The organism is Faecalibacterium prausnitzii (assembly GCF_003287495.1).
GTDB classification, from domain to species: domain Bacteria; phylum Bacillota; class Clostridia; order Oscillospirales; family Ruminococcaceae; genus Faecalibacterium; species Faecalibacterium prausnitzii_I.
Genome location: NZ_PRLE01000001.1, coordinates 340,859 through 456,201 on the forward strand (window position 1 = coordinate 340,859; position 115,343 = coordinate 456,201).

The window sequence follows — 115,343 nt, forward strand, 5'->3', positions numbered from 1 at the left end:
CAAAGAACAGGATGGCAACTGCAATGCCGTAGCCCAGAAAGTAGATGCCGGTGTAGCTCTTCCAGATGGCGTTCACAACGCCTGCGGTCTGCACAGCGCCTGCGGTAACGTTGTAGCCGATGGCACCCAGCACAAAGCTGGACAGGCTGCCGGAAATGGCGCTTGCAAGCTTGCGGAAGAAAGAGTAGGTGGAGTAAACGATGCCCTCGTTGCGCTCGCCGGTCTGCAGCTCGTGGTAGTCGATGGCGTCGTTGACCATAGCCCAGATCAGCACCTGCATGCCGGAAGCGCCCAGATAGCAGATACCGTTGATGACGATGAAGGCCACGGGGTTGTGGACGGGGAAGAAGAACAGGATGCCGAACACGATGGCGGCAAAGCCGGCGCCCATGCAGCACCACTCCTTCTTGCCGAACTTGTTGGCCAGAGGCTGGGTGATGGCAAAGGACAGCACAGCGTACAGCACGCTCAGCATACCGGAGACAGCCTGAATTTTAACGTTGCCGAAGAAGTCCTTATACAGGTAGGTGTTCAGACCGTTGACCACGGAAGCACCGATCATGCCGGTCAGGCTGAAGAACATAACGCCCAGCAGAGCCTTATTGTGAGAGATCTCCTTGAGCACATGCAGGTAGTTCAGCTTTTCGCCCTGCGGACGCTCGGGCACTTCCACGCGCTCCTTGCACCATACGCAGGTGATCTGCAGGCACAGCAGACCCAGCATAGCGCAGATGCAGGCCAGCATCAGGAAGCGGCCAGCCACGGGCTGGTTGTCCACATACAGGAACAGGGGGCCGACCATGACCATAACGGTCATGAAGATGGTGCCGCCAAGGCTGCGGTAGCGGGACAGTGCGGTGCGCTGGCTGACATCATCGGTCATCACGCTGGACAGAGTACCGAAGGGCACGTTGACGCAGGTGTACAGCGCCTCGTACAGAACGTAGGTGACGAACATGTAGGCCAGACGCAGGCCGTAGTTGATATTCCCTACATTGACAAAGCCAAGTATGCACAGCACTGCCATGGGGAAGGAGAAAGCGCGGATCCACGGGATGAACTTGCCGCCCTTGGTGGCCTTGCGGGAGTCCACGATGGCACCGATGATGGGGTCATTCACGGCGTCCCAGATCTTGGTGATCAGCATCAGGATACCCACGTGGAAGGGGTTGACCTGCAGGATCAGGGTGTAGAAGATCGACAGATACATGGCGCGGTACTGCTCGGTGAAGCAGCAGCCCAGATCGCCCAGCGTATAACCGATCTTGTCCTTCATGGAGAAGGGTCGGATGGTCTTTTTCTGGTCCATTGTGTTTTATCCTCCTTAAAAACAGTGAAACCACGAGACTTTTCGCACAAGTCTCTTTTCTACGTTTGCATTATACGTTAATTTTTCATCAATGCATATCCAAAAAATGATTGAAAACTATCGCAAATTGATGTATTATGCAATTATAACAGTTGTACTTTTCTGTTGTGTGCAACAATCTGTTACACATGACAGTTTCATGGAGGACTTTTTGGTGAATTATACAGCCAAGCGTTATCTTTTTGAGCAGAGCGCCGTCCGGGAATTTTATTCCGGCGCGTATTATGATTTGTTTCTGGTCATGCGGGGCAGCGGTGTGTTCCGATGCAGCGAGGTGGTGCTGCCCGCACAGCAGCAGAATCTCATCATCTTCAAGCCCGGTCAGGGCGGCAGACTGGAATACGCCGGTGCTTACGGCCCGCTGGAACTTATTCGGGTGCAGCTGTCCCCCCAGACGCTGGCGCAGCTTTCGGACGCAGATACCGACCTTGAAAAAAGCTTCAACGTGGTGCCCTTTCGGCAGGTGGCTGTGCGCCCGGACAGCCAGATCTATATGCTGCTGAAAAACCTTGCCCGGAAGCTGCTGATGCTCCCGCAGGAGTGCACCCAGTTCGGTGCAGCGGTGTTCGAGCACGGTATTTTGCAAATGTTTGTGGTGCTGGCGCTGCGTGCCTGCATCCATGCGGAGTTCCGCACCGCATCGGTCAGCCGCCACCACCTGATGCTGGACGAGGTGTTTTTGTTTATTCAGGCGCACCTTACCGAGGAACTGACGCTGGAGCGGCTGGAAAAGGAGTTTTTCGTCTCCCGGGAACATATTGCCCGGGAATTCAAACGCCAGACCGGGCAGACGGTGCACCGCTATATCGTAAAGGCGCGGTTAGACCGCTGCTGCACCCTCATCGAGCAGGGGCTGCCCATCACCGAGGTGTACAAGACCAGCGGCTTTGGCGGTTACAACCACTTTTTCCGCGCCTTCAAAAAGGAGTACGGCATGACCCCCAAGGAGTACTTCCACACCACCCGGCAGGACGCCCGGGGATAAATCCGGCAAAAGCAGCGCCGTCTGCGCCTGTGAAAAAAGCCGCCCGGTTCGCATCCGACTTCAGGGTTCGGAGCCCGGCACGGTCTGCCAAAGGTTTTTGGACATAAAAAACGCCGCATCGTACAAAACGATGCGGCAAAAACGAAAGTCTCCTCGGTAGATATTCCTACTGGTTGGGACCCGCGCACGAAGCAACAGCGACGAGTTGCGTTAGCTGATTTTTCCGCAGCCCCTTGGCGGGGCTTTGAAAAATCAGAACGCGGCCCCAACAGCTCCTCCCTGTTTCAGCCACTGGCTGCGGTCGTCGCCGTTGCACTGGGCTGGTTGCTTGCCCTGCCTGCGGCAGGGCCGTGCTGTTCGAATCCCTCTAGGTCCCAAAGCCAGCGTGTGACTTATGTGCACGCAAAAGAAAAGCAGCAGCGTTAAAATTACGCTGCTGCTAAAAGTGGACCTAGAGGGATTCGAACCCTTGACCTCTCGGATGCGAACCGAACGCTCTCCCAACTGAGCTATAGGCCCATAGCAACAATCCGAACCGCTCCCCTTGCGAGAAACCGTTCGGATCGTTTTTATTTGGTCCGAGTGGCGAGAATCGAACTCACGGCCTCTTGAACCCCATTCAAGCGCGCTACCAAAACTGCGCTACACCCGGATATCGCGCTCCGCTTCCCTACCGAAGCGTGGCGACATGAGATATTATACGCATGGAGCGGCCTTTTGTCAACCACTTTCCCAAATTTTTCTCCCACTTTTTTGCAAAAGTATGGTTTTTGGCGTTTGTGCGCACAATTATTTTTCTGCCTCTGCGGCACGGAGCTGTTTGTCTTTTTCCAGCAGCGGTTTCAGGTACTGGCCGGTAAAGCTCTCTGGCACTGCAGCCACCTCTTCCGGGGTGCCCTCGGCCACGATGAGGCCGCCGGCACTGCCGCCCTCGGGGCCCAGATCAATGATATGGTCTGCGCACTTGATGAGGTCGAGGTTGTGCTCGATGACAATGACGGTATTGCCCGCGTCCACCAGCTTCTGCAGCACCTCAATGAGGCGGTGGACATCCGCAATGTGGAGGCCGGTGGTGGGCTCATCGAGGATATAGACTGTCTTTCCGGTGCTGCGGCGGGCCAGCTCATTGGCCAGCTTGACACGCTGTGCCTCGCCGCCAGAGAGAGTGGTAGCGCTCTGGCCCAGGGTCACATAACCAAGGCCCACGTCCAACAGAGTCTGTAATTTCCGGGCGATCTTGGGCTGGTTGGCAAAGAAGACCACAGCCTCCTCCACCGTCATGTTCAGCACGTCAGAGATGGTCTTTTCCTTATACTTTACTTCCAGCGTCTCGCGGTTGTAGCGGGCGCCCTTGCAGACCTCACAGGGGACGTAGACGTCCGGCAGGAAGTGCATCTCGATCTGCAGGATACCGTTGCCCTCACAGGCCTCGCAGCGGCCGCCCTTGACGTTGAAGCTGAACCGGCCCGGGCCATAGCCCCGCATCTTGGCGTCCTGCGTCTGGGAAAAGACCGTGCGGATATCGTTGAAGACGCCCGTGTAGGTTGCCGGGTTAGAGCGGGGCGTGCGGCCGATGGGCTGCTGGTCGATGCCAATGACCTTATCGACAAACTCCAGCCCCTCTACCCCATCGCACTTTCCGGCCCGGCTGCGGGCTCCGTTCAGCTCACAGGCCAGCGTCTTGTACAGGATCTCGTTGATGAGGCTGGATTTGCCTGAGCCGGAAATGCCGGTGACGCAGATGAACTCGCCCAGCGGGAACTTCACGTCAATGTTGCGCAGGTTGTTCTCCCGTGCACCTTTCACCGTGAGGAAGTTGCCGTTTCCGGTGCGGCGGGTCTCCGGGACCGCAATGCGCTTACGGCCCGAGAGATAGTCGCCGGTAATGCTCCGCTTGGCCTTGCAGATGTCTTTCACACTGCCAGCCGCCACGATCTCGCCGCCGTGGACGCCCGCGCCGGGGCCCACATCCACAATATAATCCGCACTGCGCATGGTATCCTCGTCGTGCTCCACCACGATAACCGTATTGCCCAGGTCCCGCAGGTTTTTCAGGGTGGCAATGAGCTTGTTGTTGTCCCGCTGATGGAGGCCGATGGAGGGCTCGTCCAGCACATAGAGCACACCGGAAAGGGCGCTGCCGATCTGGGTCGTCAGGCGGATGCGCTGGCTCTCGCCGCCGGACAGAGTGCCTGCCGCGCGGGCCAGGGTGAGATAATCCAGACCAACGCTCTGCAAAAACTGCAGCCGGTTTTTGATTTCTTTGAGAATCTGGCCGCCGATCTGCTTCTGCTTCTCCGTCAGGTTCGGTTCATTTTCCGCAATGAAGTTCAGCTCATCCCGGATGGACATTTCGCAGAAATCGCTGATGTTCTTGCCACCGATGGTCACCGCCAGCACGATGGGCTTGAGGCGCTTGCCGTGGCAGTCCGGGCACTCCACACCGGACATGAAGCTGCCGATCTCCTCTTTCATCCACTCGCTGTTGGTCTCCCGGAAGCGGCGTTCCAGGTTCTCCACGATGCCCTCAAACGTATTATGGTAGACGCCGCTGCCAAACTCATTGGTGCGGTGCATTTCGATTTTTTCGCCGTTGGTGCCGTAGAGCAGGGCGTTGATTGCCTCGGTGCTCATCTCTTTGATGGGCGTGTCCAGCGTGAAACCGTACTTTTTGCCAAGGCCCAGATAATACATCTCAGCCACAGAGCCCTCGGCATAGTACCAGCCGCTGGCCTTGATGGCCCCCTCCCGGATGGAGAGATTGCGGTTGGGCAGGATGCGTTCCTCATCCACCCGCATGAAAGTGCCCAGACCGGTACACTTCTCGCAGGCACCCAGCGGGTTGTTGAACGAAAACAGGCGGGGCGAAAGGTCGCTGATGGAAATGCCGTGCTCCGGGCAGGCAAAGTTCTGGCTGAACGTCATGCACTCGCCGCCGATGACATCCACCTCGGCGATGCCGCCCGTCAGTGCCAGAGCTGTCTCCAGCGAGTCCGCCAGACGGCCCCGGATGCCCTTGCGGATGGCAAGACGGTCCACCACGATCTCCACGGTGTGCTTGACGTTCTTTTCCAGGCTGATCTCCTCATCCAGATCATAGAGGTTGCCGTCGATCCGGACGCGGGAATAGCCGCCCCGCCGGGCGGCGTCCAGCTCTTTCTGCTGGGTGCCCTTGCGCTGGCGGACGACCGGAGCCAGCACCTGGAACTTTGTCCCCTCTTCCAGCTTGAGCACGGCGTCCACCATCTCGTCCACGGTCTGCTGGCTGATGACCCTGCCGCAGACCGGGCAGTGTGGGATGCCGATGCGGGCATACAGCAGACGGAGGTAATCATAAATTTCGGTCACAGTGCCCACCGTGGAACGGGGGTTGTGGCTGGTGGTCTTCTGGTCGATGGAAATGGCCGGAGACAGGCCGGTGATCTCGTCCACATCGGGCTTATCCATCCGGCCCAGGAACATCCGGGCATAGCTGGAAAGGCTCTCGACATAGCGGCGCTGGCCGTCGGCGTAAATGGTATCAAAGGCCAGGCTGGACTTGCCCGAGCCGGACAGGCCGGTCATGACGATGAGCTTTTCCCGCGGGAGGGTCAAGCTGACATTTTTCAGGTTGTGCTCCCGGGCCCCTTTGATGATGATTTTATCGTTTGCCAAGGTATTTTCTCCCTCTTCTCTGTGTCTGTGCGTGGTTCTGCTTCCGCTCCTGTTCGGCGGACGAATCTGCCGTGGGGTTCTCGCCCCGGCGCAGGCGGTCGATCTGGTCACGCAGGAACGCCGCGTGCTCAAACTCCAACAACTTGGCCGCCTCTTTCATCTCCCGGGTCAGGCGGTCAATGGCGGCCTCCCGCTCCAGCTTGCCCATCCGGCGGGTATTCATTTTGGCGTTCTCGGCCTTATCGCTGATCTCAATGCTGTCCGGGATGGCCTTGACGATGGTTTTGGGCACGATTCCGTGTTCCTTGTTATAGGCCATCTGGATGGCGCGGCGGCGCTCTGTCTCGGTAATGGCGCGGTCCATGCTGTCGGTGATCTCGTCCGCGTACATAATGACAAGGCCCTCGGCGTTGCGGGCCGCGCGGCCAATGGTCTGAATCAGGCTGGTCTCGCTGCGGAGGAATCCCTCTTTGTCCGCGTCAAGGATGGCAACCAGGCTCACCTCGGGCAGGTCCAGACCCTCACGCAGGAGGTTGATGCCCACCACCACGTCGATGGAGCCAAGGCGCAGGTCTTTGATGATCTCCATTCGCTCAAAAGTATCCACCTCGTGGTGCATATATTTGACTTTGATGCCCTGCTCGGTGAAGTAATCCGTCAGGTCCTCGGCCATCTTCTTGGTCAGGGTGGTCACAAGCACCCGCTCCTGGCGCTCGATCCGGGCATTGATCTCACCCAGCAGATCGGTCACCTGCCCCTCCACCGGGCGCACCGAGATGACCGGGTCCAGCAGACCGGTGGGCCGGATGACCTGCTGAGCCACCTGGGTGCTGTTCTGGCGCTCATACTCGCCCGGGGTGGCCGAGACAAAGATCATCTGGTTGAGCTTGGACTCCACTTCCTCAAACTTCAGCGGGCGGTTGTCGAACGCCGAGGGCAGGCGGAAGCCATACTCCACCAGCGTTTTCTTGCGGGCGTAGTCTCCGCCGTACATGGCCCGCACCTGTGGCAGGGTGACATGGCTCTCATCCACAAACAGCAGAAAATCCTCCGGGAAATAATCCAGCAGGGTCGTGGGCATACTGCCCGGGGCACGGCCTGAGAGGACCGCCGAGTAGTTCTCGATGCCCTTACAGATGCCCACTTCCGTCAGCATCTCAATGTCGTAATTCGTCCGCTGCTGGATGCGCTGGGCCTCAATGAGTTTGCCCTCCGCCGTGAATTGCTTGACCTGGGCATCGCACTCCGCGCGGATCTTCTCAATGGCGGCAGCCTTTTTCTCGGCGCTGACGATGTAGTGGCTGGCCGGGAAGATGGCCACATGCTTGACCACGTTCTGTTTGGCACCCGTCACCGGGTTGAATTCGAGGATGCGGTCGATCTCATCCCCAAAGAACTCCACCCGGATGGCCAGGTCGCTCATATAGGCCAGGTAGATATCCACCGTGTCGCCGTGGACGCGGAATTTGTTGCGGGTAAAGTTGATGTCGTTCCGCTCATATTGCAGGTTGACCAGCCGCCGGCAGAGCTCGTCCCGCTCCAGCTCCATGCCGGGGCGGAGGCTGATGACCATGCTGCGGTAGTCGATGGGGTCGCCCAGCGAGTAGATGCAGGACACCGACGCCACAATGATGACATCCCGCCGCTCCGAAAGTGCCGCCGTGGCCGAGTGGCGCAGGCGGTCGATCTCGTCGTTGATGGCACTGTCTTTCTCGATATAGGTATCCGTGCTGGGGATATAGGCCTCCGGCTGGTAGTAGTCGTAGTAGGAGACAAAATACTCCACCGCGTTTTCCGGGAAAAACGAGCGGAACTCGGTGCACAGCTGGGCCGCCAGTGTTTTGTTGTGGGCCAGCACCAGCGTGGGGCGGTTGCATTTTGCAATGACGTTGGCCATGGTAAAGGTCTTGCCGCTTCCGGTAACGCCCAGCAGGGTCTGGCAGCGGTCTCCCCGCTCCACGCCCTCCACCAGCCGCGCGATGGCCTGGGGCTGATCCCCCGTGGGCTGATAATTGGACACCAGTTGAAACGTCTGCTCTGCCACGGCCCTCTCTCCTCTCTAAAACCACAATTAGTTGTTTTCTTCTCCGTGATTATACCACAATTATTTTATAAAGTAAACCATTTGTTCAGTAAGGACGGAGCATCTGCCCGCTCTCAAAATCATAAAACGGCAGACGGCCCTCCTCCCGCATGGAAAAATATTCTGTTTCCGTCAGGATCAGATGATCCCGCAGCTGGATCTTGACCAGCCCCAGCGCCCGGACGATGTTCTCCGTGGCCTGCAGGTCTTCCCGGGAAGGCATCGCCATCCCGTTGGGGTGGTTGTGGCAGAGCACCACGCTGTCGGTGCCGCCCTTAAGAGCCGCCGCCACCACGTCCTTGATCTCAAAACTGACCTTGCTGCTGGTGCCCTCCCGCAGCCAGTACGCGCCCCGCACCCGGCTGCGGCTGTCCAGCGCCATCAGCAGGGCCCGTTCCCGGTCTGCCCCCAGGAATTTACTTTTTAAAAACTCTGCCAGCTGCTCGGTAGTGCGCAGGCAGTTTTCCTCACTGGCGCGGCAGCGGGTATAGTATTTGCAGATTTCGGGCATGAGATGCAGCATCCGGGCCGTGGCAGGCCCCACGCCCTCCACTTTGCACAGCTCCTCTTCCTCCGCGTCCAGCACCCGGGAGAAACTGCCGAACCGCTTGAGCAGGGCGTGGGCCATGACATTGGTGTTCTTGCGGGGGTTCGTCAGGTAAAGGAGAACTTCCAGTGCCTCGTGGTCGGCCAGGCTCTCAAAGCCCTGCTGGGCAATGCGCTCCCGCATCCGTTCGCGGTGCCCCTGATGGAGGTTGTTTTCTGCAGCCATGGTTCGTTCTCCTTTTCTCTGGATTGCTGCTTCTATCGTACCGCATTTTCGGCAAAAGACAAGCCTTACCCGCAAAATTTCCTTGCCAGAGCCCGCCGGGCGTTGTATTATAGTTGTATAAAAATCAAAAGTACCATTTCATCTCTGAAAATAAAGGAACCAAATTCATGAAACAATACACTGCCACCGCCAACGATGAGGGCGTCCGCCTCTCCCGCTTTGTCCAGAGCGTGACCCACGATCTCCCCACCAGCCTGCTCTACAAGAGCTTCCGCAACAAGCGGATCAAGGTCAACGGCAAAAAAGGAGCCCCGGAAGACCGCATCCAGGCCGGAGACCTCATTGAGCTGTACATCAACGATGAGTTTTTCCCGCCGGAGGGGGCCAAGCCCGCCGCAAAGAAGCCGCCCAAAAAGCAGCAGAACCAGCCCAAAGTGACCGTCATCTATGAGGATGAGAACATTGCGGTGCTGTACAAGCCCACTCACCTGCTCTGCCACAGCGACCGCACCGGCGACGCCAACCTGGTGGATGCCTTTACCCAGTATCTGGCCCAGAAAGGCGAGTACGACCCCAGCGGCGAGAACCGCTTCAAACCCGGCATCTGCAACCGGCTGGACCGGGGCACCGAGGGCCTTGTGATCGCCGCCAAGAGCTACGCCGCCCTGCGGGACATGAACGAGATCATCCGCACGGACCTGCTCAAGAAAGAGTACTACACCATCACGGTGGGCATCCCCCAGAGCGGCCGGTTTACCGCCTGGTGGGAGCACGACGAGAAGAACAACAAGGTGAGCATCCACGCCCACCAGTCACAGGACGAGCGCCGGAAGCAGATCATCACGGACGTGGATGTGCTGCGCACCGCCGGGCCGTTTGCCCTCTGCAAGATCGGGCTCATCACGGGCCGGACGCACCAGATCCGCGCCCATCTCGCCTACCTTGGCAAACCGGTGCTGGGTGACATCAAGTACGGCAACCGGAAGATGAACGAGCGCACCGGGGCAAAAACGCAGGCACTGTGCGCCGTGCGGATCAGCTTCCTCGATATTCCGGAAGAAAACACCCTGCACTACCTCTCCGGCAAAGTCATCAAACTGAAAGACCCGCAGATCGTCAAGCAGTTTGATGCGTTGGATAAGGCAAAGCCGGAAGTCCCTTCCACGGAAAGGAGTCATTGACATGAACCTGAACCCCTATTTTAAAAGCGTCCTCGATCAGGACAGAGCTTCCATTGTCCTTTGCGGTCTGGACCATACCATCCTCTACATGAACCCTGCCGCCATCCGCAGCTATGCCAAGCACGGCGGGGCCGCACTGGTGGGCCGGAGCCTTGCCAACTGTCACAACGCCCACTCCAACGAGATGATCCAAACGGTCGTGGACTGGTTTGCCGCCAGCCCGGAGCACAATCTCATCTATACCTACCACAACGAGAAACAGAACAAGGACGTCTACATGGTCGCCCTGCGGGACGAGGACGGAACGCTCATCGGCTACTACGAGAAGCACGAGTACCGTGACCCGGAGACCCTGCCGCGGTATGATTTCACCTGAGGTGTTTTTATCAGCATTTGCAGAACAGCATGGATGCACTGTGAGCGAAAGGAGCCTGTCGTGTTCCCTACCCGTGAAGAGGCGAAAGCTCTGCGGCGGGCGGGACATTTACGAAGTCGTTGACAAAGCACATTCCAAACACGCATAGCGAAAAAGGCACTCCGTGAGGAGTGCCTTTTTCATAGCTTCCGTTTTATTTGTTCTCTTGTGATTTCTGCTGTTCGCGCAGCTTCTTGATCCGCTTTTTCTCGCTTTCCACGCGGGGCCAGGGCCAGGAGAAGCCCTCATTGGCCTTGCACCAGCGGGTAAGCGGGTAAAACGCAAACGCCAGCCCGAAAATGTACAGCAGCAGGTACAGCAGTGCACTCAGGGTGAACAATGCGTCCAGCGCCCCGATGAGGGCCATGACAAAGCCCGCCTTGAGGAAAAACAGACCGTTCTGGCGACAGTATTCCGGGAAGTTTTCGGCCTTGACGGCCTGACGGCCCTGGTCGCCCCAGACACGGGGATTTTTCATGACCGAGTAGCCGTAAAAGACCAGCATCAGGCCGCAGGTGAGCTGAAAGCCAAAGAACATGTTGTACCTCGCTGTTTTGTGTGATTTTAGTCCTCAAACAGAGACTTCATGGCGGGCAGGAAATCCAGCGTTGCAAAGTAGTCACGCGGGGTCTCGGCGCGGCGGATGAGGCGGTGAGAGCCGTCCTCGCAGAGCAGGACCTCGGCACTGCGCAGCTTGCCGTTGTAATTATAGCCCATGGCAGAGCCGTGCGCGCCGGTATCGTGGATGTAGATGATATCTCCGATGTCGATCTTGGGCAGCATCCGGTCAACGGCGAATTTATCGTTGTTCTCGCACAGGCCGCCCACCACATCGTACTTGTGGTCGCAGGGAGCGTCTTCCTTGCCCAGCACGGTGATGTGATGGTATGCGCCATACATGGCGGGACGCATCAGATTGGCCGCGCAGGCGTCCAGACCGATGTATTCCTTATAGATGTGCTTCTCGTGGATGGCCGTTGCCACCAGGGCACCGTAGGGGCCGGTGGTAAAGCGGCCCATCTCGGTAAAGATGGCCACATCGCCCATGCCTGCGGGGACGAGGATCTCTTCAAACTTCTTCCGGACGCCCTCGCCGATGGCCATGATGTCATTCTCGGTCTGGTCGGGGCGGTACGGGATGCCCACGCCGCCGGACAGGTTGATATAGGCAATGTGCACGCCGGTGGCTTTCTGCACCCGGACCGCCAGCTGGAACAGGATGGCGGCCAGCTCAGGATAGTATTCATCCGAAATGGTATTGGAGGCGAGGAATGCATGGATGCCGAAGTTCTTGGCACCCTTGGCGGCCAGCTTCTTATAGCTGTCGATCATCTGCTCCTCGGTCATGCCATACTTGGCGTCGCCGGGCTTGTCCATGACCTGGAAGCCCTCTTCGCTCTCGCCCAGACTGAAAGTGCCGCCCGGGTTGTAGCGGCAGAAGATGTTCTCGGGCACGCCTGCCACCCGCTCCAGGAACTCCACCATGGTGGCGTCGTCCAGGTTGATATAGGCACCCAGCTCATAGGCTTTTTTCATGTCGTCCACGGGGGTCTGGTTGGAGGAGAACATGATGTCGCTGCCGGTAAAACCGCAGGCCTCGCTGAGCATCAGCTCGGTCAGGGAGGAGCAGTCCACACCGCAACCCTCTTCCTTTAAAATCTGCAGAATGACCGGGTTGGGCAGAGCCTTGACGGCGAAATACTCCCGGAAACCCTTGTTCCAGCTGAACGCCTTGTTGATGCGGCGGGCATTCTCACGGATGCCTTTTTCATCGTAGACATGGAACGGCGTGGGCACGTCCTGGATGATCTCCTGGGCCATGGCCTCGGTCAGAAACGGTTTCTTTTCCATAATATACATCCCTCTCATTTTATGGGTAACAGCGGGCCCCATGCCCGTGTTTCAGCATTTTTACAGCTTGAGGTTTTCCCGCGTCGGGGTAAAGGTGGGGATCATCTTGGCCAGCTGTTTCACCACGCCCTCGTCGTTGTGCTCGGCCGCAGCTTCCAGCTCCTGCAGCTGGCCGTAGAACTGGGCCAGGTCGATGCTGCGGGGCGAGGCCACAAAAATTTTGTTGTGCTGGGTGCGGCGCATTTTGTCCTGCTCCTCATCCATCATCAGCTCTTCGTAGAGCTTTTCGCCCGGGCGGAGGCCAACGATCTTGATGTCCATGTTCACACCCGGCTCATAGCCATAGAACCGGATCAGCTGCTTGGCAAGGTCCATGATCTTGACGGGTTCGCCCATGTCCAGCACATAGATGCTGCCGCTCTCGGCCAGTGCCCCCGCCTGCAGCACCAGCTGGGCTGCCTCGGGGATGGTCATAAAGTAGCGCTCGATGTTGGGGTCGGTCAGGGTGACGGGGCCGCCCTTTTTGATCTGTGCCTCAAACAGCGGGATGACGCTGCCATGGCTGCCCAGCACATTGCCAAAGCGGACGGCCACACACTTCATGTCGGTGTTGCCCGCAAAGGTCTGGATGAGCATTTCGCAGATGCGCTTGGTGCAGCCCATGACGCTGGTGGGGTTGACCGCTTTGTCGGTGGAGAGCTGCACCAAGCGCTCCACGCCGTGCTCGCTGGCACTCACCAGCAGGTTCTTGGTGCCCAGCACGTTGTTCTTGACGGCTTCCGCCGGGCTGACCTCCATCAGCGGCACATGCTTGTGGGCTGCCGCGTGGAAGACCACCGTGGGGTGGTAGGTCTCAAACACCTCGTCCAGCCGCTTTTTGTCCCGGATGGAGCCCACCAGCACGGTCACGGGGATGTCCCGGCCATACTTCTGCTGGAGTTCCATCTGGAGCTCGTAGGCACAGTTCTCATAGATATCAAAGATGAGCAGCTTGCCCGGGTGGAATTTCATCACCTGGCGGCAGAGCTCACTGCCGATGGAACCGCCGCCGCCCGTGACCAGCACGGTCTTGCCCGTGAGGTAGCCGGAAATTTTGGCGGTGTCCAGCGTGACCTCCTCGCGGGAGAGGAAGTCCGCCGTGTTCAGCTCACGGAATGCCCCCTGCCCCGGCGCGTTGGCTCCCACCAGCTGCGGGTCGCTCAGGATCTGCACGGCACAGTGGGTGGAAACGCAGAGGTCAATGACATGGTTCAGGCGGCTGCCTTTCAGGGTGGGGATGGCAATGATGATGCCCTGGATGTTGTACTTCTCGCACAGGGCGGGAATCTCTTCCAGCGTGCCCTTGACCGGCACGCCGTGGATGGTCTGGTTGAGCTTGGCGGGGTCATCGTCCACCGCCACCACCGGGTGACCGTAGAGGTCGTTGGTCTTGCAGACATTGATGGCCCAGTTGCCGGCCTCGCCCGCGCCCACGATCATCACCGGGCGGTTGGGGTCCTTGTTGGTGTTGCCCCGCAGCCGCTCCCCCAGCGGGTGGTTCAGGAAGAGCCGCCATGCCAGGCGGCTGCCGCCCACCAGCAAAAAGATGAAGACGGAGGCCATGACATTGGCCGAATTGAAGAGCACGCCATGGATGAGGGTGCGGTTGACCAGATAGACGATGACGGTGGGCACGCCGATCATCCCGGCCAGCCGGATGAGGTCGCGCTCCCCTGCATACTTCCACAGGATGGAGTAGAGCCCCCCTGCCAGAAAGCAGACGAGGTACACGGCCACGATCCAGGGCAGGTTGTGGTAGAGCAAGGCTCGGTTATGGGGCCACCAGGTGGCTTCCACGGCACCATCCGCCCGCAGGAGCAGGGCAAAGTAAAAGCTGAACGCAACGATGACGGCATCCACCAAGAACAGGAACGCGCGCCGGGCAAACACTTTCGGCGGCTGTTTTTTTCTTTCTTTCACAGATAAATCCTCTTTTGCATCAGTGCAGAGCCTGTCCGCACCGTTTTTCTTCCGGGAACTTCCACGAAAGGCACTGGGCCTCCATGGTATCCATTGTATTATACTCGTTTCCCGCCCCGGTGTCCAGAAAATTTCCATTTCCGCTCTGTTTTTCCGGCACTCAGTGCTTTTTTGCCAGCGCGGCCCGCACCTCTTCTCCCAGGCCCAGCGGCCAGGCTGCCACGAGATAGACGGCGCTCATCCCGCCTGCGCAGAGAGCCAGCGCTCCCAGCCGCGGCAAAAGCGCTCCGGCAAACCACCCGGCCAGCCCCTGCCGCAGGGCCACGCCCACGGCTGCAGCCCCTGCAGAAGCCAGCATCGGGGCCCCCAGCCAGCGCCAGAGCCGGAGCTTTGTCTCACTGCTGGCAAGCAGCCGCCCGGTGTTGGCAAGGCAGGTGTAGCAGCTGGACACCAGGATCACAAACAGGAAACCCGGCATCCCATACCGGGGCAGCAGAAGCACCACGCCCACGATCCGCAAGATCGAGTCCCACACGCTGTAGCGGAACGCCGCTTTCTGCTCCCCCATCCCTTTCATGGCACCGTCTACCATGCTCTCAAAATAGAGCAGCGGCATGGCCGGGCCAAGTACCTCCAAATAGAAGCCCGCCTCCGGGCTGTGGTAGAGCGTCTGGGCCAGCGGACAACCCAGCACCCAGAACACCGCCCCGGCCAGGGCGGAGAAATACCCGGTCAGCCGCAGCATCCGGTCAATGAGGGCCTGCAGGCGGGCCGTCTCGCCCCGGATGTGGGCCTGCGTGATCTCCGGCATCAGCAGGACGGAGAGGCTGCCCAGCAGGCCAAACGGAAACGTCAGCAGGGGCAGCGCCATCCCTTTCAGGCTGCCATACTGGGCCACGGCGGCGGCGCGTCCGCCCTCAGCCCCCAGTGCAAGGGCAAGGCAGGCGGGCACCAGCATGTTCTCCGCCGTGTGCAGGGCGCTGGCAAGGCACCGCCCGCCCTCCACCGGCCACAGGATGTCCCAGAGCCGTCTGGCCGGGTCACGGGGGCACCGGGCCTTTTCCCCGGCAAAGCAGCGCCGGGCCTCCCGGTGGTAGAACAGGAGCATCATACAGGCCGAGACTGCCTCGCTCAGGGCCGTGGCCGCCAGCACCGCGGTGCACTTTCGGCCGTGATCCCAGCCCCGTAAGATCCCCTGCTCCAACACCACATAGACGACCCCGATGCGGACGGTCTGTTCCGCCAGCTGGCTGAGCACGTTGGGCTCCACTCGCCGCCGGGCGATGAAGAACCCCCGCAGCACCGCCGAGACGGCCATCCAGGGCATCCCGAATGCTGCCGCCCGCAGAGCGCCCGCGGCCCGGGCGTCTCCCAGCCACCAGGCAGCCGCCAACCCTGCCAGCCCGAACTGCGCCACCATGGCAAAGGCCCCCAGCCCAAGGCCCGCTGCCAGCAGCCGCGCCAGCATTCCCCGGGCTTCGGCCCTGCCGCGGCTCAACTCCTCGGCCATGAGGCGGGTAGCCGCCACCGAGACGCCCGCCGTGGCCAGCGTAACGAACAGGGCGTACACCGCCAGCACCAGCTGGTACAGGCCCATTCCCTCACCGCCCAGGGCATTGGCCAGATAAATGCGCAACCCCATGCCTGCCAGCCGGAGCAGGACATCCGCCCCGGTCATCAGGGCCGCATTCTTCAGGTAGCTCTGCCGCATGGCGCGCCTCCTTTCCCCGCCAATGCACAAACGGGGAGGTTTTGTTTACTGTATGCGGCAAAACAGCCCCTTTATGCGCTTTGCAAAAGATGAGCGGCGTCGTGGGTTGTTTCTCTCCCACTTTTATGGTATGATATGTGTTGGTCACATAAGGGCGGTTCGCGCCCTTTGATACAAAATGCAAGGAGGAAGCGCATTCCCCTACGGCAACGCCGCCGGAGTGCGCAACGAGAGAATGAGCGAAGAATGCACCCATGACTGCTCCAGCTGCGGAGCAGCATGTTCTTCCCGCAATGCCGCGCCTCAGCACGACGCACCCAACCCCAACAGCAGCGTCAAAAAGGTCATCGGCGTTGTATCCGGCAAGGGCGGCGTTGGCAAGAGCATGACCAGTGCCCTGCTGGCCTGCGCCATGGCCCGCCGCGGCTACCACTGCGGCGTTCTGGACGCCGACATCACCGGCCCGTCCATCCCCAAGCTGTTCGGCATCCATGGCCGTGCCATGGCCGACGCGCAGGGCTGCTGGCCCATCCAGAGCCGGATGGGCATTGACGTCATGAGCATCAACCTGCTGGTGGAGAACGAGGAAGACCCCGTGGTCTGGCGCGGCCCCGTCATTGCAGGCGCGGTGAAGCAGTTCTGGACCGATGTGGTCTGGAAAGACGTCGATTTCCTGTTTGTGGACATGCCTCCGGGAACCGGCGACGTGCCCCTGACGGTCTTCCAGAGCCTGCCCGTGGATGGCATCGTGGTGGTGGCAAGCCCGCAGGAGCTGGTGAGCATGATCGTTGCCAAGGCCGTGAACATGGCCGAGATGATGAAAGTGCCCATGCTGGGCCTGGTGGAAAACATGAGCTACGTTGTCTGCCCGGACTGCGGCAAGCACATCAATGTGTTTGGCGACAGCCATGTGGACGAGGTGGCCGCCAAGCACGGCCTGCCCGTGCTGGCCAAATGCCCCATCGACCCCGAGCTGGCGCGCCTCTCTGACGCCGGCCTCATTGAGACCTACGGCGGCCAGTACCTGGAGGGTGCCGCGGACGCCTGCGAGAAGCTGCTCAAAAAGTAAAATTTCATCTTCCCGCTGTTCTGCCCCCTGCAGGATGGCGGGATTTTGTTATTTTTCGGACGGATTTGTCCATAAAAGTCTTTCTTTTGCAGCCTCCGCTCACTTTAGAAAAGAAGATTTTTTGCCTGTTTCCGCACAGTTTTCCTTTTTTGTGAAGCGTGTTCATCTTTTATCCTGTTTTTTTGAAAGATTTTCGCAAAATATTCGCACAGCCTCTATTGTAAATTGCCCCGCAAAGCTTTATAATAACAAAGTGCTCTGCGGCAGACGTGTGCCGCAGAGGGGAAAAAGCCTGCACAGGGCGAATGTGCGTTTGGCCCTGTACTGCTGCAATATAGAGGAAAAGGAGTATTCTGTTATGTTGACGAATGAATACCTGAAGCGCGTTTACGATGGCCTTGCACAGCGCAATGCCAATGAGCCTGAGTTTCTGCAGGCAGTCCGCGAGGTTCTGGAGAGCATCCAGCCCGTGGTGGAGAAGCACCCCGAGTACGAGAAAGCCGGCCTGATCGAGCGTCTGGTCGAGCCCGAGCGCGTCATCAGCTTCCGTGTGCCCTGGGTCGATGATCAGGGCAAGGTGCAGGTCAACCGCGGCTACCGCATCCAGTTCAACAGCGCCATCGGCCCCTACAAGGGCGGTCTGCGCTTCCATCCCTCTGTCAACCAGGGCATCCTGAAGTTCCTGGGCTTTGAGCAGACCTTCAAGAACAGCCTGACCACCCTGCCCATGGGCGGCGGCAAGGGCGGCTCTGACTTTGACCCCCACGGCAAGAGCGACATGGAAGTGATGCGCTTCTGCCAGAGCTTTATGACCGAGCTGTACCGCCACATCGGCCAGTTCGTGGACTGCCCCGCCGGTGATATCGGTGTCGGCGGCCGCGAGGTCGGCTACCTGTTTGGCCAGTACAAGCGCCTGACCAACAGCTTCCAGGGCGGTATGCTCACCGGCAAGGGCCTGACCTTTGGTGGTTCTCTGGCCCGCACCGAGGCTACCGGCTACGGCCTGTGCTACTTCACCGCTGAGGCGCTGAAGTGTATGCGCAACGACAGCTTCAAGGGTAAGACCGTGGTCATCTCCGGTTCCGGCAATGTTGCCATCTACGCCTGCGAGAAGGCTACCGAGCTGGGCGGCAAGGTCGTGACCATGTCCGACTCCAACGGCTATGTCTATGACCCCAACGGCATTGATCTGGCTTACGTCAAGGACCTGAAAGAAGTCCGCCGCGGCCGCATCAAGGAGTATGCCGAGACCCACAAAGACGCAACTTACGTTGCAGACTGCACCAAGGTCTGGACTGTCCCCTGCGACATCGCCCTGCCTTGTGCAACCCAGAACGAGATCAACAAGGAGTCCGCTGAGGCTCTGGTCAAGAACGGCTGCACCGTGGTCTGCGAGGGCGCAAACATGCCCAGCACTCCGGACGCCATCGAGGTCTATCTGGCAAACGGTGTCCTGTACGGACCCGCAAAGGCTGCCAACGCCGGCGGCGTGGCTACCTCCGGCCTGGAGATGAGCCAGAACTCCGAGCGCCTGAGCTGGACCTTTGAAGAAGTCGATGCAAAGCTCAAGGGCATCATGGAGGGGATCTTCCACGCCAGCTATGACGCTTCTGTTGCCGCTGGTTCCGAGGGCAACCTGATGGTGGGCGCAAACTGCGCTGGCTTCCTGAAAGTTGCTACCGCCATGATGGCTCAGGGCATCACCTACTAATTATTCTCGCATTTTTGAGAGCTGCACCCCGCCGGGTGCGGCTCTTTTTGTTTGTGCGGTTTCGTCCGTTTGGGGAGCTTTCTCTTCGGACACGAGGACGAGTTGCGGCTCCCAGCATCCGCTTCGCTTGCGCTTGCGTTTTGCTGGCCGCGGCCCCAACAACAATTCCCTGATTCCGCCACTGGCGGCGGTCATTGTTGTTGCAGGCCATTCCATCGCCCGCTCGATTGCCTGCGGCAACAGGGTCCCACCCCAGCGGACGGTCCTCAGAGAAACTCCCCGCACTGACATGCATAGCGGGATGCAGTTTTGTCCATACTCTTTTTATCACAAAAAGAGAGGTTTTACCAATGGACGAGAAGATGTTCTGTTTCCAGTGCGAGCAGGCGGCCAATGGCTGTGCCTGCGTGGGCAATGCGGGTGTGTGCGGCAAATCGGCGGAGACGGCGGACGCGCAGGATGCACTCACCGGGGCGCTCATCGGGTTTGCAGAGCTGCTGGTGGAGCTGGGCCAGCCCATCCAGCCGCCGCAGGCACTGCTGTTATTGGAGGGATTATTCACCACCATCACGAATGTGAACTTTGACCCCGAGACGGTCCGCCAGCTGACGGAAAAGGTCTGGGAGGCAAAGAACGCTGCCTTTGCCACAGCCTGTCCTGCTCCGGCCCCGGTGGGCGATTACGACATGAAACAGCTGTGGCAGGAGCCGGATGAGGACATCCGCAGCCTGAAATCCACGGTGCTGTTCGGCCTGCGGGGCATGGCGGCCTACACCTACCATGCCCGGGTGCTGGGGTACACGGACGGCGAGATCGACACGTTTTTCTGCACCGCCCTCTCCACGCTGGCCCACGAGCAGGACAAGGAAAAGCTGTTCCAGCTGGTACAGGAGACTGGCCTGATGGCCTACCGGGTGATGGAGCTTCTGGACAAGGCCAACACCACCACGTTCGGCGACCCGGAGCCTGTGGAAGTGCCCCTGACCATCCAAAAAGGGCCATTCATCGTCATCTCCGGCCATGACCTCTATGATATGAAATGCCTGCTGGAACAGACAGCGGGCAAGGGCATCAGCATCTACACCCACTCGGAAATGCTGCCCGCCCACGGCTACCCGGAGCTCAAGCAGAAATACCCCCACCTCAAGGGCAACTTTGGCACGGCGTGGCAGAACCAGCAGCGGGAGTTTGAGGACATCCCCGCGCCCATCCTCTTCACCACCAACTGCATCATGCCCCTGCGGCCCAGCTATGCGGACCGGGTGTTCACCACCTCGGTCGTCTCCTACCCCGGCATTGTGCACATCGGGGAAAGCAGGGATTTCTCCCCCGTCATTGCCAAAGCGCTGGAGCTGGGCGGCTATGAGAAAGACACCCTCGTCCCTGGCATGAACGGCGGAAGCACCGTTGCCACCGGGTTTGCCCGGGATGCAGTCCTGCACCACGCGGGCGAGATCGTGGAAGCCGTCAAGGCCGGGAAGATCCGGCACTTCTTCCTGGTGGGCGGCTGCGACGGCACCCGCCCCAGCCGCCGCTACTACACCGAGTTTGCCAAGCTCACCCCGCCGGACACCGTGCTGCTGACCCTGGCCTGCGGCAAATTCCGGCTCAACGACCTGCCGCTGGGCACGGTGCCCGGCACCGGCCTGCCCCGCATCCTGGACGTGGGCCAGTGCAACGACGCCTACAGCGCCATCCAGATCGCGCTGGCGCTGGCGGACGCCTTTGGCTGCTCGGTCAACGAACTGCCCCTCTCCATCATCCTGTGCTGGTTTGAGCAGAAAGCCGTCTGCGTGCTGCTGGCGTTGCTGGCGCTGGGCATCCGGGGCATCCGCCTTGGCCCTACCCTGCCGGCTTTCCTCTCCCCGGGTGTCGCTGCCGCTTTGCAGCAGAAATACGATCTGAAGCCCATCACCACCCCGGAGGCCGATCTGGCCGCCTGCCTGGGCAGTCACGCCGCAGACTGAGGCGGAAAAAGTCATCCTTTTCCCCACTGGGCCTATCTGTTTTTCACAAGAAGAAACGCCAATGGTGCACCAATGTTTGTTGCACCTCACACTTGAACAATCTTCACGAACCAGTATAATAGTTCTATCGGAACAACGGCGTTCCAGCAGGGTCTTCCCGACTCTGTTGGAGCGCCGTTTCTTTTTGTTTCCGGTTGTGCTGCGGAGTGTGCCGCAGTGCCATAGAGAGGATTTTTCAAGAAAAAGGATGGGAAAGGCAATGGATAATTTTACCGAGCAGACCTCGCCCCTCGGCCTGTACGATCCCCAGTTTGAGCACGATGCCTGTGGCATTGGCGCTGTGGTGGATATCAAGGGCCGCAAAAGCCACCAGACTGTCAGCGATGCGCTCTGCATCGTGGAACAGCTGGAGCACCGCGCCGGCAAGGATGCAGAGGGCAAGACCGGCGACGGCGTGGGTATCATGCTCCAGATCAGTCACAAGTTTTTCTCCAAAATTGCAGACGAGATGAACATCCGCCTGGGCAACGAGCGGGAATACGGCGTGGGCATGTTCTTCTTCCCCCAGAACGAGCACCTGCGGGCACAGGCCATGAAGCTGTTTGAGCTGGTGACCCGCAAAGAGGGACTGGAATTTCTGGCCTGGCGCGAAGTGCCCGTGAACCCGGACGCCGTGGGCCAGAAAGCCCGTGACTGTATGCCCGCCATCTGGCAGTGCTTCATCAAAAAGCCGGCCAAGGTGAGCAAGGGCATTGATTTTGACCGCAAGCTGTACATTGTGCGGCGGGTGTTTGAGCAGGCCAGCAACGGCACCTATGTGCCCAGCCTGTCCAGCCGCACCATCGTATACAAGGGCATGTTCCTGGTGCACGACCTGCGGCTGTTCTACGCCGACCTGCAAGACCCGGATTATGAATCCGCCATCGGCATGGTGCACAGCCGTTTCTCCACCAATACCAACCCCAGCTGGATGCGTGCCCACCCCAACCGCTTTATCCTGCACAACGGCGAGATCAACACCATCAAGGGCAACACGGACGCCATGCTGGCCCGCGAGGAGACCATTTCCTCCTCCATCATGCGGGACGATATGAACAAGATCCTGCCCATCATCAATACTTCCGGCTCTGACTCCGCCATGCTGGACAACGCGCTGGAGTTTATGGTGATGAACGGCATGGACCTGCCGCTGGCCGTGATGATCACGATTCCCGAGCCCTGGGAAAACAACAAGAACATCAGCCAGAAAAAGCGCGATTTTTACCAGTATTACGCCACCATGCTGGAGCCTTGGGACGGCCCTGCCGCCATTCTCTTCTCGGACGGCGACGTGGTGGGTGCCGTGCTGGACCGCAATGGCCTGCGCCCCAGCCGCTATTACATCACCAAGGACGGCCGGATGATCCTTTCCTCCGAGGTGGGCGTGCTGCCCTGCGACCCCGAGAACATCCTGGTCAAAGATCGTCTCCGCCCCGGCAAGATGCTGCTGGTGGATACCATCAAGGGCGAAGTGGTGGACGATGAGAAGCTGAAAGAATACTACGCCAGCCGCGAGCCCTACGGTGAGTGGATCGACCGCAACCTGGTGGAGCTGAAAAACCTCAAGATCCCCAACACCAAAGTCCCCAGCTACACCGGCGAGGAGCTGACCCGCCTGCAGAAAGTGTTCGGCTACAAGTATGAGGAGATCAACTCCCTCATCCTGCCCATGGCCCGGCTGGGTGCCGAGCCCTCGGGTGCCATGGGCACGGATACCCCGCTGGCTGTCCTGAGCGAGCAGCACCCGCCGCTGTTCAACTACTTCAAGCAGCGGTTTGCCCAGGTAACCAACCCTCCCATTGACGCGATCCGCGAAAAAGTGGTCACTTCCACCAGCGTCTATGTGGGCACCCACGGCAACCTGCTGGAGGACAAGCCTGAAAACTGCAAGGTGCTGAAAGTCCACAACCCCATTCTGACTTCCACCGACCTGCTCAAGATCAAGTACATGAACGTGCCGGGCTTCAAAGTGGCCACGGTGTCCATCAACTACTATAAGAACACCAGTCTGGAAAAGGCCATTGACCGGGTCTTCCTGGAAGTGGACCGTGCCTACAAGGATGGGGCCAATATCATCATCCTCTCGGATCGCGACATTGATGAGTACCATGTGGCCATCCCCAGCCTGCTGGCGGTCTCCGCGGTGTCTCAGTACCTCATCCGCACCAAGAAGAGCACGGCACTGGCCCTGATCCTCGAGAGCGCCGAGCCCCACGAGGTGCACCATTTTGCCACCCTGCTGGGTTACGGTGCCTGCGCCGTCAACCCCTACCTGGCCCACGAGACCATCGGCCAGCTCATCGACGAGGGCCTGCTGGACAAAGACTACTACGCTGCCGTGGACGACTACGACAAGGCCATCCTGAACGGCATCGTCAAGATCGCCTCCAAGATGGGCATTTCCACCATCCAGAGCTACCAGAGCAGCCAGATCTTTGAGGCAGTGGGCATCTCGAAAGAGGTCATCGACAAATACTTCACCGGCACGGTGAGCCGTGTGGGCGGCATCGAGCTGGAGGACATTCAGGCCGATGTGGAGGCCCAGCACAACGCCGCGTTCGACCCGCTGGGCCTGGACATCAACATGGAGCTGGAAGACGGCGGTGCCCACAAGTTCCGCAGCGGCAAAGAAGAGCATCTGTTCAATCCCCAGACCATCCACCTGTTCCAGAAAGCCTGCTGGACCAACGATTACGGCACGTTCAAGCAGTTTACCAGTGCTGTGGACAGCATGGGCAAAGAGGGCGTGCACCTGCGCAGCCTGCTGGACTTCAACTTTGACCCCAACGGCGGCATCCCGCTGGAAGAGGTGGAACCGGTGGAGTCCATCGTCAAGCGGTTCAAAGCTGCTGCCATGAGCTACGGTGCCCTGAGCAGCGAAGCCCATGAGACCATTGCCATCGCCCTGAACCGTCTGGGCGGCCGGAGCAACACCGGCGAGGGCGGCGAGCCGGAAAAGCGCTACCACAGCGAGAGCAATTCCAAGATCAAGCAGGTGGCTTCCGCCCGTTTCGGCGTCACCAGCAAGTATCTGGTCTCCGCGGAAGAGATCCAGATCAAGCTGGCACAGGGTGCAAAGCCCGGCGAGGGCGGCAACCTGCCCGGTGCCAAGGTGTACCCCTGGATCGCCAAGACCCGCCACAGCACCACCGGCGTGGGCCTCATCTCTCCCCCGCCCCACCACGACATCTACTCCATCGAGGATCTGGCCGAGCTCATTTATGACCTGAAGAACGCCAACCGCCACGCCAACATCAACGTCAAGCTGGTCAGCGAGGCAGGTGTTGGCACCATTGCCGCCGGCGTCGCCAAGGGCGGCGCACAGGTCATTCTGGTCTCCGGCTACGACGGCGGCACCGGCGCGGCACCCCGTACCTCCATCAAGAACGCGGGCCTTCCCTGGGAGCTGGGCATCGCCGAGACCCACCAGACCCTGATTTTGAACGGCCTGCGCACCCGCGTCCGCATTGAGAGCGATTCCAAACTGCTCTCCGGCCGTGATGTGGCCATCAGCTGTATGCTGGGCGCTGAGGAATTCGGCTTTGGTACCTCCCTGCTGATGTGCGAGGGCTGCGTGATGATGCGTGTCTGCAATCTGGACACCTGCCCCATGGGCATCTGCACCCAGAATCCCGAGCTGCGCAAGAATTTCAAAGGCAAACCGGAGTATATCATCCACTACCTGACCTTTGTGGCGCAGGAGCTGCGGGAGTACATGGCCAAGCTGGGCGTCCGCACCATCGACGAGCTGGTGGGCCGTACGGATCTGCTCCATGTCAAGCCCAGCGCGCCGGGCAGCCGTTCCGCCAAGATGAACCTGGACTGCATCCTGCACAACCCGGCCATCGTCAACAGCAACGTCCACTTTGTCAAGGAGGACACCTACGACTTCCATCTGGAAGATACCCTTGACATGAAAGTGCTGATGAAGAAGTTCAAGCTGAACAGCAAGAACCCCCAGAGCGTGGCCCTCAATGTCAGCAACACCGACCGCGCTTTTGGTGCCATCTTTGGCAGCGAGATCACCCGCAAATACGGCAGTGACCTGCCGGACGATGTGTACACCGTCCGCTGCAACGGAGCCGGCGGCCAGAGCTTTGGCGCGTTCATTCCCAAGGGCCTGACCCTGCGGCTGACCGGCGACTGCAACGACTACATGGGCAAAGGCCTTTCCGGCGGCAAGATCATTGTCCGCCCGCCGGAAAACGTGACTTACAAGCCCGAGGAGAACATCATCACCGGCAACGTGGCCCTCTACGGTGCCACCTCCGGCAAGGTGTTCGTCTCCGGTGTGGCCGGTGAGCGCTTCTGTGTCCGCAACTCGGGTGCTACCGCCGTTGTGGAGGGCGTGGGCGACCACGGCTGTGAGTACATGACCGGCGGCACCGTGGTGGTGCTGGGCCAGACCGGCAAAAACTTTGCAGCCGGCATGACCGGCGGCATCGCCTATGTGCTGGATGAGAACTGGGATTTCTACCAGCGGGTCAACAAGGAGACCGTCAGCCTGGAGCCTGTGGAGCACAAGTATGATGTGGCCACCCTGAAAGAGCTGATCCGGGAGCATGTGGAAGAGACCGGCTCCCCCCGCGGCAAAGAGATCCTGGACAACTTCAGCGAGTTCCTGCCCAAGTTCAAGAAAGTTCTCCCCTACGATTATGACCGGATGCTCCGGGTGATCGCCTCGATGGAAGAGCGCGGTCTGGACGGAGACCAGGCACAAATCGAAGCATTCTATGCCGTGCAGAAGAAGTAAGGAGGGGAAACTATATGGGCAAGATCACAGGATTTATGGATTACAAGCGCAAGACCAGTGCGGACATCCCGCCGCTGGAGCGCATGGATAACTTTAACGAATTTCACATCTGGCTCTCCCGGGAGGAGCAGCAGACCCAGGCTGCTCGCTGCATGGACTGCGGCGTGCCGTTCTGCCAGGCGGGTATGATGATCGGCGGCATGGCCTCCGGCTGCCCGCTGAACAACCTGATCCCGGAGTGGAACGACCTGGTTTATCAGGGCAAGTGGGAGATGGCGCTCCACCGCCTGAAAGCCACCAACCGTTTCCCGGAGTTCACCAGCCGGGTCTGCCCCGCCCTGTGCGAGGCGGCCTGCACCTGCGGCGATGTGACCGGCAGCAGCGTTACCGTCCGGGAAAACGAGCACGCCATTGTGGAAACGGCTTACGCCAAGGGCTGGATGAAAGTCACCCCGCCCCCGGCCCGCACGGGCAAGAGCGTGGCGGTCATCGGCAGCGGCCCCTCCGGCCTCTCGGTGGCCGAGTACCTGAACATCCGAGGCCACGCCGTGACCGTGTTTGAGCGGGCTGACCGCATTGGCGGCCTGCTGATGTACGGCATCCCCAATATGAAGCTGGAAAAGAACGTCATCGAGCGCCGCCTGAAGATCATGCAGGCGGAGGGCATTGAGTTCCGCACCAATATGGATGTGGGCGGGGCGGTCTCGGCGGAAGAGATTTTGAACCGCTATGACGCGGTCGTCCTCTGCTGCGGTGCCAAAAAGGCCCGCGACCTGAATGTCCCAGGCCGGGACGCCAATGGTGTCCACTTTGCGGTGGACTACCTCACCAGCGTGACCAAGAGCCTGCTGGACTCCGACTTTGCAGACGGCAGGGCCATCAACGCGGCGGGCAAGAACGTCCTCGTCATCGGCGGCGGCGACACCGGCAACGACTGCCAGGGCACGGCCCTGCGGCAGGGCTGCACCGACCTGATGGCACTGGAAATGATGCCTCAGCCCCCCAAAGAGCGTGCCGCCAACAACCCCTGGCCGGAGTGGCCCAAGGTGCTCAAGGTAGACTACGGCCAGACCGAGTGCATCGCAAAGTTCGGCAAGGACCCCCGCGTCTACCAGACCACGGTCAAAGAATTCCTGAAAGATGAAGCGGGCAACCTGACCGGTGCCGTCATTGCGTATCTCAAGCCGGAGAAAGACCCCGAGACCGGCCGCACCAGCATGGTGCCCACCGGCGAGACCTTTCTTTACGACTGCCAGCTGGCCTTTATTGCAGCGGGTTTTGTGGGCTGCGAGAGCTATGTGGCCGATGCCTTTGGCGTCAGCCTGACGAATCGCGGCTGCGTGGACACCGACCACTTCAAGACCAATGTGGACAAAGTTTTTGCCTGCGGCGACATGCGCCGGGGCCAGAGCCTCGTCGTCTGGGGCCTGCGGGAGGGCCGTGACTGCGCGGCCGAGGTAGACCGCTACCTGATGGGCTACACCAACCTGTAACCCCCTCCCCTCTATTTTTCAAGCCATTCTCTTTCCTATCCTAAACAAGCAGCAGCGGGAACCTCGCATGGGGTTCCCGCTGCTGCTTTTCTGTTTTTATGGGCACGTTTTCACAAAGTTTTCACATTTGCAGCTTAATTCCTACTTGTCTTATAGGACAAACTGTGCTAGAATCATCTCGCGAGGAGAGATACCCCCATGGGGTAATTCTTCAAACCAGAAAGGAGCGAGATACGATGTCGGAACCATCGGAACACAGGGAGCACGCTTCCCCCGCCTGCCCGCACTGTGCGGCAGCGGCTGAGGCTGCCACACCGGAACCTGCGGAAATGGCGGCAGAATGCCGCGCCGTGCCAGAACCGCCAGAGGCAGAAACGGAAGCCGCTCCCCATGCCTGCTGCTGCCGCCACAAAGTGCGCACGCCGGAGGAACACAAAGCCCTGCTCAACCGCCTGAGCCGCATTGAGGGGCAGATCAGAGGCATCCGGGGCATGGTGGAGAAAGACGTCTACTGTGCCGACATTCTGGTGCAGGTGGCAGCGGCCAACTCGGCGCTGAACAGCTTCACCCGCGAGCTTCTGGGCCAGCACATCCGCACCTGCGTGGCGGATGACCTGCGGGCCGGGCAGGACGAGAAGCTGGACGAGCTGCTCAAGCTGCTGCCCAAGCTGATGAAATAAGCCCCGCCGGGGCATCTTCGTTCCAAGCGACAGGAGGAACCAACACAATGGAACAGTATAACGTTACGGGCATGAGCTGTGCAGCCTGCTCTGCCCGGGTGGAAAAGGCCGTAAAGAAAGTGCCGGGTGTGACCAGCTGCTCGGTAAGCCTGCTGACCAACTCCATGGGCGTGGAGGGCACGGCCAGCGAGGCGGCCATCCTCAAAGCCGTGCAGGACGCCGGTTACGGTGCCAGCCCCAAGGGTGCGGCCAGCAACGCTGCCCACAGCACCAGCGCCGATCTGGACGCCCTGGCCGACCATGAGACGCCCAAGCTCAAGCGGCGGCTCATCGCCTCGCTGGGCTTTCTGCTGGTGCTGATGTACTTCTCCATGGGACACATGATGTGGGGCTGGCCCCTCCCCCACTGGTTTGACGGCAACCACATTGCCATGGGCCTCGTCCAGCTGCTGCTGGCCGGCATCGTCATGGTCATCAACCAGAAGTTCTTCCTCAACGGCTTCAAGGGCCTCCTCCACGGCGCGCCCAACATGGACACGCTGGTGGCCCTGGGCTCCATGGCCAGCTTTGTGTGGAGCACTTACGCCCTCTTTGCCATGACCCGTGCTCAGGTAGATGGCAATGACGAACTCGTCATGCACTATATGATGGAGTTCTACTTTGAATCCGCCGCCATGATCCTGACCCTCATCACCGTGGGCAAGATGCTGGAAGCCCGCTCCAAGGGCAAGACCACTGATGCCCTCAAGAGCCTGATGAAGCTGGCTCCCAAAACTGCCACCCTGCTGCGGGACGGCGCGGAAGTGGTCGTCCCCGTTGAGCAGGTGCAGAAAGGCGATGTCTTCGTCGTCCGCCCCGGTGAGAACATCCCCGTGGACGGCATCGTGCTGGAGGGCATCAGCGCCGTCAACGAGAGTGCCCTGACCGGCGAGAGCATCCCGGTGGACAAGGCCGAGGGCGATAAGGTCAGTGCCGCCACCACCAACCAGTCGGGCTTCCTGCAGTGCCAGGCCACCCGCGTGGGTGAGGACACCACCCTGGCCCAGATCATCAAGATGGTCAGCGACGCCGCCGCCACCAAAGCTCCCATCGCCAAGATCGCCGATACCGTTTCCGGCTTCTTTGTGCCCGCCGTCATCTCCATTGCCGTGCTCACCACCATCGTCTGGCTGCTGCTGGGCCATGAGCTGGGCTATGCACTGGCCCGCGGCATTTCCGTCCTGGTCATCAGCTGCCCCTGCGCGCTGGGCCTTGCCACCCCGGTGGCCATCATGGTGGGCAACGGCCTGGGTGCCAAGAACGGCATCCTCTTCAAAACGGCCGCTTCGCTGGAGGCTGCTGGCCGTACCCAGATCGTGGCGCTGGATAAGACCGGCACCATCACCAGCGGTGAGCCCAAGGTCACCGACATCCTCCCCGCGGAGGGCGTGACCGAGAGCGAGCTGCTGACCCTGGCCGCCTCTCTGGAGCAGAAGAGCGAGCACCCGCTGGCAAAGGCCGTGCTGGCCTATGCCGAGACTGAGACCATCGCATGCCCCGACGTCACCGACTTTACTGCCCTGCCCGGCAACGGCCTTTCCGCCAAACTGGACGGCATGGAGATCTTTGGCGGCAACGCCAGCTTCATTGCCACCAAGGTGGAGGTGCCCGAGGCGTTGCAGAATGACGCCGCCGCCCTTTCCGCGCAGGGCAAAACGCCCCTCTTCTTTGGCGGGGCGGGCAGGCTGATGGGCGTCATCGCCGTGGCCGACACCATCAAAGAGGACAGCCCCCGGGCCATCCAGGAGCTGCAGAACATGGGCATCCGGGTGGTGATGCTAACGGGCGACAACCAGCGCACCGCCGATGCCATTGGCAGACAGGCGGGCGTGGATGAAGTGATCGCAGGGGTCCTGCCCGACGGCAAGGAAGCCGTCATCCGCAGGCTGCAGGAGTCCGGCAAGGTGGCCATGGTGGGCGACGGCATCAACGACGCCCCGGCCCTGACCCGTGCCGACACCGGCATCGCCATTGGCGCGGGCACCGACGTGGCCATTGACGCCGCCGACGTGGTGCTGATGAACTCCAAGCTCTCGGACGTGCCCGCCGCCATCCGTCTGAGCCGCGCTACCCTGCGCAACATCCACGAAAACCTGTTCTGGGCGTTCATTTACAACATCATCGGCATCCCGCTGGCCGCCGGTGTCTTCATCCCGCTGGGCCTGACGCTCAACCCGATGTTTGGTGCCGCCGCCATGAGCCTTTCCAGCTTCTGCGTGGTCAGCAACGCCCTGCGGCTGAACCTGTTTGACGTCCACAGCACCAAGCACGACCGCAAGGTCAACCCCGTTTCGGCTCCCGCCGCCTCCTCTGCCCCCGTGGCTGAGGCTCCGGCTGAAGATAAAGAGAGTAATTCCAACCAGGAGGATCCTACCATGAAAAAGACTCTGCATGTTGAGGGCATGATGTGCGGCCACTGCGAGGCCCGCGTCAAGAAAGCACTGGAAGCCCTGCCCGAGGTCAGCGAGGCGGTCGTCAGCCACACTGCCGGTACCGCCATCGTCACCCTGTCCGCTGAGGTCTCCAACGAGACCCTGAAAAAGGCCGTGGAAGACCAGGACTACCAAGTGACCGGCATCGAATAAGCCTGCCAAGACGCAAAAACACCGCTGAGGACAAAATCTCAGCGGTGTTTTTCATTTTATGACAGCGACGTTTGCAACGCCGTAGCGCTTCATCAGCGTAACGGCCTCTCTGCTGACCATTTCCCCGCTGACCACGATGGGGATGGCGGGCGGGCAGGAGACGGTGGGCATGGCGCAGACACGGCCCAGGGCTTCCTCTGCCGGGACGACCTCCTGCGGGGCAAAGATGGCCTCCCGGATGGTGCACCGGGGGTCCTTTTCCGCCAGTTCCCGGGCCAGGGCCGCAAAGTTTCCAGCAGTGTCTTCTTCCGTCGGGGCACTGCCCAGCGGGCGGGCCGTACAGCAGGCGGTGATGGCCTCCCGCAGGCGGTCATAATCCTGCGGCGGGTTCTCCGGCGTGAACATCAGCACGAGATAGCGCGGGTCGGCATACTCGCACTCGATGCCATGCTGCCGCAGCACCTCGGCCAGTGCCTGACCGGAACAGCCCAGCGCGGCGGCATCCAGCGTCAGCTTGAGAGGCTCCCGGTCCGGGGGATCCCCGGGTAACGCCAGCGGGAGCACAGCCCCGTGGGCTGCAGCTGTCTCATTCAGGGCTTTGCGCAGGGCTTCCAGCGCTGCACAGCACCCGGCCAGCCGGGCCCGGTAATCCCCGGCCAGCACCGCGTTGCACTGGTCCAGCGACTGCAAAATGAGGTAAGACGGGCTGGTGGAGCCAAAGAGGTTGAGGGTATTGCGGACGGTTGCCTCGTCCTGCACGGGGGCATCCGGGCCCAGATGCAGGTAGGCCCCGCCCGTCAGGACCGGCAGAGTCTTGTGGCCGGAATCGCAGCACATGGCCGCCCCCAGTGCAATGGGGTGGCGGCTGCCGCCGGGCAGAAAGTGCAGGTAAGCCCCGTGGGCGTTATCCACCAGCAGGGGCACGCCCCGCGCCTTGCAGACGGCTGCCAGCCCGGCGATATCCTGCACGCTGCCCAGATAATCCGGGCTGGTGACGTAGACGCCAAAGGGCCGTGTCCCCTGCTCTGCCTGCGTTTGCAGGGCCCTGCGCAGGGCCTCCGGCGTCACCGGGCAGCTGCACAGCGCCCCGGATGCTTCCGGGGCCGGCCAGAGCCACTGGATGTCGAAATCCAGCAGGGCGGCGGCATAAAGCAGGGCCTTGTGGGCATTGCGGGCCGCCAGCAGCACCGGACGCTTCCCTGTTTTGGGAGCCCTCCGCAGCGCCAGCGCCAGCATGGCCCGGATGCACTGGGACGAACCCTCCGTACTGTAATAAGTGCGCGCCGTGCCAAAGAGGGCCGTGGCATTTGCCTCGCTCCGGGCAATGATGCCCTCGGCCTCATACAGCTCATCGGCCCCTTTGATCTCGGTGATATCCCAGGCCTCACAGCCCAGAAACGGCTGGCCTTTATGGCCGGGCATGTGCAGGCGGCTGGTGCCGGACTGCGCATACTGCCGCACAAAATCCACGATGGGGGCGGTCATGGAGCTCATTCGCAGGCTTCGCCGGTGGCGCAGGCATTGCACTGGCCGCCGATCTCAATGGGCACCTCGATGCCCTGGGCAGCCAGCTCCTGGTTTTCGGCCACCTTGATCATGATGGCGCACTCCATCCGCTTGCGGAACAGCTCACAGCCGTACTCATACACGCCCTTGATGCTGCCCGTGGCGTGGTAGCCGTTGGCCGCACAGCCGCCGGAGCAGTAGAGCTTGGCCCAGCAATCCTTGCACTCCTTGCGGGCATAGGCGTTGCAGTGCTTGAACTCATCCCGGATCTCGGTATTGGTGACACCTTTCCAGATATCGCCCATGAGGTACTTGGGGTCGCCGACGAACTGGTGGCAGGGGTACAGGTCGCCCCAGGGGGTAACGGCCATGTACTCGGTGCCGGAACCGCAGCCCGAAATGCGCTTGTAGATGCAGGGGCCGCCGGTCAGGTCGATCATGTAGTGGTAGAACGTGAAGCCGCGGCCCTCGCGGTCCCGCTTGATCATCTCTTTGGCCAGGATCTCATACTGCTCCTTGAGGATGGGCAGGTCCTCCGCGGTCAGGGCGCTGGGATCGTCCGGCTTGCAGACCACGGGCTCCATGCTCAGCTCGGTAAAGCCGAGGTCGGCCATGTGGAAGATGTCGTTGGTAAAATCCGTGTTAAAGTGGGTGTAAGTGCCGCGCATGTAGTAGTTTTTATCGCCGCGCTTCTTGACGAACTCCTGGAACTTGGGCACGATGGCATCATAGCTGCCGCGGCCCGCGTAATCCTTGCGGAAGCGGTCGTGGACTTCCTTGCGGCCGTCCAGGCTCAGAACGACATTGTGGCACTCCTTGTTGCAGAAATCAATGACATCGTCGTCGATGAGCATGCCGTTGGTGGTCATGGTGAAGCGGAAATTCTTGTTGTGGATCTTCTCCTGCTCACGGCAGTAGGCCACCAGCTTTTTGACCATATCGAAATTCATCAGCGGCTCACCGCCGAAGAAATCGACTTCGAGGTTGCAGCGGGTGCCGCTGTTCTCAATGAGGAAATCCATGGCGCGCTTGCCCACCTCAAAGCTCATGAGGGCACGCTCGCCCTCATAACGGCCCTGGGAAGCAAAGCAGTAGGAGCAGTTCAGGTTACAGGTGTGGGCCACATGCAGGCAGAGAGCTTTGACCACAGTGTTGCGGTTCTTAAAGTCAAATGCCATATCCTCGTAGACATCCGGGCTCCACAGCTTGCCCGCCTCTTTCAGGGCGGTGACATCATCGATGCACTGGCGCAGGTCTCCCTCGGTGACGTCGGGCCGGTCGCCATATTTTTTCATCATGGCAGACACGATCTCGTCCGGGGTGTGGTCTGCATACAGGGCGATCACATCATACGCCACATCGTCCACCACATGTACGGAACCGCTGCAGGTATCCAGCACGATGTTATATCCATTCAATTGATACTGATGTACCATTTTTACCTCCATACCATAAAAAAATGCCGCCCGGCAAAGGCGGCATAAGGTTTGCAAAAATTACTTATTGCTGTTCTCGCACTGCTGGTTAGCCACGCCGCAGGAGGTCTTGCAAGCGGACTGGCAGGAAGTCTGGCACTCGCCGCAGCCGCCGGTCTTAACGCTCTTAGTCAGGTCACGAGTAGCGATAGTCTTAATACGTTCCATAATAGAAAACCTCTCTAGCTCCATAGTTTCGTGCACGGAACCACCCGCACACCATGTTATCTTTATGTATGATAACACGCACGGGGGCTGATGTCAAGATTTTTAGGGGGCTTTTATCACCATCACCGCTTGGGAAAGCTCCCCAAGCTTCTGTCACGCTTCACCTTGCAATCGAGCAGGCCATCCGGTGGTAAGTGTGCCGCACGCCCCGCACCGCGATGGAGTAGGCCATGATATTCTCCGGCAGGGCCATCCCGAAGTAACCGGTATCGCCCAGGTGGTGGATATCGGTGCCCGCCATCTTGCACATGAGGGCAATGCGCTTTATCGTGTCGGTGTCAGCGCCCTCCTGCGAGGTGCCGATGGAAGTAATGGTCAGTGCGCCGTTCTGGTGGGCGCATGTGATCAGGCGTTGGGCGTACTCCTGCGTGATGCCGGGCACAGTGCCGGGGGCAGGCAGGAGGATGATGTCGGCTCCGGCCTCCACAAAGGAAGCAATGTCCTGCTCTGTCATAATGTTTTCCGCCGCCTCCGAAAGGATCCCCGCCGCGTGCATCTTGCCTGCCGCCAGGACGATGCTGTCCCCGACGGCTTCTTTGAAACGGCGGAGCGTCTGCTCAATGGCTGTGTTGGTGACACCGACGCCGGGGTTGCCCGTGAGCAGGACAAAATCAATGCCCAGCTTCTTGGCCCGCAGAGCGTTCTCCACCGTAGCCCGACGCCCGGCGGACATGGCCCACATGGGGTCCGTCTCGATCTCCGCGTCATCCGCCACGGGCTCCAGATTGATGCCGACGGGCCGCCCGGTGAGCTTTTTCAGCAGGCGGATGGTCTCCCCCGGTTCCACCGGCGGCAGGCCGTGGATGACGGGCTGCTGCACATCAAACAGATTCAGCAGCAGGATATCCGCCCCCATGGAGGCCGCAAACTCCGCGTTGGTCACATTGCCCAGCAGCGGCTGCACCGAACCGATGGTCTCGCAGGCAATGACCCGGCCCTCGCTCTTCTGGATGGACTCCAGCAGGTCAGCCTTGGTGAACTGCGCAAAATCCGAAGCGCAGCAATCCAGCATTCGTTTTGCCATAGTGGGTTCTCCCTTTTTGTTTTTCTTTTATTATACGACAGGGCAGGGGGCTTTTACAAGACAAACAAAAAAACCACCCGATTATTACCGGATGGCCAGACTGGTTGGGGATGAGAGAATCGAACTCCCACAAGTAGAGTCAGAGTCTACCGCACTACCACTATGCAAATCCCCAATATTCTGTTTTGTTTTGCGGGGTGAGCCGCTCAACGTGTGCTATTATACGGAAAACGCGCGTCTTTGTCAAGCGGTTTTTTGAAAAAATTTGCACTTTTTGAAAAATCAACGCGGAGCCGTGCACAGTGCCCTGAAATGTCATCCTTTTTGTGCCCGCTGCATATACTGGAAACCAGCAGATGCAAAAACAAAAAGGAGGACATCCTATGGTACAAGCCGCACAAAAGCCGCAGACCCTGCTTTCCAGCCGCATCCCGCGGGACACGGAGCACGAGCGTTACCACCCGGAGCTGGAGGAGGAACTGAAAGAGTGCCTGTTCTGTCTGCGCCGCAACGAGATGATGTTTGATCTGGAAACGGACACAGACCTCATCGAGCAGCGCATCTACGAGCGGCAGGCCCTGCTGGCCCGCTACCGTTACTTACTTTCCCGCGCCCGGGAACTAGGGCTCCACACGGTCTTGCAGAAGTATCAGCCACTGGGTTGATGTTCCTCATGGGAAATCAGCCTGAAATGACAGCAGCCCCCGACGGAACTCCCGCCGGGGGCTGTTTTTGTTTAAAGTAAGATGCAGATGAGGCCGGTGCAGCCCTCGTTGATGACCTGCTCCAACGTTTCCTGCATTTTGGTGCGGGCTTCCTGCGGCATGTGCAAGAGCTTGTTCTGCAGCCCGTCGTTGACCAGCTCGTGCAGACTTTTGCCAAAGATATTGGACTCCCACAGCTTGACGGGGTCGCTCTCAAAATCCTGCAAAAGGCTCTGGACTAAATCTTCGCTCTGCTTCTCGGTCCCCACGATGGGGCTGATCTCGGTATGGATGGTGGCTTTCATCATCTGGATGGAGGGGGCGCTGGCTTCCAGCCGGACGCCGTACCGCCCGCCCTGCTGGACGATCTCAGGCTGTTCCAGCGAGAGCTCGTCAATGGTGGGCATGACGATGCCGTACCCGGTGGCCTCCACCTGCTCGAGGGCGGAACGAATTTTCTCGTACTCCCGGCTGGCCTTTGCCAGCGAGAGGATGCAGGGCATCAGCCCGGCCTCGTCGCCGATCTCCAGCCCGGTCTGCTCGCTGAGCACCTGATAAAAGACTTCCGGCTTCAGGATCACCGTCACCCGGACGATGCCGTCAGAGAGGTTCATCCCGCTGAGAGCGGTCTGCTGGACGGCGTCACAGGCCAGCGCGGCCCCGCCGAAGGCAGAGAGGTCTTTCATCCGGGTCACCTGCTCGGAAAAGGCCATGGCGGCAGAGTACACTTCCGTCTGGAGCCAGTGGCCTTTGTCCAGCATGGTCACCCAGCGGGGCAGCGCGAAATCCAGCTCCCGCACCGGGAACTCATACAGCACCTTTTGCAGGATGGTGTTCAGTGCGGCGGCATCCAGGTCCAGACAGCTGACGGCCAGCACGCTGCGGCCATAGCTCTGCTCCAACTCGGCCGCCAGGGCCCGGGTCTCCGGGGCGTCCGGGTGGGTGCTGTTGAGGAGGATGACAAAGGGCTTGCCCAGCGCCTCCAGCTCCTGCACCACCCGCTGCTCCGCCGGGAGGTAGCTTTCCCGGGGGATCTCGCTGATGGAGCCATCCGTTGTGACCACGATGCCGATGGTGGAGTGGTCGGTGATGACCTTGCGGGTACCCGTTTCTGCCGCCAGGTCAAAGGGGATCTCCTCCTCAAACCAAGGGCTCTTGACCATCCGGGGCTTGTCATCCTCCTCGTGGCCCATGGCCCCCTCCACCATGTAGCCCACACAGTCGATGAGGCGCACCCGGCACTCGCCCCCGCCCTCCAGTGCCAGCGGCACTGCCGTTTCCGGGATGAACTTGGGCTCGGTAGTCATGATGGTACGCCCCGCCGCCGACTGAGGCAGCTCATCCCGGGCGCGGAGGCGGGCGGCCTCCGGCCCCATGGCAGGCAGCACCAGCTGCTCCATAAACCGCTTGATGAATGTACTCTTTCCTGTCCGCACCGGCCCCACCACCCCGATGAGGATGTCGCCGCCCGTCCGTGCACCGATCTCCCGGCAGACCGCGTTCTGCTCCAGCATTTCCTGCTTTTCCAAAGTGCTCTCCCCTCTCGTCCTGTTTTAGCAAAGTTTATGCGGCTATCTTTCAAAAAATAACTGCTGCTTCCCGCTTTGCCAAGGCCTCTCCCTTTGGGAGAGGTGTCACCGCAGGTGACGGAGAGGGCTAGGATGCTGTCAAAAAGCAAAAACACAGCGATACACTGCCTCTGACAAACAGAGTGCGTATCGCTGTGTTTGCGTGTTTTTCTTTGCCAGGCTCGCCCTCTCAGGCGCTAACGCGCCAGCTCTCCCAAAGGGAGAGCCTCTGGCGAGGAGGAAAATTTTACAATAAAGTCGGCACCAGCTCTGCCAGCTTTTCCGCCAGCTGAGCGTGGCCATGGCGGGTCAGGTGCATAAAGTCGATCCGATTGAACTCGCAGCCCTCGGCGTCCAGAAAGTGCGCGCCCTGCCGCTCGGCGATGACGCGGAACTGCTCCGCCACACCGGCGGATCTCTCCACACAGCCCTCGCCCATGACGGGGTCGTGGAAGCCCTCTTTGATACGGGGCGGGGCCACCACCAGAATGTTGGGGGCCTTGGCACCCCAGCAGTCCACGCTCTTGCACTTGAGGATGAGCCGTTCCAGACCCGCGGCGATACAGGCAGCGTTGGCTCCAAAGCGCTCCTTGACGTCGTTGGTGCCCAGCATGATGATGAGCAGGTCGATGACCTCATGGCTCTTGAGGAGGGCGTAGGCGGCGCTCAGGGCGTCCATAGATTCGTGGATGGGGTCTACAAAGACGGTCGTCCGGCCGGAGAGGCCCTCTTCGGTGACGAAATAATCGCTGCCCAGCGCGGTCTGCAGGCGGCAGGTCCAGCGTTCCTCCTCATTGAAGCGGATCCCGCCGTCGGCACAGTCCGTCGGGTCGGCACAGTAGCCGTGGGTGTTGCTGTCACCCAGGCAGAGAACATGTTTTTTCATGGTAGTTCCTCCTGTTCAGGTGTTTTCCATAGTCTGGCGGAAATAATACACAGCGCCTACCATTCCGGCGTCGTTGTGGAGCTGAGCCGCCCGGATCTCCAGCCCCTCGGCAAAGGCGGGCATGATGGAGCGCCGGACCTTTGCGGCCACCGGCTCGATGAGGAATTTTTCCTGCGCGCTGACGCCGCCGCCGATCAGGATGAGCTGCGGATTGAAGATGTGCACCATGCCCGCCAGCCCCTGCGCGATCTCGTCCGTCCAGCGGTCGATGAGATCGAGCACCAGCGGGTTTCCTGCCTCGGCCGCCGCAAAGATAGCCCGGCCATCTTTCAGGTTGGGGTCAATGGCGTGGGCTCCCCGCACCAGAGCCGTGGTGGAGGCGTACTGCTCCCAGCAGCCCACCGCCCCGCAGGTGCAAAGCAGGCCGTGCTGGGCGTGGGTACGGTAGTGGCCCATCTCGCCACCCAGGCCCCGGGCACCCTCCAGCAGGCGGCCCCCGGTCAGGATGCCGCCGCCGACGCCAGTGCCCAGCGTGACACCGATGACGTCGGTATAGCCCTTTGCCCCGCCGACCCAGACTTCCCCCAGGCACATGCAGTTGGCGTCGTTGGCCACAGTGACGGGCCGGTGGAATTTGGCTTCCAGCTGCTCCTTGATGGGGCTGCCGATGTAGTTGGGCAGGTTGCCGCAGGTGCCCGCCACCACGCCGGTATGGCTGTTGATCTGGCCGGTGGCGGAAACGCCGATGCCTTCCAGCGCCTGCGGGTCTTCCCCCCGCGCGGTGAGGAACCGCTCGGCAGCGGCCAGCACCGTGGTCAGGATGGGAGTCTGCCAGCCGTCAAAGCTGACGCTCTCCTCGGCTTTGGCAAGGATGCCGCCCGTTTCGTCCACAAGGCCCAGCTTGACGCTGGTGCCGCCGATGTCAATGGCAAGATACTGTTTCATCCAGCATTCCCTTTCCTTTTGTTGTCATTTGTTCATGGCGTGGATGGCACCGGTAAAGCGGGCCGTGATCTCGGCCGGGCGGGTAATGGCACCGCCCACCACCAGCGCAAAGGCACCGGCTTCCAGCGCCTTGACGGCCTGCTCCGGGTAGTGGATGTGGCCCTCGGCGATGACTTTGGCCGGGCACTGGGTGGCCAGGGTATGGACGAAATCAAAATCAATGTCGTCGCAGCCCTCGGTCTCGGGGGTATAGCCCCGCATGGTGGTGCCCACAAAGTCCGCGCCGGCAGCGGCACAGGCCAGGGCGTTTTCCACGTTGTCACAGTCGGCCATGAGCAGCTGGTCCGGGTATTTCTCTTTGATGGCCTTGATGAACTCCGGGGAGGTCATGCCGTTGGGGCGGATGGCGGCAGTGCCCTGCACAGCCAGGATATCCACACCGCAGGCCACCAGCTCGTCCACTTCTTTCATGGTGACGGTGATGTACATGGGCGTGCCGGGGTAGTCCTTTTTGATGATGCCAATAACGGGCAGGTCCACCACCTGCTTGATCTGGGTGATGTCCCGCACGGTGTTGGCCCGGATGCCCACGGCCCCGCTCATGGCGGCGGCTTTGGCCATCAGGGGCATCACACCGCCCTCCTTGGTGTACAGGGGCTCGGTCTCCAATGCCTGGCAGGAGACGATGAGGCCGCCCTTGATCTGTGCAAACAGTTTTTCTTTGTCCATCATGCTTTGTCCTCCATTCTGATCTTGACGACGGCTTTGCGCACTTTCGTGCACTCCGGGCGGGCCACGCCGGGCTTGTGCAGCTCTCCGGGGAAGAACAGGACGAACCGCCCCTCCCCCAGCGAACCCGTGACGGCGTCCGGGCTGTTCTGGAACCCGATGTCCCCCGTGAACGTCCCGACTTCCTCGCCGGGAGCCGTGGCGTAGCCCCAGCCCTCGCCGCCGGTGATGTCGATTTGCAGGTCCGCATAGCGGCGGTGGTACTCAGGGTTTGCCCCCTCGCCCGGTTTCAGGTCGGCCTCCATCACATTGATGAAGACATTCTCCCCGTCCACTTCGGTGCGGCCCAGTGGCAGGTCGGCCAGGGTGTGGCCCACACAGTAGGCGGTGAGGTAATCAATGGCGGTATCGAGGTTTTCATGGAAGCCCCGGTAGCGGTTCAGGTGTTCCAGCGTATCGCAGATCATGATGTTTTCTCCGTTTTTGTGTTGTGATAAAACCAGAAACAGCGCCTGCCCTCTCCCCTCAAAAATGAGACGGAGAGGGGGCGCGGTTTCCGGGAACAGGGGTTACAGTTTTGCGATGGCGGCCTCGATCATGGCCTGTGCCTGCGCGACGATCTTCTCGTCCTCGCAGGCCAGGTTGGGCATGGGAGCGCGGACGCCGCCCAGCTCCAGGCCGTACATCCGGCGCAGGATCTCTTTCTGCACCGCGTAGAGGTTGCCGTGGGCCTCGCACATCTTATAAATGATGCGGTCGGCATCGTACTGGATGGCGCGGGCCTTTTCGATCTCACCCTTGTTGATGTGGTCGTTCATGGCCAGATACAACTCGGGCATCACGGCGTAAGTGCCGCCGATGCCGCCGTCGGCACCAATGACGCGGCCGGAGACGAACTGCTCATCCGGCCCGTTGAAGACCACGAAGCTGCCCTCGCCCCGGGCGGCGATGCCGGCATCCTTGAACATCTGGATGTCCTGGGTGGGCATGGAGCTGTTCTTGACGGCGACGACGTTGGGGTTCTTGAGCATCTCATGCAGCAGGCTCATGGTCAGGCCGGTGCCTGCCAGCTGGGGGATGTTATAGATGACGAAATCCGTGTTGGGGGCGGCAGCGGACATGTCATTCCAATACTTGGCAATGGCATACTCCGGCAGATGGAAGTAGATGGGCGGGATGGAAGCAATGGCGTCCACGCCCACGCTCTCGGCATGGGCTGCCAGCTCCACGCTGTCGGCGGTATTGTTGCAGCCGACATGGGCAATGACGGTGATCTTGCCTTTGGCCTCGCTCATGACAGCTTCCAGCAGCTTCTTGCGCTCATCGGGGTGCTGGTAGATGCACTCACCGGAGGAGCCGCCCACATAGACGCCCTTGACGCCCTTGGCGATCAGATGGCGGGTCAGGGCTTTCGCACCCTCCGTGGAAATATTGCCCTCTGCATCATAGCAGGCATAGAAGGCGGGGATGACGCCGCAGTATTTGGTTAAGTCTTTCATACTATTCGCTCCTTAAAGCTTCAAACGTTTCTCATTTGGTTAACGGTTTCAGCGCCCTCTTGCGGTGCCCTGCGTCTGCTTCGGCCCTTGAATGGGCCTTGCATCCTGCAGACCGCGGCGCCAAAAGTTGCTCCCTGTTTCTGCCGCTGGCAGTGGTCGCAACTTTAGCCCTTAACGGCACCCATTGCGATGCCCTTGGTAAAGTATTTCTGGAAGATGAGGAAGATGATGATGATGGGCACAGCGGCCAGCGCGGCACCGGCCATGATCAGACCGAAGTCGGTGCTGTTTTCCGCCTGCAGCTTGGCAATACCCAGCGAGATGGTCAGGTTGCTGGTGCTGGACAGCATGATCAGCTGCATGAAGTAGTCGTTCCAGCTGTTGATGAACGTGAAGATGGCCAGCGCGCCGATGCCCGGCTTGACCATGGGCAGCACGATGCTGATAAAGGTCTTGGCCTCGCTGGCACCATCGATGCGGGCCGCTTCCAGCATCTCGGTGGGGATGCCCTCACTGAACTGCTTCATCAGGAAGACGCCGAACGGCCAGCCGACGATGGGGAAAATGACCGCCCAGATGGTGTTATACAGGTTGAGGGAGCTCATCTCGCGCAGCAGGGGGATCAGGATGACCTGCTTGGGCAGAGCCATGGCGCAGACGATGAGGGTAAACAGCAGCTTGCGGCCCACGAAGCGCTTCTTGGCCAGTGCATAGCCTGCCATGGCAGCCGTTGCACAGGTGAGGATCATGGAGACGACCGCCATGAAGACGGTGTTGACCATCCAGCGGATGGCCGCCGGGACGGTGGGGCCGACCGAGAAGTAGATGGGCTCGCCGTCGGCGCTGAAACGGCTGCCGAACGGCACGGCCAGCTGCCACAGCGGAGCGCTTTTGCCCGCAAACAGTTTCTGGTAGTTGGTGAGCACCCACTCACCGGGCCACCACTCCGGGGTGGTGGAGTTGATGGCCGCGCCCGTTTTGAACGAGCCAGTGATGATCCAGTACAGCGGGAACGCGAACAGCACCGCCATGATGCTGATGAGGATGATGGCAAGGATCATGTAGGCGCTCATCCGCTTGAGTTTGCTGGGGTGACGCTTTAAGGGCTTTTGCTTTTTTGCAGTTGCACTCATTTCCGGCACCTCCTTTAATTATCCTGGTTGCCCAGCTTGAACTGGACCGCCGACAGGATGGCAATGATGACCGCCAGCACCACGCCCATGGCGTTGCCGTAGCCGTAGCGGTAGAGCTTGAACGCGGTGTAGTAGATGTAGTACATGATGGTATCGGTGCTGTGGTTGGGGCCGCCGGACGTCAGCAGCTGGATCAGCGCAAAGCACTGGAACGAGTTGATGGTGGTGATGACCAGGATGTACAGGGTGGTGGGCATGATGGCGGGCCACTTGATCTTCCAGAACGCCTGGAAATCGTTCGCGCCGTCCACCTCCGCCGCTTCCACGATGGACTGATCGACGTTGCCCAGGGCGGAGACGTACAGGACGATGGGCTGGCCCACCGAGGTGGTGAGCAGGATGAGGATGATGCAGCCCAGGGCGTATTTTTCATCGCCCAGCCAGTTGATGTTCTTATCAATGAGGCCGACGGCTTTGCCCAGGTAGTTGAAGATGCCGTAGTAGTTGTTGTACATCCACTTCCACACCACGGTAACGGCCACGGAGCCGGTGACCACCGGCAGGTAGAACACGCAGCGGAAGAGGCTGGTGGCCCACTCCGGCAGGTCTACGATGGCGGAGGACACCCACAGCGAGAACGCGCAGGTGACGGGCACCGAGACGATGACGATGATGAACGTATTTTTGAGCGCGCCAATGAAGACGGGGTCACTGAACAGTTCTTTATAGTTTGCCAGGCCCACGAAAACATCGGCACGGTTCATGGTGGAGTCAAAGAAGCTTGTGACCACGCAGAGCACCATGGGATAGATGACGAACCCCAGGAAGAAGATCAGGCTGGGCAACAGGAACAGGTAGGAGGCAATGGTCTCCTGCCGGACCAGTGCGCTGCTGCGTTTTGGCTCTTCGATCTTTACAGTCTTTGCTGCCAAAAAAATCACCAAACCTTTCTTTCCGGCATGTGCACCGGTTTCTTACACAAAATGCCCCTCCCTCGCCGGGATGTTCGAGGGAGGGGCACAAAGTTTACCTTGATCTGCCCTCAGGCAGGCTCGTTATGCCTCGGCAGCAGCGGCTGCATTGGCGTTGTCGCAGAACGTCTTGACGGCAGTGGTCACATCCTCACCGGTGCCAACACGCTGGAGCATGTTCCACCACTCGGTACGGGCGGTTGCCCAGCCCGGGGTGATCTGGTAGTAATCGCCCAGGTAGTTCATGAACTTGCTATACTCGCTCATGATCTCGTTGCCGGCGTAGATGTCGCCCACGCTTGCACGGACCGGGAAGTAAGTGGAAGCCAGAACGCTTGCACCCACCTGATCGGGGTCGGCCGCGATGAAGTCGATAAAGGTCTTGGCTGCTTCGATCTTGGCGTCATCGCCGTTATTGAAGATGCCAAAGCCCCAGATACCGCCGCAGAGCTTCGGGTCGCCGCTTGCGGTGGGGAATGCCATGGGGAAGATCTCATCGCCGCTGTTGGTCAGGCCGGCGTCGTTGTTGTCGGTGTTGAGCTGCTGGGCAATGTTCCAGCAGAATGCCATCTGCAGGGTGCCGTTGCGGAAGAGGGTGATCTCTTCGCCGCCGTTGATGGAAGCGTCAAAGTTGATGCCGTCGGCGTCGTGCAGAGTCTGGATGGCCTTGATGTTCTCAGCGGAATCCGCGGTGTACTTGGTGTGGGCCGCATCGGTAAAGGTGCCGCCGTACATGTTGTTGATGATGGCGCGGGTGCCCTGGTCGCCGCCCTGGCCGCTGCAGTAGATGGCTGCCACGTTCTCGTAGCCGCCCTTGTACAGGGCATCCACGGTAGCCAGGAAGTCATCGGTGCTCCAGGTGTGGGTATCGGTGTTGATGTACTTGTCCGCGCCCACTTCCTTCACTTTGGTCATGTTGACAGCCATGCAGTGCGCGGTCATGCACAGGGGATACTCGTAGTAATCACCGGCGTCGTTCTTGCAGGCGGATTCCACAGACTCATAGATGTCTTTCTTGGCATCGTCGGTCCACAGGTCGTTCAGCGGAGCCATGACGCCCTTGGCACCCCAGTTGGCCACCAGACGCTCGGGGCCTTCCATGATGAGGTCGGGCGCGCTGCCGCCCTCGATGGCGGTGTTGACCTGGTCGTCGCCGTTGGTGTAATCCAGATACTCCACGGTGACCTTGATATCGGGGTACTTGGCGTTGAAGCTGGCGATGATTTCCTGAACGGTCTCATCCTTGCCCCAGCCGCCGATGGGGTATGTCCACAGCTTGATGTTGGCGGCGGCGCTGCCGGAAGCCTCGGCAGAGGCAGCCGGGGCAGCGGAAGAAGCGGTGGAAGCAGCTGTGCTGGTAGAAGAACCGCCGCATGCGGCCAGAGCGCCTGCCGCGCTGAGCGCGCCAACGGCTTTCAGGAAAGAGCGGCGAGAGATACTTTTTTTCATAACAGTTTCTCCTTATTTTATCACGGTGCGGCCCCTCGTGCGGCGGGCCGTTGTTCATTGGCCTTATTATAGAAAATAATTTTCATTTTGTCCATTAGCCGCTTGTCTAATTAAAAAATTATTTTCTTGTGCATCTCGCACAACTTTCTGGGATACATCCTGTTTTTTAGCACTTTGTCCAATTTTGTCCCCAATTGTTTTTATTTTGTAACCATTTCAGTTTCATCTCGTTCACGGGGTATGAAAATTATTTTTCAGCCAATTTGAAAGACTTTTTCAGGAATAAGTATCACTTTTCACAAATTTTTGGATGCTCTGCACAGAAAACCGGGTACATTTGTGGGCAAAGCCCCACTTGTAAACCGGGCGGAATTCTTTTATACTTTTTATGGAACAGGTGTAAGAACAGTGCAGCGGGAGCCCGGCTCCCCTGCTTTATAAGGAGTAATCAAATCATGTCGATCAACTTTTGGGATCTGCTGCACCAGCGGCAGGACGAGCTGACCAAGTCCGGCCGGGCGGTAGCGGATTATCTGCTCCAGCACGCCGACGAAGCGCAGTACCTCTCCATCTCTTCCCTCGCCAAGGAGTGCAATGTGGCCGAGGCCACGGTCTTCCGCTTCTGCCGGGCACTGGGCTTTGAGGGCTACCACGAGATGCGCATTGCCCTGGCCCAGGCCAACGCCACTGGCAGCATGGTCAACCATCAGGAGCTGCAGCCCGGGGCCACCACGGCCACCCTCTGCGACCATGCCCACGCCCTTTTTATGACAGCCATCAACGGCACCCAGAACGCCCTTTCCACCGAGGCTGTGGACGAAGCGGCCAACCTGATGCGGGCGGCAAAGCAGGTATTCTGTTTCGGGCAGGGCGGCAGCATGTTACTGGCCAACGACATCTGCGCCCGCTTTTCCAGCCTTTCCACCAAGTTCCGGACGGCGGGCGACAGTCATTTGCAATTACTGACAGCCAGCCTGATGGGCCCGGAGGACGTGGTGCTCTTTGTTTCCTACTCCGGTGCCACCCGCGACATGATGGAGACCTTGCGCACGGCCAAGGACGCCGGAGCCAAAATCATTTTACTGACCCACTACGAGGACTCCCCCGGCGCGGCATTGGCGGATGTAGTGCTGCTGTGCGGGGCGCAGGAGAGCCCGCTGGACTCCGGCAGCATCCCCATCAAGGTGGCGGTGCTCTATGTCGGCGAGGTGCTGCTGCTGCGCTACATGATGGACGACCCCGAGACCGCCAACACGGCACAGGACCGCACCAGTGAAGCCGTGGCGATGAAATTGTTGTAAATCGCGCCAGGGAGCTGTCGAGCGAATGCGAGACTGAGAGGTTTCCCCCTTACGAAAAAAAACTTCCGAATGCCGGAACGTGACCGTTCCAGTTCGGAAGTTTTTTCTTTTTATGATACCGCGTAAAAATCAAATGTAATCCGAAATATACGGAATTTTGTGGAAGAGCACGTCGTCCAGGCGCTCGGCGGCCTCTTCCCTGCCCTCGATGCGCTCCAGCTCATAGAGACGGTCGGCGGTCTTATAACCCAGCAACAGGGTGGAGAGGGTACCGATGCCCATTTTCAGCTTATACTCCGCCGGGGCATTCACTACCTTGCAGTGACCATCGGCAAAGCGGACGGTGAACGTCCGGTTATTCCAGGGCAGCAGGGTGTCCTCGATTTCCAGGTCGATGCAGAGCTCGCCGCCATCGGGGTCGCAGGGGTAATCTTCCAAAAAGCTCTCCACATCCACGATGCGGCCCATCGCGTAGGGGCGGATGCTCTCCTTGATGTCGCCATCGTCCATCTCGAAGGCGATGGGTTCACTAAAGTAAGTATTGCCATGCACCTCGTCGATCATGGAGTCGTGGGCGTGGATATACTCCCACAGGCCTTTCTGTGCCTCGCGGTTGAGGTAGATCATCTCCTTGATATGCATGATATCGTTCTTGATGAGGTAGACCATATAGCCGCAGGGCTTATCTTTCATGTTGTAGTAGACGGCCACGTTGGTGTCGTCCTCATCCCAGCGCCAGTATTCCTCCCAGGCCAGATTATTGCGGAACAGGCACCCGTGGGTGACGGAGGCAAAGTGGGAATGGAGCTCATGGAAATCGGTGTTATCCCACGCTACCCGGCGGACATAGCCCGGGGCCTGGACTTTGGTGGGGATCTGCCGGTCCTTGATGTTGAACGAAATTTTATTGGAGACGATTTCCCACCCGAGGTGATGATACAGCGGGATGGAGTAGGGGTAGAGCAGCGCAAACGTCTTGCCCTCCTCATACATCCGGGTCAGGCCCTGGATCATCAACTTTTTCATAATGCCCTGCCCGGTGTACTCCGGGTAGGTGCAGACACTGGTGACGAAGCCGACGTGGTAGACTTCATCGTAGATGTTCATTTTCAGCGGGTAGACCGCGAACTGGGAGACGAGGGTATCGCCGTCAAAACAGCCCAGCACATCGGCGCGTTCCAGCACCGGGAATTTGGACTGCTTGATCTCATCGTCTTTCCAGCCTGTAGCCGTCAGTTCCTCCTCCGTCACCTGAAAGGTGTAGCGGAGCAGGGCGTTATACTGATCCAGGTCGTCCGTTTCCAGATAGCGCGTGGTGTAATGCTCTGCGGAGTTCATGGAATGATTGCCTCCTTTCGTTCTTTCACTTTCCCGTATTTTACTCAGTCCGTGTCGTATTCAACGGAGCCGGCGGGGGCTTCCCCGCTGCCGTCGGCGGTGGCGGTGTTATCGGAGGCGGCGGGCTGCTCCGGGGTGGCCGGGACATTCTCCACGCTGGGGTCCGCGGCAATATACACCACGATGACGCTCCCGGCCTCCACGCTGGTACCCGCTTCGGCGCTGCAGGAAACGACGCATCCCGACGCATAGGAGCCGTCGTTGACCACCATGAAGCAGCTGGGCACCAGGCCCCTGCTCTCCAGCTCTTTCACGGCTCCCTCCTGGGTAAAGCCGATGACGTTGGGCATCTCGATCATCTCGGGGCCCTTGCTTACCACCAGGCTGATGGTGCCGCCCTCTTCCAGCAGCTCCCCTGCCGCGGGCTCCTGCCGGATGATCTTGCCCTCGGCCACGGTGTCGCTGTATTCCAGCGTGACATAGAAGAGATAATCGCCCACATAGCTGCGGTTGTTCCGCACCTGAGCGTCATAATCCAGCCCCACGAAATCGGGCACCAGATTGGCGGGCTCGGTGATGCTGGGCTCCTCCGGCACGCTCTCGGGCGTGGTGACGGACGAAGCCCCCTGTTCCGGCAGGTGGGTACTCACAAAGCCCCAGACCGCGAGCAGGGTGAGCACGGCCAGCAAGATCAGGATGGCCGCCAGCAGGTTGCGCAGGCTGAGCAGGTGGGTGTCATCCCCGGGGTCTTTTGCCGCCGGGGCGGTCTCGGGCTTCATGGTGCGGGCCAGCTCCTGGGTGTACTCCTGAGAGGACAGGGCCTTGAACAGCTGGGGCACGGTCTGGATGCGCTCCACCGGCTTGAGCCGCAGGCCGTACTGCAAAACGTCCGAGAGGTAGACCGGCAGGGCCGGGTTGACGGTGCGGGCTTTGGGGTTGGAGTCCGACACCAGCCGCTGGGCGGCGGGCACCGGGCTCAGGCCGCAGACCATCCGATAAAAGACGGCGGCAAGGCTGTATTCATCGGTATAGCGGCCCTCAAACTCGGCGGTGGAGTATTGCTCCGGGGCCGAGAAGCCCTCGTACAGCTGCTCGTGGAGGCCGCTTCCGGCCGTGCGCAGGCCCACGGTGGCGTAGCCCGTCAGCCGGGCCCGGCCATTGTCCAGCACCCGGATGTTGGCCGGGCAGATGCCCCGGTGCACCAGCCCCACCTCGTGCATGGCCGCCACGCCCTCAAATACGGGCTGCAGCATGGCACAGGCGGCGGCAGGCTCCACGGGGCCGGGGTGATCTTCCAGCCATTTCTGCAGGGGCCGTCCGCCGGGGTTTTCCATCACGGCGTAGACGGTATTGTTCTCTTCAAACACGTCCAGCACGGCTTCCAGGCCGTTGGCCGGGGTGATGCGCTGGATGGCGTGGTAGAGGTCCGCAAAATCCATCCGGGTGGTCTTGAACAGCACCTCGCTGCCGGGTTTGGGGCGTAAATGGCAGTCCCGGCCCCGCTCGGCGGCCAACGTCAGGGGCATATACTCCTTGACGGTGACCCGGAAGCGGCCCTTGTTCTCCACGCCCCGGTAAAGGATGCCCTCACCGTCGATGCTCTGGATCTCGCCCACGGTGTACCGCCCTGCCAGCACGGTGCCCACCGGGAGGCTGCCCGACGGGTTGCGTCCGGTCAGGCTCCGCCCGCAGTGAGGGCAGACCGGTTCCGGTGCGTCCAGCTCCTGCATACAGTACGGGCATATCCGTTTTGCGTCCATGGTGGTTCCCCCTTGCGGCGTGTTGTAGTGCCTTTTATTGTAGCATATCGCGGATGGGAAATCAAATGAGCACCGCCCGGCCATTGCGGATTTTGGTCTTCATGGCGAAGCGGACGGCGTCGCGGCCGGTCATGGGGTCCACGATGCCGAGGGTGAGCCTCTGGCCGCCGTTTTTCCCGGAGAGGGAGAGCCGCACCCCCTCCAGCGTGACGGAGATCGTCTGCTCCTGCCCGGGCAGAAGCTCCGGCAGGCTCAAACCCAGCGGGAGGGTGTGCAGGGTATTCCCTGCCGCGTCTTCCAGATACAGGTTCGTGCTCCAGTCCCAGTAAAACGGCGCGTTTCCGTCATTCCGGATCGTCAAAGTGACCGTGGTGCCGCCCGGGCCCGGGGTGAGGGTGAGCTGAGTGACCCGGAGGCGGTAGCCCAGGTTTTTGAGCACCGCATTGTATCCGCCGCGGTACGTTTCCTCCGCCACCTTGGGACCGAGGAAGCTCATGTGGGACTGCTGCACCAGCTCCACGGTCTGGGAGAGCTGGCTGCGGAGCATCGTCTTCATGGGGATGGAGCTGGTGAACTCGCCGCCCACGGGGGCGCTTTGCCAGAACGCGGGCATGGGGGCCAGGGCGTTGGGCTCCTCGCCGTACCAGCCGCCGTTCTGCAGCCAGCCCAGCCACTCGGCGGTGTCTTCCCCGTGGCCGGTCATATCGTTGTAAACGCCCAGGCCGTGGGCCGCCGTGATGTTGAATGGCCGCCGCATGAGCAGCTTTGCCGTGGGGAACGCGGCCTCATAGTCCGCGACGTATTCGTCCCGGATGGCCTCGCCGGGCATGGGGACCAGCCCCTCCCCGGTCTTGATGTGCCACTCGCCCCAGTGGCCCAGGCTCCCCAGCTCCACATAGGTGACAAAGCCGTCGGTGCCAAAGTGCTCGCCCAGGGCGGCAAGCACCCGGCGGTGGGCGGCCCGGAACGCGGCATTGCTGTAATCCGGGGAGTATCCCTTGCCGTAATCGGTGCTGTACCAGCTGCCATCGCCGGTCTGGGCGTAGAGCCAGTCCGGGATGTCCATGTGGCTCTCCTGCCCCGGCACATCGCAGACGAAGCGGACCACCAGATGGATGCCCCGGGCCCGCAGGTCACGGAAGCCGTATTGGGCGTCCAGAGCATCCCAGGCGTAAACGCCCTCCTGGGGCTCCACCTCCCGCCAGCGCAGCTCCACATACCGCAGGAGGGAATCCTGGGCATAGGCGCTGTCGGTCATGGGGGCATAGCCGATCTGCGCGTTGGGGAACGCGCTTTCATCCGGCGTGTAAATCCTGGTCTGTGTCGCGGCGTTTTTCAGCATGGAGCCTCCCATTCCCAGCAGGAAGAGCCCTGCGGCCAGCAGGCTGGCCAATTCAGCCATGATACTCCCCGTTGTACTGGATGAGTGTGACATCCTGCACTCCTTCCACCGCCCGGACGCGGTCTGCAAACTCCACGTTGGGGTCATTGCAGAAGACCTCTACGGCCATCTCGGTGTTCTCGCCCCGCATGGTCTTGGATTTGACGACGAACTTGATGCGGCCCAGCGCCCGGACGATGTTGTCCCCGGCCTCCGTGCCCGCATAGTGGATCACGGCGATGTACACCCGGCCTTTGGCCTGCCAGTGGGAGAAGAGGTAGATCATGCCGATCATGACAACCGCCGTGACCAGCCCCAGCGCGTACATGCCCGCGCCTGCCGTGATGCCCGTGGTGATGGACCAGAACAGGTAGAGCAGGTCCAGCGGGTCCTTGACGGCAGTGCGGAAGCGGACGATGGACAACGCACCCACCATACCAAGGGAGATGACCACGTTGGTGCTGATGGCCAGCGTGACCATGCAGGTAAGCACGCACATGCCCACCAGCGTGACTGCAAAGCTGCGGGAGTAGACCACACCCGTGTAGAACTTGCGGTAGACCAGATAGATGAGGATGCCCAGCGCCAGCGCCGCCAGCAGCGCCACGGCCAGCTTGGGCGCGTCGTACTGGGTAAAGGCGTTCAGGACGGATTTCTTGATAAAGTCTTTTGTGCTCATAAAGCGATTTAATTCCTTTCCCTCAGGGTTCGTTCCAGTAGGTAAAGCCATGCTGGTAGGCGGTTTTATCGCAGCACAGCACATATTTGGAGACGGCGGTCAGTTCCTGCGCCCGGGGCGGGAGGAGATCCCGCACGATCTGGGGCAGAAACTCGGTGAACTTGACTTCCAGCACCAGCTTGCCCGGCTCCAGCACCGGCAGGGTGGGCAGCGTGGGGTCAAAGATGTCCCAGCTGCCCACGGCGGCCCGGACGCCCATGTCGAACGTGACCCGCACGGTGCCGGCATCTAAAATCCAGGGTTCCCGGTCGTAATCCACGATGACCCGGGGCCGGAGGACATTGCTGACACACTCGGTATAGAACTCCTGACACAGGCGGTGGGGGCTGTGGAGCAAAAAGTCATAGTCCCCGGCCAGGATCCGCTCAAACTCCGCCCGGGTCAGGGGGGCGGCTTCTTTGTAGATCCAGCTGCCGAACTTTTTCTTCCGCTCCAGCTTGATGCTCCTGTCGCTGCAATTGTAGACGCGGACGCGGTACTTCTTGCGCAGGAGGACGCCCGCGTCTTTCTCCGCGTAGGCGGTGTTCCAGTAATCGTCAAAGTAGAGGCTGCGGATGAAGTACCCGCCCTGCTTCGCGTGAGGGTCCAGGTGGAGCACCGGGGCCATCCGCACGGCCAGCTCGGCCTTGTCGGCGTAGGAGATGAGGTACTTCAGCTCGTGGCGGTAAGCCTCGGCATGGCTGCGGGGCGGCGGGGCCAGCAGCTCTTTGCCCCACTCCATGCCCCGCTGCCAGAGTGCGGCATCATTCTTCATAGGTATCCTCCACCACGGTACCGTCCGGCTGGATGTAGAAGCACTTGACGCCATACACCTTGCCGCTGTCGATGACATAATAATCAAAGGCGTCCTGGGTGTAGCCGGAGGCGTTGGTGGCCCGCACCCGGATGAAATACTGGCCCGCGGCGGGGGCGGCCGTCTGGGTCATGGGCAGGACGACGTGTTCTTCCCGGTAGACCATCTGCCGGAACTGATAATCCCGGGCCAGCTCCACGGTGTAGGAGATGTCCTCGGCATTGAAATCATAAGAGGTGTCCCAGCTGAGCTGCAGCACTCCATTCTGAAGAGAAGGCGTGCCGATATAGAACGGCATGGGATTGTGGTAGCTCTCCCAGTAATAATCGTAGTCTTCGTCGATCTCGGGCCAGATGCTTTCCAGCACCTCCTCATATTGCTCATGGGTGATGGGAACATGGAGCCGATCCGGCATCCGCCAGACATATTCCTCGGTAACGCTGCGGTAGTGCGCCAGCATGGACTCAATGCGATCCTGGTTCATGTAGGCATAGAGCTCGTTCATGGCGGTGTCCAGCAGCTGGCGGAAGCTCTCGGTCTGGAGGCAGCGGCGGAACAGCACATTGCCCCAGTAGTTGCTCACGCCCCGCTCCCAGCTCTCGGAATCCGAGAACTGGATGATCTCCCGCTCCTTGCGGCGGAGCATACCGTCGTTGTCCCAGTCCAGCAGATACCAGCAGTCGGAGTTCTGGGGACTGTAGAGGTAAACATTCCGGCTCTGGGTATCGGTGTTGCCCGTCAACAGTTGGAACGCCAGCCAGTAGGCAATATTCTCGGGGTCAAAATACCGGGCAAACACTTCCTCATCCATGGAGGAAGATTCATCGTTGAGGACGTCCAGCATCTCAATGAGCTTGGAATGGTCGCTGTTGCCCTTGATCTCCATGAGCTGCTCAAAGGCCGTCTGGTCATAGGCAGGGTCCGTCGTGAGGCGGATAATATCTTCATTCCGGTAGAACTCAAAGGAGTTGATCTTGTACAGCTGGCCCGTGGAGTCCAGCCCGTGGGCTTTCAGGGCCGTTTTATTCAGCTGTTCCACCTGCGTGTAGAGGCCATAATCTTCAAAAACACCGCTGGAGCTGTCGGTCAGATCTTTCACATAAAGATGGACAAATTGGGTCCGCAGGCCCATCATCTGGTCGATGCCCTTGATGAGGTCGTAGGCCATTTTGTTGCGGAACCGCAGGCCCTCGCCCATGTGCTTGTTGAGGGCGATGGTGCGCTGGCCCCGCCAGCTTCCCTTGTTCTTTTTGAGCTCGATCTTATAGTTTTTCTGGGCGTTCCGGCTGGAGGTCTGGCCGCGGATCTGCACCGTGGCGTTGGGGGCCTCCACCCCATAGCCCAGCTCCCCGGGCAGGGGGCCGTTCTCGTCGCCCACCTGCAAAAGGGCGTTGACCTGATAGCGGGGCACGCCCATGGCCGCGTAATCGTAGGCGGAGTAGTGGTTGATCTGGGCCCAGCTGTGGTTGGTGTTCTCGCTGTCGTTGCCCCGGCTCACGGTGAGGTACATGGTCACCACGCCGCTGTCGTCGTAAACGGTGTAGAGCTCCGGGTTGTCCCGCAGGTGGACGCTGTTGAGCTCGGTCCGCGGTGCCTTTTCCTCAGCACCGGTGCTGGCACTGGCAGAGGCCGCCTCGGAGCGGGCGGCGCTTTCCGCACTGCCGGCATCGGGCAGCACGGCGCAGCCCGCACAGAGCCCGGCCAGCGCCACACCCAGCCCCAGCACTTTGCGCCGGGGGATCAAAGCATTTTTATTCATCTTCCCTCTCCTCTCCGGCGGCGTGTTTTGCACGCACTGCCGATCTGGTTTCCAGAAACAGGCCCAGCCGGGTGAACCGCCCGGCCCTGGTCTCGGCCACGATGGGCTGCTGGCCCAGGACCCGATACGGCAGGTTGGCCGTAAAGGCGTCCAGCCGGAGCAGCGTGACCAGATAGAACAGCGCGGCCCCGATGAGGAAGCCGAAGCCGTAGAACGCGGTGTTGAACGCCATGGACAGGGCCGTGAATCCGCTGGCGGACACCGCAAACACGGCGGCAGCCGTGACCGCGCCGCGGTAGTCCGTGAAGTAGAGCAAAATCATCAGAATGGTGTTGCCCACGGCGTAGAGGCCGTACCCCACGCAGAGGGTGCGGAAATAGCCGTGCATCAGGTTGTTGAAGCCCAGGGGCAGCAGGTCCAGCAGCGTCCCCTCCAGCGAGAGGACCGCCGCCGTGACAAAGAGCTGCTTGAGGGCCGTGAACCGGAGCTCCCGGTTGAGGACGGCCAGCATCTCCTCCTCGGCGGTGACGATGTCGCCCACAACGCCGCCATCGTTGAAGAGGCTGTAGTAATCCCGGTACTTGGGGTAGAAGTTGACCTCCACCGACACCACAAAGTTGATGCTGGTGATGAGGATGGTCAAAAAGGCGATGAGGGCCGGGACATCGTAATAGGGTGCCCCGTAGAACAGGCCCTTGACCTGCACGCCCACCGGCCCCACCCAGCAGATGACGAGGTGGGCAAACAGGCCAATGTTGGTGCACAGGCCGGTGAACGCCAGAGGCAGGAATTCATCCACCCATTTCAGAAACGTCCAAGGGCTTTCATCGCTCTGGTGGAAATAGCGGTAGAGCAGCACCACGTCCCAGACCATCATCAGACCGTAGCCCATGGCCACGGCAAAGAGCATCCCCTCCGGCACCGGGAAGCCCAGCAGGACCACCAGTACCAGCCCCAGCCCGAACGCCAGCCCGATGGCCGCTAAAAACGAGCAGAGGATGCCCCGGTAATCCTTGATGGCCGTGAGGTAGCTCATGCCGTTCCAGTTCACGATCATCTCCGCGAAGAGCCACAGGCAGAGCAGCCCCTGCAGCAGAGTGGCCCCGGAGACAAGGAGGAACAGCCCGTACAGGCTGCACCCCAGCACCAGCATCAGGCTGGAAGAGCCCCAGAACGAGGGCAGGATGGTCTGCTCCTGTTCCTCATACAGCATATCTGCCAGATACCGTGTCACCGGCATGGAGAAAAAGCTGGTGACGGTGAGGGAGAACAGCAGCGTATAGGTGATCATGCAGACCAGCAGGTCCTGCTGGGCTCGCTCGGCCCCCACCCAGCCACAGAGCAGCAGAATGCCCATCTGGAGCGCCACGCCCAGCAGCATGGGCCCGGTGCAGATGATGCCCGCGTACCCGTAGGCCCGCAGGGAGGCAAACAGGCCTTTGCGGCGGAACAGCTTTTTCAGTTCAAATCCAATTCCTGCCATGTGTTACTCCAAGTGATATTCTTTTGCGGTTTCGTCGTACATTTTCTGGTAGTTGGCCAGCATCTGCTCGTGGTGGAAGTAGGCGTCCACTCGTCTCTGTCCAATGCGGCCCATCTCCTCCCGGCGGGCACGGCTGGCGCACATCTTTTCCATGGCGTCGGCCAGGCCCTGGCGGTACATGGGCGGCACGCAGTAGCCCGCAATGCCAAAGGTGTCCCCGGGAGCGCCCTCCAGCAGCTCCCGGCAGCAGCCCACCTCGGTGGTCACGCAGGGGCGGCGGGCCGCCATGGATTCCAACACCGAGAGTGGCTGCCCCTCCGAGATGCTGGTGAGGATGGTGAAATCCAGTTTCTGCATATACTGCACCACGTCCACACGGCCGGTGAAGAGCAGATTTTTGATCTGCAATTGCTCCACCAGCGCATAGCACTCGTTGGCGTAACCCTCATCGTCCACGCCGCCCATGATGTGGAGACGGACGTTGGGTACCCGGGAGGCCAGCTCAAAGAAGGCGTAGATCATGGTCTTGACGTCCTTGATGGGGGCCAGACGCACCACCGCGCCGATGTCCACCCAGCCGTCCTCTTCTTTCAGCGGGATATCGCAGAACCGCTGGTACTGGACGCCGTTGGGGATGACGATGCACTTGGCCCCGTCGCAGCCCATCTCGATCTGGGTGCGGCGGGCGTTGTAGAACAGGCTGCTGACCCGGAACGCCCGCCGGTAAATTTCTTCCGATAACATATAGAAGAACCGGATCCAGCGGCTCTTGAACGAGGGCACCACCCACTCGGCCCGGATGATCTCCTCCTCCCGCTCCCGGGTGTAGATGCCGTGCTCGGTGAGGAGGACGGGGGCGTGGTTCAGGCTGCCGCCCAGGCAGGCCAGCAGGCCGCCGTAGCCCGTGGAGATGGCGTGGTAGACATCCGCTTTGGGCACCCGGCCCGTGAGCAGATAGAGCACCGGCAGCAGCATGGAGCGCATGGTGTGGAACGCGTCGGCATAGGCCACATAGGGGTACTCCTTGAGGCAGATATCGGTGAACAGCTCCATGAAATCCCTACTCTGCAAAAAGGAGAGCGGGTGGACGCCTTTTTGCTGAAACAGTCGGAACAGCACGTCCCAGTCCGGGTGGCCCAGCCGCACCAGCTCCCGCAGGGCGGCGCGCTCGGCCTCATGAAAGAGGACCGGCTGCTGCTCGCCGTGGAGGCGGAGGGCGTCGTCCAGAAAGACTTCCTCCACCTCTTTCACGTTGGGAGGCAGCTCATACACGAACTTGCCCCGGTCTTCAGCTTTGGCCCCGATGACCCAGAGGGAGAACTCCTGCCGGGGCATGGCCTGGATATAAGCGTGCATCCAGGTGGACACGCCGCCGTGGACATAGGGGTAGGAGCCCTCCAGCACCAGACAAATGCGCATGGTCTCACGCCCCTTTCTTTTCAATGTGGATGGTGTCGGCGTTGGCTTTGAGCAGGTAGAGGTTCCCCGTCAGGTTGGTGAGCTCGCCGCCCGTCACCCGGCCGGGGGTGCCTTCATTGGCCCGGAAGAACAGCCACCCCTCGTCCACAAAATTGCCGAGGGTAAGCGTCCACTCCGTGGGGGTGCTCTCGGTGGTGACGGTGAGCTGGCTGTACCGCTGGACCGCACCGGCACACTCGGTGCCGGTCTGCTTGCGCAGGTCGGGGGCAGCGGCGGAGAGCCATTTGAGGTAATCCTCAAAGCCACCCTTGTACACCTCCCAGCCCTCTTCCGCGCCGCGGTCCACATCCAGCAGGTCGTCCGGGTGCATGAAGTGGGTGCTGACGTAGTGCATGTTCAGCTCGTTCATGGCAGCCAGCCGCATGTAGGTATCCCCCACCATGCCGCCAGAGACGATGCGGGGCTGTTCCACCATGCCGTCGCTGGCCACACCGAACTCCTGCACATAGGGCAGGTCCGTGCCATCCTCAAAATAGGTGCTGGCAATGGTACGGATCTGCGGCACGTTGCTGCCCAGCACCTGCCGCCCGGCAACGGAGAGAATGTTGGAGGGCGGCACATAAACGCTGCCATTCGTATGGGGCAGCACGGTCTTCTGGAACGCGATCAGCTCGTCCATGGCGGCCACGATGGCGTCCTCGCCGGGCCACTGGCGGTAGCTGTAGAGGTCTTTATAATCGGTATCGGGCAGCACCAGCGGCTGGTGGTTGTAGCCGTGGTAGCCCACTTCCCCGCCCTGCCGCAGCAGCAGGCTGCCAAAATAGCGGAACTGCTGGGTGTCCGGCTGGCGGGTGGGGGCATCCACCGTGTTATCCTCGTAGTTTTCGATCATGACGCCGGTAAAGCGGATGGAGTATTTCTGGGCCAGCTTCATCAGGTCCGGCCACCAGACTTTGGCGTAAAAATCCGCAATGCTCATGCTGTAATCCCGGCGGATATAGGTGCCATCGCCGCCCGGCACCGGGGAGGGGAAATCGTCCAGGTAGAACACCGCCCCGTTGATGACGGGGTAGGCCGTGGCGTCGCACAGCAGGCTGTAGGAGGCCGCGTACACGCCCCGCAGCACCTTATCATAGATGCCGATGTTATCCACCACCACCCGGCCGGAGCCGCTGGAATGCTCCCACACCAGCGGGACGCCCTTGTCCCCGGTGCGGGCATACACGGTGGTATCCTCCCGGAGGCTGACGCTGAGGGCAGACTGGAACGGGTCACTGAACTCATACCGCTGCCCGCCGCCCAGCATAAAGTCTTCCGATGGGACGATGCTTTCCACCATCTTATACTCCCATGCAGAGGACTGGACCCCCAGCTTTTGTGAAATCGCATCGAAATATGTCGTTTTGTCCGGTGTCATGGCGAAGAGCACACTTCCGCCGTTCTGCACCCAGTTCATCAGGTCGATGAGGCGCTTGCCCAGGGCGTCCAGGTTGCTCATGAGGACCACCACGGTCTGATACTGGCTGAACTCCGGCAGGCTGGTCAGGGCCGTGGTGTGCACGTCTACCGCCTGGGTACCCACTTTCATGTCCAGCAGGATCTGGTCGAACTGCTCCTTGACCTGGTCGGTACCCTCCTGCCCGGAGTCGTAGAGCAGCAGGCAGGTGACGGGTTGGCCGAACATGGCGATGGAGGCGGGCTTGACCTCCGCGCGAGGGAGATAATCAATTTTAAATTGGGTGGAGGCGTACCGGATGCCGCTGCGCTCCGCAAACAGGATGGCCGCCATGGCCAGGAACACGGCCCAGATGAGGAGCAGTTTCCGCCAGCGGAACGCATCCAGCCAGGAATGCAATTTGTGTTTCATCACGCGTTCTTCCCCTGCCAGAACCGCACCGTCTCGCGGCCCTTTGCGCTGAGGTAGACCTCCTTTTCCTCGATGTCATGCAGTGTTTTCTGGATGGCCGCACCATCCCGCAGGGCAGCCGCCATCCGCAGGTGGAGCAGCCAGGGCGTTTCCCGCTGGGGCCAGCGGGCCGTCAGCGCGTCCAGCGTGGCCTCGGCCCGGTCGTACTCGGCAAGGGCCAGCTGGGCTGCTGCCAGCTTGCATTCCAGCGTGTAGCTGCGGCGTCCCAGGGCATCCAGCCGCTTTTTGAGCAGCTGCTCCAGCTGGTGGCGCTGAATCTCCGCCGCCTTTCCCTGCACAAAGCCGCCGTCCAGATAGCTTTCCAGATAATCGCAGTATTCTTCCAGCACCTTGGCGTCGCCGGGGGCGGCGGCATAGCGCTGCTCCTGCTGCTGGAGCTTCAGGTCGGCCTCTTTGGAAATTTGCGCCAGTGCAGTGGAGGCATAGTGTACCACCTCGCTGTCGTCGTCCATCCGGGCCTGCTGCAACAGGTCGTAGTAACCTGCGGGGTCGTCCGTGAGCACCGAGAGGATGAGCTTCCGCTTCTGGGCGGGGCTGTTCACCAGCAGGGCCTCTTCCAGCGGGACGACGGTATCTTTCTCCTCGTTTTCCGCCACGAGGATATTTTTGTAGATTTCTTCGTTGATGCGCAGTTTCTCCAATGTCCGGTCGAGCAGCTGCCCGTCCGTGAGCCGGTGGGAGGTGTGGAGCAGCACCACGCACAAAGGCCCCCACACCGGCACCAGCAGCGCCACCGGGAGGAAATACCCCTCCACTTCCAGCGCCCGGGAGCGGGCCAGCAGCCAGAGGGCCCCGCACAGAGCCAGATGCAGCACCAAAAACAGCAGACCAAACCAGAATCCGCTCCCCATCTCACTACACCTCCTGTTTGGCGGCGCTCACCAGCCGCAGCTGCTCGTCCAGCGGCACGGAGATGACATGCAGACCTTTCTCTCCCATGCGCTTGGTCAGCAGGGGCAGGTTTGCTTCCTCCGCCTGATTCATCAGCAGGTAGATCGCGTTGTCCGAGCCCACGCCGGCCACATCCGTGCTGCGGATGGAGCGCTCCACCCGGGCGTTGAGGTCGGCCTGGTTCTTGAACTCGCCCGTCACCCGCAGCAGCAGGTGGTGGGCCATTTTATCTTCCTGCAAGGTGCAGGCGGATTCCAGCTTCTGCGCAAACACGGCAGGCCGCAGCAAGCAGGTACCGGGCAGATACCAGCTCTCCCGCACGGCGTTCTCGTACTCAAAGGCACGCACCAGCGCTGTTTCCACCAGCCCGCAGAGGATGCGGAAAAGGTTCTGGTAGTAGAGCGTCATCTGCTCCTCGGTGGCCGTCCGCAGACCAATGAGCACCACGAGGGTGCCGTTCTGCCGCACGCCTGCCGCGTACATGGGCAGGCCGGGCCTGAGCTCCCGGTTCACCCACAGACCCTCCTGCTCAATGCCCCGGAGGACATCCAGCCGCTGGGCCACCTCGATGGAATGGGCCGGGGCAGGCTCCAGCCCGGCGCTGGCGGCGGTCAGGCGGGCAAAGGTGTGGTTTTGTTCCAGCCGGTAGATGGTCAGGCTGTGGTTTTCCAGCACGTCCTCCATCACCTGGACGGTCTTGCGGTAAATTTCCTGCGGCTGCAGCATATCCAGCTGCTGGGTCACGGTATAAATTTTGCCAAAACTGTCCCGGCGGCCTAAGATCTGGCGGCGGAACATCTGTTTGTCTTCCAAAGTATCCTGATACAGCCGCTGGGTGAACCGGAGCCGGTCGCGCAGGAGGTCGTTTTCCTCCCGCACAAAGCGGGCGGCCTCGGTGTTGCGCAGCTGCACATAGCCGCAGGAGGCGCCCACCACAAAGTAGACGATGAACGCCAGCCAGTTGGAGGGCTCATAGAACAGCAGCATCAGGGTTGTCCCCTGCCGCAGATACCCTGCCGCCAGCGAGACGGAGGCCAGCACGGCAGCCAGCACACCCGCGTTGAGGCCGTACACCGTGCCGATGAGCATGACGAACATCAGCCGGAAATCGATCATCTGGAACTGGGCGTCGGTGCCGGTGGCCCGTACCAGCACTTCCGAGAGAAGCCATGCGGCTAATATCTCCACGATGCGGAGCAGCCGGGTGCTCTGGCGGAGTTTGTCCATGGCGCGGTGGACGACGCTCTTTTTTTCGGTCTGGCGGGCCTGCCAGAGCTTGTAGATGGCGGGCAGGTCGTCCAGCAGACTGTACCGCTGGAACCAGCCGTACCGGCGGCGGACCGTGCGGTCGTCGGTGGGGTACGTCTGGAGGGTGTCGGCGCCGTAGCTCACTTCCAGCCCGGGCTGCAGCTTTTGCAGCACCTCGCCCACCTGCCGCTGGGTGGCGTCGAACACCTGCGGCAGCAGGAACCGCTCCGGCTCCGGCGTCCAGGTATCAAACACCCGGGCGGTCAGGTCGGCCAGTTCCTCCATGCAGAGGGCAAGCAGGGGCTGGGCCGCCTGCTCATCCATCTGCACCGTGCCGGTGGGCATCTGCTCAAACAGGCGGGCAAACTGCTCCGTGCCGCTCTCTGAGACGGCGTAGAGATAAGGCAGCCGGAACACCTTGACCTGAATTTTGCTGGTCTTGGCATAATGGAAGCAGAGCTCCTCCGCCGCGTTTGCCAGCAGCGATTTGCCGGAGGGGGGCGTCAGAGCGGCCATCGGGCCCGAAAAGTACAGCAGCTGCACTTCCCGCTCACGGCAGGCCTGCAGCACCCAGCGCAGCCGGTCCAGCTCGCCCTCCTGCTCGCCGTGGGGCAGCAGGTACTCTGAAAAATAGACGATGCGGTCAAACTGGTAGGTCTCGTTGATCTGGGCCAGCAGCTGCTTGCCGTCCAGGGTGACGGTCTTCACCCGGGTGTCCAGCAGTGCTTCGCTCTTGGTGTGGGTGGTCAGCACATGGTCGTCAGGGAACGCCGTCTCGATCCACTCCTGGGTCAGAAACGCCGTATAGCCTGTCAATAATATCTCCATCTTCTCTTCTCCTCGTCCGCTGTGTGGAGAGCGGGCTGTTCAAAGACAAAAGTTTGTTTCTTGCAAAAAAACTTACTGGAAGAATTTTACCACTGCGGCAGTGGGATTTCAACTGCCAAGCCCGGGCAGCCGGGCAGATTTTCCCCGTTGGCCGCCAAATGAAAAAATCCCCCTGAGCAAATGCTCAGAGGGATTTCTCATTTGGTGGAGGCGATGGGAGTCGAACCCATGTCCGAAAAGAGCTCAGCGCAGGTGTCTCCGGGTGCAGGCGATCTACAACATTCCCGCCGCGTCACGCCGATCGTCAGGCTAACGCTTTGGTAGCTTCATGAGTTCCTGCCGGTCCGCAAAGCTTAAGTCCGTTCAGGTGCTGTGTCTAAAGGACGCCCCGGCCCCACACGACACAAGAGTGGGCGGAACGCGCAGCACTCAGGCTGCGAGCAACTGATAATTATTGTTGTCAGTTAATTTTTTGGAGGAGTTATAGAGCAGTTCCCCCGCTGCTACCCGCTGCCCAGGCCTCCCTCCCCCCGTCGAAACCTTTACGCCCCCATAAAAGCACACCTTGCGGCGTGCTGGTAAGCGAATGTTCCTGGCAGGAAAAGCTGCCTGAAAAAGTTTAGTAATACTGGCCGTTGGATTTGACCGCCCGGTCAATGGAACGCTTGGCGTCCCGCTGGGCGGCGTCGGCGCGCTTGTCGTAGAGCTTTTTGCCCTTGCACAGGCCCACTTCCATCTTCACGCGGCCATGCTTGAAGTAAAGCGAGAGCGGTACCAGGGTGTACCCCTGCAGCTTGCACTGCTGGTGCAGCCGCCGGATCTCGTTCTTGTGCGCCAGCAGACGCCGCACCCGCAGCGGGTCCTGATTGAAGATGTTGCCGTGGTCGTAGGGAGTGATGTGCATTCCCTTGACCAGCAGCTCGCCGTCTTCGATATCGACCCAGCTGTCTTTCAGGTTGACACCTCCGGCCCGTAAGCTCTTGACCTCAGTGCCCTTGAGCTCCACGCCGGTCTCCAGCGCTTCCATCACAAAATACTCGTGGCGCGCCTCACGGTTGGTGGCAATGGTCTTGGTTGCCGGACGTTCTTTCGTCGGTGCCATGGGTGCGCCTCCTTTCTTCTGGTCTGGCTTCGTTTTTGTAGTATATCATATTCCCACGGTTTTGCAAGGGCGGATTTTGAAGAAAGTGTAACACTTTCCCAAATTTTCCGTGCCTTACAGTTCCCCGCGGCCAGAGAGGGCCCGGTACAGGGTGGTTTCATCGGTGTACTCCAGGCTGGCGCCCACCGGCAGGCCGTAGGCCAGGCGAGTGGTCTTGATGCCCATGGGCTTGATGAGCTTGGCCAGGTACATGGCGGTGGCCTCGCCCTCCACGGTGGGGTTCATGGCCATGATGACCTCTTTCACCGTGCCGTCGCCCAGGCGGGCCAGCAGCTCCTTGACGCTGAGCTGCTCCACGCCGATGCCGTCCATGGGGCTGATGAGGCCGTGCAGGACATGATACAGGCCGTGGTATTCCCGGGTGCGCTCAAAGGCCTGCACGTCCCGGGGGGTCTCCACCACGCAGATGACCGAGCGGTCCCGCTTGGCGCTGGCGCAGATGGGGCAGAGCTCTGCCTCGGTGTAGTTCTGGCAGACGCGGCAGCGGTGGAGCTTGGTGTGGGCGTTCTGGATGGCACCCGCCAGGGCGGCGGCGTCCGCATCCGACATGCTCAGCACCTGATAGGCCATCCGGGTGGCACCCTTGCGGCCAATCCCCGGGAACTTGCTGAACTCTTCGATCAGCTTTTCCAGCGGGGCTGCATTGTAACCCATTGCGTTCCCTCCCGGATCAGAGGCCGGGGATGTTCATGCCGCCGGTCAGCTTGCCCATCTCGGCTTCCGCGGTCTCGTCCACCTGCTTGACAGTGGCGTTGATGGCAGCCGCCACCAGGTCTTCCAGCATCTCAATGTCGTCCGGATCCACGGCCTCGGGCTTGATCGTGATGGACAGCACCTCGTGCTTGCCATTCATCTTGACGGTGACCATCTCACCGGAGGCGCTGCCGGTGTACTCGGCAGCTTCCAGCTCAGCCTGCTTCGCCTTCATATCCTCCTGCATCTTCTGAGCCTGACGCATCAGGGCGTTCACATCGGGGCGGCCAAAGCCTGCGGGCATTCTTGCTTTCATGATCATTTCTCCTTTAAAATGTTATTTTATGCTTTTTTCTTGCGATCGGTGTCCTCAATGGAGACATCGAGCCCCAACTGCTCCAGCTTGTGCAGGGACTCCTCCGCATTGGAGGCGGTCTTCCCTGCCGCTTTGGGCTCATAGGGGCCGATGGGCACTGCCACACCGGACACCTGGGCGATCAGCTTTTTGATGAGCTTCTGGCTATCCTTGTTGGCCCGGATGAAATCGCGGAACGTCTTACCGCCGTCGATCAGCACCCGGGTACCATCAAAGTAAGCCTTGGATTTTTTCAGGTAGGTATAGAGCATGGGGTCTTTTTCCTGTAACAGATGGATGACCTCGCTCCATTTGTCAAAGGGATTGATGCCGGCAGCCGCCACCTTGCGGGGCCGGTCAAGGGCGGGATCTGCCGCGCAGTCCGCTTTCGGCTGCTGCGGCATGGGAGCCGGGGCAGGCGTTGCGGGCGGTTCCGGAACCGGTTCGGCCAGCGGCATGGGCGGCGCGGGCTCTTCCCACGGGAGGGCGGCGGCGCTCTCCTGCACCGGCGGCTCTTCGGGGATGGGAGGAGCTTCCTCCTGTACGGCAGGGGCCGGGGCAGACTCCTGCGGGGCAGCGGGGGCAGCAACCACCGGGGCCGGGGCGACCGGAGCCTGCTGCACCGGGGCCGCAGGGGCGCTCACAAAGGGCTGCGGCTGGGCCTGTGCGGCCGCAAAGGGCCGGGGGGCTTCCGGAGCAGGGGCGGCAGAGGCACAGGCCGGAACGGCCTGGATCGGCTGCGCCACGGGCTGCAGCGGCTCTGCCAGATTGACCAGTGCCAGTTCCAGCTCAATGCGCTGGTCGCTGCCGCGGGCCATGTGCTCCAGCGCGTTGCCCAGCAGCCGGATGGCCCGGATGGGTTCCCGCTGGCCCAGCGCCGGGCCTTTTTGCAGATAGAGGGCTTCTTCCTCGGGCGAGACACCAGTCAGCAGCGCCTGCCCGCCGGGCAGGGCCGCCAGCATCAGGGCCCGGTAGTGGGCAATGAGCTCATCCGTCAGCCGCTTGATGTCCACCGAGTCCTGCTGCCGCAGCTGGGCCAGACAGGCCAGCGCCGTGGCGCCATCCTGGGCGGCAATGGCGTCCGAGATGCGGAACAGGTAGCTCCGGTCGGTCACGCCCGCCATCTTGCGGACAACGCTGGCGTCGATCTGGGAGGTCACACCCGCGCAGGTGTCCAGGATGGACAGCGCATCGCGCATGGCACCATCCGCCAGGCGGGAGATAAGCTCCGCGCCCTCGGTGGTCAGCTGCAGGTGCTCCTCCCCGGCGATGTACTCCACCCGCCGGGCAATGTCCTCCGGGACGATGCGGGCAAAATCATACCGCTGGCAGCGGGAGAGGATGGTCTCCGGCACTTTCTGGATCTCGGTCGTGGCCAGGATGAAGATGACGTGGGCGGGCGGCTCCTCCAGCGTTTTGAGCAGGGCGTTGAACGCCGCCGTCGAGAGCATGTGCACCTCGTCGATGATATATACTTTATACCGGCACTCGCTGGGGGTGTAGGCCGTCTCATCCCGCAGGCCGCGGATATCGTCCACGCCGTTGTTGGAGGCCGCGTCCATCTCCACCACGTCCAGGATGCTGCCGTCGTCGATGCCGCGGCAGATGGAGCACTGGCAGCAGGGGTCGCCGTCGTGGGGGTTGAGGCAGTTGACCGCCTTGGCAAAGATCTTGGCGCAGGTGGTCTTGCCCGTGCCGCGCACGCCTGTAAACAGGTAGGCGTGGCCAACGCGCCCGGCGGCCACCTGGTTGCGCAGCGCGGTCACCGTGCCGTGCTGGGCCACCACATCCTCAAACCGCTGGGGTCTCCACTTGCGGTACAACGCGCGATACATCCGGCTCTCCTCCTTTGACAATAAAAAATCGGACAGCGCTGACGGGGTTTGACCCCCGCCTTGCGTAACTCGGCATACGGATGCAGGCTGACTGAAACGCACGGGGCGCGCCGCTTAAGGCTGCTTGGTTCCCCACCTGACCTGGTTCACAACGGCCCCATCGTACAGGGCCCGCATCCGTATGCCGAACCACGCAGCAGGCGCTGTCCGACATGACACATCTTTGATGTGCTTGGTTATTGTATCATACTTTGGGGCAGATTGCAAGAGGGCAGCAAAAGAGCCCCGCCGGAAAAAACTCCGGCGGGGCTCTGATATCCGTCTAGCAGGTAATCAATCAGGACTGGCAGGCAGTGATCAGGCTCATCTTGTAGACCTCGTCCGCGTTGCAGCCGCGGGACAGGTCGTTGATGGGAGCGTTCAGGCCCTGCAGGATGGGGCCGTAAGCAGCATAGCCGCCCAGACGCTGTGCGATCTTATAGCCGATGTTGCCGGCCTCGATGCAGGGGAAGATAAAGGTGTTGGCCTGGCCAGCGACCTTGCTGCCCTTGCACTTGACCTGAGCGACCTCGGGAGCAACGGCAGCGTCAAACTGCAGCTCGCCGTCCACAGCCAGCTCGGGGTCCATCTCCTGAGCCTTGATGACTGCATCGTGGCTCAGAGCAACGGTGCCGCCCTTGCCGGAGCCCTTGGTGGAGAAGCTCAGGACAGCCACTTTCGGATCGATGCCGAACAGCTTTGCGGTCTTGGCGGTCTCGATGGCCACCTCAGCCAGCTTTGCGGAAGCAGAGACCTTGACCTCGCCGGTAACCTTGTCCACGGTATCGGTGTAGTCGATGTTGACAGCGCAGTCGCCCATGGCAATGCGCTTCAGGCCCTCTTCGCCGCAGTCGCGGTCCAGGATGAAGCAGGAGCTCACCAGATGCGCGCCTTTCTTGGTCTTGACCAGCTGCAGAGCGGGGCGGATGGTATCAGCGGTGGAGTAGGTAGCGCCGCCCAGCAGGCAGTCAGCCTTGCCCATCTTGACCAGCATGGTGCCGAAGTAGTTGGACTTCTTCAGCAGAGCAGTGCACTCCTCAGCGGACTGCTTGCCCTTGCGCAGCTCGACCATGGTGTTGACCATCTCATCGAAGCCTGCGTAGTTCTCAGGGTCGATGATCTCGGCAGCGGAAATATCATAGTTGCCAGCAGCAGCGGCAGCCTTGCACTCTGCCTCATTGCCGACCATAACCACTTTCAGCACGCCCTCAGCCAGCAGCTTGCTTGCGGCCTCCAGGATGCGGGGGTCATTGCCCTCGGTAAAAACGATCGTCTTGGGGTTCGCTTTCAGCTGGGCTACCAGCGGTGCAAACATATCAGCCATTGTGATTACCTCCGAAATAACTTTTGCAATTTTTCCTGGGCGCACAGGAGCGCCCTCTTTTTTATTCTAGCACAGAGTCAGAAAACTTCAAGACAAAACCGCAATTTTGTGGTATATTAATTCCAGAAATTCATCACAGGTTTGTGAAATGTTTGTCATTTAATTTGTTAAGAAACAGACGATGCTTCCCCCGTCGAACTGTTTTACGGGCTATAACCTCTTTCTTTTTCCGTTCTATATTTTACATGCACATCATGCGCATAATATGTTGACATTTCTCTCAAATATGCTATATTGATCATAGAATACTTGTATGGAGGTTTTCGATATGGCAAGAACAAGCACCAATATCAGTCTTGACCCGGAGCTCAAGCGTTCCAGTCAGGAATTGTTTGCCGATCTCGGCATTGACCTTTCCACCGCGATCACTCTTTTTCTCAAGCAGTCTCTCCGTGTCCAGGGCCTTCCCTTTGCTGTCACTCGGGAGAATCCCAATGCAGAAACGGCAGCCGCGCTGAACGAGTATGTCGAGATGAAAGCACACCCAGAAAAGTATAAGCGCTACGCTTCTTTTCAGGATGCCATGAATGAGGTACTCTCGGATGCTTGATGTCGTTCTTTCCAACCGCTTCAAGAAAGACCTCAAGCTCGCTGCCAAACGCGGCCTTGATCTGGATGCGCTCAACGCCATCGTCGATCAGCTTGCCGCCGGGCAGCCTCTGCCGGACAAAAACCGTGACCATGCCCTGACCGGTGATTATATCGGCTTTCGCGAATGTCATATCCGGCCGGACTGGCTTCTCGTTTATCGTGTCGATGGGGAAGACTTGATCCTCTTTCTTTTCCGCACCGGCAGCCACACCGATCTATTCGATTGAACCGACAGCAGGCAGTTCCCGGACTGTCTGCTTTTTGTCATTTTATAAAGAGTAAGGAACGAAGCTATGGATCTTGAAACGTTACGCACCCAATGCCTCTCCTGCACCCGTTGCCCGCTGCACACCACCCGCACCAACGTGGTGTTCGGGCAGGGCGTACCCACGGCCGAAGTGCTGTTTGTGGGCGAGGGCCCCGGCCAGAGCGAGGATGAGCAGGGCCTGCCTTTTGTGGGCCGCAGCGGCCAGCTGCTGGATAAATACCTGTTTGCCATCGACCTGGACCGGAACCAGAACTGCTACATCGCCAACATCGTCAAGTGCCGCCCGCCCCAGAACCGCGACCCGCTCCCGGCCGAGAGCGAGGCCTGTATGCCCTGGCTGCGGGAGCAGTTCCGCATCTTGCAGCCCAAGATCGTGGTCTGCCTGGGCCGCATTGCCGCCCAGCGGATGATCCGGGCGGATTTCTCCGTGACCAAAGAGCACGGCACCTTTATTGAAAAAGGCGGCATTTGGTTCATGGGCACGTTCCACCCCGCCGCCCTGCTCCGCCAGAAGCAGAATAAACCGGACGCCTTTGCGGATTTCCTGGCCCTGCGGGAGAAGATCGGGCAGGTGTGCGAGCACACTTACTGATCCATGGAGGAAACACAATCCGCCCCGCTTTTGCATAGCTTTATAGCAAAAGCGAGGTGTTCTCTCATGATGCAGACCACGAGCAAAACCGTTGATTTCTTCCTCGGTGCCACCACGCCCGCCGGGTTCAAAGGCTATTTTGAGCCCCTGCGGCGGGAGCCGGGGATACAGATGTATCTCATCAAAAGCGGGCCAGGCTGCGGCAAATCCACCCTGATGAAGCAGCTGGCCCAAAAGGCCGAGCAGCAGGGCCAGTCCATTGAGCGGGTGCACTGCGCCAGCGACCCGGACAGTCTGGACGGGGTGGTGTTTCTGGGGCAGCGGGCCGCCATCGTGGACGCCACCGCACCCCATGTATTGGAACCGGACGCCCCGGGGGCCGACGAGATCGTTGTCAGTCTCTATCACACCATCCGGGCCGAGGCCCTGGCTCCCCACCGCGAGGAAGTCAAAGCCCTGTTCCGGCGCAACGCGCAGCTGCGGGCCCGGGCCGCGCGATATGTAGCCTCCGCCGGGAGTTTGCTGCTGGACAGCCGCCGGGCCGAGGCCTGCAGTACCAACTTTGAAAAAGTCCGCCGTTATGTCAAGCGGCTCTGCACCCGGGTGCTGCCCCGGTGCCCGGACGACTGCTCCCCCAGCGAGGAGCTGCGTCTGCTCTCGGCCATCACCCCCAAGGGGATGGTCTTTTACAAGGGCACCGTGCAGGCTCTGGCCGACCGCTGCATCGTCTTCCGGGACGATTACGGGGCCGTCTCCCGGCTGCTGCTGGAACTCATCCGGGCCGAAGCGCTGGCCCGGGGGTATCACATCATCACCTGCCCCTGTGCCATGCACCCGGAGGATAAGATCGACCACATTCTCATCCCCTCCCTGCGGCTGGCGTTCCTCACGGACAACAGCTGGCACCCGGTGCAGCTGCCCGGCGTGCAGGCCGTGCGGTGCACCCGATTCCTGGACCGGGAAAATCTGGCCCGGTGCCGGGCCCGGCTGCGGTTCAACGAGCGAGCCGCCAACGAGCTGCTGGAACAGGCCGTTGCCCTGATGGCACAGGCCAAAAGCTGCCACGATGAGCTGGAAACCTACTACCGCGCGGCGGTGGATTTTGAGGCCGTCAATGCAGAGGTGCAGAAATGCGCTGAGATGCTGCAACTATGAGGATATGTTCTCTTTTGTCCCCAAAAGAGAACCAGAAAAGGGCCGCTAGTTTCGAGGCGCGGGGCACGAATCAGGGGCTGCTCGCCCCTAATAACCCCATTTATGTTTGCTACACTGAAAAATTTGGGAGATTCACGCATTCGCGTGAAGATCTCTGTCCAAATTTTCCAGCTTCGCTGATTTGCTGCTTTGCAGCAGATGTTATGTTGTTGTAAGAGGAAAACAGGATGGCTGAAGTAAAGCTCTCAGTGCGGGAGCTGGTAGAGTTTTTATTACGGACGGGCAGCATCGACAGCCGCTTTGCGGGGTTCGACCGGGCCAACGAGGGGGCCCGCATCCACCGCAAGCTTCAAAAGGCCGCCGGGGAAGGCTATCAGGCGGAAGTCTTCCTCTCCGAAACCCGGGAGGTGGACGGCATCCCGTTCACCATCGAGGGCCGGGCCGACGGCATTTTCCAGAGCGAGGACGGCGTGACCGTCATCGACGAAATCAAAACCACCGCCATCCCCACGGACGAAATTCAGGAGGACGGCAACCCCTGCCACTGGGCACAGGGGATGGTCTACGGGGCCATCTATGCCAAACAGCAGGGCCTGCCCCGGCTGGATGTCCGGCTGACCTATTACCAGATCGACACCGACGAGATCGTCCGGTTTCCCCGACATTTCACGCAGGAAGAACTGGACGCGTTCTTCGAAGGTCTGCTGCGGCAGTACGCCCCCTGGGCCCGGCGCCAGCTGGACTGGGACACCCGCCGGGCTGCCAGTCTGAACGCCCTGCGCTTCCCCTTTGAAACGTACCGGCCCGGGCAGCGGGCTCTTGCCGGGGAAATCTACCGGGCCTGCAAGGCGGGCGGCAAAGGCGGGGCCCGGCTCTTCTGCCAGGCCCCCACCGGCATCGGCAAGACCATGAGCGCCCTCTTCCCGGCACTGAAAGCCATGGGCGAGGGCCACGGCGAAAAGCTCTTTTACCTCACGGCCCGCAACACCACCCAGGCCGCTGCCGAGGACGCCCTTGCCCGGCTGCGGGCCTCAGCCCCGGAGCTGGCCCTGCGCAGCGTGACCCTGACGGCCAAGGAGAAAGCCTGTCTGTGCAGGGACGCCGAGGGTCATCCCGCCTGTCTGCCGGAGCTCTGCCCCTACGCCAACGGCTACTACGACCGCCTCAAAACGGCCCTCTCTGCCCTTCTGGACGGCGGCAGCGGCTGTTTTGACCGGACCGTGCTGGCCGAGACGGGCCGGAAATTCTCGGTCTGCCCTTTTGAGCTGGGGCTGGACCTGAGCGAGTGGTGCGACGTGGTCATCGGGGATTACAACTATCTGTTTGACCCGGTGGTAAGGCTCCGCCGCTTCTTCGATGCCTCCGGTGACTGGCTCTTCCTCATCGACGAGGCCCACAACCTGCCCGACCGGGCCCGGGCCATGTACTCCGCCAGCTTTTCCAAGGCCAGCCTCACCGAGGCCAAGCGCTCTCTGGGCCCGGGCAAAAGCGCCCTCAAAACGGCCCTGCGCAAGGCTGACAAGGCCTTTCTGGAAGCGCGGCGGGCTGTGGCGGAGCTGGCCCCCCGGCACGGCACCCTGCCCGCGGAAGCTGCCCCCGCCGAGGCCAAACAGACCAGCCTGCTGGACGCCCCGGAGACGGAAACCGCATTCGCGCTGCCGGAGCCGCTTTTTGCGGAGGACGGCACGGTCTTTTTTCGGGAGCTGCCCGCCGGGCTGTTAAAGCCCCTGCAGGCCCTGACAGCTCCCCTGCAGGACTGGCTGGAGCAGCACCCGGACGCCGAGGCCCACACAGCCTTGCTCGACCTTTATTTTAAGGTACAGGACATCCTGCGGGCGGCAGAGCGGTACGACGAGCACTTTACCGCCCAGCTGACGGCCTATGGCAGCGCGCTGGATTTCCACATCCTCTGCCTGGACCCGGCCCCCTTTGTGGACGCCAGCCTCAGCGGCGGGCGGGCCGCCGCCCTGTTCAGCGCAACGCTGACCCCGCCGGGCTACTACCGGAATGTGTTGGGCTGCCCGGACGCCCGGGCCGTGGCGCTGGAAAGCCCGTTCCCGCCCCAGCACCTGGGGCTCTACTGCCTGCCCTCCATCTCCACCCGGTATCGGGACCGGGAGGCCAGCATCCGCCCCCTCTCCGACGCGCTGGCGGCCATGGCAAAAGGCAAAGTGGGCAACTATCTGGCGTTTTTCCCCAGTTACGCCTACCTGCGGCAGGTGTACGAGGATTTCACGGCCCGCTACCCGGACATCCCCACGCTGGCACAGGAGAGCGGACTGGACGACGCCGGGCGGGCGGCCTTTCTGGCCCGGTTTGCGCCCCACCCGGAAAAGACTCTGCTAGGCTTCGGGGTGCTGGGCGGCATCTTCGGGGAGGGGGTCGATTTAGCGGGGGACCGCCTCATCGGGTGCGCCATCGTGGGGGTGGGCCTGCCCCAGGTGAACCCCCGGCAGGAGATGCTCCGCCGCTATTACGACGCGGCCCCCGGCGGCACCGGCTTTGACTACGCCTACCGCTGCCCGGGCATGAACAAGGTCTTACAGGCGGCAGGGCGGGTCATCCGCACCAGCGAAGATAAAGGCGTGGTTCTTTTGCTGGATGACCGCTTTGCCCGCAGCGAGTATACCCGGCTGTTCCCCCGTCACTGGGGGCACCTGCAATATCTGCAAAACACTCAGGCCCTCTCGGAAGCATTGAACGCTTTCTGGAAGCAGCCTTGATCTTCCCGGCATCGGTACCGACGAGAAATCGGTCACGGTGTCGGGATTTTTTCTGTCTAATTTTTCCAATTTCATCCGTGAAAAGTAACAAAACGGTACGGTTCTCCCGGAGTTTTTGATGATTCCCGGAAATTACCGGGAACATTCTTTAGTTTCGCTTTCTCGGCAGATCAACCTGCACAAAGACGGGTTGATCTGTTAGACAAAATTGCCAAAAGTGATTCCGACCGATTGATTTTTTGTGCGGATTGTGCCATACTATAGCCACTGGAAACGTTCCCGACACCGTTCCCGAAGATTTTCCAAAAAACGAGGTGCTTCTCCCCATGCCGAATCTGACGATCAAAGATATCGCCCGCATCAGCGGCTGCTCGGTCAGCACCATCTCCCGCGTCATCAATGACCGCCCCGACGTGCGGCCCGAGACCAAGGAGCACGTTTTAAAAGTCATGCGGGAAGCCGGGTTCGTCCCCAACACCAACGCCCGCCAGCTCAAGATCCAGCAGTCGCGGAGCGTGGTCTTTGTGGTCAAGGGCACCCGCAACCTCTTCTTCTCGGACTTCCTGGTCCAGCTGCAGCGGGCGGCCACCCTGTACGGCTACAACGGCATCATCTCCTACATCGACGAAAACGCCAACGAGATCGACGCGGCCGAAAAGATCCTGCGGGAGATCAAGCCCAAGGGCATCATCTTTCTGGGCGGTAGCGTAGCCAATTTCCAGAATGGCTTTTCCAGCATCTCCGTCCCCGCGGTGCTGGCCACTCTCGTTTCGGACGAGCTCCACTTCCCCAACCTTTCCATGGTGGGCGTGGATGACCGGGCGGCGGCCCATACCGCCGTGGCCCACCTCATCGCACAGGGGCACAGCAAGATCGCGGTGTTGGGCGGCCCCGCCACCAGTTTTCCCAGCCGGATGCGCCGCCTGGGCGCGCAGGATGCCATGGAGCAGGCGGGCCTCACCTTTGATGACCGGCTCTACGGCCTCTCCAACTACGATTTTGAATCCGCCTACCACGCCATGAACAGCCTGCTGGCACGCCGGGCCGAGTTTACCGCCCTGTTTGCCATGAGCGATGTCATCGCGTTTGGTGCCATCCGGGCGCTGGTCAGCGCCGGGTTCCGGGTGCCGCAGGATGTCTCCGTCATCGGCTTTGACGGGATTACGATGTCCCGCTACTGTGTCCCGGTCATGACCACCATCGTCCAGCCCAGCGAGCAGATCGCGCTCCAGAGCATTGAGCTTCTGATCAATCAGATCGAGCACGGGGCCCCGGCTCAGACCATCACCCTGCAGCCCGAGCTGCAGCAGGGCGAAAGCGTCTGCCCCTGCCGCCACCCGCTCTAATATTTCTTTTGATTTCCTGCCGCTCCCTGTGGGCGGCAAGTAAAATAGCACCTCATAATTTTTCAATAATGAAGAAGGAGAATAATTATGAAAAAGATGATCTCTCGTCGTAACTTCCTGAAAGCCGCTGGTGTTTCCGCTGCTGCTCTGGGTCTGGCTGCCTGCGGCGGCTCTTCCAGCAGCACCGCTGCTTCCACGGCCACTTCTACCGCTGCTTCCAGCACCGCTGCTGCTTCCGGCGCTTCCGGCAAGGTCTACTACCTGAACTTCAAGCCCGAGCAAGATCAGGATTGGCAGGATCTGGCCGCTGAGTACACCAAGGAGACCGGCGTGCCTGTCACCGTCGTGACTGCCGCTTCCGGCCAGTACGAGACCACCCTGATGAGCGAGATGGAGAAGAGCGAAGCTCCCACCCTGTTCCAGGTCAACGGCCCTGTGGGTCTGGCCAACTGGAAAGATTACTGCCTGGACCTGTCCGACAGCAAGCTCTACGGCGAGCTGACCAGTGACTCCTTTGCCCTGAAAGACGGCGACGCCGTTACCAGTATCGCATACGTCATCGAGACTTACGGCATCATCTACAACAAAGAGCTGCTGAGCGCCGCCGGTTACACCCAGGACGACATCAAGGGCTTTGATGACCTGAAGAAGGTCGCTGATGACATCCAGGCACGCAAGGCCGAGCTGGGCGTGGACGGTGCTTTCACCTCCGCCGGCATGGATAGCTCTTCCGACTGGCGCTTCAAGACCCATCTGGCAAACCTGCCCATCTACTATGAGTACAAGGCAGACGGCATTGGTTCCACCGACGCCATCAAGGGCACCTATCTGGACAACTACAAGCAGATTTGGGATCTGTACATCACCGATTCCACCTGTGACCCCAAGCTGCTGGCCTCCAAGACTGGCAACGACGCCGTGGCTGAGTTTGTGGGCAAGAAGGCTGTGTTCTACCAGAACGGCACTTGGGCTTACAATGACGTGAAGGATCTGGGTGACGACAACCTGGGTATGCTGCCCATCTACATCGGTGTGGACGGCGAGGAGAATCAGGGCCTGTGCACCGGTTCCGAGAACTTCTGGTGCGTGAACAACACCTCTTCGGACGAAGACATCCAGGCGACTCTGGACTTCCTGTACTGGTGTGTCACCTCTGAGGCCGGCACCAGCGCGATGGCTGACAAGATGGGCTTCGTCATCCCCTTCAAGAAGGCTAAGGACTCCACCAACCCCCTGATCACCATTGCAAACGATTATGTGGCCGCTGGCAAGACCAGTGTGGACTGGTGCTTCTCCACCATGCCTTCCGAGGAGTGGAAGAACGGCGTGGGCAGCGCGCTGACCGCTTATGCCGCAGGCACCGGCGATTGGAATGCCGTCACCACCGCCTTTGTGGACGGCTGGGCCAAGGAGTATAAGCTGGCCAACGGCTAAGCTCCCCCATCGTTTCTAACACCTGACTTGCAAAAGGAGGCGGGCGAATGGTTCGCCCGCCTCCCTCTTTTTTGGAGGTATATCATGCAAAAGGCCATCAGCAAATATTGGCCGGTGTTCGTGCTGCCTACCCTGATCGCGTTCATCATCGGCTTTATCTGGCCCTTTATCTGGGGCATTTATCTGTCGTTCCAGCGGTTCACCACCGTCAGCAAGACCACGTTCGTGGGCATCCAGAACTACATCAGCGTGTTCCAGGATTCCACGTTCCTCCACGCGTTCGGCTTCACGGCGGCGTTCACCGTGGTGTCCACCGTCCTCATCAACGTCTGCGCCTTTGCCATCGCGCTGGTGCTCACCCGGGGCATCAAGGGCACCAACCTCTTCCGCACCGTCTTCTTCATGCCCAACCTGATCGGCGGCATCCTGCTGGGCTACATCTGGCAGATCCTGCTCAACGGCGTGCTGGCCAACCTGCAAAAGCCCCTGCTGGCCCTGGATGCCAGATACGGCTTCATCGGTCTGGTCATCCTGATGTGCTGGCAGCAGATCGGCTACATGATGATCATTTATGTGGCCGGCCTGCAGAGCGTCCCCGGCGATCTCATCGAAGCCGCCAAGATCGACGGTGCCAACGACCGGGAGATCCTGTTCAAGATCAAGCTCCCCATGGTCATGCCCAGCGTTACCATCTGCACGTTCCTCACCCTGACCAACAGCTTCAAGCTGTTTGACCAGAACGTTGCCCTGACGGGCGGCGAGCCCGCCAACATGAGCGAGATGCTGGCTCTGAACATCTACAACACGTTCTATGGCCGCTCCGGCGCCCAGTGGAAAGGCATTGGCCAGGCAAAGGCCGCGGTCTTCTTCCTCATCGTCGTCGTCATCTCGCTGGCCCAGCTTCATTTCACCCGCTCTAAGGAGGTGCAGCAGTAATGTCCAAACAGCGTAAAGCCTGGGATACCGTCCTTGCAGTGGTCATGATCCTGCTCTGCCTGCTCTGGGTCTACCCCATCGTTCTGATCTTAATTAACAGTCTCAAGGTGGAGGGCACGTTCACCACCTCCACCGTCTTCCAGCTGCCCACCAAAGAGACGTTTGCGGGCCTGTCCAACTACGTCTACGGCGTCTTCAAGATGAACTTCCTCTCCAGCCTGGGCTACAGCCTGCTCATCACGGTGTCCAGCGTGGTGCTCATCCTGCTGTGCTGCTCCATGACGGGCTGGTACCTCACCCGTGTCAACAACAAGCTCAGCAAGTTCATGAACCTGCTCATCGTCTTCTCCATGGTCGTGCCATTCCAGATGGTCATGTTCACCCTGTCCAAAACGGCGGACACCCTCAAGCTGAACACCCCGTGGAACATCTGCATCATCTATCTGGGCTTCGGCGCGGGCCTGGCCGTCTTCATGTTCACCGGCTTCATGAAGAGCGTCCCCATTGAGATCGAGGAGGCCGCCATGATCGACGGCTGCAACCCCCTCCAGATCTTCTTCAAGGTCGTTTTCCCCATCCTCAAGCCGACCATGATCTCCACCGCCATTCTGGAGACCATGTGGGTCTGGAACGACTACCTCCTGCCCACGCTGGTGCTGGACATCAAGAAATACCGCACCATCCCCATGGCCATCCAGTACTTCCGCGGCGGCTATGGCCGCGTGGAGCTGGCCCCCATGATGGCCTGCATCATCATTGCCATCATCCCCATCATCATCCTATACATGACCTGCCAGAAGTACATCATCGAGGGCGTCGTGGCAGGCGCTGTCAAAGGTTAATCTCAACACGACAAGGAGGGTTCCAAAATGCGTGCATGCGGCATCCTGATGCCCGTGTTCAGCCTGCCAGGCCCCTTTGGCATTGGCACACTGGGCAAAGAAGCATTCGCGTTTGTGGATTTTCTGGCCGGAGCGAAGCAGACCTATTGGCAGATCCTGCCCATTGGCCCGACCGGCTACGGAGACAGCCCTTACCAGAGCTTTTCCGCTTTCGCAGGCAACCCCTATTTCATTGATTACCGGCTGCTGGTCGAGCAGGGTCTCCTGACCCAGGCCGAGCTGCCCGCCCCCCAGCCTGTGGGTGCCATTGATTATGGTGCCCTCTACCGCGAGCGCCCGCTGGTGCTGAAAAAGGCCGCCGACCGGCTGCTGGCCTCCCCCACGGAGGCCTACCACACGTTCTGCACCAGGCAGGACTTCTGGCTGGAGGATTACGCCCTGTTCATGGCCATCAAGGCCGAGCAACATCAGGCAGGCCTCGCCGACTGGCCGGATGCTCTGCGCACCCGTCAGCCGGAAGCACTGGCCGCCGCCCGGGCCCGGCTGGCGGAGCAGGTGGATTATCACAAGGCCGTGCAGTTCTTCTTCTACACCCAGTGGAACGCCCTCAAGGCCTATGCCAATGCAAAAGGCGTTCAGCTGGTGGGTGACATTCCCATCTATGTCAGCCCGGATTCCAGCGACCTGTGGACCCACCCGGAGCTCTTCCAGACCGATGGGCAGGTCCACCTGACCCAGGTGGCCGGCTGCCCGCCAGACGCCTTTGCCGCCGACGGCCAGCTCTGGGGCAACCCGCTCTACGACTGGCCCAAGCATCAGGCCACGGACTTTGCCTGGTGGAAGCGCCGGATGCAGCACGCCACCTCCATTTACAACGTGGTCCGCATCGACCACTTCCGCGGCTTTGAGAGCTACTACTCCATCCCCGCCGGGAACAAAACGGCAGCGGGCGGCCACTGGGAAAAGGGCCCTGACCGTGCGTTCATCCAGGCCATGCACGAGTGTCTGGGCGAGGGCGGCATCATTGCCGAGGACCTGGGCTACCTGACCCCGGAGGTCAAAGCCATGCTGGCCGCCAGCGGCTACCCGGGCATGAAGATCATGCAATTTGCCTTTGACCGCCGGGAGCCGGGCAACTACCTGCCCTACACCTACCCTGCCAACAGCGTGGTCTACACCGGCACGCACGATAACGTCACCACCGAGGGCTGGCAGCAGACTGCCGCCCCCGAGGATGTGGCCTACGCCTGCCGTTATCTGCGCTGCACGCCGGGCACCCTCACTGAGGCCATGATCTCCGCCTGCCTCGCCAGTGCTTCGGATATGGCAATCATCCCTTTCGCAGACTGGCTTCATCTGGGCGCGGAGGCCCGCATCAACACCCCCAGCACCCAGGGTGCCAACTGGCAGTGGCGGCTGGCCCAGCCCCTCCCTGACGGCCTGGACGGCCATATTGCAGAGCTGACCCGGCTCTACGACCGTGCTCCCGCCTGACGGGAAATTTCCGAAACGCTATTTTCTTCATTTTCTCCCCATAAAACCGCCGCGTTGCCTGCTCTGTTCCCAGAGCCAGGAGTGGCGGTTTTTCTGTTCTATCGCAATGTTCATAAATAGTGCCTATCAAAACGGCATATTTGCGATATGCAGTTTGCGGATGTTGCTTGTGCGTTAAAAACGCAAACTGCTATAAAATGCATCCAGCGCAAATTTTACACAACATTTTTTCACCATCCTCTTGCAGAGCATTTTCCACTATTTTTCGTTTTTTCGTTTCTTTTTCCAATTTTTCCGTTCAAAGTCCTTGAAATTCGTCTAAATTTATCTTTCAGCGCTCTCTTGTTGTTTTTCCGCAGTTATGCTATAATCCTGATAAGTGATTCTCCGCCCCTGTGCGGACGTACGAGCGAAAGGAGTTTTCCCATGATGGAACTTACATATCAGAACCAGATGTTGTTGCCCGCATCCTACACGGTTCTCTCCGAAGAGGAAATGACCTATATTGAGGGCGGTGCCATCACAGTCAGTAATGCTACAGCTGCTGTGCTGAATTTTGCGATCAACTTTGCTGTGAATACCATCAAGACCCTGGGCCAGGGTGCCTTTAATGCTGCTTGGAATGGTATGAAAGAGATGCATGATGATGGCCTATCCATTACAGGCTCAGTCAAACATTACTGGGGCCGTCAAACTCCTGCTGGCAAGGCAGGTACGGTTGTGATCGGCAGTTTTGCCGCTTTCTATGTTTATGCACAGACCATGCAGATCATCAACACGGCCGTTGCGATTTATCAGGATATCAAGGCCATCTATGAGCAGACCAAAGCTGACAAGGCTGCCAAAGAGGCTGCCGCTGCTGCCATTCCGAACAACACGCTGGCTGTGGCCTGAGCGTGTCCTGTGTAATTTGAGTTGAAAGGAGTTCTTTGTGATGAAACACCTTTGTTTTCCCGCTTCGTACGCGCGTCTTTCTGAGGAGGAGCAGTGCGAGACCATCGGCGGAGGCGATCTGCGCAGCGCATGGAGCACCTTTACCGACAACCTCCACTTTGGTGATTTTTCCATGGGCAGCGGATTGCTGACATTCTCCATCTCCTTTGTGCCCATGCTGCTGTTCAACGTCATCCGCACCGGATACCGGGCCGCGGAAACGATTTACAACAAGCTGAGCGCCCGGTACGGCTATCAGGACGAGACCCTGACGGCTTTCCAGCAGTATACCGATGAGATGCGCAATAAGCACCAGAAAAACAACGCTTAAAGTCTTAAAAACAAGCAGCGGCAGGCACTCCCAAAAGGTGGGGGTGCCTGCTGCTCTGTCAATGCCACAAAGGGGATGGAGCTGACGGTCCACCCCAGAAACAGAGAGCTCATGAAGAAGGAGCCTTTATGAACGCTGAACTGCAATTTCTCACTGCCCTGCAAGGCCTGCACACTCCTGCCCGGGATGTCGTCATGCTCTTCTTCACCCGGCTGGGCAATGCCGGGTTTGTCTGGATCACGCTGGCGGCTATCCTGCTGCTCTTCCGCCGCACCCGCCGGGCCGGGTGCATTCTGGCGCTGGCCCTTGTGTGCGACCTTGTACTCTGCAACTTCATCCTCAAGCCGCTGGTGCACCGTGTCCGCCCCTGTGACCTGTTGCCCGAGATAACCCTCCTCATCCCCCACCCCAGCGATTACTCATTCCCCTCCGGGCACACGGCGGCCTCCTTTACCGCCGTGGCTGCCCTCTGGCTGGCCGGGAAGAAACGGCTGGCCGGTGCCACTCTTGTACTGGGCGTCTTCATCGCCTTTTCCCGCCTCTACCTCTGCGTCCACTTCCCCACCGATATCCTCGGCGGCGTGCTGGTGGGGCTCGTCTGTGGCTGGCTGGGAAAATGGCTGTGGGAATCTTTCGCTCAAAAACAAGCATGAGAAAAGCCCTGCGGCTCGGTTGTTGAGCCGCAGGGCTTTGTTGTTTGGTTCAGGGGAGAACAAGCCGTACTTATTCCGGCAGGTCCTCTTCGTTCTCCAGGCTGTGCCAGACGTTCTGGACATCGTCGTTGTCCTCGAGGGCGTCCAGCAGCTTACCCATCAGCTTGAGCTGATCGGGGTCAGTCAGGCGGGTGGTGGTCATGGGGACCATGGCCAGATCATCGCTCAGGATCTCGTAGCCTTTCTCCTCCATTGCCTTGACGACAGCGGAGTAGTTCTCGGGATCGGTGGTGATCTCTGCGGCCTCTTCGCCTGCATCGAAATCCTCAGCACCGGCATCCAGAGCATCCATCATGGCCTCGTCGGCATCCTTGTCCTCGAGGGAGATGTCGATGACGCCTTTCTGGCTGAACAGGAAGCCCACGCAGCCCATAGCACCCAGGTTGCCGCCGTTCTTATCAAAGTAGTGGCGCAGGTCTGCAGCGGTACGGTTGCGGTTGTCGGTCAGGGTCTCGACCATGACCGCCACGCCGCCGGGGCCGTAACCCTCGTAGGTGATTGCCTCGTACTCGGTCTTATCGCCGCCCTCGGCTTTCTTGATGATGCGCTGGATGTTATCGTTGGGCACGCTCATGCGCTTTGCCTTGGAGATCAAGTCCGCCAGCTTGCTGTTGGAAGCGGGGTTGGGGCCGCCGGTACGGACAGCCACGCTGATCTCACGGCCGATCTTGGTAAAGACTTTTGCCTTTGCGCCGTCGGTCTTTTCCTTTTTGCGCTTAATATTGTTCCATTTGCTATGTCCAGACATGGGAAAGAGCCTCCTAAATATTCTCAGTGATCTCCGCCTGCGGGCAGACGGGCTGTGGTCGCCCGCATGTGGCAGCACACAAAATCTAACTGTTTAATTCTATCACAATCAGTGCACGCGTTCAAGCCTTATCCGGCCTGTTTTTGTCAAAAAAGAGCGTTACAACAGGCGCAGCGCCTTGGGGTAGTGGTTTTTCACCCGCCCGCCGGACACTTTGCCGCCGCCCAGGGGCCAGCCATCCACGGTCACGCAGCACCAGCCGTCGGCGGCGGCGCGGGCTTCGATCTCCCGGCCCGAGAGATATTCCACGGTGCGGGGGTCGGTCAGCGTCAGCTCCTCCCGGTTGGTGCACTGGGCGCCGAACGCTGTAAAGAGGTGGTGCTCCGGCACAAAACGGCCTTTCTGCACGCTGCCCACAAACACGCCTGCCCGCAGCACATGGAGCGTGGTCTGGGGGAACGGCAGAGGCAGCAGCACCCCGCCGCCATGCACCACCGCCGGGCGCTGGGCCAGCGCCGGGAAGTACCGGGCCGCAAACTCCTGCCAGGCTGCCAGACTCTGGGCCGGGGTGGCTTCCCCTGCCCCGGCGTCCCGAGTGCGGGTATTCCGGCCCTGCACGGCCTCGTGGCAGCTGCGGGAAGCTTCCCTCCGGGCACTGCGGGCATCGGCCTTGTCAAAACCCTTTGCGGGCTTTCCTTTGCCTTTGCCGGCCTTTTTGCCCGCCTGGGCGGCCGCCTCCAGCCAGAGCTGTTCTTCGGGACTGTACTCGCCGGGAGCCGGCAGGACGCGGGGCGTGCCCGCCTTGACCAGCCGGGCCATGAAATGCCCCTCACCGCCCTGGCAGGGCCAGACACGGCGCACTTTGGTCACGTCCAGCGGCAGGCCGCCGGTGCGGTTGGCCTCGCCCTCACTGCCAAAGGTGTAGTCCACATTGCCCAGGGCGTCCGCCAGCGTGAATTCCGGGTGGCGCTGCAAAAAGGCCGCCACCTGGCCCTCATCCTCTTCCGGGGCGAACGTACAGGTGGAATAGACCAGCTGCCCGCCGGGGGCCAGCACCGCCGCCGCGCAGTCCAAAATCTGCGCGCCCAGCTCGGCGCACTGCTTCACCAGCGCCTCGCTGTGCTGGGTGACCGCCACGGCCTCCTTGCGGAACATTCCCTCGCCGGAGCAGGGGGCGTCCACCAGCACCCGGTCAAAAAACTCCGGCAGAGCCTCCGCGATGCGGGCCGGGGCCTCGTTCAGGATGACCGCATTGGGCACGCCCATCCGCTCCAGATTGCTCTTGAGGATGTCGGCCCGGGCAGCCACATACTCATTGCTGACAAGCAGCCCCTGCCCCTGCAGCGCCGCCGCCAGCTGGCTGCTCTTGCCGCCGGGAGCCGCGCACAGGTCCAGCACCCGCATCCCGGGCTTCACGCCCAGCAGCGGGGCCGCCGACGCCGCCGAGGGCTCCTGCGAGTAAAACACGCCCGCATGGTGGTAGGGGTGCCGCCCGGGCTTGAACGTTTCTTCCCGCACCACGAACGCCGCCTTGCAGAACGGCGAGGGTTCCAGCGCCATGTCCGCTTTGGCTGCAAACGTCCCCGGCGTGGTGCGCAGGGCCGAGACGGTCACACCCCGGGCCGCGCTGTCACTGGGGGCGGCATAGAGCGTCTCATACCGCTGCCCCAGCAGGGCCCGCTCCCGGGCTTCAAAATATTCGGTGGGCATCCCACAGACCTCCTTTTGATGTTTTTGTTTTTTCAAAGCCGGGTGCATAAAGCCGCCCCGCCCGGCCACACTAGAGGCAGAGCCAGCGGCCAGTCCGCTTCCTCTTTTTTGAATCGGAAAGGAGCAACCAACCATGGAAAACCGCAGCAATAACTGCAAGAATCAGAGCCAGAACAAAACGACCAACCAGACCAACGACCAGGCCAAGAACAGCACGGCCAACCGGACCACCAACAGCGCCGCCAACGAGCACAAGCACCCCAACCAGTACACCAAGGGTGCCGACGACGAGGGTGCCAAGAACAGCACCCGCAGCTCTGCCCGCAACAGCCGCTAAGCATTCCTGAGCATTCCGCGGCAAAAAGCCCACTGCTTTCCCCTGCACTGTTTTCCAGTGCGGAAAGCAGCGGGCTTTCGCATTGCTTATTTCTCGTTGGGGTCAAACGACTGCCAGAGCGTTTCAAACAGCTCGTGCACCCGGGCCAGCTGGCCGTTGAGGTAGAGCCAGCCCAGCAGGCACTCAAAGCCGGTGGAAGCACGGTACTCCTCCGGGGAGGCGTGCTTGGCCACGCTGGCCTTGCTGGCGTTGCGGCCCCGCTTGAAGACCGCCAGCTCGTCCTCGGTGAAGAGCGGTTCCAGCAGCTGCTCCTCCCGGAACTGCGCCCGGGCCGAGACATACTTGACCTTTTCCGCGTTCAGCCTGCCCGCCGAGAGCCGGTGGTGTTCCACCAGCCGCTGACGCACCAGCAGCTCCAGCACGCTGTCGCCCACAAAGGCCAGTGCCAGCGGGCTGAGCTCGCGGGGGTCGATCTTTTCTGGTTCCTGCATAAAAACCTCTTAGAAAATATAATCGAACTGATAATCGCCGATGAGGATGGTGTCGTTCTCCTGCACGCCCTTTTCCACCAGAGCAGCCAGAATGCCGCTCTCGTCCAGCTGGCGCTGGAAATACTGCAGGCTCTCGTAGTCGTCTACATTGCTGCCGGCCAGGATATACTCCAGCCAGGGCGCGTTGACGCTCCACACATGAGCCTCCATCCGCATGATGGAGAACTCGCGGCCGCCGGCCTTGGGCTCGGGTTTCTTGTACTCGGGCGCAAAGACAGGGATGGCCGGGATGTCTTTCAGGCGGTTGTACACCAGGCCCGGCAGCTCCCGCACGCCCTGCATGGTGGCGGCAGAGATGGGCACAAAGGTCAGGCCCTTGGCCTCCACATACTTGCGGAAGTCCTCGATCTGCTCCTCGGTGGCCAGGTCGCACTTGTTGCCCACCACGATCTGCGGGCGCTCGGCCAGCGCGGGGCTGAACTTTGCCAGCTCCTCGTTGATCTTCTCAAAGTCCTCGATGGGGTCACGGCACTCGCTGCCGGAGACATCCACCACATGCAGCAGCAGGCGGCAGCGCTCCACATGGCGGAGGAAATCGTGGCCCAGGCCGATACCCTCACTGGCACCCTCGATCAGGCCGGGGATGTCGGCGCAGACAAAGCTGGCACCCTCCCCCACCGAGACGACGCCCAGCGTGGGCACCAGAGTGGTGAAGTGATAGTTCGCGATCTTGGGCTTGGCCGCGCTGATGGTGGAGATGAGGGTGGATTTGCCCACGTTGGGGAAACCAATGAGTCCCACATCCGCGATCAGCTTCAGCTCCAGCGTGACCTGAATGTCCTCGCCGGGCATACCGGGCTTTGCAAACTTGGGGATCTGGCGGGTAGGCGTTGCAAAATGCGCGTTGCCATAGCCGCCGCGGCCGCCCCTGGCGATGGTCACCGGGGTGTGGTCGGACAGATCCGCGATCACAAGGCCGCTCTCCGCGTCCTTGATGACAGTGCCCAGAGGCACCTTGATGATAAGGTTCTCGGCATTTTTGCCGTGGCAGAGGCTTGCCCCGCCCTTGCCGCCCTCATCGGCGGTGTATTTGCGCTTGTAGCGGAAATCCATCAGGGTGGTGAGGTGGTCGTCCACGACGAAGATGATATCACCGCCGCGGCCGCCATCGCCGCCGTCCGGGCCGCCCGCGGCCACGAATTTTTCACGATGGAAGCTGACCGCGCCGTCGCCGCCCTTGCCCGCATGGAGCCAGATGGTGGCGATGTCGATAAAGTTGGTTTGTGCTGCCATACAGCCCCTCCTGTTCTCAAAAAAGGCCTTTTCCTCCTCGATTTAGCTCCCATATCAGGGGAGCTGGACGCGCCAGAGCGCGGCCTGAGAGGTTTTATGTTCCAATCAGAAAAGGCCGTCTTCATCAAAAAGAGCCGGGCCCTAAAGGTCCGGCTCTATGGGTTGCAGATTTTAGAAAGAAGTTACTGCTTCACGCTGCACTTCTTGCCGCTCTTGCCCACGCGCTCGAAACGGACGGTGCCGTCAACCAGAGCAAACAGGGTATCATCGCTGCCCTTGCCAACGTTCTCACCCGGCATAATGTGGGTGCCACGCTGACGAACCAGGATGTTGCCGGCCAGAACGAACTGACCATCTGCACGCTTAGCGCCCAGACGCTGTGCTGCGGAATCGCGGCCGTTCTTGGTGCTGCCTACGCCCTTTTTATGTGCCATTGTAATTTACCTCCTTAGCCGTTGATCGCAGTGATCTCAACCTTGGTGAAAGGCTGACGATGGCCCATGCGGCGAGCACTGTGCTTCTTTGCGCGATAGGTGATGATGTTCAGCTTCTTGCCCTTGCCATTCTTGATGACCTTGGCAGAGACGGAAGCGCCCTCAACAACGGGAGCGCCAACCTTGACAGAACCCTCCTCGCCAATAGCGAGAACCTGATCAAACTTCACTTCGGAGTCGGCCTCAACGTCCAGCTTTTCAATGTAGACGATGTCGCCCTGCTCCACGCGGTACTGCTTACCGCCGGTAACAATGATTGCGTACATTTGTTTCATTCCTTTTCGTTGTACTCGCTGGTCGTAAAGGCAGGCCCTCACAGGGGCCATTTGAAGCGCCCACACCAAGCGGCTAGAATAGTATAGCAAAAAAATGCCGGGATTGCAAGGGCTTTTTTGCGCTTTGGGGCAAATATTTTTTGTTTACCCGTTCTTTTGCTGCCGGGCCAGGTTCTCGTCCAGGATCTCCCCCACCTCTTTGTTCCACGCGGCGGTCTTTTCCAAAAATTCCGCACGGGAGGCGGAAGCGGGCAGGCTGCTTTCCGGGCCAAAGAACGCGATCGGCCCGTCCAGCTTCTTTTTCTTGGCGCGGTTGTCCGCGTTCAGGGCCAGCGGCACCATGAGCGGTTTGTCCTTATCCTTGCGGGTCAGGTAAATTTCCAGCGTGAGACCAACGATTACGGCCAGCCCGGCAACGAGCTGGGACACCCGCAGGCCGATGGAGGGCACCAGCATCAGGCTGTCCGTGCGGAGAGCCTCGATCCAGAAACGGCCCGCACCGTACCAGATGAGGTACCGCAGGGTGATATCACCGTTGAACTTCCGCTTTTTCAGGTAGAAGTACAGCAGCGCAAAGCCCACAAAGCACCAGATGCTCTCATAGAGGAACGTGGGGTGGACGGGCAGGTTCGGGTCAATGACAACGCCTTTCTGGGCCGTGACCGTGCTGCCCATGAGGTAGTTGCGGGTGGCCTCGCTGTACATGCCCCAGGGCAGGGTGGTATTGCAGCCAAAAGCCTCCTGATTGAAGAAGTTGCCCCAGCGGCCGCAGCCCTGCCCGATGAGGAAGCCCATGGCCGTCAGGTCAAACATGGGCAGCACGGGCACGCCCCGCCATTTGCAGGCCAGTCCGCCGAACAAAAAGCCGCCGATGATGCCGCCGTAGATGGCAAGGCCGCCGTCCCGGATGGCAAGCATCTCCCAGATGTTTTCATACGCAAAGGGAGCCATGGCAACGTAATAAGCCCGGGCGCTGGCAATGCCCAGCACCACGCCGATAAGGATCACATCCACCATGGCGTCCGGGTCCACGCCGAATTCCTGACAGTGCCGGAACGCAAACACCAGCGCCAGACACAGGCCCACCGCGATGCAGACACCGTACCAGTAAATGTGGATGCCTCCGATGGAGAACGCCACCCGGTTGATCGTGAATTCCAGCCCCAGCCCGGGGAATTGTACCAGATTCGTTAAACTTGTCATGCTTCTTCCTCCTCCCCATCGTCCTCCGGCAGGACAGCGGTGCCGTCCGGCTGGATGTACATGGTTGCCATCCGCTCTTCGCAGAGGATCTGCTGGAGAGCCGCATCGGCATCTTCCGCCTTCAGGCCCGCCAGCGTGGTGATCTGCTGGGCCACGGTCTGGCCTGCCAATGCAAAATCCGCCATCTGGCTGGCCGAGTCCTCCACGTTTTCCAGATTCTCAATGAGCTGGCCGTATTTTTCATTCTTGCAGAGGGTGAAAATTTCACGGTCCACGCCCTCGGCCCGCACCCGGGCGATCTCGTCCAGCAGCAGCTGCCGGACGGTATCCGGCGCGTCACTTTCGCCCGTGAAGAGGATGCAGCAGCAGCCATCCACCCGGAGCACCTCGCCGCCAAAGCCGGGGTTGGTCAGCCCCTCGTCGTAAAGGCGGCGGTAGAGTTTGGACATCCCGCCGCAGATGCAGCAGAGGATCAGATCATACAGCATCTCGCTCCGCAGGTCGCCGGAGGGCAGCGGCTCCTCCTTGAAGCCCAGGCCAAAGCAGGGCTTGGCCACCGGCATCCGGAGGGTCTTTTCTTTGGCCGCCAGCGTCATGGGCTCGTCCCGCCACAGGCGCTGAACCCGCTCTGCAGGGCGGGGCTCCATCAGGCCGTTCCGCTCACAGGCGGCCAGGATCTGCTCCATGGTGGTGTTTCCGGCTGCCGCCAGCACCATGTTGTTGGGGGCGTAGAACGCCTTGCAGCAGTCGTACAGCATCTCGGGCGTGATGGTGGCAATGCTCTCACAGGTACCCGCAATGTCGCTGCGGATAGGGTGACTGTGGTACAGGCACTCGCACAGGCCGGTGATGAGCCGCCAGTCCGCGCTGTCGTCGTACATCTTGATCTCCTGCCCGATGATGCCCTGTTCCTTATCAATGGTCTGCTGGGTAAAGTAGGGCTTGCCCACCATTTCCAGCAGCACGTCCAGGCTCTCGTCCAGCTGTTCCGTCGCCGTAAAGAGATAGCAGGTGCGGTCAAAGGCCGTGAAAGCGTTGGCGTTGGCACCGGTCTTGGCAAACTTGGCAAAGGCGTCCCCGTCCTGGTCCTCAAACATCTTGTGCTCCAGGAAATGGGCCACGCCCGCCGGGAGGTGTACCTCTTTGTCGTCCAGCCGGAAGTCCCGGTCAATGGAGCCAAAGCGGGTGGCATAAATGACATGGGTGCCGGAGTAGCCCGGCATGGGCCGCACAATGACCGTCAGGCCCGAGGGCAGCACTTTCCACTGGTCGGCAGCGGTCTGCTCCAGAACGCTCTGTTTTTCAGGCATGGGTGCTCCCCTCCTCTCGTGTCAGACAGTAGCTGACCGAAAGGGTCAGCGCCCGCAGGATGGCCCGGACATCCTCTTTGGTCACGGCACAAAGGGCCGCGCGTGCTTCGTCCGGGCTCTGGATGGGCCCGCCCCGCAGCACTTCCATGTAATACCAGGTCTCAATGCCGCCGAGGGTATCTTCCAGCCCGGTCATCCCGCTCAGGAGGGAGCGGCGGCAGTCCTCCAGTTCCTCGTCCGTAATGGGCCCGTCGCACAGGTCGGCCAGCTCTTTCAAAACAGCTTTTTCGGCCCGGGCCGCGTCGGCATGCTCCACGCCGCTGTTCACGGCCATACTGCCCGTAAAGCTCTGGAACGAGGACGAGCAGTAATAGCACAGGTGATCCCGCTCCCGGACATTCAAAAACAGGCGGCTGGTCACGCTGCCGCCGTAGAGGGCCATGGCCAGCCGGACGGCTGCCAGCTGCCGGGGCTGCATGGGCTGGCCCAGCGTGAACAGCATACAGAGCTTGGCCTGGGTGGTGTCAAACGTCTCGGTTTTGTAAAGCGGCTCCCGCCGGGGCATGGCCATGTTCTCCGCCAGTGCCGCCGGGGCACGCTCCACCTGAGACAGCTCTTCCAGCAGGGCGTTTTTCACCGCCTCGGTCTGGGCCTCGCCGCAGCCCAGCACGATCAGCTCGATGCTGGCCGCGCGCAGCATCTCGTAGTAAGCATCGGTGAGCTGGCGGGCAGTCAGGCCCTCCACCTCTTCCAGATAGCCCTCCTGCCGGACGCCCGCCGGGCTGTCACCAAAAAACTCCCGGTTGGCCTGCCGCTGGCAGTAGAGGCGCTTCTCGTTCACTTCATCTTCCAGCGCCTTTTTGAGCATCTGTTTTTCAATCTTCACAGCTTCCGGGTCAAAGGTCTCCCCCACAAAATAGGGGTGGAACGCGGTCCCCAGGGCCAGCTCTGCGTATTCCTGCGTCAAGGGCTCCCCCTCCAGCGCAAACTGGTCTTTGATGCCCGTCACGCTGACACAGAGGTTGTGGTTGGCGCCCATGGGGCGGGCATCCACAGTCAGGTCCGCCCCGTAGAGGCGGGCCAGCTTCTTGGTCAGCTGGGTCATATCCGGGCAGTCGGCATAGCCGCGCTCCATCACCAGCGGCAGCAGGGCATGAGCCGTGGCGGTCTCCCGCTTTGCCGGGAGGGCAAAATGGATGCTGACGCGGCAGCGGTTGAATTTTTGCGCCGGGTCCCAAGAAAGGTGTACCCCGGGCGCGATCTCCATTCGTTTCAATTGATATTCCTCATTCGATGTGATAGCTTGGTTTTTCAGGTCTCGTTGGCCGCGCTGAGCTGGCCCAGGGCCAGAAACTCTTCCAGCGAGAGGCCGCTGGCACGGATGGCAAGGGCGTTTTCCACCCCTACATACCGCCAGTGCCAGGGAGCAAAGGCCATGCCCGTGGCCGCCTGCCGGTCCTCCGGACAGCGGAGGATGAAACCATATTCGGCAGCATAAGCCGTCAGCCACTCATAGGCCCGGCTCTGGGCAAACGTCTCATCTTTCGCTGCGCTGTCCGCCGCCAGAATATCCGCCGCGTATCCGGTGGCGTACTCGCTGGCCTCCGGCATGGGCACGGTCAGCGCCGCTTTGGCAGAGGCTTCCTCTTCCGAGAGGCCTTTTTCCAGGTACGCCTGTTTTGCGGCATCAAAGGCAGCCTGCCGGGCAGCCGCGTCCTGATAGCCGGTTTCCAGCGTCAGGGCAATGCCGCTGTTCCGGGCAGCCTCGGCCATGGTGCGGTACTGCTGAGCAGCTTCCGCTTCCAGCTGCTGGCCCGTGGCATCGTCCGCCACGGCAAGCTCCGGAGTGGGCTCCGCCGTCAGGGGGAGGTTCGTGTTTACCAGCGCCAGCCGCCCGTCCGCAAGGTCGAGGGTATAGGCACTGCCGTCATACTGCTGGGCCTCAAACACCTCCGGCCCCGCAATGAGGGCGTGGGCTTTGGGCAGCAGCCAGAGGATGCCCGTGGTCATCAGGACCATGGCTCCGGCACAGGCACCCAGAAAAAGCACCCAGTTACGCACCAGCCGCAGACGGCGGCGGATACGGCGCTGGCGGCGGGTCGGCTGCGGGGCAGCGCGGCGGGGGGTAGCTTGATTTTGCTCCATAACGAATGTTCCCTTCTCACAGCAGTGCAAAACTGCGTCTGCGGCATTTACAGACACAATTTATATTATACACCCCTTTGCAGAAGCTGTAAACGCCAACCGCTGTAAAAGAATTATGAATGCAAAAAGCCTCCCTGCCCAAAACAGGCAGAGAGGCTGAACTCTTTTGCTTAGTCGAACAGCATATCGTGGATGGCGCTGACAGCCTTGTCGGCGTCGGCACGGTCGATGATGCAGGAGATCTTGATCTCGCTGGTGGAGATCATCTTGATGTTGATGTTGTTGTTGGACAGTGCCTCAAACATCTTGGAAGCCACGCCGCTGTGGCTCTGCATACCGGCACCAACGATGGAGACCTTTGCGCAGGTCTCGTCGCAGGTGATATCCTGGAAGTTTGCACCCTCGCGCAGAGCTTTCAGTGCAATGTCGGCATCGCCCTCAGAGCAGGTAAAGCTGATGTCTTTCTTGCCGTCGCGGCCGGTGGACTGCAGGATGATGTCCACGTTGACATTCTTCTGGGCCAGCAGGCCAAAGATCTTGAAGCTGGTGCCCGGCTCATCGGGAACGTTCAGAATCGTAATAACAGCAACGTCGGTATCCTTTGCGACGCCCTTGATCAGCATACCTTCCATGTCTTTGACAACCTCCTTGACGATGGTTCCCGGGACGGGATTCAGGCTGGAAAGCACTTCCAGCTCCACGTTATACTTCTTTGCCAGCTCCACGCTGCGGTTGTTGAGCACCTGTGCGCCGAGGGAGGCCAGCTCCAGCATCTCGTCAAAGGTGATCTCTTTCAGCTTGCGGGTGTTGCGCACCTTGCGCGGGTCGGCGGTGTAAACGCCCTCCACGTCGGTAAAGATCTGGCAGCGGTCCGCGTGCAGGGCAGCCGCAATGGCAACCGCGCTGGTATCCGAGCCGCCGCGGCCCAGGGTGGTGATATCATCCAGCTTGTTCAGGCCCTGGAAGCCTGCCACGACCACCACGCGGTTGCGCTCCAGCTCGGAGGAGATGCGCTCCGTCTCCAGCTTGGTGATGCGGGCCTTGGTGTAGGCACGGTCGGTGCGGAAACCAGCCTGCCAGCCCGTCAGGCTGGTGGCATGGCAGCCGATCTCGTTCAGCGCCATGGCCAGCAGTGAGATGCTGATCTCCTCACCAGCTGCCAGCAGCATATCCATCTCACGGGCAGAGGGGTCGTGGCTGATCTCAGCCGCTTTCGCGATCAGGTCGTCGGTGGTATCGCCCTGGGCAGACACCACGACCACCACGTCATTTCCCGCGTTGTGGGTATTGGCCACGATACGGGCCACGTTGAAGATACGGTCCCGGTCCTTCACCGAAGAACCGCCGAACTTCTGTACGATCAACGCCATAGTTTGTCACTCTCCTTTAATTCACTCTACGGTCGCGCCGGTATTATCGGCATCCAGCCGCAGCAATGTAAATGCTTCACATCCGTCCAGGCCCTCCAGGAGCTCCAGCCCCTTTTCCAGCTTGGAATAGAATTTCTCCGCCGTGGCTTTTTCGCCCACGGCCATCACGGTGCTGCCTGCACCCGAGACATACACAGCCTTGGCACCGCACAGGCGGGCCATCTCAAACACCTCTTTGGAGCCCGGCATCAGGGGCATCCGGTAGGGTTGGTGCAGCTTATCCTCGGTGGCAATGGCCAGCAGGTCATGCCGTCCCTCGCAGAATGCCGCCGGTACCAGCGCCGCGCGGGACAGGTTATACACCGCGTCCTTGTGGGCGATCTCCTTGGGCAGGGCCGCACGGGCCGCCTCGGTCAGGAGCTTGTAGTCCGGCACAATGGCCGCAAAGCAGAGGGTCTGGTCCACATCCCGCTTGACGGAGTAGACCACGCCGTCTTCATACACGCTGCTGGTCAGGCCGCCCAGCAGGGCCGGTGCCACGTTGTCCGGGTGGCCCTCAATGGAAGTAGCCAGCGTCAGCAGTTCCTGGGTGTTGAGCACATCGCCCAGCATCCGGTTGGCTCCCAACAGACCCGCAATGATGCAGGCAGAGGAAGAACCCAGGCCTCTTGCCATGGGGATGGGATTCGTCTGCACGATCTTGAGGGGCGGGATGGTCTTGCCCACCTTATCAAACAGGCCCTTGGCCGAGCGGTACACGAGGTTGGACTCGTTGCGGGGGATGCGGGTGCCGTCCGCCGAGGAAATTTCCAGATGGTCGCTCTCCTCAAACGTAACGGTATTGTAAAGGGTCACTGCCAGGCCCAGCGCGTCAAAACCGGAGCCAACGTTGGCGCTGGTGGCCGGGACCGAAACCTTGATCTTCATGGCTGCACCTTTCCTTTGTTTTGTAACACTCAGTCTTCATCCGGCAGGCGCTTGAGCCACAGCTTGACGCTGCCGCCCACGGCCTCTACCTTGCGGGCTGCCTCGGCCAGAGCCTTTTCATCGGCTTGTTCCACAAAGTAGGAGCAGCCCTCGTAGTGCTCATCCACCACACGGCCTTTGCCGTAGATGGCTTCCGCCACCGCCGGAGCAATCCCTGCCACACGCACATAGTATGCGGTGGGCGTCGGGTCGGTGAGCATCCCATCCACAGGCTCCGCGGGCTGCCAGAACAGGCTGTCGTGGACCTTGGAGCCGTTCTTGAGGGCGTCCACCACATCGGCCACCACGGCGCTGGCGGTGGGCAGCTTGCCCGCGCCCTTGCCGTAAAAGACCACGTCGCCCAGCATGTCGCCCTTGACCAGCACGGCGTTGAACACATCATCCACGCCGGCCAGCTGGTTGGCTTTGGGCACGAGGCAGGGCTCCACGCCCGCGGCCACGCTGCCGTCCTCGCCCCGCTTCATCCAGGCAATGAGCTTGATGACACAGCCCAGCTTCTCAGCAGCGGCCACATCGGCCACCGTGATGTCCCGGATGCCTCGGGTGGGGATGTTCTGGGGGTAGATCTGATGGCCGCAGACCAGTGAGGACAGAATGGCGATCTTGCGGCAGGCGTCGCGGCCATCCACGTCATCGCCGGGATCCTTGGTCTCGGCGTACCCCAGCTCCTGGGCGATCTTCAAAGCCTCGTCAAAGCCCAGATTCTCCCGCACCATCTTGGTCAGCATGAAGTTGGTGGTGCCGTTCACGATGCCCTCCACCTCGGTGATGACATTGGCGGCCAGGCACTGATGCATCGGGGTGATGATCGGCGTGCCGCCGCCCACCGAAGCCTCAAACAGGAACGCGCAGTTGTGAGCCTTGGCCAGGCCCAGCAGCTCGGCGCCGTAGGTGGCCACCATCTCCTTGTTGGAGGTGCAGACGCTCCGGCCGCTCTCGAGGCAGGCCTTGACATAGGGGTACGCAAACCGCGTGCCGCCGATGGTCTCTACCACGACGCGGATCTCAGGGTCTTCCAGGATGGTGTCAAAGTTCTTGACGAACAGATGGGCAGCCGGATGATTGGAGAAATCCTTGGGGTCCAGAATATACTTGACCTCCACCGGCTCGCCTGCCCGGCGGGAGACACCGGCTGCATTGCGGCAGAGCACCTCGTACACGCCGCTGCCAACCGTGCCAAACCCTAAAATTGCAATCTTGGCCATGTATTTTCCCTCTTTCCCTATTGCTTCAAAAATACAGAGTCGGTTTTACAGATTATATCCGCAGTGGACCCCCACCACCATCCGCTGGCGGCTGAGCTTTTCGGTCAGTTCCTCGGGGGTCATCTGCATGGTGTCGGTCCGGATGGTAACGGCCACCAGCGCCGCGCCATTTTCCGGCGTGGACTGATTGATGGTCACGATGCTGGCTCCGGCCGCGCTGATGCCGGCCAGCAGGCTCTGCAAAGCGCCCGTTTCGTCCCGCAGCGTCGCCATGACGGTGATGACCTCCCGGCCATTCTCGGAATCAAAAATGCAATCCTTATATTTATAAAAAGCACTGCGGGACAGGTCCACACTGCGGGTCGCAGCCGAGATGCTGCGTGCCTCGCCGCTGGCCAGAAGTTCCTTGGCGCGTACCACCTTGAGGAAAACTTCCGGCAGGACCTGTGCGTCTACCAGATAAAAGCGGCGTTCCAACTTGTTCACCTCACAAACACAAGTGTTCTTGCAGAGAATATAATAGCATCCGGCCTCACGCATTGCAAGAGGTCGGATGCTATTTTGTCAGATTATCCAGTTTTGCTGTCGGAAGCGCCGCTTTCCCGCACCGAATCACAAGGGCCCGGCCCGGAAAAGTATGATTTTTAATCCGTCTCCACGCCCGTTGCGGCGGGGTCCGGGATCTGGGTTGCCTGTGTGTCGGCCGCGGACGCCGCACCGCTGCTGTGGGAGTAGTTGCAGGTATCGGGCAGGTCGTCCGCACGGTAGTACCCGGTCGCGCGGCTGGGGCAGTTGGGCCCGGCCAGCAGGCCGCTCTGGGTGCAGTAAGCACGCTCCACAACGCCGTCCGAGGTCGGGAACGCCTTGTAGGGCAGGTCTGCCTGCACCTGCTCCATATAGGCTTTCCATGCCTTGACGCAGGTTTTGGTCTTGGCCTGATCCTTGGACAGGGTGTTGGTCATATCATAGGGTGCATCGTAGCCCCACCACACCGCGGTAACGTAGTACGGCGTGCCGCCCACGAACCAGAGGTCTCTTTCATCGCTGGCGGTACCGGTCTTACCAAAGGACTCCATGCCGCTGGAGTTGGGGTAGTTGCCGCGGGCCGTGCCCACATTGGAGTAGAGCACGTTTTTCAGCAGGCGATTCATCACATAGGCCGTCTGCGGGGTCAGGGCCTGATAGCTGGTGGCGTTGTTTTCCAGATAGATATTGCCGTCCCGGTCCAGCACACGGGTGTACAGGTGCGGGGTGGTATACTCGCCATCGTAGAAGATCTGGAACGCGGCTGCCAGTGCCATGGGCGTCACGCCGTGAGTCTGGCTGCCCATGACCATCTGGGCCAGACCCACATCGTTGGTCGGATCCAGCGTGTTCAGCTGCAGGGTATTGTAAACAAAGTTGAAGATATTGCTTGCGCCCACCAGGTCACCCACACGGATGGCGATGGTGTTCAGGGAGCGGGCCAGACCGTTCCACAGCGGGAGATCGGTGTTGTCGCCGTAGTTTCCGCCGTAGTTGCGGGGCCAGCTGCGCCATGCATTGGGGTAAGCGCGCAGCTGCTTGTCCGAAAGGCCCATCAGGCCGTTCTTGCGGCAATAGTCCTCATCCCGGATGATCATGTCCCGCTTCTGGTACAGGGGCGAGTTGTTGAGCATGGTGGACCAGTTGACCAGGCCATACTCGATGCCCAGAGAATAGGCACCGATGGGTTTGATGGTGGAGCCCGTCTGCCGGGTCACGCTGTAAGCACGGTTCAGGGAGAGGCTCTTGGTCTTTTGACCCAAACCGCCCACCATAGCCAGCACGTTGCCATCATAGTCCAGCGTGACCATAGCCGCCTGGGTGCGGACATTGCGGTAGTAGTAAACGGTACCGTCCTCGGCCGTGCGGGTCTTGGGGGTTCCGTCGGCATTGAACACCTGCACGTCGTCGTCCGAGATGCCGGTCACCTCTTCCTCATGCCAGCCAGCCGGGAAATACGCGTCGTCGGTGTTGAGCATCAGGTTTTCCATGGCCGTCTGCATCTTGGGGTTCACCGTGGCTTCAATGGTGTAGCCGCCGGTGTAGAGCATCTTCTGGGCCGTGGCCTCGTCCACGCCCTCCTTGGCGGCAATGTCGCTCACCACCTCATTGAAGAGGGCATCGGTGAAGTAAGAGGAAGCCATAGAGGCGTTCTTCTTGCTTGCGTCCTCTTCCGCCAGCACCAGCGGCTGGGCGGCGGCGTTGCGGTAATCCTCTTCCGAGATGACACCCTGCTGCCACATGTTGTAGAGCAGGAAGTTCCGGCGGTGGATCAGGTTTTCAGGGTTGGTATAGGGGTTGTAGTTGGTCGGGTTCTTGGTAATGGACGCAATGGAAGCGCACTCCCAGAGGGTGAGCTGGCTGACATCCTTATTAAAGTACTCGTTGGCTGCCGTCTGCACACCCTGAATGGTACCCGTGAAGCTGATGGTGTTGAGGTAAGCTTCCAAGATGGTCTCCTTGGAGTAGCTGCGGCTCAGGCAGAGGGCGCGGTAAATTTCGCGCAGCTTGCGCAGTGCACCCTCTATGCCGCTGGCGCTGTCATCGTCCGTCAGGTTCTTGATGAGCTGCTGCTCCAGCGTGGACGCGCCCTGCTTGGAGCTGTAGATGGGCAGGATATACTCGTTGACCATCGCGCCGATGGTGCGCTTGAAGTTGACGCCCGGCTCATTGTAGAAGTCTTTGTCCTCGGTACAGATGAACGCATACTGCAAATAGCTGGGGATCTGCTCCAGGTTGGCCCACACGCGGTGGCTGTTGGAAGAGCGCAGGGTGGCGTATTCCACCTGAGCACCGGTGTCCGGGTCGGTAGCCATTACCACACTGGACTGGCTCAGCTCAATGTTGTCCAGGTCCAGCAGGTTGCCGTCGTCGGCTGTAGCATTGACCACATAGTACACGGCCCCCACGGCCAGCAGGCTGCCGCCAATAATGCACAGGCAGACCACCGTGGCAATGAGCCGCCCCAGCACGCCCCAGAACGTGACACGCCGCTTTTCTTTCGGCTCTTTGGGTTCCTTGGGGGCACGGGGAGTTCTCTGCTCCTTGCGGCTGCGGCTCAGGTCCACTTTACGTCCCGCCTTGGGCCGCTCCTGCATGGCGTCCCCGCGGCGGATCTTTCTTGTTTCATTGTTTGAGATAAGGATCGCCTCCTGACTTCCTGCGGCCGCCTCGTGTTCCGGCGCCGCCAGACGGGCGGAGCCTCGGCTCCCCCGTTTCCTCCCATCATTCGTCCCGGGCCGTTCTGCCCCGGGCCATAATATTAGATTATAGTCCTCCGGCCTGCTCCACGCAAGGGCCAGATTTTCTCTCACAAGCGTAGTATAGCACATCTGGGCGCTGAAAGTACAGCATCCGGGTGTGAAAATTCTCCCCGCCTGTCTGAGCATTTCTGTTTTTGCACATACTATCGGCTGAAATCCTCTTTCCCGGAAAGGAGCGTCCTGCCATGCGCAAGCTCTGGCTCTGCCTGTTTTACGCGTTATGCGTTTTCACCATCGTGTTCAGCCTGTTCTGGATGGCCCTGCCCCGGCTCCCGCTGGGCCGTGCCGACTCCGCGGAGGAGACCCCTGTCCCCTCCCTGCCCAGCATCTCGGTGCAGGCCGTGCCGGAAACCGGCTCCACCACCTACTACCTCTGTGACGAGGGCGGGCGGGTCGTGGTCTGGCAGTGTGACGCCGACGGCACCCCTGTCCAGCGGGTGCTCCGCACCGGCATCTATGTCAACCTCCTGCCGGAGGGCGACGCCCTGCGCGTCAAGCAGGGGCTGCGCCTCCCCAGCGAGACCGAGCTGCGGCAGCTGCTGGAAGATCTGGGCGGGTAAAGCACAAAAACTCCCCCGGCCGGGGGAGTTTTTGCCTGCTTGATCAAAATTATGCCTCCATCTCTTCCAGCGGGACGAGATAGTTCTTGCGGCACTGCTCATAGTTGAGCATATAGTCCTTGCTGGGGTTGTGGTGCATCATGTTTTTGAGGGTGTGGGAATCGTAGTCCTCACCGGCCTCCATGCCCACCAGACGGGCCGCCACATTGGAGCAGTGGTCGGAGATACGCTCCGCATTGTTCAGCACATCCAAGAAGACAACGCCGGTATCAATGGAGCAGGCACCGTCTTTCAGGCGCTTGATGTGCTGGTCGCGCAGACGCTCCACCAGAATGTCAATGATCTCCTCCAGCGGCTCTACCTGGCGGGCCATACGGACATCCTCATTTTCAAAGGCATCCACGGTCAGGGTCAGGATGTTCTCCAGGGCCGCGTCCAGGATCCCCAGCTCATTCTTGGCGGTTTCACTGAACGAAGCCTCTTTTTCTTCCAGCTCCTGAGCTTTTTCCATGATGTTGACAGCATAGTCGCCAATGCGCTCGTACTCGGTGACAAAGTTCAGCAGCTCGGTCACTTCGTGGCTCTCGTCGTCGTTCAGCTCCTGATCGGTCATCTTGATGAGGTAGTTGGAGATTTCCACCTCCATCCGGTCAATGAGGTTTTCCCGCACGTTGATGGCGCTGACCGTGTCCGCGTCCATCTTGAGCAGCAGCGGGGTAGCCAGCGTTACATTGCGGGCCGCGCGGCGGGACATCTTGACCACCGCGTTCTTGGCCTGCTGCAGGGCCACAGCCGGGCTCTTGAACAGACGCTCGTCCAGCACCGGCATACTGAGCTCCTGCTCCTCTTCTTTGCTGTCCGGCACCGTGAGCATCGCCAGCTTGGAGAGCACACTGCTGCAGGGCAGGAAAAGCAGCATGGCCGCCACACTGGAAAGGGTGTGGATGTTTGCAATGGAGCTCTTGTTCATTACATCGCTCCACATGGGGATGCCAATGGTATACCGCACCAGATAGACAGCGGCCAGCAGAATGACACTGCCGATGATGTTAAAGTAAAGATGGATGAGGGCCGTGCGCTTGCCATCCTTGGAAGAGCCGCCAATGGTGAGCAGCGGGGTGAACGCCGTGCCAATGTGCGCGCCCAGAATGATGGGGATGGCCGAGCCAAAGGTGACAAGACCGGTGCTGGACAGCGCCTGCAAAATACCCACCGAGGCCGAGGAAGACTGGATGATCACCGTGACCACCACGCCCACCAGCACGCCCAGGATGGGGTTGGTCATGCTGACGAACAGCTCCTGGAACGCGGCGCTCTCCCGCAGGGGGGACACGCCGGTGTCCATCAGGCTCATGCCCGTAAACAGAATGCCGAAGCCCAGCATGATCTGACCGATGTTCTTTTTCTTGGCGTTGCGGATAAACACATAAAAAACGCAGCCAACAAACGCGACCACCGGCGCAAACGTCTTGGGCTGGATGAGGGTCAGCCACAGGCTGTCGCCTGAGATATCCGCCATGCGGATCAGCTGGCCGGTCACCGTAGTACCAATGTTTGCACCCATGATCACGCCTACCGACTGCGTCAGGGTCATAATTCCGGAGTTGACAAGGCCGACACAGATGACGACCGTGCCAGCCGAGGACTGGATCACGCCCGTGATCAAAGTGCCGAAAATAACCGCTTTGAGAGTAGAAGAGGTCAGCTTCTGCAGCACGCCCTGCATCTTGCCGCCGGCCAGTTTTTCCAGGCCGGCGCCCATGATGGACATTCCGTATAGAAACAGCGCAATACCGCCCAGCAGAGAGGTGATGTGTGTGATATCCATAGAATCAATGCTCCTACTATCGATCTTCGATCTTCTTTTGACAAAAAGGCATAGCACGGCATTGAAACAGACGAGACGTATTCCTCCCGCTCAAACGCCGTCCTTTTTATTATAGCATTGATTCCCCTCACACAACAAGGGATTTTTTACAACAAAAATAGATTTTTTACACATTTCTGCCGTTTCAGGCTGTTTCTTTGCGGTTCTTTTTCTGTTATTTTACATGCATTTTACAATTTGCCCTTTCAAACCGCGCACTGACAAATTCTGCATCAGGCCGCGCGGGCCTCTTCTTCCAGCTCTTCCATGGCTTCCCGCACCGTATCCGCGGAAAACAGGAACACCCCGCCCGCGGTATACACCTCGATGTGACTGCCAACATTTCGCATCTCAAACTCTTTCATCTCGTGTTCCCTCCTGTCGTATTTCTTAGGACAGGGAGAGTATCGCATAGTTTGAGTCCAATAAATTGGATTTTGAAGCATTTTTGCGCAAAAAGGCCCGGAAATTTTCATCTCCGGGCCTTTTCCTGCAAAAATTTTAATGCACTGCCGCCGCTTCCCGCTTGCGTTCCGGCTTTGACATGTGCTGCTGCTCAGCGCGGGCCTTATCATAGCAGTAACGAATGATGGCCTGCCGCCGGACGATGCCAATGAACATGCCCCGGTCGTCCACCACCGGCACAAAGTTCTGGTTCATGGCCGCCTCCACCAGCTGATCCATGCTGGTGGTCACGGTCACGGCCTTGTAGTCCCGCTTGTGAGGGAACGACGAGATGGGCACCTCCTCCGCTGCTTCCAGATCCAGCCCATGGAGCTTTTTCAGTCCCCACAGAATGTCTCCCTCCGTCAGGGTGCCCACATACTCGCCCCGGCGGTTGAGCACTGGGATGGAAGCATAGCGGTTGTTCTCCCATTTTTCAAGGGTCTGACGCAGGGTGAAATCGTCATAAACGTACATCAGGTCCTGCTTGGGGGAAAGGAAAAACAGAATATTCATCCAACAACTCTCCTATTTTGTTATTTCTGCCGTCTGGGCCGCCTGATTCCTGTCTAATACACCATTTTTGTGCGCAGCTGCCCCGCCGGCCGCAAATGCAGCCAGCGGCCATGCGTTTTCCTACTTTCAGTTTAGCACTTTTTCATAGGAATAGGAAGTCATACTATCAAGTTTTTATATTTTATTCACAATCGGTTTGCAATGTTTTACTAAAAAATCACGGAAAGCTATGCACAGCGCCCACTTTTGTGCTATACTAGAAAAGAGATGTCGGCCCGGAACGGGAGTCCACTGTCCCAGTATAGCGGTACCGGTGGTCGGAAACCACAGAAATCGCGTGGCCGGCAGAACACTTTTGGAACTGATTTTGAAATGAATAAAGGAGCAGAGCGACTATGATTACTTCCCGTTTCCCGCTGGGAGATGTCAGCTTCTCCGCCGAGTACTTCTCTACGCTGGTGGGCGAAGCAACCAAACATTGCTACGGTGTGGCCGCAATGGCCCCCCGTGACCTGACCGATACTGTCAAGAGCATGGTGCGGGGCGCTGATTTTTCGGAAAAGGGCGTCCGTGTCACGCAGGAAGAGGGCCGTCTCGTGATCGAGCTGCACATTGCCGTCAGCTATGGGCTGAACATCTCGACTGCCGCGCGGAGCATCTCGCACCGCGTCAAGGACGAAGTAGAGCAGGCTACCGGCCTCAAAGTGGCCCGCGTGGTCGTCTCGGTCGATGACGTCATCGCCTGATCCAAACGCCAAGCCCACCCGGGGGTACCGGGAGATTATAAGGAGTAGAAAACAATGATTTCTGGTAAGATTCTGCGCGACGCGATTATTTCCGGCGCAAACAACATCAACAATCAGCGTTCCCGCGTGGACGAGCTGAACGTCTTCCCTGTCCCGGACGGCGACACCGGCACCAACATGGGCATGACCATTGGCGCTTCCGTCCGTGAGCTGCAGGCTCTGGACGACAGCTGCACCGTAGCGGAAGCCTCCAAGACTGCTGCTTCCGCCATGCTGCGCGGCGCGCGCGGCAACTCCGGCGTGATCACCAGCCTGCTGTTCCGCGGCTTCTCCAAGGCTCTGGAGGGCAAGAAAGAGGCCGACGTGGCCGATATCGTTGCCGCCCTGAAAAAGGGCGTCGAGGGTGCCTACAAGGCCGTCATGAAGCCCACCGAGGGCACCATCCTCACCGTGGCCCGCGTCGCCAGCGAGGAGGCTGCCGCCTCCGATGCCGCCGACATCCCCGCCCTGTGGGACGTGGTACTGAGCGCCGGCCAGAAAGCGCTGGAGGACACCCCCAACCTGCTGCCTGTGCTGAAGAAAGCCGGCGTTGTGGATGCAGGCGGCCAGGGCATCATGATCATCTTTGAGGGCATGGGCAAGGTCTTCCACGGCGAGGCCATCGTTGAGGGCGGCGAGCCCGCTCCCAACAAGGCCAAGCTCTCTACCGAAAACGCCGGCAAGGGCGTCTTCACCGATGACCTGATGAAAGTGGAGGACATCAAGAACGGCTACTGCACCCAGTTCCTCATCAACAAGAACGAAGGCGTCAGCGCCGCCAAGATGCGTGCCTTTGCCGAGTCCAACGGCGACAGCGTCGTCTGCATCGAGGACGATGACGTCATCAACCTGCATGTTCATACGGCTGATCCCGGCAAGATCCTGAGCGAGGCCATCAAGTACGGCTACCTGACCAACTTCAAGATCGAGAACATGCACGAGCAGTTCCTGGCCCGTCAGCGCCAGGGCAAGAGCCTGGAAAAGCAGGCCTCTGCCGAGAAGAAGTCCGACCCCACCAGCCAGTTCATCTATGCCGCGGTGGATCCCAGCCGTGACTATGGCTTTGTGGCCGTTGCCGCCGGTGAGGGCCTGAAAGCCGTCTTCACGGATCTGGCAGCCGACGCTGTCGTTTCCGGCGGCCAGACCATGAACCCCGCCACCGAGGATATCCTGGCTGCCATCCAGAGCGTGCCTGCCAAGACCGTTTTCGTCCTGCCCAACAACAAGAACATCATTATGGCTGCCGAGCAGGCCCAGAAGCTGGCTGACCGTCAGGTCGTGGTCCTGCCCACCCGCACCGTGCCCATGGGCATCACCGCTCTGCTCAACTTTGACCCCTCTGCCAACACCGAGACCAACACCATCAATATGATGGCTGCTGCCGACAAGGTTTCCACCGGCCTCATCACCTACGCCGCCCGCGACAGCGAGTACGACGGCAAGCGGATCAAGAAAGGCGAGATCATGGCTCTGGAGAACGGCAAGATCGTCTCCACTTCCAACGACCTCGCCAAGGCCACCTATCGTCTGGCACGCGGCATGTGCAAGAAAGATTCCAGCTTCGTCACCATCATCTCCGGCTGCGACGTCTCCGACGAGGAAGCCGAGAAAGTGACCGAGCTGGTCAAGGCCAAGTGCCCCAACCATGTGGAAGTCAGCCACATCCGCGGCGGCCAGCCTGTCTATTATTATATGATCAGCGTGGAGTAATCCTCCGTTGCATTGCAAAATCCCCGGTACAGAATTTCCTGTACCGGGGATTTTTGTTGCATTTAGAAGAAACTCACCTGACTGCTCTCCGGCAGGTCCCCCAGAGCGCCGACCTGGCGCAGGCGGTCCAGGATGGCACTAGACACACCGGAAGCCTGCTGCAGCTCTTCCATGGAGAGGTACTCCTCCCCGTGGATGGTGGAACGCTCCAGCGCGTCGGCTGCCGCGCCGCCCAGGCCTTTCAGCGACGAAAACGGCAGACGGACCTTGCCGTCCTCCACGATGTAGCGGGAGCCCCGGCTCTTGCCCAGCTCAATGGGCAAAAACTCGTAGCCGCGCACCAGCATCTCGTTGACCAGCTGCAGGCTGACCAGCACGTCTTCGTCCTTGGCGTTCTTCTCCTCTTTCAGGCGGCGCTTCACCTCGTTCATGTGGGCGCGGGCCACGGCCGCGCCGCCCACGGCGGCCTCGTAGTCGATATCATCCCCACGGACGGTGAAATAGACCGCATAGAACGCCTGCGGGTGGTAGATTTTGAACCACATCAGCCGGATGGCCGACATCAGGTAGGCCACCGCGTGGGCCTTGGGGAACATATACTTGATCTTGCGGCAGCTCTCAATATACCAGTCCGGCACATCGTGCTCCCGCATGGCTTCTTCCCAGCCATCTTTAAAGCCGCCCTTGGCCACCTTGCCCTTACGGACAGCCTCCATGATGTCGAACGCCATCTTGGGCTCCAGCCCCTTGCGGAGCAGGTAGAGCATGATGCTGTCACGGCAGCCAATGACCTCTGCAATGGTGCAGGTGCCGTTCCGGATCAGCTCATCGGCGTTGCCCGTCCAGACGTCGGTGCCGTGAGACAGGCCCGAGATCTGGATCAGCTCGGAGAAGTTCTTGGGCCGCGCCTCCACCAGCATTCCGCGGACAAAGTTGGTGCCCATCTCCGGGATGCCGAACGTACCGGTCTGGCTGTCGATCTGCTCCGGCGTCACGCCCAGCGCCTCCGGGCTGGTCAGCAGGCTGTAGACCTTGGGGTCGTTCATGGGGATGGAGTCCACCGGGATGCCCGTATATTCCTCAAAATATTTGTAGAACGTGGGCATATCGTGGCCCAGCTCGTCCAGCTTGAGCAGCGTGTCGTGCAGATACTTGAATTCAAAGTGGGTGGTCAGCAGGCCGCCCGCCACGTCGTCTGCCGGGTGCTGGATGGGACAGAAATCGTAAATTTCGTAGGTGTCCGGCACAACGACCATGCCGCCGGGGTGCTGGCCCGTGGTGCGCTTGACGCCCGTGCAGCCCAGCGTGAGGCGGTTTTCCTCGGCGTGGTTCACGGTCTTTCCCCGCTCTTCCAGATACTTGCGGACATAGCCGTAAGCGGTTTTATCCTGGATACCGGAAACGGTGCCCGCCTTGAACACGTTGGCCTTGCCGAACAGCTCTTCCGTGTAGCGGTGGACATTGGACTGGTATTCGCCCGAGAAGTTCAGGTCGATATCGGGCTCTTTGTCGCCGTAGAAACCCAGGAACGTCTCAAACGGGATATCATGGCCGTCCACCAGCATCCGGGTACCGCAGTGGGGGCAGTTCTTGTCCGGCAGGTCAAAGCCGTCGTCCACGCTGCCGTCGGTGATGAACTCACTGTGCTTGCACTTGGGGCAGCGGTAGTGGGGCGGAAGGCTGTTGACCTCCGAAATGCCGGAGAAGTGGGCCACGGCCGAGGAGCCGACGGAACCACGGCTGCCCACCTGATAGCCGCCTGCGTTGGAGTAGGCCACCAACTTGACCGCGATGACGTACAGCACCGCGTAGCCGTGGCCGCAGATGGAGTCCAGCTCCTTTTGGAGCCGCTTTTCCACGATCTCCGGCAGCGGGTCACCGTAATCCTCCTTGGCCCGCTTCCAGGTGGCGTCGCGCAGCTGCTGCTCCGCGCCCTCGATGCTGGGCGGATAGGTGCCCCGCGGGATGGCCCGGACGGTATTGTCGATGCTGGCCGCCACCTTGCGGGGGTTGGTGACCACGATCTCGTAAGCTTTCTCTTTGGGCAGATAGTAGAACTGCTTGAGCATGTCCTCCGTGGTGCGGTAGAACAGCGGCGGCTGGTTGTCAGCGTCTTTAAAGCCGTTGCCCGCTTGCAGCACCGAGCGGTAAATGGCATCCTCCGGCTCGGTAAAGTGGACGTCACCCGTGGCGATGACCGGCTTGTGGAGGTCTTCGCCCAACTGGATGACGGTGCGGTTGAAGTCCTTGATGACTTCTTCGCTCTCCACCTTGCCCTCCCGAACCATATAGGCATTGTTGCCCAGAGGCTGCACTTCCAGGATGTCGTAGTAGGACGCGATCTTCTTCAGTTCCTCGTAGGAGCGGCCCTCCACAATGGCGCGGTAGAGCTCGCCTGCCTCGCAGGCCGAGGTCAAAATCAGGCCGTCACGGTACTTGTTCAGCAGGCTGCGGGGCACACGGGGCTTTTTGAAGAAGTAGTTGACGTGGGCCTCGCTGACGATCTTATACAGATTTTTCAGGCCCATCTGGTTGCGCACCAGAATGATGAGGTGGTAGTATTTTTTCTTCAGCACCTCACGGTTTCCGCCCAGGCCCGTGTTGATCTCGCTGGCCTTGGCCACCTGCTTTTCTTCCAGATCTTTGAGCATCACACAGAAGATGCGGCCCAGGGCCCCGGCATCCTCGCAGGCACGGTGCGCCTCGTAGGCAGGCAGCTCCAGATGCTTGTTGATGGTGCCCTGCTTGTAGTTGTGCAGGCCCGGGTACATGGCCTGTGCCATGGTCAAAGTGTCGATATAGGTCGGTTCAAACTCGATGCCGCTCCGCTTGGCCGCTGCCCGCAAAAAGCGGATATCAAAGGAATGGGCGTTGTGGGCCACCAGAATGCGACCATCTGCGAACTCCAAAAAGGCTTTCAGCGCCTCGGCCTCGCTGGGGGCGTTGTCCACCATCTCGTTGGTGATGCCCGTCAGCTCGGTGATCTTGGGGGTGATGGGCTTGCCGGGCTTGACAAAGGTGTCAAACTCCTCCACCACTTCCCCGTTCCGGACGATGACGCCGCCGATCTCGGTCAGGTACTCCACACCGGGGTCCAGGCCCGTCGTCTCGGTATCAAAGACGCAGAACTCCCCGGTCAGCGGCTCATCTTTCACACCGTAGACACAGGGGATCATATCGTCCACAAAGTAGGCCTCACAGCCGTAGATGAGCTTGAAGTCAGGGTCTTTCTTGTGGATGTCATCAGCGGCCAGCATGGCCTCCGGGTAGCCCTGACAGACACCGTGGTCGGTAATCGCAATGGCCGGGTGTCCCATCCGGTGAGCCAGCCGGACGATGCCGCCCGGGTCACAGAACGCGTCCATACTGGACAGCTTGGTATGCAGGTGGAGCTCCACCCGCTTGACCGGGGCGGTGTCCTCCCGCTTTTTCCGCTCCACAAACAGCACATCGTAGGGATACACGATGTAGTCGTGCTCGTATTTGTCGTAAGTGCAGTCGCCCTTGACGATGACCGTCGTCCCTTTGGGGATGCTCTCCCATTTGGAGCAGTCCTCCCCCTCCTGTGCACGGACTTTCAGATTGATGGAGCCCGTGTAGTCCGTGATGGAAACGGTGTAGATTTTGCGGAAATTGCCCTTGACCTCGGTAAAGAAGACATCGCCCCAGATCATGCACTTGCCGCCCTCGCCGCCCAGATCTTTGAGGGGGGTGAGGTTCTTTGGGGGGAACATCTTGCCGTGGAAAATGGTCACGGGCTTGTCCGTCAGGTCCAGGCCCTCCACCTTGATGGAGGGAGCCGTGTTCTTCTTCTCAAATTTGACCACCGGCGGCGCGATCTTGCGCTCCAGCTTTTCTTCCATCTGGCGCTGTTCCGCCTCATCCACCGCGCTCTGCAGGGTCACTTTGGGCTTGACCCCCGTATGGGTGGCTACCCGCTGGGCCAGCAGGTCCTCAAACCCCATCTCCTGCAAAAACTTGGTGCCGTGGCAGACACCGATGCGGATCTTCTGGCCCGTAATGCTGATCTTGCACCGGTCCAGAAAGCCGTTGATGGGCACGCCGTCCCGCTTCATCTCCTCCATCAGCTCCCGCAGGGCAGCTTCGTCCATGGACGCGTAACCGAAGAGGTTCTCAATTTTCAGTTCAAAGCCCTCATAGCCCGGCTGCAGCGAGGCCAGCAGCCGCGCGCACAGGCCTTTGTCCAGCGGGGCGGCGCTGCGCAGGGTAAAGATCACCTGCCTTTCCTGCCGCAGCATCCGGGCGCGTTCCACAATGACCTGCCCAAAGCAGGATGCAAACGCCGGGTCTACCATAAACTGCGGCCAGAGCTGGGAAACGAGTGGTGTCACAGTGATACTCCTTTTGGTTGGTGTTTACAGCACAAACTGCCGCGCCCGTTTTCGGGGCGTGGCAGTAAGGCCAACAATGCATTTTAGTTGCGTGAACGGGAGTTTCTCCGAGGACCGTCCGCCGGGGTGGGACCCTGCTGCCGCAGGCAGTAGGGCGGGCGATGGAATGGCCCGCCTCGTGTCCGAGGAGAAAGCTCCCTGAGCGCTTTACGCACTCTTACAACTTATAGATCTCATCCATGAACTGATCGAGGATGTTGTCACCCGTCAGCTTCTTGATGGGCTGGCCGTGGATGAACAGCACCGCCTCGCCCTTGCCGCCGGCAATGCCGATGTCGGCCTCGCGGGCCTCACCGGGGCCGTTGACGACACAGCCCATAACGGCCACCTTGATGGATTTCTTATAGCCCTGCAGACGCTTTTCCACCTCGTTGGCGATCTCGGTGCAGGGGTACTGGGTGCGGCCGCAGGTGGGGCAGGTGATGACCTCCGGGCCCGCCACCGGGAAGCCGACGGCACGCAGGATGTTGTAGCCTGCTTCCACCTCTTTTTCCGGCTCGGCAGCCAGCGAGACACGGATGGTATCGCCGATGCCCTCCAGCAGCATTCCGCCAATGCCCATGCCGCTCTTGAGCAGGCCCATCTGGTAGGTGCCAGCCTCGGTGACGCCCACATGCAGCGGGTAGTCCGTCACGGCACTCAGCTGGCGGTATGCCTCCATCATGCGGGGCACGTTGGAGTTCTTGATGGAGATGACGATGTTGTTGAAATCAAACTTTTCCAGTAGACGGACGTGATACAGGGCGCTCTCCACCATGGCCTCCGGCACGGGAGCGCCGTACTTGGCCAGGATGTGCTTTTCCAAGCTGCCGCCGTTGACGCCGATGCGGATGGGGATATTCTTCTGCTGGCAGGCCTGCACGACGGCTTTCACGCGGTCATCGTCGCCGATGTTGCCCGGGTTGATGCGAATTTTATCCACGCCCACGTCCGCACAGGCCAGTGCAGCCTTGTAATCAAAATGGATGTCCGCCACGATGGGGATGTTGACGGCATTTTTGACCGCCTCGATGCACTTGGCATCGGCGGCACTGGGGCAGGTCACCCGCAGGATCTGGCAGCCTGCTGCCTCACAGCGCTTGGCCTGGGCCACGTTGCCCTCAATATCCTCCACCGGAACATTCAGCATGGTCTGCACGGCGATGGGGTTTTTGCCGCCGATGGTCACATTGCCGATCTTCACTTCTCGTTTCAGCTGCCGCATGGTTTACTTCCTTTCGTCAAATCGCCCCGGTAATGAGCCGGAGAATATCGTTGTACGTTGCAAAAATCATCAGACCGAACAACAGCGCAAAAGCCGCCACGGTCAGGCTGCCCTGGATCTTTTCCGGCACGGCATAGCCCGTGATCCCCTCGATCAGGAGGAAAACGATCTTGCCGCCATCCAGCGCCGGGAACGGCAGCAGATTGAGGATGCCCACATTGATGGTAATGAGCGCCAGCAGTTCCAGCAGATCCTGCCAGCCATAGCTGGCCGCCTGCCCGATGGCTGTTACGATGCCCACCGGGCCGGAAAGATCGTTGATGCTCTCCCGCCCGCGCACAAGGTCCGCCAGCGAGGTGTAAATGATCCGCCCGTAATAGAGCACGCTGTTGCCCGCCTCTTTCAGGACATTGAGGGGCGTTTTCTGGATGCCGTAGACCGTAAAGCCGAGGCTCATATGGGTCTCGCCGGAGTCATCCACCCAGGTATCAAACTGGACATCCGGCAGTTCCACAGTCTTGCCATCCCGCAGGACGGTAAAATCCGCGCGGTACTGCTCGGTGCGCACCAGTTCATAGATCATATCGTTGGCCACAAAGCACCGCCGTCCGTTGACGGCCAGCACCTTGTCCCCTGCTTCCAGACCTGTCTGGCCGCAGAGCGCCCCCTCGTTGATTTTATAAATGACCCGGCTGGTGATGGGCTCGTTCCGGGCGGAGATCAGCAGCACCAGCACCACAAAGCCCAGCACAAAGTTCATGAACGCGCCGGCCGCCATCACCAGCATCCGCTGCCAGACGGCCGCCTCGTTCAGGGGCTTGCCAAACCTCTCCGGCTGCCGCGCAGCCATCTCCCCTGTCAGGGGAGGCTCTGGCGTGTCGCGGAGGGTCTCCGCCTGCTGGCTTTCGGGGCTTTCCTCGCCCTCCAGCGCCACATAGCCGCCCACCGGGAGCAGCCGCAGGCTGTACTGGGTGCCATGGTAAATGTTATGCCACAGCGCCGGGCCCATGCCAATGGAAAACTCGTTGACCCGCACGCCGCAGAGCTTTGCCACCGCAAAGTGGCCAAACTCGTGAATGGCGATCACCGCGCCAAAGACAAAGAGGGCTGCCAGAAACGTGATAATAAAAGACATAGCTTCTCCGGTTTACAGGTGTGCCCGCACGAACGCGCGAGCCATCTTGTCGCACTCATACACATCAGCGAGGGTATAGTCGCCGCCAAAGCTGTCGCTGTCCACCACAGCCTCCACCAGACGGCCAATGTCCAGGAAGCCGATCTTGTCTTCGAGGAAGAGCTTGACGGCCTCCTCGTTGGCACCGTTGGCGGCGCAGGGGCCGAGGCCGCCTTTCTTGATGGCCTTTTTGCAGGCCGCCAGGCAGCGGAACGTCTCTTCGTCAGCCACATCAAAGGTCAGCAGTTTGAGGGTGGTGAAATCCAGCTCCGGCACCACGCCCGGCACACGGGCCGGGTAGGTCAGGGCATACTGGATGGGAATGCGCATATCGGGCACGCCCAGCTGTGCAATGATGGAGTTGTCGCTGTACTGCACGGCCGAGTGGACGATGCTCTGGCGCTGGACCACGATCTGGATTTTTTCCGGGGGCAGGCCGAACAGCCAGACGGCCTCGATGAGCTCCAGACCCTTGTTCATCAGGGTAGCGGAGTCAATGGTGATCTTGGCGCCCATGTTCCAGTTGGGGTGCTTGAGGGCATCGGCCTTGGTCTTGCCCCGCAGCTCCTCGGTCTTCATCCCGAAGAACGGGCCGCCGGAAGCCGTGAGCAGAATCTTGGTCAGACTCTTGGCGCTCTCTTTATCCTGCAGGCACTGGAAGATGGCAGAGTGCTCACTGTCCACGGGCAGCAGCTTGACGCCGTGCTTTGCCACCGCCTGAGTGACCAGATGGCCGCCCGTGACAAGGCTCTCTTTGTTGGCCAGCGCCAGATCGTGGCCGCTCTCAATGGCGGTCAGGCTGGCACCCAGACCCGCGATCCCCACCACGCTGTTCAGCACCACATCGGTGCCGTCCATGGCGGCCAGCTCTTTCAGGCCCTCGGGGCCCACCAGCAGCTTGGGCGCGTTGGCACGTCCGGAGAGGGCCGCGTCCAGTTTGGCGGCAGCCTCAGGGTTGGTCATGCAGACGTACTTGGGGTGAAATTCCTCCACCTGTTCGAGAATTTTATCCACGTGGCTGTGGGCCGAGAGGCCAAACACCTCATAGCCCTGTGCACGGATGACATCCAGACTCTGGGTGCCGATGGAACCGGTGGAGCCCAGAAGCGTAATTTTTTTCGACATAAAAAGCTTCCTCCTATGGTTACTGATAGAAGACCGCCGTGATCACCATGGTGACGAACGGTGCAATGAACATCACACTGTCAAAGCGGTCCAGGATGCCGCCATGGCCCGGGAAAATGGTGCCGTAATCCTTGATGCCGCACTGGCGCTTGACCACGCTGGCAAACAGGTCGCCATAAATGCCCAGCACCGCCGCCACACAGGCCAGCAGCGCAATGACAACGTACATCGAAACACCGATGTTGGAGCGGGTAAAGGCCTCCATCCGGTCCGCCGCGATGGAATAAATGAGGGTCGCCGCCACGCCGAACACCATCGTGCCCAGCACGCCGCCAATGGCACCCTCCACGGTCTTTTTAGGGCTGACCACCGGGCAGAGCTTGTGCTTGCCGAACGCGCGGCCTGCAAAGTAGGCGCAGGTATCGCCGCCCCAGGCAAAGCAGAGGATGAGCAGGATGAAGAAGACGGCGTCATAGCCGTACTCCTCCACAGGCAGCAGCTCCTTGAGCCGGATGAACGAGTAGAAGCAGAAGATCACAATGCCCGAAAACATCGCAAGGCCGCTGGCTTTCTGGTAGCTGATGGTCCCGTTGCGCACCACCAGATAGATGGCATAGAACAGCACCACCAGGAACGAGGCGGGCATGACCAGACGGCGGTAGAGCTCATAACTCGACAGCATGACCAGGAATGTGTATGGCACCAGAACCCCAAAGAGCGGCCAGCCCTGCTTCTCAAAACCGAGAGCCGCGTAAATTTCATGGAGGGCAATGAGGGTGATGGCCGTGATGACCAGATTAAAGATCAGGGTGTCAAACGTGAACAGAACGCCAATGAGGACGACGATGCCCACAACGGCTGTGATGATTCTTGTTTTCATAGGGTTTTGTTTCTCCTTTGGAAATCTGCCGGGGCGGCTTTTGTTCAGATGCCGCCGAACCGACGGGAGCGCTTGTTGAATTCCGTGATGGCGGCGTCCAGGTCGTCGCGGGTGAAATCAGGCCAGAGAACATCCATCTCTACCAGCTCGGAATAGGCAGCCTGCCAGAGCATGAAGTTGGACAGCCGCTTCTCGCCCGAGGGACGGAGGATGAAATCCGGGTCTTTCTGGCCGGTGGTATACATGGCGTCCGACATCATCTCCTCGGTGATGTCCTCCGGCTGAAGTTCCCCGGCCTTGACTTTCTCGGCCAGCTGCCGGGCCGCCCGCACGATCTCCGGGCGGCCGCCGTAGTTGACGGCAATGTTCAGGGTCATGCCCGTCTTGTGAGCGGAGTCTTCCTCCAGCTCGTTCATCAGCTTCTGGAGCTTGGGATCCAGCGCGGCGCGGTCGCCCAGGAACTTGATGCGGATGTTGCGGTCCTTATAATTGAAGCCCTTGAGCAGGTACTCGCCAAACAGCTTCATGATGGCGCTGACTTCTTCCAGCGGGCGCTTCCAGTTTTCCGTCGAGAACGCGTAGAAATACACCGACGAAACCCCCAGCTCCTCGCAGTAGTTGGCGATGTCCTGGAAGACGGCGGCGCCCTTTTTGTGCCCGGCCGTGCGGGGCAGGCCCCGCTGCTTGGCCCAGCGGCCGTTGCCGTCCATAATGATGCCGATAGACAGGCCCTCGGCAAATTCTTTGGGATGGTTCATGAAAGATCCTCCTGCGTTTGTGGAGAGGGTCTCCCCTCCCCGGGTCTGGAAAAAAGTGCCGCGCACCTGTTCCAAGCGCACGGCACCTCCTGTTTTTCGTTTACCGCGGCCGATCAGACGGACATGATCTCTTTCTGCTTTTCTTCAACAGCGGCGTCAATGTTCTTGATATACTTGTCCGTCAGCTTCTGGACATCCTCTTCCATCGTCTTCTGGGTGTCCTCGGTCAGCTCACCGGTCTTCTTCATCACCTTGGCCTTGTCCATGGCCTCGCGGCGGACATTGCGGACAGCCACCTTGGCCTCCTCGCCCAGCTTGGAGACTTCCTTAGCCAGCTGCTTGCGGCGCTCCTCGTTGGGAGCCGGGAAGTTCAGGCGGATGGTCTGGCCGTCGTCAATGGGGGTGATGCCCACATCGCTGGCCATGATGGCCTTGCTGATGGCGCGCAGCAGGCTGCGATCCCAGGGAGTAATGGTCAGGGTGCGGGCCTCGCTGACGGCCACGGATGCCACCTGCTGGATGGGAGTGGGCGCACCATAGTAATCCACGCTGACCTTATCCAGCACAGCGGGGTTTGCGCGGCCTGCACGCACAGCGGCCAGCTCACGGTTCAGATGCTCCACAGAGCTCTTCATTTTCTCTTCAAATGCCTTGGTGTTGCTGCTCATTGTCCTAGTCTCCTGTTTCTTATCATTAACCAGCCAAAGCGCGGCTGGTTCATTCTATGATGGCGTTCGGGATATTATCTCAGCCCTCGTAGACCAGCGTCCCCACATTCTCGCCCTGCACGGCGCGGGCAATGTTGTCCGGGTCGGCCAGGTCAAACACGAGGATGGGGAGCTTGTTGTCCCGGCAGAGAGTGGCAGCCGTGCCGTCCATAACGGCCAACCGGTCTTCCAGCACCTTGGTAAAGGTCAGGGTATCGTACTTCTTGGCGTCGGGGTACTTGTGGGGATCCTTATCGTAGACGCCATCCACCATGGTGGCCTTGAACATGATGTCCGCCGAGACCTCAACGGCACGCAGAGCCGTGGTGGTATCGGTGGAGAAGAACGGGTTGCCCGTGCCGCCGCCGAAAATGGCGATCTTGCCCTCCTCCATGGCGCGCAGAGCATCCTTGCGGGTAAAAGCCGGAGCCACCTGCGGCATGGTGATGGAGGTAAATACCTCGGTCTGCACACCCAGCTGCTCCAGCTTGTCGGAGACGGCCAGCGCGTTCATCACCGTTGCCAGCATCCCGATCTTATCGGCCAGGGTGCGCTCCATCTTGCCGCTGGAACGGCCGCGCCAGAAGTTGCCGCCGCCAACCACAATGCCGATCTGCACGCCCAGCTCATGGGCTTTCTTCACGCCGCCGCAGATGGCGTCCATGGTGGGCTCATCAAAGCCCGTTCCTTTTTCGCCGCCCAGTGCTTCGCCGCTGATCTTAAGAAGGATACGCTGATATTTCAATGCCATAATCCAAACACCGCCTGTTCTATCTTCCGTCGGGGCATACCCCGGCATTTTTACTATAGTTTATTTTACAATAAAACCTGCATAAAGTAAACAGGAAATCTGCGCGGGAATCCGGAAGCTTTTATGAACGGCTGCGCAGACCGCGCAGCAGCTGCTTCATTCCGGGCGGAATGCGGCGGCTTTCCACCGCTTTCTGGATGGCTTTGTTGTGGGTCCACAGATCCAGCCGCTTTTCTGTGAGCCACGGCAGCGCGGCATCCGGCTGTTTTGCCAGTGCCGTGGCAAAATACCATGCCCGCATCATATTGATATAGTATTCCGTGCTGCGCACATCGGCCACCCATTCCAGATATTCCGGCCGGAATGCATCATCCAGATAATAGCGCATCAGCATCTCCATGCCATAGCGCACGGTGTATACATCACCCGAATCCAGCCAGCGGCGAATGGGCACCAGCAGCTCCTTCTTGTGCTTCGCAAACACTTTGGGGCAGAAGCAGTCGCAGGTGGCCCAGTTGTTGATGTAGGGCAGGAACGCTTCCGTTTCAGCCAGCGCCCTGTCGTAGTCCCGGATGAGCTCGATCAGGAACGCGTGGAGGTTGTTCTCTTCGTAGTATCCATGCGGCAGGGCCTGTAAAAACACCTCTGCCTGCGCTGTGCCCGCGAGCTGTTTTGCCAGCCTGCGCAGAGCCGGAACGCGCACGCCAATCACCGTTTCCGGCGGCACGGTGGGCATCAACGCACTGTGAAAGGTGCGGTATGTTTCATCCTGCAAGGCAAACAGCTGCGCACGAATGATCTCTGCTTCCGGCTCCATCCTCTCTACCTCCGTTCTTTTCTATTGTAGCAGAGCCGTATGGAAAAGCAAGGCCGTTCCGGAATTCTTTTCCGGTGCTTTAAGGAACACACAAAAATTGGGCTGGACATTTGCGCCGGAACATGCTATACTATTCCCTGCAAATGCGGGCATCGTACATCGGCTAGTATATCAGCCTTCCAAGCTGAGGAGGTGGGTTCGATTCCCATTGCCCGCTCCATGCAGAAAAGCACCGTGGCTCTTCGGAACCACGGTGCTTTTGGTTTATCTTATTGTTTTCCCTATGATGATCTGGCTTGCCGTTATCGGTCCCACTTGTCGCACAGGGCGTTGATCTGGTCGGCAAACTTGGCCAGGTCCTTGTTGGCACCGCCCTCGTTGTGCTCGATGACGCGGAGCAGCCGCTTACCGGCGTTGACCAGCCGCTGGAAGACGGTGGCGGCACGGCTTGCACTCTCGCCGAGCCGATGCTCAATGTGGACACGATTGCCCTCCTTGATGCAGACAGCGCCCTCGGCCCCGATGCCCCACTGCTCGCCGTTGTAGGGTGCGCTGGCCGTGAAGCCCTGCTCTTTCAGGGTCTGGGCGAAGATGTCCTCCACCTCATCGTTGCCGTGGACGATGAACACCCGCTTGGGCTTGGGCTCAAAGG

95 protein-coding genes, 4 tRNA genes and 2 other RNA genes (2 of these 101 running past the window's edge) are annotated in these 115,343 nt (G+C 60.3%); 30 read left to right on the forward strand and 71 right to left on the reverse strand.

Annotated features, from left to right (window positions below):
- Positions 1 to 1,309, reverse strand: partial view of an MFS transporter gene (locus C4N22_RS01655; protein WP_112147772.1) — the 5' portion only. It extends 80 nt beyond the left edge of the window; 1,309 of the gene's 1,389 nt are visible here — the first part of the coding sequence; its start codon is at positions 1,307 to 1,309; its stop codon lies beyond the left edge, outside the window.
- Positions 1,310 to 1,523: 214 nt separating this feature from the next.
- On the opposite strand from C4N22_RS01655, the gene C4N22_RS01660 reads away from it, so the two are divergent.
- Positions 1,524 to 2,354 carry a helix-turn-helix domain-containing protein gene (locus tag C4N22_RS01660; protein ID WP_242980918.1) on the forward strand — a complete coding sequence of 277 codons (831 nt, stop codon included), beginning with the start codon at positions 1,524 to 1,526 and terminating at the stop codon, positions 2,352 to 2,354.
- A gap of 446 nt (positions 2,355 to 2,800) precedes the next feature.
- On the opposite strand, the gene C4N22_RS01665 is transcribed toward C4N22_RS01660, so the two are convergent.
- The 5 genes from C4N22_RS01665 to C4N22_RS01685 all read right to left on the reverse strand — a co-directional run bounded on the left by C4N22_RS01665 (position 2,801) and on the right by C4N22_RS01685 (position 8,863).
- A tRNA-Ala gene (locus C4N22_RS01665) sits at positions 2,801 to 2,873 on the reverse strand.
- Positions 2,874 to 2,928: 55 nt separating this feature from the next.
- Positions 2,929 to 3,006, reverse strand: a tRNA-Pro gene (locus C4N22_RS01670).
- 137 nt (positions 3,007 to 3,143) lie between these two features.
- Positions 3,144 to 6,008 carry an excinuclease ABC subunit UvrA gene (uvrA, locus tag C4N22_RS01675; protein WP_112147774.1) on the reverse strand — a complete coding sequence of 955 codons (2,865 nt, stop codon included), beginning with the start codon at positions 6,006 to 6,008 and terminating at the stop codon, positions 3,144 to 3,146.
- Positions 5,995 to 8,052 carry an excinuclease ABC subunit UvrB gene (uvrB, locus tag C4N22_RS01680; RefSeq protein ID WP_112147775.1) on the reverse strand — a complete coding sequence of 686 codons (2,058 nt, stop codon included), beginning with the start codon at positions 8,050 to 8,052 and terminating at the stop codon, positions 5,995 to 5,997. Before uvrB ends, uvrA begins: the two co-directional genes overlap by 14 nt.
- An 85-nt stretch (positions 8,053 to 8,137) precedes the next feature.
- On the reverse strand, positions 8,138 to 8,863 hold the full coding sequence (locus C4N22_RS01685) for a JAB domain-containing protein (RefSeq protein ID WP_022257724.1): 726 nt from the start codon (positions 8,861 to 8,863) through the stop codon (positions 8,138 to 8,140).
- 167 nt (positions 8,864 to 9,030) lie between these two features.
- On the opposite strand from C4N22_RS01685, the gene C4N22_RS01690 reads away from it, so the two are divergent.
- Both C4N22_RS01690 and C4N22_RS01695 read left to right on the forward strand, forming a co-directional pair.
- Positions 9,031 to 10,044 carry an RluA family pseudouridine synthase gene (locus C4N22_RS01690; protein ID WP_112147776.1) on the forward strand — a complete coding sequence of 338 codons (1,014 nt, stop codon included), beginning with the start codon at positions 9,031 to 9,033 and terminating at the stop codon, positions 10,042 to 10,044.
- A 1-nt stretch (position 10,045) separates the two neighbouring features.
- Positions 10,046 to 10,420, forward strand: a complete 375-nt coding sequence (locus tag C4N22_RS01695) for a PAS domain-containing protein (protein WP_112114751.1) — start codon at positions 10,046 to 10,048, stop codon at positions 10,418 to 10,420.
- A 193-nt stretch (positions 10,421 to 10,613) separates the two neighbouring features.
- On the opposite strand, the gene C4N22_RS01700 is transcribed toward C4N22_RS01695, so the two are convergent.
- The 4 genes from C4N22_RS01700 to C4N22_RS01715 all read right to left on the reverse strand — a co-directional run bounded on the left by C4N22_RS01700 (position 10,614) and on the right by C4N22_RS01715 (position 15,980).
- A complete protein-coding gene (locus tag C4N22_RS01700) occupies positions 10,614 to 10,997 on the reverse strand; it encodes a hypothetical protein (RefSeq protein WP_112147777.1) in 384 nt (127 codons plus the stop codon).
- Positions 10,998 to 11,023: 26 nt separating this feature from the next.
- Positions 11,024 to 12,310, reverse strand: a complete 1,287-nt coding sequence (locus tag C4N22_RS01705; protein WP_112147778.1) for a diaminopimelate decarboxylase — start codon at positions 12,308 to 12,310, stop codon at positions 11,024 to 11,026.
- Between the two features lie 60 nt (positions 12,311 to 12,370).
- Positions 12,371 to 14,269, reverse strand: coding sequence for a nucleoside-diphosphate sugar epimerase/dehydratase (locus tag C4N22_RS01710; protein WP_112114748.1), 1,899 nt, complete (start codon positions 14,267 to 14,269; stop codon positions 12,371 to 12,373).
- 160 nt (positions 14,270 to 14,429) lie between these two features.
- A complete protein-coding gene (locus tag C4N22_RS01715) occupies positions 14,430 to 15,980 on the reverse strand; it encodes an oligosaccharide flippase family protein (protein ID WP_112147779.1) in 1,551 nt (516 codons plus the stop codon).
- 235 nt (positions 15,981 to 16,215) lie between these two features.
- On the opposite strand from C4N22_RS01715, the gene C4N22_RS01720 reads away from it, so the two are divergent.
- Complete coding sequence (locus C4N22_RS01720; RefSeq protein WP_181566962.1) at positions 16,216 to 17,049, forward strand: Mrp/NBP35 family ATP-binding protein; 834 nt, start codon at positions 16,216 to 16,218, stop codon at positions 17,047 to 17,049.
- A 358-nt stretch (positions 17,050 to 17,407) separates the two neighbouring features.
- The gene (gene gdhA, locus C4N22_RS01725) at positions 17,408 to 18,760 is read left to right on the forward strand and encodes an NADP-specific glutamate dehydrogenase (RefSeq protein WP_112147780.1); all 1,353 of its coding nucleotides are present in this window, start codon (positions 17,408 to 17,410) and stop codon (positions 18,758 to 18,760) included.
- Here the strand turns inward: gdhA and C4N22_RS12825 are convergent, their stop codons facing one another.
- Positions 18,761 to 19,000 (reverse strand): hypothetical protein, encoded by a 240-nt coding sequence (locus C4N22_RS12825; RefSeq protein ID WP_181567146.1) that lies wholly within the window; start codon positions 18,998 to 19,000, stop codon positions 18,761 to 18,763.
- 110 nt (positions 19,001 to 19,110) lie between these two features.
- On the opposite strand from C4N22_RS12825, the gene hcp reads away from it, so the two are divergent.
- The 5 genes from hcp (at position 19,111) to C4N22_RS01750 (ending at position 30,316) form a co-directional block, all read left to right on the forward strand.
- Complete coding sequence (hcp, locus tag C4N22_RS01730) at positions 19,111 to 20,727, forward strand: hydroxylamine reductase (RefSeq protein WP_112114746.1); 1,617 nt, start codon at positions 19,111 to 19,113, stop codon at positions 20,725 to 20,727.
- A 259-nt stretch (positions 20,728 to 20,986) separates the two neighbouring features.
- Complete coding sequence (gltB, locus tag C4N22_RS01735; RefSeq protein ID WP_112147781.1) at positions 20,987 to 25,519, forward strand: glutamate synthase large subunit; 4,533 nt, start codon at positions 20,987 to 20,989, stop codon at positions 25,517 to 25,519.
- Positions 25,520 to 25,533: 14 nt separating this feature from the next.
- Entirely contained in the window at positions 25,534 to 27,012 is a 1,479-nt protein-coding gene (locus C4N22_RS01740) for a glutamate synthase subunit beta (protein WP_112147782.1), read from the forward strand.
- 329 nt (positions 27,013 to 27,341) lie between these two features.
- Positions 27,342 to 27,692, forward strand: coding sequence for a metal-sensing transcriptional repressor (locus C4N22_RS01745; RefSeq protein WP_112147783.1), 351 nt, complete (start codon positions 27,342 to 27,344; stop codon positions 27,690 to 27,692).
- A 47-nt stretch (positions 27,693 to 27,739) separates the two neighbouring features.
- Positions 27,740 to 30,316, forward strand: a complete 2,577-nt coding sequence (locus tag C4N22_RS01750) for a heavy metal translocating P-type ATPase (RefSeq protein WP_112147784.1) — start codon at positions 27,740 to 27,742, stop codon at positions 30,314 to 30,316.
- Positions 30,317 to 30,367: 51 nt separating this feature from the next.
- On the opposite strand, the gene C4N22_RS01755 is transcribed toward C4N22_RS01750, so the two are convergent.
- The 5 genes from C4N22_RS01755 to C4N22_RS01775 form a co-directional block, all read right to left on the reverse strand.
- On the reverse strand, positions 30,368 to 31,801 hold the full coding sequence (locus C4N22_RS01755) for an amino acid decarboxylase (RefSeq protein ID WP_112148009.1): 1,434 nt from the start codon (positions 31,799 to 31,801) through the stop codon (positions 30,368 to 30,370).
- A 5-nt stretch (positions 31,802 to 31,806) separates the two neighbouring features.
- Entirely contained in the window at positions 31,807 to 33,258 is a 1,452-nt protein-coding gene (gene scfB, locus C4N22_RS01760) for a thioether cross-link-forming SCIFF peptide maturase (protein WP_112147785.1), read from the reverse strand.
- Positions 33,259 to 33,318: 60 nt separating this feature from the next.
- A complete protein-coding gene (scfA, locus tag C4N22_RS01765) occupies positions 33,319 to 33,465 on the reverse strand; it encodes a six-cysteine ranthipeptide SCIFF (protein ID WP_005926683.1) in 147 nt (48 codons plus the stop codon).
- Positions 33,466 to 33,625: 160 nt separating this feature from the next.
- On the reverse strand, positions 33,626 to 34,549 hold the full coding sequence (locus tag C4N22_RS01770) for a haloacid dehalogenase-like hydrolase (RefSeq protein WP_112147786.1): 924 nt from the start codon (positions 34,547 to 34,549) through the stop codon (positions 33,626 to 33,628).
- Positions 34,550 to 34,650: 101 nt separating this feature from the next.
- Positions 34,651 to 34,724, reverse strand: a tRNA-Gln gene (locus C4N22_RS01775).
- Between the two features lie 208 nt (positions 34,725 to 34,932).
- Between C4N22_RS01775 and C4N22_RS01780 the strand changes: the two genes are divergently transcribed.
- A complete protein-coding gene (locus C4N22_RS01780; RefSeq protein WP_112147787.1) occupies positions 34,933 to 35,214 on the forward strand; it encodes a DUF2508 family protein in 282 nt (93 codons plus the stop codon).
- A gap of 71 nt (positions 35,215 to 35,285) precedes the next feature.
- Here C4N22_RS01780 and spoIVA read toward each other — a convergent pair whose 3' ends face one another.
- The 9 genes from spoIVA to C4N22_RS01825 form a co-directional block, all read right to left on the reverse strand.
- Positions 35,286 to 36,767 (reverse strand): stage IV sporulation protein A, encoded by a 1,482-nt coding sequence (spoIVA, locus tag C4N22_RS01785; RefSeq protein ID WP_112148010.1) that lies wholly within the window; start codon positions 36,765 to 36,767, stop codon positions 35,286 to 35,288.
- 301 nt (positions 36,768 to 37,068) lie between these two features.
- Positions 37,069 to 37,707, reverse strand: a complete 639-nt coding sequence (locus C4N22_RS01790) for a GDSL-type esterase/lipase family protein (protein ID WP_112147788.1) — start codon at positions 37,705 to 37,707, stop codon at positions 37,069 to 37,071.
- Positions 37,708 to 37,722: 15 nt separating this feature from the next.
- On the reverse strand, positions 37,723 to 38,652 hold the full coding sequence (locus C4N22_RS01795) for an ROK family protein (protein WP_022257745.1): 930 nt from the start codon (positions 38,650 to 38,652) through the stop codon (positions 37,723 to 37,725).
- Positions 38,653 to 38,676: 24 nt separating this feature from the next.
- The gene (locus C4N22_RS01800; protein WP_112114979.1) at positions 38,677 to 39,381 is read right to left on the reverse strand and encodes an N-acetylmannosamine-6-phosphate 2-epimerase; all 705 of its coding nucleotides are present in this window, start codon (positions 39,379 to 39,381) and stop codon (positions 38,677 to 38,679) included.
- Complete coding sequence (locus C4N22_RS01805) at positions 39,381 to 39,848, reverse strand: YhcH/YjgK/YiaL family protein (protein WP_022257747.1); 468 nt, start codon at positions 39,846 to 39,848, stop codon at positions 39,381 to 39,383. The genes C4N22_RS01800 and C4N22_RS01805 overlap by 1 nt, the downstream gene beginning before the upstream one ends.
- 102 nt (positions 39,849 to 39,950) lie before the next feature.
- Positions 39,951 to 40,880 (reverse strand): dihydrodipicolinate synthase family protein, encoded by a 930-nt coding sequence (locus C4N22_RS01810; protein WP_022257748.1) that lies wholly within the window; start codon positions 40,878 to 40,880, stop codon positions 39,951 to 39,953.
- Positions 40,881 to 41,044: 164 nt separating this feature from the next.
- The gene (locus tag C4N22_RS01815; protein WP_112147789.1) at positions 41,045 to 42,013 is read right to left on the reverse strand and encodes a carbohydrate ABC transporter permease; all 969 of its coding nucleotides are present in this window, start codon (positions 42,011 to 42,013) and stop codon (positions 41,045 to 41,047) included.
- Positions 42,014 to 42,027: 14 nt separating this feature from the next.
- Positions 42,028 to 42,954 (reverse strand): carbohydrate ABC transporter permease, encoded by a 927-nt coding sequence (locus C4N22_RS01820; RefSeq protein ID WP_181566960.1) that lies wholly within the window; start codon positions 42,952 to 42,954, stop codon positions 42,028 to 42,030.
- A gap of 114 nt (positions 42,955 to 43,068) precedes the next feature.
- A complete protein-coding gene (locus C4N22_RS01825) occupies positions 43,069 to 44,433 on the reverse strand; it encodes an ABC transporter substrate-binding protein (RefSeq protein ID WP_112114735.1) in 1,365 nt (454 codons plus the stop codon).
- Positions 44,434 to 44,888: 455 nt separating this feature from the next.
- Between C4N22_RS01825 and C4N22_RS01830 the strand changes: the two genes are divergently transcribed.
- Positions 44,889 to 45,734, forward strand: coding sequence for a MurR/RpiR family transcriptional regulator (locus tag C4N22_RS01830; protein ID WP_112147790.1), 846 nt, complete (start codon positions 44,889 to 44,891; stop codon positions 45,732 to 45,734).
- 129 nt (positions 45,735 to 45,863) lie between these two features.
- Here the strand turns inward: C4N22_RS01830 and C4N22_RS01835 are convergent, their stop codons facing one another.
- The 18 genes from C4N22_RS01835 to pta all read right to left on the reverse strand — a co-directional run bounded on the left by C4N22_RS01835 (position 45,864) and on the right by pta (position 66,708).
- Complete coding sequence (locus C4N22_RS01835) at positions 45,864 to 47,072, reverse strand: GNAT family N-acetyltransferase (RefSeq protein ID WP_112114733.1); 1,209 nt, start codon at positions 47,070 to 47,072, stop codon at positions 45,864 to 45,866.
- A gap of 44 nt (positions 47,073 to 47,116) precedes the next feature.
- Entirely contained in the window at positions 47,117 to 48,832 is a 1,716-nt protein-coding gene (locus C4N22_RS01840; protein WP_112147791.1) for a PASTA domain-containing protein, read from the reverse strand.
- Positions 48,833 to 48,893: 61 nt separating this feature from the next.
- A complete protein-coding gene (locus tag C4N22_RS01845) occupies positions 48,894 to 50,234 on the reverse strand; it encodes a DUF4832 domain-containing protein (RefSeq protein WP_181567147.1) in 1,341 nt (446 codons plus the stop codon).
- Positions 50,227 to 50,892: a DUF4956 domain-containing protein gene (locus tag C4N22_RS01850; protein WP_022257756.1), complete on the reverse strand. Its 666-nt coding sequence runs from the start codon at positions 50,890 to 50,892 to the stop codon at positions 50,227 to 50,229. The genes C4N22_RS01845 and C4N22_RS01850 overlap by 8 nt, the downstream gene beginning before the upstream one ends.
- Positions 50,893 to 50,914: 22 nt before the next feature.
- On the reverse strand, positions 50,915 to 51,706 hold the full coding sequence (locus tag C4N22_RS01855; RefSeq protein WP_112147793.1) for a polyphosphate polymerase domain-containing protein: 792 nt from the start codon (positions 51,704 to 51,706) through the stop codon (positions 50,915 to 50,917).
- On the reverse strand, positions 51,696 to 53,504 hold the full coding sequence (locus C4N22_RS01860; protein WP_112147794.1) for a CotH kinase family protein: 1,809 nt from the start codon (positions 53,502 to 53,504) through the stop codon (positions 51,696 to 51,698). Before C4N22_RS01860 ends, C4N22_RS01855 begins: the two co-directional genes overlap by 11 nt.
- Entirely contained in the window at positions 53,497 to 54,987 is a 1,491-nt protein-coding gene (gene pelG / locus C4N22_RS01865; protein ID WP_112147795.1) for an exopolysaccharide Pel transporter PelG, read from the reverse strand. The genes C4N22_RS01860 and pelG overlap by 8 nt, the downstream gene beginning before the upstream one ends.
- A 3-nt stretch (positions 54,988 to 54,990) precedes the next feature.
- Positions 54,991 to 56,406: a GT4 family glycosyltransferase PelF gene (gene pelF, locus C4N22_RS01870; protein WP_112147796.1), complete on the reverse strand. Its 1,416-nt coding sequence runs from the start codon at positions 56,404 to 56,406 to the stop codon at positions 54,991 to 54,993.
- Positions 56,407 to 56,410: 4 nt separating this feature from the next.
- Positions 56,411 to 58,273, reverse strand: a complete 1,863-nt coding sequence (locus tag C4N22_RS01875) for a DUF2194 domain-containing protein (RefSeq protein WP_112147797.1) — start codon at positions 58,271 to 58,273, stop codon at positions 56,411 to 56,413.
- Entirely contained in the window at positions 58,273 to 59,184 is a 912-nt protein-coding gene (locus C4N22_RS01880; protein ID WP_112147798.1) for a hypothetical protein, read from the reverse strand. The genes C4N22_RS01875 and C4N22_RS01880 overlap by 1 nt, the downstream gene beginning before the upstream one ends.
- 4 nt (positions 59,185 to 59,188) lie before the next feature.
- Positions 59,189 to 61,300 carry a nucleoside-diphosphate sugar epimerase gene (locus C4N22_RS01885; RefSeq protein WP_112147799.1) on the reverse strand — a complete coding sequence of 704 codons (2,112 nt, stop codon included), beginning with the start codon at positions 61,298 to 61,300 and terminating at the stop codon, positions 59,189 to 59,191.
- A 202-nt stretch (positions 61,301 to 61,502) separates the two neighbouring features.
- Positions 61,503 to 61,852, reverse strand: a transfer-messenger RNA (tmRNA) gene (gene ssrA, locus C4N22_RS01890).
- 67 nt (positions 61,853 to 61,919) lie between these two features.
- Positions 61,920 to 62,402 carry an SsrA-binding protein SmpB gene (gene smpB / locus C4N22_RS01895; RefSeq protein ID WP_022257764.1) on the reverse strand — a complete coding sequence of 161 codons (483 nt, stop codon included), beginning with the start codon at positions 62,400 to 62,402 and terminating at the stop codon, positions 61,920 to 61,922.
- A 114-nt stretch (positions 62,403 to 62,516) separates the two neighbouring features.
- Positions 62,517 to 63,116, reverse strand: a complete 600-nt coding sequence (recR, locus tag C4N22_RS01900; protein ID WP_022257765.1) for a recombination mediator RecR — start codon at positions 63,114 to 63,116, stop codon at positions 62,517 to 62,519.
- Positions 63,117 to 63,132: 16 nt separating this feature from the next.
- Entirely contained in the window at positions 63,133 to 63,471 is a 339-nt protein-coding gene (locus C4N22_RS01905; RefSeq protein WP_112147800.1) for a YbaB/EbfC family nucleoid-associated protein, read from the reverse strand.
- 26 nt (positions 63,472 to 63,497) lie between these two features.
- Entirely contained in the window at positions 63,498 to 65,345 is a 1,848-nt protein-coding gene (dnaX, locus tag C4N22_RS01910) for a DNA polymerase III subunit gamma/tau (RefSeq protein ID WP_112147801.1), read from the reverse strand.
- Between the two features lie 77 nt (positions 65,346 to 65,422).
- Positions 65,423 to 65,522: signal recognition particle sRNA small type (gene ffs, locus C4N22_RS01915), an RNA gene on the reverse strand.
- Between the two features lie 160 nt (positions 65,523 to 65,682).
- Positions 65,683 to 66,708 carry a phosphate acetyltransferase gene (gene pta / locus C4N22_RS01920; protein WP_112147802.1) on the reverse strand — a complete coding sequence of 342 codons (1,026 nt, stop codon included), beginning with the start codon at positions 66,706 to 66,708 and terminating at the stop codon, positions 65,683 to 65,685.
- Between the two features lie 328 nt (positions 66,709 to 67,036).
- On the opposite strand from pta, the gene C4N22_RS01925 reads away from it, so the two are divergent.
- From C4N22_RS01925 to C4N22_RS01985, 13 genes are all read left to right on the forward strand, one after another.
- Positions 67,037 to 67,318 (forward strand): type II toxin-antitoxin system RelB/DinJ family antitoxin, encoded by a 282-nt coding sequence (locus tag C4N22_RS01925; RefSeq protein ID WP_022257769.1) that lies wholly within the window; start codon positions 67,037 to 67,039, stop codon positions 67,316 to 67,318.
- A complete protein-coding gene (locus tag C4N22_RS01930; RefSeq protein WP_181567148.1) occupies positions 67,311 to 67,586 on the forward strand; it encodes a type II toxin-antitoxin system YafQ family toxin in 276 nt (91 codons plus the stop codon). Before C4N22_RS01925 ends, C4N22_RS01930 begins: the two co-directional genes overlap by 8 nt.
- Before the next feature lie 66 nt (positions 67,587 to 67,652).
- Positions 67,653 to 68,219 carry a uracil-DNA glycosylase gene (locus tag C4N22_RS01935; RefSeq protein ID WP_022257771.1) on the forward strand — a complete coding sequence of 189 codons (567 nt, stop codon included), beginning with the start codon at positions 67,653 to 67,655 and terminating at the stop codon, positions 68,217 to 68,219.
- Between the two features lie 66 nt (positions 68,220 to 68,285).
- The gene (locus C4N22_RS01940) at positions 68,286 to 69,374 is read left to right on the forward strand and encodes a hypothetical protein (RefSeq protein WP_242980919.1); all 1,089 of its coding nucleotides are present in this window, start codon (positions 68,286 to 68,288) and stop codon (positions 69,372 to 69,374) included.
- Positions 69,375 to 69,601: 227 nt separating this feature from the next.
- On the forward strand, positions 69,602 to 72,097 hold the full coding sequence (locus C4N22_RS01945; RefSeq protein ID WP_112147804.1) for an ATP-dependent DNA helicase: 2,496 nt from the start codon (positions 69,602 to 69,604) through the stop codon (positions 72,095 to 72,097).
- Between the two features lie 326 nt (positions 72,098 to 72,423).
- A complete protein-coding gene (locus C4N22_RS01950; protein ID WP_112147805.1) occupies positions 72,424 to 73,443 on the forward strand; it encodes a LacI family DNA-binding transcriptional regulator in 1,020 nt (339 codons plus the stop codon).
- Positions 73,444 to 73,530: 87 nt separating this feature from the next.
- Complete coding sequence (locus C4N22_RS01955) at positions 73,531 to 74,877, forward strand: ABC transporter substrate-binding protein (RefSeq protein ID WP_112147806.1); 1,347 nt, start codon at positions 73,531 to 73,533, stop codon at positions 74,875 to 74,877.
- Positions 74,878 to 74,961: 84 nt separating this feature from the next.
- On the forward strand, positions 74,962 to 75,813 hold the full coding sequence (locus tag C4N22_RS01960; protein WP_112147807.1) for a carbohydrate ABC transporter permease: 852 nt from the start codon (positions 74,962 to 74,964) through the stop codon (positions 75,811 to 75,813).
- A complete protein-coding gene (locus C4N22_RS01965; RefSeq protein WP_022256471.1) occupies positions 75,813 to 76,655 on the forward strand; it encodes a carbohydrate ABC transporter permease in 843 nt (280 codons plus the stop codon). The genes C4N22_RS01960 and C4N22_RS01965 overlap by 1 nt, the downstream gene beginning before the upstream one ends.
- A 27-nt stretch (positions 76,656 to 76,682) precedes the next feature.
- Positions 76,683 to 78,149, forward strand: a complete 1,467-nt coding sequence (gene malQ, locus C4N22_RS01970; protein ID WP_112147808.1) for a 4-alpha-glucanotransferase — start codon at positions 76,683 to 76,685, stop codon at positions 78,147 to 78,149.
- Between the two features lie 426 nt (positions 78,150 to 78,575).
- On the forward strand, positions 78,576 to 79,043 hold the full coding sequence (locus C4N22_RS01975; protein ID WP_112147809.1) for a hypothetical protein: 468 nt from the start codon (positions 78,576 to 78,578) through the stop codon (positions 79,041 to 79,043).
- Between the two features lie 40 nt (positions 79,044 to 79,083).
- The gene (locus tag C4N22_RS01980; RefSeq protein WP_022256468.1) at positions 79,084 to 79,413 is read left to right on the forward strand and encodes a hypothetical protein; all 330 of its coding nucleotides are present in this window, start codon (positions 79,084 to 79,086) and stop codon (positions 79,411 to 79,413) included.
- Positions 79,414 to 79,541: 128 nt separating this feature from the next.
- Positions 79,542 to 80,066: a phosphatase PAP2 family protein gene (locus C4N22_RS01985; RefSeq protein WP_112147810.1), complete on the forward strand. Its 525-nt coding sequence runs from the start codon at positions 79,542 to 79,544 to the stop codon at positions 80,064 to 80,066.
- 70 nt (positions 80,067 to 80,136) lie between these two features.
- Here C4N22_RS01985 and C4N22_RS01990 read toward each other — a convergent pair whose 3' ends face one another.
- Both C4N22_RS01990 and C4N22_RS01995 read right to left on the reverse strand, forming a co-directional pair.
- On the reverse strand, positions 80,137 to 80,874 hold the full coding sequence (locus C4N22_RS01990) for a YebC/PmpR family DNA-binding transcriptional regulator (RefSeq protein WP_022256466.1): 738 nt from the start codon (positions 80,872 to 80,874) through the stop codon (positions 80,137 to 80,139).
- Between the two features lie 159 nt (positions 80,875 to 81,033).
- Positions 81,034 to 82,584, reverse strand: a complete 1,551-nt coding sequence (locus tag C4N22_RS01995) for an RsmB/NOP family class I SAM-dependent RNA methyltransferase (protein ID WP_112147811.1) — start codon at positions 82,582 to 82,584, stop codon at positions 81,034 to 81,036.
- 133 nt (positions 82,585 to 82,717) lie between these two features.
- Between C4N22_RS01995 and C4N22_RS02000 the strand changes: the two genes are divergently transcribed.
- The gene (locus C4N22_RS02000) at positions 82,718 to 82,921 is read left to right on the forward strand and encodes a hypothetical protein (protein ID WP_112147812.1); all 204 of its coding nucleotides are present in this window, start codon (positions 82,718 to 82,720) and stop codon (positions 82,919 to 82,921) included.
- 86 nt (positions 82,922 to 83,007) lie between these two features.
- On the opposite strand, the gene C4N22_RS02005 is transcribed toward C4N22_RS02000, so the two are convergent.
- The 13 genes from C4N22_RS02005 to C4N22_RS02065 all read right to left on the reverse strand — a co-directional run bounded on the left by C4N22_RS02005 (position 83,008) and on the right by C4N22_RS02065 (position 96,816).
- Positions 83,008 to 83,412: a Mini-ribonuclease 3 gene (locus tag C4N22_RS02005; RefSeq protein WP_022256463.1), complete on the reverse strand. Its 405-nt coding sequence runs from the start codon at positions 83,410 to 83,412 to the stop codon at positions 83,008 to 83,010.
- A gap of 9 nt (positions 83,413 to 83,421) precedes the next feature.
- A complete protein-coding gene (obgE, locus tag C4N22_RS02010) occupies positions 83,422 to 84,705 on the reverse strand; it encodes a GTPase ObgE (RefSeq protein ID WP_022256462.1) in 1,284 nt (427 codons plus the stop codon).
- A 182-nt stretch (positions 84,706 to 84,887) separates the two neighbouring features.
- Positions 84,888 to 85,139 carry a 50S ribosomal protein L27 gene (rpmA, locus tag C4N22_RS02015; protein WP_112114710.1) on the reverse strand — a complete coding sequence of 84 codons (252 nt, stop codon included), beginning with the start codon at positions 85,137 to 85,139 and terminating at the stop codon, positions 84,888 to 84,890.
- Positions 85,140 to 85,153: 14 nt separating this feature from the next.
- The gene (gene rplU / locus C4N22_RS02020; protein ID WP_015563947.1) at positions 85,154 to 85,465 is read right to left on the reverse strand and encodes a 50S ribosomal protein L21; all 312 of its coding nucleotides are present in this window, start codon (positions 85,463 to 85,465) and stop codon (positions 85,154 to 85,156) included.
- Between the two features lie 153 nt (positions 85,466 to 85,618).
- Positions 85,619 to 86,677, reverse strand: a complete 1,059-nt coding sequence (gene lgt / locus C4N22_RS02025; RefSeq protein WP_112147813.1) for a prolipoprotein diacylglyceryl transferase — start codon at positions 86,675 to 86,677, stop codon at positions 85,619 to 85,621.
- The gene (yfmH, locus tag C4N22_RS02030) at positions 86,674 to 87,987 is read right to left on the reverse strand and encodes an EF-P 5-aminopentanol modification-associated protein YfmH (RefSeq protein WP_022256786.1); all 1,314 of its coding nucleotides are present in this window, start codon (positions 87,985 to 87,987) and stop codon (positions 86,674 to 86,676) included. Before yfmH ends, lgt begins: the two co-directional genes overlap by 4 nt.
- On the reverse strand, positions 87,980 to 89,254 hold the full coding sequence (locus C4N22_RS02035) for a M16 family metallopeptidase (RefSeq protein WP_112114707.1): 1,275 nt from the start codon (positions 89,252 to 89,254) through the stop codon (positions 87,980 to 87,982). The genes yfmH and C4N22_RS02035 overlap by 8 nt, the downstream gene beginning before the upstream one ends.
- 44 nt (positions 89,255 to 89,298) lie before the next feature.
- Positions 89,299 to 90,132 (reverse strand): M15 family metallopeptidase, encoded by an 834-nt coding sequence (locus C4N22_RS02040; protein WP_112147814.1) that lies wholly within the window; start codon positions 90,130 to 90,132, stop codon positions 89,299 to 89,301.
- 170 nt (positions 90,133 to 90,302) lie between these two features.
- Positions 90,303 to 91,502 carry an aspartate kinase gene (locus tag C4N22_RS02045; RefSeq protein ID WP_112147815.1) on the reverse strand — a complete coding sequence of 400 codons (1,200 nt, stop codon included), beginning with the start codon at positions 91,500 to 91,502 and terminating at the stop codon, positions 90,303 to 90,305.
- A gap of 21 nt (positions 91,503 to 91,523) precedes the next feature.
- A complete protein-coding gene (gene thrB / locus C4N22_RS02050) occupies positions 91,524 to 92,429 on the reverse strand; it encodes a homoserine kinase (protein WP_022256790.1) in 906 nt (301 codons plus the stop codon).
- A gap of 29 nt (positions 92,430 to 92,458) precedes the next feature.
- Complete coding sequence (locus C4N22_RS02055) at positions 92,459 to 93,694, reverse strand: homoserine dehydrogenase (protein ID WP_112147816.1); 1,236 nt, start codon at positions 93,692 to 93,694, stop codon at positions 92,459 to 92,461.
- Positions 93,695 to 93,739: 45 nt separating this feature from the next.
- The gene (locus C4N22_RS02060; RefSeq protein WP_112114976.1) at positions 93,740 to 94,180 is read right to left on the reverse strand and encodes an ACT domain-containing protein; all 441 of its coding nucleotides are present in this window, start codon (positions 94,178 to 94,180) and stop codon (positions 93,740 to 93,742) included.
- Positions 94,181 to 94,338: 158 nt separating this feature from the next.
- The gene (locus tag C4N22_RS02065; protein ID WP_112147817.1) at positions 94,339 to 96,816 is read right to left on the reverse strand and encodes a transglycosylase domain-containing protein; all 2,478 of its coding nucleotides are present in this window, start codon (positions 96,814 to 96,816) and stop codon (positions 94,339 to 94,341) included.
- A gap of 350 nt (positions 96,817 to 97,166) precedes the next feature.
- On the opposite strand from C4N22_RS02065, the gene C4N22_RS02070 reads away from it, so the two are divergent.
- Complete coding sequence (locus C4N22_RS02070) at positions 97,167 to 97,541, forward strand: hypothetical protein (protein WP_112147818.1); 375 nt, start codon at positions 97,167 to 97,169, stop codon at positions 97,539 to 97,541.
- Positions 97,542 to 97,590: 49 nt separating this feature from the next.
- Here the strand turns inward: C4N22_RS02070 and C4N22_RS02075 are convergent, their stop codons facing one another.
- The 3 genes from C4N22_RS02075 to C4N22_RS02080 form a co-directional block, all read right to left on the reverse strand.
- Positions 97,591 to 99,369 carry a Na/Pi cotransporter family protein gene (locus C4N22_RS02075; protein WP_112147819.1) on the reverse strand — a complete coding sequence of 593 codons (1,779 nt, stop codon included), beginning with the start codon at positions 99,367 to 99,369 and terminating at the stop codon, positions 97,591 to 97,593.
- 272 nt (positions 99,370 to 99,641) lie between these two features.
- On the reverse strand, positions 99,642 to 99,773 hold the full coding sequence (locus tag C4N22_RS13125; RefSeq protein ID WP_022256796.1) for a hypothetical protein: 132 nt from the start codon (positions 99,771 to 99,773) through the stop codon (positions 99,642 to 99,644).
- A gap of 136 nt (positions 99,774 to 99,909) precedes the next feature.
- Entirely contained in the window at positions 99,910 to 100,368 is a 459-nt protein-coding gene (locus C4N22_RS02080) for a CBS domain-containing protein (RefSeq protein WP_112147820.1), read from the reverse strand.
- Positions 100,369 to 100,763: 395 nt separating this feature from the next.
- Here C4N22_RS02080 and C4N22_RS02085 point away from each other — a divergent pair, with 395 nt between their 5' ends.
- Entirely contained in the window at positions 100,764 to 101,114 is a 351-nt protein-coding gene (locus tag C4N22_RS02085; RefSeq protein ID WP_022256798.1) for an Asp23/Gls24 family envelope stress response protein, read from the forward strand.
- A 54-nt stretch (positions 101,115 to 101,168) separates the two neighbouring features.
- A complete protein-coding gene (locus C4N22_RS02090) occupies positions 101,169 to 102,863 on the forward strand; it encodes a DAK2 domain-containing protein (RefSeq protein WP_112114699.1) in 1,695 nt (564 codons plus the stop codon).
- A gap of 62 nt (positions 102,864 to 102,925) precedes the next feature.
- Here C4N22_RS02090 and C4N22_RS02095 read toward each other — a convergent pair whose 3' ends face one another.
- From C4N22_RS02095 to C4N22_RS02135, 9 genes are all read right to left on the reverse strand, one after another.
- Positions 102,926 to 107,179 (reverse strand): PolC-type DNA polymerase III, encoded by a 4,254-nt coding sequence (locus C4N22_RS02095; RefSeq protein ID WP_112148012.1) that lies wholly within the window; start codon positions 107,177 to 107,179, stop codon positions 102,926 to 102,928.
- A gap of 253 nt (positions 107,180 to 107,432) precedes the next feature.
- Positions 107,433 to 108,479: a flavodoxin-dependent (E)-4-hydroxy-3-methylbut-2-enyl-diphosphate synthase gene (gene ispG / locus C4N22_RS02100; protein WP_022256801.1), complete on the reverse strand. Its 1,047-nt coding sequence runs from the start codon at positions 108,477 to 108,479 to the stop codon at positions 107,433 to 107,435.
- 16 nt (positions 108,480 to 108,495) lie between these two features.
- On the reverse strand, positions 108,496 to 109,614 hold the full coding sequence (locus tag C4N22_RS02105; protein ID WP_112147821.1) for a M50 family metallopeptidase: 1,119 nt from the start codon (positions 109,612 to 109,614) through the stop codon (positions 108,496 to 108,498).
- A gap of 12 nt (positions 109,615 to 109,626) precedes the next feature.
- A complete protein-coding gene (dxr, locus tag C4N22_RS02110; protein ID WP_112114697.1) occupies positions 109,627 to 110,778 on the reverse strand; it encodes a 1-deoxy-D-xylulose-5-phosphate reductoisomerase in 1,152 nt (383 codons plus the stop codon).
- Between the two features lie 19 nt (positions 110,779 to 110,797).
- On the reverse strand, positions 110,798 to 111,658 hold the full coding sequence (locus C4N22_RS02115; RefSeq protein WP_112147822.1) for a phosphatidate cytidylyltransferase: 861 nt from the start codon (positions 111,656 to 111,658) through the stop codon (positions 110,798 to 110,800).
- A gap of 44 nt (positions 111,659 to 111,702) precedes the next feature.
- Positions 111,703 to 112,416 (reverse strand): polyprenyl diphosphate synthase, encoded by a 714-nt coding sequence (uppS, locus tag C4N22_RS02120; protein WP_112114695.1) that lies wholly within the window; start codon positions 112,414 to 112,416, stop codon positions 111,703 to 111,705.
- Between the two features lie 113 nt (positions 112,417 to 112,529).
- Positions 112,530 to 113,084: a ribosome recycling factor gene (gene frr, locus C4N22_RS02125; RefSeq protein WP_112147823.1), complete on the reverse strand. Its 555-nt coding sequence runs from the start codon at positions 113,082 to 113,084 to the stop codon at positions 112,530 to 112,532.
- Positions 113,085 to 113,163: 79 nt separating this feature from the next.
- Positions 113,164 to 113,874: a UMP kinase gene (gene pyrH / locus C4N22_RS02130; RefSeq protein ID WP_022256806.1), complete on the reverse strand. Its 711-nt coding sequence runs from the start codon at positions 113,872 to 113,874 to the stop codon at positions 113,164 to 113,166.
- Positions 113,875 to 113,995: 121 nt separating this feature from the next.
- The gene (locus C4N22_RS02135; RefSeq protein WP_112147824.1) at positions 113,996 to 114,691 is read right to left on the reverse strand and encodes a DNA alkylation repair protein; all 696 of its coding nucleotides are present in this window, start codon (positions 114,689 to 114,691) and stop codon (positions 113,996 to 113,998) included.
- 145 nt (positions 114,692 to 114,836) lie between these two features.
- On the opposite strand from C4N22_RS02135, the gene C4N22_RS02140 reads away from it, so the two are divergent.
- Positions 114,837 to 114,911 (forward strand) — tRNA-Gly (locus C4N22_RS02140).
- 82 nt (positions 114,912 to 114,993) lie between these two features.
- Here C4N22_RS02140 and C4N22_RS02145 read toward each other — a convergent pair.
- A protein-coding gene (locus C4N22_RS02145; protein WP_022256808.1) for an MBL fold metallo-hydrolase RNA specificity domain-containing protein crosses the window boundary here: on the reverse strand, positions 114,994 to 115,343 show its end. Its footprint extends 1,258 nt past the window's final position; only the last 350 of its 1,608 coding nucleotides appear in the window; its start codon lies beyond the right edge, outside the window — the gene reads right to left on this strand; its stop codon occupies positions 114,994 to 114,996.

Bases quoted from the DNA above. Each gene is read 5' to 3' on its own strand.
- C4N22_RS01720 (WP_181566962.1), top strand. From the start codon at position 16,216: ATGAGCGAAGAATGCACCCATGACTGCTCCAGCTGCGGAGCAGCATGT.
- C4N22_RS01745 (WP_112147783.1), top strand. From the start codon at position 27,342: ATGGCGGCAGAATGCCGCGCCGTGCCAGAACCGCCAGAGGCAGAAACG.
- pelG (WP_112147795.1), bottom strand. From the start codon at position 54,987: ATGGCAGGAATTGGATTTGAACTGAAAAAGCTGTTCCGCCGCAAAGGC.
- rplU (WP_015563947.1), bottom strand. From the start codon at position 85,465: ATGTACGCAATCATTGTTACCGGCGGTAAGCAGTACCGCGTGGAGCAG.
- dxr (WP_112114697.1), bottom strand. From the start codon at position 110,778: ATGTCGAAAAAAATTACGCTTCTGGGCTCCACCGGTTCCATCGGCACC.
- pta (WP_112147802.1), bottom strand. From the start codon at position 66,708: ATGGCTGATATGTTTGCACCGCTGGTAGCCCAGCTGAAAGCGAACCCC.
- rpmA (WP_112114710.1), bottom strand. From the start codon at position 85,139: ATGGCACATAAAAAGGGCGTAGGCAGCACCAAGAACGGCCGCGATTCC.
- C4N22_RS01950 (WP_112147805.1), top strand. From the start codon at position 72,424: ATGCCGAATCTGACGATCAAAGATATCGCCCGCATCAGCGGCTGCTCG.
- C4N22_RS01810 (WP_022257748.1), bottom strand. From the start codon at position 40,880: ATGAAAGACTTAACCAAATACTGCGGCGTCATCCCCGCCTTCTATGCC.
- C4N22_RS01875 (WP_112147797.1), bottom strand. From the start codon at position 58,273: ATGAAACACAAATTGCATTCCTGGCTGGATGCGTTCCGCTGGCGGAAA.
- C4N22_RS01965 (WP_022256471.1), top strand. From the start codon at position 75,813: ATGTCCAAACAGCGTAAAGCCTGGGATACCGTCCTTGCAGTGGTCATG.
- uppS (WP_112114695.1), bottom strand. From the start codon at position 112,416: ATGAACCATCCCAAAGAATTTGCCGAGGGCCTGTCTATCGGCATCATT.
- C4N22_RS01740 (WP_112147782.1), top strand. From the start codon at position 25,534: ATGGGCAAGATCACAGGATTTATGGATTACAAGCGCAAGACCAGTGCG.
- C4N22_RS01990 (WP_022256466.1), bottom strand. From the start codon at position 80,874: ATGTCTGGACATAGCAAATGGAACAATATTAAGCGCAAAAAGGAAAAG.
- C4N22_RS01980 (WP_022256468.1), top strand. From the start codon at position 79,084: ATGAAACACCTTTGTTTTCCCGCTTCGTACGCGCGTCTTTCTGAGGAG.
- C4N22_RS01885 (WP_112147799.1), bottom strand. From the start codon at position 61,300: ATGGAGATATTATTGACAGGCTATACGGCGTTTCTGACCCAGGAGTGG.
- C4N22_RS01975 (WP_112147809.1), top strand. From the start codon at position 78,576: ATGATGGAACTTACATATCAGAACCAGATGTTGTTGCCCGCATCCTAC.
- smpB (WP_022257764.1), bottom strand. From the start codon at position 62,402: ATGGCACCGACGAAAGAACGTCCGGCAACCAAGACCATTGCCACCAAC.
- C4N22_RS01690 (WP_112147776.1), top strand. From the start codon at position 9,031: ATGAAACAATACACTGCCACCGCCAACGATGAGGGCGTCCGCCTCTCC.
- C4N22_RS01790 (WP_112147788.1), bottom strand. From the start codon at position 37,707: ATGAAAAAACATGTTCTCTGCCTGGGTGACAGCAACACCCACGGCTAC.
- C4N22_RS02055 (WP_112147816.1), bottom strand. From the start codon at position 93,694: ATGGCCAAGATTGCAATTTTAGGGTTTGGCACGGTTGGCAGCGGCGTG.
- C4N22_RS02095 (WP_112148012.1), bottom strand. From the start codon at position 107,179: ATGGTAGACCCGGCGTTTGCATCCTGCTTTGGGCAGGTCATTGTGGAA.
- C4N22_RS01715 (WP_112147779.1), bottom strand. From the start codon at position 15,980: ATGCGGCAGAGCTACCTGAAGAATGCGGCCCTGATGACCGGGGCGGAT.
- C4N22_RS01825 (WP_112114735.1), bottom strand. From the start codon at position 44,433: ATGAAAAAAAGTATCTCTCGCCGCTCTTTCCTGAAAGCCGTTGGCGCG.
- C4N22_RS01705 (WP_112147778.1), bottom strand. From the start codon at position 12,310: ATGGAAAAGAAACCGTTTCTGACCGAGGCCATGGCCCAGGAGATCATC.
- C4N22_RS01815 (WP_112147789.1), bottom strand. From the start codon at position 42,013: ATGAGTGCAACTGCAAAAAAGCAAAAGCCCTTAAAGCGTCACCCCAGC.
- C4N22_RS01780 (WP_112147787.1), top strand. From the start codon at position 34,933: ATGGTACAAGCCGCACAAAAGCCGCAGACCCTGCTTTCCAGCCGCATC.
- C4N22_RS02085 (WP_022256798.1), top strand. From the start codon at position 100,764: ATGATTACTTCCCGTTTCCCGCTGGGAGATGTCAGCTTCTCCGCCGAG.
- C4N22_RS01840 (WP_112147791.1), bottom strand. From the start codon at position 48,832: ATGGACGCAAAACGGATATGCCCGTACTGTATGCAGGAGCTGGACGCA.
- thrB (WP_022256790.1), bottom strand. From the start codon at position 92,429: ATGAAGATCAAGGTTTCGGTCCCGGCCACCAGCGCCAACGTTGGCTCC.
- C4N22_RS01850 (WP_022257756.1), bottom strand. From the start codon at position 50,892: ATGAGCACAAAAGACTTTATCAAGAAATCCGTCCTGAACGCCTTTACC.
- pelF (WP_112147796.1), bottom strand. From the start codon at position 56,406: ATGCGCATTTGTCTGGTGCTGGAGGGCTCCTACCCCTATGTCCACGGC.
- C4N22_RS02045 (WP_112147815.1), bottom strand. From the start codon at position 91,502: ATGGCGTTGATCGTACAGAAGTTCGGCGGTTCTTCGGTGAAGGACCGG.
- hcp (WP_112114746.1), top strand. From the start codon at position 19,111: ATGGACGAGAAGATGTTCTGTTTCCAGTGCGAGCAGGCGGCCAATGGC.
- C4N22_RS01985 (WP_112147810.1), top strand. From the start codon at position 79,542: ATGAACGCTGAACTGCAATTTCTCACTGCCCTGCAAGGCCTGCACACT.
- C4N22_RS02040 (WP_112147814.1), bottom strand. From the start codon at position 90,132: ATGGAGCAAAATCAAGCTACCCCCCGCCGCGCTGCCCCGCAGCCGACC.
- C4N22_RS02035 (WP_112114707.1), bottom strand. From the start codon at position 89,254: ATGGAGATCGCGCCCGGGGTACACCTTTCTTGGGACCCGGCGCAAAAA.
- C4N22_RS01855 (WP_112147793.1), bottom strand. From the start codon at position 51,706: ATGAAGAATGATGCCGCACTCTGGCAGCGGGGCATGGAGTGGGGCAAA.
- ispG (WP_022256801.1), bottom strand. From the start codon at position 108,479: ATGCGGCAGCTGAAACGAGAAGTGAAGATCGGCAATGTGACCATCGGC.
- C4N22_RS01805 (WP_022257747.1), bottom strand. From the start codon at position 39,848: ATGATCTGCGATACGCTGGAACACCTGAACCGCTACCGGGGCTTCCAT.
- C4N22_RS02135 (WP_112147824.1), bottom strand. From the start codon at position 114,691: ATGGAGCCGGAAGCAGAGATCATTCGTGCGCAGCTGTTTGCCTTGCAG.
- C4N22_RS01995 (WP_112147811.1), bottom strand. From the start codon at position 82,584: ATGCCCACCGAATATTTTGAAGCCCGGGAGCGGGCCCTGCTGGGGCAG.
- C4N22_RS01930 (WP_181567148.1), top strand. From the start codon at position 67,311: ATGCTTGATGTCGTTCTTTCCAACCGCTTCAAGAAAGACCTCAAGCTC.
- C4N22_RS01755 (WP_112148009.1), bottom strand. From the start codon at position 31,801: ATGACCGCCCCCATCGTGGATTTTGTGCGGCAGTATGCGCAGTCCGGC.
- C4N22_RS01750 (WP_112147784.1), top strand. From the start codon at position 27,740: ATGGAACAGTATAACGTTACGGGCATGAGCTGTGCAGCCTGCTCTGCC.
- scfB (WP_112147785.1), bottom strand. From the start codon at position 33,258: ATGGTACATCAGTATCAATTGAATGGATATAACATCGTGCTGGATACC.
- pyrH (WP_022256806.1), bottom strand. From the start codon at position 113,874: ATGGCATTGAAATATCAGCGTATCCTTCTTAAGATCAGCGGCGAAGCA.
- C4N22_RS02105 (WP_112147821.1), bottom strand. From the start codon at position 109,614: ATGTCTTTTATTATCACGTTTCTGGCAGCCCTCTTTGTCTTTGGCGCG.
- C4N22_RS01955 (WP_112147806.1), top strand. From the start codon at position 73,531: ATGAAAAAGATGATCTCTCGTCGTAACTTCCTGAAAGCCGCTGGTGTT.
- yfmH (WP_022256786.1), bottom strand. From the start codon at position 87,987: ATGCCTGAAAAACAGAGCGTTCTGGAGCAGACCGCTGCCGACCAGTGG.
- C4N22_RS02000 (WP_112147812.1), top strand. From the start codon at position 82,718: ATGGAAAACCGCAGCAATAACTGCAAGAATCAGAGCCAGAACAAAACG.
- C4N22_RS02075 (WP_112147819.1), bottom strand. From the start codon at position 99,369: ATGGATATCACACACATCACCTCTCTGCTGGGCGGTATTGCGCTGTTT.
- obgE (WP_022256462.1), bottom strand. From the start codon at position 84,705: ATGGCAGCACAAACCAACTTTATCGACATCGCCACCATCTGGCTCCAT.
- C4N22_RS02080 (WP_112147820.1), bottom strand. From the start codon at position 100,368: ATGAATATTCTGTTTTTCCTTTCCCCCAAGCAGGACCTGATGTACGTT.
- C4N22_RS01695 (WP_112114751.1), top strand. From the start codon at position 10,046: ATGAACCTGAACCCCTATTTTAAAAGCGTCCTCGATCAGGACAGAGCT.
- C4N22_RS01685 (WP_022257724.1), bottom strand. From the start codon at position 8,863: ATGGCTGCAGAAAACAACCTCCATCAGGGGCACCGCGAACGGATGCGG.
- C4N22_RS01845 (WP_181567147.1), bottom strand. From the start codon at position 50,234: ATGGCTGAATTGGCCAGCCTGCTGGCCGCAGGGCTCTTCCTGCTGGGA.
- C4N22_RS01935 (WP_022257771.1), top strand. From the start codon at position 67,653: ATGGATCTTGAAACGTTACGCACCCAATGCCTCTCCTGCACCCGTTGC.
- C4N22_RS02070 (WP_112147818.1), top strand. From the start codon at position 97,167: ATGCGCAAGCTCTGGCTCTGCCTGTTTTACGCGTTATGCGTTTTCACC.
- C4N22_RS01795 (WP_022257745.1), bottom strand. From the start codon at position 38,652: ATGAAACAGTATCTTGCCATTGACATCGGCGGCACCAGCGTCAAGCTG.
- gdhA (WP_112147780.1), top strand. From the start codon at position 17,408: ATGTTGACGAATGAATACCTGAAGCGCGTTTACGATGGCCTTGCACAG.
- C4N22_RS01830 (WP_112147790.1), top strand. From the start codon at position 44,889: ATGTCGATCAACTTTTGGGATCTGCTGCACCAGCGGCAGGACGAGCTG.
- C4N22_RS02090 (WP_112114699.1), top strand. From the start codon at position 101,169: ATGATTTCTGGTAAGATTCTGCGCGACGCGATTATTTCCGGCGCAAAC.
- C4N22_RS01860 (WP_112147794.1), bottom strand. From the start codon at position 53,504: ATGAATAAAAATGCTTTGATCCCCCGGCGCAAAGTGCTGGGGCTGGGT.
- C4N22_RS13125 (WP_022256796.1), bottom strand. From the start codon at position 99,773: ATGAAAGAGTTTGAGATGCGAAATGTTGGCAGTCACATCGAGGTGTAT.
- malQ (WP_112147808.1), top strand. From the start codon at position 76,683: ATGCGTGCATGCGGCATCCTGATGCCCGTGTTCAGCCTGCCAGGCCCC.
- C4N22_RS01940 (WP_242980919.1), top strand. From the start codon at position 68,286: ATGATGCAGACCACGAGCAAAACCGTTGATTTCTTCCTCGGTGCCACC.
- C4N22_RS01835 (WP_112114733.1), bottom strand. From the start codon at position 47,072: ATGAACTCCGCAGAGCATTACACCACGCGCTATCTGGAAACGGACGAC.
- C4N22_RS01700 (WP_112147777.1), bottom strand. From the start codon at position 10,997: ATGTTCTTTGGCTTTCAGCTCACCTGCGGCCTGATGCTGGTCTTTTAC.
- frr (WP_112147823.1), bottom strand. From the start codon at position 113,084: ATGAGCAGCAACACCAAGGCATTTGAAGAGAAAATGAAGAGCTCTGTG.
- recR (WP_022257765.1), bottom strand. From the start codon at position 63,116: ATGGGTTACAATGCAGCCCCGCTGGAAAAGCTGATCGAAGAGTTCAGC.
- scfA (WP_005926683.1), bottom strand. From the start codon at position 33,465: ATGGAACGTATTAAGACTATCGCTACTCGTGACCTGACTAAGAGCGTT.
- C4N22_RS01800 (WP_112114979.1), bottom strand. From the start codon at position 39,381: ATGGACAAAGAAAAACTGTTTGCACAGATCAAGGGCGGCCTCATCGTC.
- C4N22_RS01925 (WP_022257769.1), top strand. From the start codon at position 67,037: ATGGCAAGAACAAGCACCAATATCAGTCTTGACCCGGAGCTCAAGCGT.
- dnaX (WP_112147801.1), bottom strand. From the start codon at position 65,345: ATGTATCGCGCGTTGTACCGCAAGTGGAGACCCCAGCGGTTTGAGGAT.
- C4N22_RS02115 (WP_112147822.1), bottom strand. From the start codon at position 111,658: ATGAAAACAAGAATCATCACAGCCGTTGTGGGCATCGTCGTCCTCATT.
- C4N22_RS01880 (WP_112147798.1), bottom strand. From the start codon at position 59,184: ATGGGGAGCGGATTCTGGTTTGGTCTGCTGTTTTTGGTGCTGCATCTG.
- C4N22_RS02065 (WP_112147817.1), bottom strand. From the start codon at position 96,816: ATGCAGGAGCGGCCCAAGGCGGGACGTAAAGTGGACCTGAGCCGCAGC.
- C4N22_RS01960 (WP_112147807.1), top strand. From the start codon at position 74,962: ATGCAAAAGGCCATCAGCAAATATTGGCCGGTGTTCGTGCTGCCTACC.
- C4N22_RS01905 (WP_112147800.1), bottom strand. From the start codon at position 63,471: ATGAAAGCAAGAATGCCCGCAGGCTTTGGCCGCCCCGATGTGAACGCC.
- C4N22_RS02005 (WP_022256463.1), bottom strand. From the start codon at position 83,412: ATGCAGGAACCAGAAAAGATCGACCCCCGCGAGCTCAGCCCGCTGGCA.
- spoIVA (WP_112148010.1), bottom strand. From the start codon at position 36,767: ATGCTGGAGCAGAACGCGGTCTGCCGGGAGATCGGTGCACGGACGGGC.
- C4N22_RS01770 (WP_112147786.1), bottom strand. From the start codon at position 34,549: ATGGCAAAACGAATGCTGGATTGCTGCGCTTCGGATTTTGCGCAGTTC.
- gltB (WP_112147781.1), top strand. From the start codon at position 20,987: ATGGATAATTTTACCGAGCAGACCTCGCCCCTCGGCCTGTACGATCCC.
- C4N22_RS01945 (WP_112147804.1), top strand. From the start codon at position 69,602: ATGGCTGAAGTAAAGCTCTCAGTGCGGGAGCTGGTAGAGTTTTTATTA.
- lgt (WP_112147813.1), bottom strand. From the start codon at position 86,677: ATGACAAGTTTAACGAATCTGGTACAATTCCCCGGGCTGGGGCTGGAA.